This window comes from Cryobacterium sp. TMT1-2-2 (genome assembly GCF_004403505.1).
Taxonomy (GTDB): Bacteria; Actinomycetota; Actinomycetes; order Actinomycetales; family Microbacteriaceae; genus Cryobacterium; species Cryobacterium flavum.
This window is the reverse complement of record NZ_SOGS01000016.1, coordinates 342405-430204: the sequence shown is the minus strand read 5'-3', so window position 1 is coordinate 430204 and position 87800 is coordinate 342405. Positions and strand designations below refer to the sequence as shown.

The window sequence follows — 87800 nt, the reverse complement described above, 5'->3', positions numbered from 1 at the left end:
ACCTTGCGGCCGAGCCCCTCCAACGCCGCGAGAACCGCAACAGCTTCAGCATCGTCGAGGTGACCGAACCGCACATCGTCAAACGCTGCCGCCAGAATGGCACCGGCCTGAGCCACCGCTTCAACGCGAGAACCTTGCGGCATCGAGCCGGCTGCGGCGGGCGGGGCGGTGAGGGTCATGGCGTCAGTGCCTCCTTCACCCACAATTATAGACCAAATCATCCCCAAAGGCGAGCAAAGCTCAGTAATATATAGATGAGACTTCAGAAGTTTCTTCTGAAAACCAAGTGCGGGAAACGGTCACTTCGGCCCTCCTGTTATGGCCGTTCACCCGCTTTCGTGGGGCGTAACCCGGCCGCAGTAGAGGCATGATCATCAATTATGGGCGAAGTTTCCCCCTGAACTGGGGTCGACAAAAGCACGGGCACCATCGGCGGGAACTGGTTCAGCCTTTACCCGCCGCGATAACGTAAAGAGTCAGTCTCGTGCCGTGACTGCAGTGTGCTTTCACACGAGCGCATTGAGATGACTGAGAACCGGGGGAGCAGCGCAGACGTGACCAGCCTGACCGAAATTCTGATCGTGCACGGACTGCTGCCGGTGGAGGGACTTGACACCGTTCGGTTGAGTGATCGCGCCGATGAAGCCGCCGTGCGCAACTTGGTGGAGGCCGGCACCATCACCGAGCTGCAGTTCGCCAGGGCACGCGCCGAGCAGAAAAACCTGCCCTTCGTCGAGCTGCTGGACTATCCGGTTGACCGGCTCGCCGTGGCCAAAGTGCCGGCCGCCGTCTGCCGCCGGGCCAATGTTTTGCCGATCGCCTTTGAAGACGGTCGCCTCGTGGTGGCCATGGTCAACCCCGGCGATGTGTTCGCCGTCGACGACGTGCGCGAGGCAGCGCGCATGCGGGTCAGCCCGGTTGTCGTCGAGCTGTCCGACCTGCAGGCGGCCATCGCCCGCTACCACCGCGCCGACAACGAATTGATCGACCTCAGCACCACTCTCACCGCCGACAGCGAAGAACCCGAGGAGCTTGCCGGTCCCAACGAAACGGATGACGCCGCTCCGATCGTGCGCTTCGTCAACCTGTTGGTCAGCCAGGCCATTCAGGACAAAGCCTCTGACATCCACATCGAACCCGGTGAGAACGATGTGCGCGTGCGCTACCGCATAGACGGGGTGCTGCACGAGATGCAGCGAGCTCCGTCGACCATCGCCGGTGGCGTCATCTCGCGCATCAAGATCATGAGCGACCTCGACATCGCTGAGCGTCGCAAACCGCAGGACGGCCGCATGTCGGTGCACCACAACGGGCGCACGGTCGACCTGCGCGTAGCCGTTCTGCCTACGGTGTGGGGAGAGAAGGTCGTGCTGCGAATTCTCGACAACGCCACCTCGTCGATGAGCATGGACGGCCTCAATCTGCTCACCGACAACTTCAACGAGTACGAGATGGCGTACACCAAGCCATACGGCATGATCCTGGTCACCGGCCCGACTGGGTCGGGCAAGTCGACCACGCTCTACACAACCCTGCACGCTATCAACCGCCCGGAGATCAACGTGATCACGGTGGAAGACCCGGTGGAATACCGCATGCAAGGGGTCAACCAGGTGCAGGTGAATCGCAAGGCGGGCCTCACCTTCGCCGTTGCGCTGCGTTCCATTCTTCGCGCCGACCCCGACGTCGTGCTGCTCGGTGAGATTCGAGACCAGGAGACCGCGAAGATCGCCATCGAGGCCTCGCTCACCGGTCACCTCGTACTGTCAACCCTGCACACCAACGACGCGCCGAGCGCTATGACCCGACTGATCGAAATGGGCATCGAGCCCTTTCTCGTGGGGTCGGCCCTGGACTGCGTTGTGGCCCAGCGACTGGCCCGGCGTCTGTGCGACCGCTGCAAGGTCCCCGACGATCGCACCGACCTGGCCTATCTGGGTTTTGTGGTCAACCCAACGGTGGGCTACGTCTCAAACCGGTCCACGATCCTGCCGGAGATCGGCCCGGCCATCGACCCCACCACGACAGGCACGATCATCTACAAGCCGGCCGGGTGCTCGAGTTGCTCGCAGACCGGCTACCGTGGACGACTCGGCATTCACGAGGTCATGACGGTGTCCGAAGAGATCGAGCGGCTGACCGTGGCCCACGCCTCGAGCGCGCAGATCGGAGCCGCCGCCCGCAAGCAGGGAATGATCACCATGCGTGAAGACGGCTGGGCCAAGGTCGCACTCGGGCTGACCTCGATCGACGAGGTGCTCCGTGTCGTCTCCTAAATTCCAGGATGCCCCGCTTCGTCACCGACGGACCGCGCAGGTCCCGCAGTGAGATCGCCCGACTTCGGTTATGCCGTCCAGGAATCCGATGACCCGCCCGCCTCCACCGTTGATATCCGCTCGAGGAGGCTTATGCGTTCCGAATCATCAGCCCAATTCAGCGCACCCACGCCCGATGCCGACCTGCTCCGGGCGCTCCGTCTCGTGCTGGACGAGGGAGCGAGCGACCTGCACGTTTCTGGCGGAGCACCGCCGAGCATCCGGGTGGACGGTTCCCTGCGGCCGATTCCCGGGTGGGATCGTTGGTCGCCGGAGAAGGTCGCTTCCGCTCTCAACAGCATTCTGTCGCCGGAGCAGCGCGAAGAATTCGACCAGGAACTCGAGCTCGATTTCGCCCACACGGTGGAGGGCACGCGTTTTCGCGTCAATTTCTACCAGCAGCGCAATACGGTCGGCGGTGCCTTTCGGCTCATTCCCAATGAGATCAAATCGTTGGCAGAGCTGGGCATTCCCGAATCGGTCGCGCGGTTCGCTCACCTGCCGCGAGGCCTCGTTCTGGTCACCGGTCCCACCGGCTCCGGCAAGACCACCACCCTGGCCGCAATGGTGGACCTGGTGAATCGCACCAGGGACGACCACATCGTCACGGTGGAAGACCCGATCGAGTTCATTCATGAGGCCAAGAAGTCCATGATCAGCCAACGCGAGGTGGGGCAGGACACACACAGTTTCGCATCCGCTCTCAAACACGTGCTGCGCCAGGACCCCGACGTCATTCTGATCGGCGAGTTGCGCGACCTGGAGACGATCTCGGTGGCTTTGACCGCCGCCGAGACCGGTCACCTCGTGTTCTCCACGCTGCACACTCAGGATGCTGCCCAGACCATCGACCGCATCATCGACGTTTTTCCACCGCACCAGCAGGCGCAGGTGCGCGCGCAGCTCGCCGCGACGCTGCGCGGCGTGCTCTGCCAGACTCTCGTGCGCAAGATCGGTGGTGGGCGTGTGGCCGCGACCGAGATTCTGGTGACCACAGCGGCCATCGCGAACCTGGTGCGGGAAGGCAAGACCCACCAGATTGCTTCTGCGCTGCAGTCGGGGCGCACCCTCGGCATGCACACCATGGACCAGCACCTGGCCGAACTCGTCGACGCCGGCCAGATCACCCGGCAGGCCGCCGAGGAGAAGGCCATGGACGTCGACGTGCTCAAGCAACTCGTGCACCGGGTTGATCCCACGGACACCCCGGTGGGCGGCCTGAGCAACGGCGAAATTGACTTCAATGACTCGTTCTCGCCCGGAAGGCGCTAGATGTCCACCGAAACCTCATTCAGCTACACCAGCAGGGACTCCCGCGACCGCGTGGTCAAGGGCCGCATGGACGCAGCGTCGGAGCGGGCAGCGCTGCTGCAACTGCGCACCATGGGGCTCTCGCCCATTTCGATCGCGCCGGCCCGTAAACTCACGGGTCTTCACGCAGATCTCAGTATTCCCGGGTTCAAGAAACAGATTTCGCTCAGCGATCTCTCGGTCATGAGTCGCCAGATGGCGACCATGACGGCGGCCGGGCTGTCGCTGCTGCGCACCCTCAATATTCTGTCGGAGCAGACAGAGAACAAGCAGCTGGCCCAGGTACTCGCCGTCATTCGGAGCGACGTCGAGACCGGCGTCTCGCTCTCCGAAGCTTTTGACAAGCACGACGTGGTGTTTCCGCCGATCATGATCAACCTGGTGCGGGCGGGGGAGACGGGTGGTTTTCTCGAAGACGCCCTCAATTCCATCGCCGACAACTTCGAGAGCGAGGTGAAGCTGCGCGACACGATCAAGAGCGCCCTCGCCTATCCGGTGATCGTGCTGATCATGGCGCTGCTCGCCGTGGTGGGCATGCTCATCTTCATCGTTCCCGTCTTCGAGAAGATGTTCAAGGGTCTCGGCGGCGAACTGCCCACGGCCACCAAGGTGCTTGTCGTACTCTCCAACGGAATGGTCTGGGTGGGCCCGGTACTGCTCATCGCCGTGATCGTGTTCTCGGTCTGGTGGCGCAGGAACAAGCACACCCTGGCCGTGCGCCGCGTAGTGGACCCGTTCAAGCTCAAGCTGCCGGTGTTCGGCAACCTGCTCACCAAGCTCGCCATTGCACGGTTTAGCCGCAACTTCGCCACCATGATCGGTGCTGGCGTGCCCATTCTGCACTCGCTCAAGATCGTCGGCGAGACCTCGGGCAACTATGTGATCGAGTCGGCACTGGCCAAGGTGCAGGAATCAGTGAGCCAGGGCCGCTCCATTGCGGCGCCGCTGGCCCTGGAGCCGGTCTTTCCGGCCATGGTCACGCAGATGATCTCGGTAGGAGAGGATGCCGGCGCGCTAGAGACGATGCTCACCAAAATCGCCGACTTCTACGACCAGGAAGTGCAGTCCACCACTGAGCAGCTCACCGCGCTCATCGAGCCGCTCATGATCGCCGTCATCGGCGTGATCATCGGTGGCATGGTCGTGTCGCTGTACCTGCCCATGTTCAGCGTTTTCGACTACGTCAAGTAGCCGACGAGGCGAGTAGCCCTCGTTTAGGCTGCACTCCTACTGGGGGTAGTCGGCCCCCCGAAAAAACAGGGGTCGGCGGCAGGGGTCAACCTAGGCTGAAAAGTGGGCAAGCCCACCGCTTTGCCCCCTGCAGAACCACGCAAAGGACACAGTCATATGAACCGCCTCTTCACGACAGCCCTGGTCAACAAACGCAAGGCCCTCGGCGAGAAGGAGAAGGGCTTCACGCTCATCGAGCTTCTCGTGGTGGTTCTTATTCTCGGCGTTCTCGCCGCGATCGCCATCCCGATCTACCTCGGCCAGCAGGACGGTGCCAAGGACAAAGCTGTTGCTGCCGCGATCACGAACGCGAAAGTTGCCGTTGTCGCCGAGCTCGTCACTGGAAAAGCCCTGAGCACAATCGTTACCGATGGACTTGAAGGTCTCGACGCCTACGCTGCGAGCAAGGACATTCAGGCTTCGATAGCTACGGGTGGTGCAGATGGTGCAGAATTCACGATTTCTGGCTATTGGGGCACTGCTGCCGACGCAGCGGCGGCCGGCTCAGGGGCAACCACAGCTAACCATGGCACCACCATCACCGATTCGGGTGCCGCAATCAACATGAAGGAAGCGGCGGCGGCGAAGTAACTCCTAAGGAATAACTCTCGGCGGGGTGCTCACACATGCCCTGCCGAGCGTGCTCATCGTTCTGCATGGCTAAAGAGAGGAAGGCCACCGATCGTGAATGTTCAAAAGGACATCGAATCGCGGCCTTCCGACGATGACTCCGGCTTCGGCATGATCGAGATCGTCGTCTCAATGCTGCTGCTCTCCCTGCTCGCCATTGCCTTTCTGCCCATGCTGGTCACCGCGCTTCGCGTCTCGGTCTCCAATTCCACCCTTACCTCGGCCACCCAGCTGGTCGCGGCGCAGATGGAGACCATCCGCTCGCTTGGTTCGGTTTGTGGCCCTCTCAGTGACTACGCCGCGGGTACTCAGGCGGAATTCGATCCCTCTGACTCTGCGCTGCAGGCCCGCTTCGACACCATTACCTGCCCGGGTCCCGACCCCGTGACGGTGCAGGTGCGCGTGTACGTCACCGATGGACCCAGCGGTGACGTTCTGGCTGATGCTGTCACCAGCATCTTTGTAGCAGGCTAGGCCAGCATGACTTTTGGAACGATCTCCATGCCACGACGTCTCGCGTCGCACGGTGCACCTGCGCCCAAGAACGCGCGCAGCGACAGCGGCTACACCCTGGTCGAGCTCCTCATCTATTCGAGCCTGCTCGTGCTCGTGCTCACCGTCGTCGGCGGAATACTACTCAATACCCTCAACTCTGAGCAAAAGGTGCTCAAGAGCGCCGACGCCATTGGAGTCAGCCAACTCATCGCCTCTTCCGTGCACTCCGGGGTTCGCAACGCCACTGCGCTCAAGGTTTCAGGCAACGAGGAAACTGGCGATCAGCTACTCGTCGTCACGTCGGTGAGCGGCGAGCCGGAACTGACCGCTGCCGCCCGGGTTTGCCAGGCGTGGTACTACACGAAAGCAGACGACGGCACCATGTATTACAAGCGCAGCACGGAGTCGGGGGCCTTCGTTGGCGTCACCGCCGACACCCTTGCCAGTGACAAGGGCGGATGGACCTTATTGGGCTCAGGGCTCTCAGCTACGGAGGCTTCCCCCAGCGTCGCCCAGCTCGTCTTCGACGACGTGACGAGTGGAAATCCTTCGGTTGCGCTCAATTTCGCCATCAATGCTGACGGCGACGGCAGCCCGGCACTGATATCCACCACGGTCACGAGCCGCCAGAGCGCCACGGAGGCGATACCTTGTTCCTGATGCGAAAGACACGACTCCTTGTCGCGGCCGAGCACGGCAGCAGCATGCTCGCCGTCATCGGTCTCATGGGAGTTGCCGGTGTGGCTACCCTCGCTATCGCGGCTTCGACGATGAACTCGATCGGCGTGAGCAGCGCCGCCCGCGCGGCCGTTCAGTCCCAGGCCGCGGCCGAGGCCGGTGTCGATGCCGCACTGGGCAATCTGAGCCAGCCCACCTGTAAAGAGCAGTGGGGCACCACCACTCCCATTTCGACAGTTGACGTCTTTTATAGTTTGGATCCGACACCCGTCGCGGGTGAGCCGGATGAGAATTGGTTCCCTGGGTGCCCGGCGGCTAACGCCGAGCGCGTAAAGATCATCTCCACCGGCGAAGCCACTCAGAACGGTCAGGCCGGCAACAACACCGGAGATTCTCGAATCGTCGAAGCAATCTATGCCGTAAATGCGAAAGGATCCGGCAAGGCTGCCGGAATCGCCATCTACGCGGATTCTGACTTTTCCGTCATCGAGTCCGTGACGATCCATGCAGACGAGTCATCAATTATTGTGCGCAACGGAGACGCAAGTTGCATCAGTTCTGGCGCCAACGTTGTCGACGTGCTCCTCTACAAGGGTGATCTGACCTTGGGCGAGTCCTGCGGCGTTTTCGGCAACGTCTGGGTATCCGGCAAAATATCGATAAGCGGCTCGGCAGCAGTGCACGGCACTGCTGTGGCCGACGCGAAACCGGAATTCGTCGATCCCGGATGGTACGACCTGAAGTACAAGTACTCCAAGACAAACGGTGCCGGGCCGACGAAGGTAAAGAGTCAGAAGGATCAGGCCGCTTGGGCCTATTTTGAAAACGTGGTCTCAATTGAAGGTACGTGCACACTCACCGCCCTGCAATTGGCCGCCGACGATCTTGCTGGCGCCCCTGGAATCATCGAGTGCGCCGATGGTGTCGACGTCTCAACCGACGGAACCCTGATCATCAGCAGCGACATCGCTATCGTCGCGGATAGTTTTCAATTTCGTGAGACCGCCCAGATCGATGCCGCGGCGAAGCAAAAACTCTGGTTGGTGACGTCCGACAAGTCGCCAAACAACAAGGCGAAATGTAATGCTAAGGCCGGCGACTTCTCGGTAATTGAGTCCGTCAAAGTCAACGTAAACGTTGATGTGATGGTCTACACGCCCTGCAACGTAAATATCTCCACCTCATCTCAATGGCGGGGTCAAATTTGGGGCGGAACCGTGAAATTGGGCACCTCCGGTGTCTACACGTACGCTGAGGTCGGTTTTCCTGGTCCGACCTCGGGCGGCAGCGAAGCAACAGATTTGGGGACTTCTCCGTTGGGTGCACGGCAATCGATTCGAGACCTCAATGGCTAGCACCGTTGCTGGGATCTTCGGCATTCTTGGCGCCATCATCGGCTCTTTTCTCAACGTGGTGATCTACCGCATACCGGCCGGCCGCTCCATCGTTTCCCCGCCGAGTGCGTGCGGCAGTTGCGGTGCGCGCATTCGGCCGTACGACAACATCCCGGTTTTGAGCTGGTTCGTACTGCGCGGGGAATGCCGCGACTGCAAGGCTCCCATCTCGCCCCGCTACCCCATGATCGAACTCGGCACTGCGGTGTTCTTCGCTGTCGTCGCCCTCTGGGTGTTCTCGTCCGCCGATTTTGGCTGGGCGGCCGTGACGACCGCCACCAACACCCTGGCCACTGAGCTCATCGTGCTCGCGGCGTTTCTCTACCTGGCGGCGATCAGCGTGGCCCTGGCCATGATCGACCTCGACACGCACACCCTGCCGAATCGCATTCTGCTGCCCGCTTACCCCGTCGCCGCAGTTCTGCTCGGGGCGGCTGCGCTCGTAGCGGGGGAGCCCGGTCGCCTGCTCACCGCCCTCATCGGAGCGGGAGCACTGTTCGGCCTTTACCTGGCCCTGGCGCTGATCAGCCCCGGAGGTATGGGGCTCGGCGACGTGAAACTGGCCGGCCTGCTCGGTCTCTACCTCGGCTATCTGGGGTGGGCACCGCTCATCGTGGGGGCGTTCGGCGCTTTTCTGCTCGGCGGCGTGTTCGGGCTCCTTCTGCTCGCGACGCGTAGAGCCAAGCGACGCAGCAGCATTCCATTCGGCCCGTGGATGCTGCTCGGCGCCTGGCTCGGTGCATTCTTCGGCGACCAGATCGGGCTCGGTTACCTCATGCTGCACGGCCTCGCTTAACGGGCCTCAGTCGCCACGACCAGTTCGACCCGCTCCTCGACCACCGCTCACGAACCAACTTCTCACTGGGGGAAACAAATGACTACACGTGTGGTCGGAATCGATATCGGCACCACCGCCGTGCGGGCCGTAGAAGTGCGGGATGCGGAAACGGATCACCCCCTGCTGGTGCGCTGCCATGAAGAACCCCTCCCCTTCGGTGCGGTCAGCCGCGGCGAAGTGCTCGAACCGGCGGTCGTCGCCGCTGCGCTCAAGCGAATGTGGGCGAGCGGCGGATTCACGACCAAAGACGTCGTACTCGGCATGGGTTACCACCGCATGGTCGTACGCAACCTGACCGTGCCCAAGATGTCCCTGCGCCGCATTCGCGAGTCACTGCCCTTTCAGGTGCAGGACCTGCTGTCGTTTCCCACCGCGGAGGCGCTGCTCGACTTCTACCCCATTGCCGAAGTCGACAGCGATGGTGAGTCTGGCCCGCAAATCTCCGGGCTACTGATCGCCGCCATGAAAGACGTCGTGCAGTCGCACATCAAGGCCGCGAGGCTGGCCGGACTGCACACCGTCACCGTTGACATTATGTCGTTCGCTCGCAGTCGTGCCATTAGCCGTGCGGTGACCACCCCCGACGTGATCGTGCAGATTGATATCGGTGGCGGCTCGTCGAGCGTGCTCATCTCCTCGAATGGAGTGCCGCAGTTCGTGCGAGTGATTCCCTCCGGCGGTAATCAGCTCACCAAAGCGCTACGCGTGCGCCTCGGTGTTGACGAGGAGGCGGCCGAGGTGCTGAAGAAGCGGCTGGGTCTGTCCGATGAGGCGGCACCCGAAGATGAGATAGCCGCCACGATCATTCGGGAGATTACCTCGGAACTGCTGGAGAGCCTGCGCAACACCGTCGCGTACTTCACCAACAACCGGCCGGAGCTGCCGATCGACCGCATCGTGCTCATGGGCGGAGGCGCCCGGCTCGACGGATTCGGTGCCGCGCTCAGTGAGCTGACCCGTTTTCCAGTCGTTCCGGCCCAGCCCTACGGCGGGCTGGAACTCGGTCCAGACGTCAATCAAGCAGACTTAGAGAACTCCGAGTGCACCTTTGTTGCCGCTCTGGGTCTGGCATTGGGGAGTAAAGCATGAAACGGGCAACAGATGGCCATGAGCTGATCCTCGGCGGTGAACCGCGAGCAGAACTGCTTCCCCCCGAGCTCAAAGCCGCGCGCCAGGGGAGGCTGCTCCGCCGAGTCATGTCGATCGTGGCCGCCGGCGTCGTGCTGGTCGTCATTGCCGTCGTCGCAACAGTGACGGTCCAGGCCGCGGGCGCACAGTCCAAGCTGAGCGCAGCCGAGGCTCGCACGAACGAACTGATGCTGGAGTCGGCCAAATACTCAGAGGTTCGCAGCATCCAAAATCAAATCGATATGACGGCGGTGGCGCGCCAGCTGGCGGCCGCGACCGAGATCGATTGGCGCGCCTACCTGGTGGCCGTGCGGGCAAGTCTGCCCTCCGATGTCACCATTGAGGCCATCTCGATCGGCTCTGGTTCGCCCTGGGTGGAATACGAGCAGAGCATCGTGCCCCTGTACAACCCACGCGTTGCCAGCCTGAGACTGAGCTTGACCAGCCCGACGCTGCCGGCGGTGCCCATGTGGCTGACGAATCTGCGAACGCTTCCCGGCTACGCGGATGCCCACCCGGGCTCGGTGACGCGCACGGAGACCGGCCAATACGTAGTCGAGATGGTCATCAATATCAATGAGGATGCGCGATCCAACCGTATCGCTGGGGGGCAGTGAGATCATGACTCGCAACAGACTATTCGGTGCCGTGCTGATCTTGATCATGGGCGCTTCGGTCGTTCTTGGTGGACTTTTGGGGATCGCGCCAAAACTGGACGAGATTCAGGCCGCGAACTCCCAACGCACGGCGGTATTGGCGCAAAATGCTGAGCAGGCGACTGACCTGATCGTTCTCAAGCGGAATTTTGCCGGCATCGCGGAACTCCGCACCTACCTCTCCACCTTGCAGGACGCGGTCCCCGTTGATGCCGGGATTCCCGAATTTCTCGATGAGGTGGGAGTCATCGCCCGCCAGAATGGCGTAACACTGAATTCGCTGGCCATCAGCGATGCGGTTGCTTTTCTCCCCGCCCCAGTGCCGGCAGCTGACAGTGCAACAACGGCAGAGACCGCCACAGCACCTGCAGCAGACGCCACGGCGGCTAACGCGGCGGAGTCATCACTCACCCCGGAGAACTATCTGGCTGTGACCGTTTCGATGACGATTGCCGGCCCCCACAGTAATCTCTTCGACTTCGTGGCGGGCCTGCAACACGGCCAGCGAAGCATCGCTATTTCCACGGTGCAGACCGATACCGGTGACGGAGCGGACGAGAACACGATGACCATTACCGGCACGATCTACGTGCTGCTGGATCCATCCGGTATTGCGCGCGCCAAGTAACCCGACACCACGCCTCAGCCCCCGATGCCTTGAGTGCCGGGGGCTTTCGTGTGCCCGCTGGCGGCTATCGTGGCGGCAGATTCACAGGCCCGCAGACCCCCAGATCGCGGGACTATCGCCGCACCGCCAGCCTCAATAGCGTTGCGCCTTATGTAGACCTCTCGCGAACAAGACTTACCCTCTGGCTCCATTCTCGCGAGGCCTGCTTCGACCGTATGCCGCACCCTCGGCATCCGCTCGTGAACGACCCGCACGGCCGTACCTGTTCCGCGGCAATCAGTACCCGACACTTGCTCTGCGAAAAGGATTGACTATGGACGACCCGAAAATCTCTGCGCTGTTCGATCACACCGCGTCGCCAGACGGCGGCTTCGTGCTTGCCCCCCTGCCGGGCTTCACCCCGGTCTCGGCCTCCGCTGCCGTGAACGCCACCCACCGAGACGAAATCCGTGTGCTGCCCACGAACCGCAGGCACCGCGTGGCGCTGCGAAGCGTGCCCGGAGACCGCATTCTGCGCAGCGTCGACGCTGCGGTCCCCGACGTGCTCGGCGCACCAGACCCCGATCTAATCGAAGCGCTCACTGAGGTCGTGCTGCGCCAGGCTTCCGACCTGCACGTCTCCGTCGCCGCACCGCCGAGCATTCGCCGCGACGGCGATCTGGGCCCGGTGGGCATCGGCCCGGCCTGGTCGAGCCAGAAGGCAGACGTCGCGATTCGCAGCATTCTCACCTGCGCCCAGCAGGCCAGCTTTGATCGCGACCACGAACTCGACTTCGCCTACACGCTGGAGGACGCCGGTGTCACCGGCACGTTCAGCCGCTTCCGGGTCAACGTACACCAGCAGCGTGGCGCCGTCGGTGCGGTCTTTCGGCTCATTCCGAGCGAGATCAAAGACCTCAAAGCCCTCGGTATTCCGCAATCGGTGGCCGCGTTCGCCGGGCTGCCCCGCGGCCTGGTGCTCGTGGCCGGGCCCACCGGCTCTGGCAAGTCCACCACACTGGCCGCCCTCGTCGACCTCGTGAACAGCACCAGAGCCGACCACATCGTCACTGTGGAAGACCCGATCGAGTTTCTGCACGCGCACAAGAAATCAATCGTGACCCAACGCGAGGTGGGGCACGATACGGCGAGTTTCGCATCCGCTTTGAAGCACGTGCTTCGGCAGGACCCCGACGTAATTCTCATCGGTGAGCTGCGCGATCTCGAGACCATTCAGGTGGCGCTGACCGCCGCCGAAACTGGCCACCTCGTGTTCGCGACCCTGCACACCCAGAGTGCTGCCCAGACGATCGACCGCATCATCGACGTGTTTCCACCGCACCAGCAGAACCAGGTGCGGGCGCAGCTCGCCCAAACGCTGCAGGGTGTGGTCTGCCAGACCCTGGTGAAGTGGGCGAACGGTTCCGGCCGGGTTGCCGCCACCGAGGTGCTCGTCACCACGCCGGCCATCGCCAACCTCATTCGCGAGGGCAAAACGCACCAGATCGAATCCATGATGCAGACCGGCCGGGACAAGGGCATGCACACCATGGACCAGCACCTCGCCGAACTGGTCAACACCGGCCAGATCACCCGCACGGCCGCGCTCGCCAAGGCCCACGACGTCATCGGGGTTGAGCTGCTGATCCACCGCAGCGAATCGGCGGCGGGCAGCGGGGGCTTCGCCTTCGCGGACGCGAGCAGGTACAGCGGCGCCGGCACAGAATCGGCCGGCGGCTACGACACCGGCCGCGATGCCGACTACAACGCCGGGTTCGCCCGCGCGGTTCTCTGATGCCGCAGACACTGGTCTTCAGCTACACCGGCCGTGACACCCGGGGTAAGAACGTGAAAGGGCGCGTCGACGCGCTCAATTCGGGGCAGGTTGCCGCCAGACTCAACTCGCAGGGCATCGCGCCGGTGTCGATCGTGGAAGCCCCGCCGGCGACGGGAATGGCGCGGTCCATCTCGCTGCCGGGCTTTTCGCGCGCGGTCAGCCTGAAAGACCTCGCCATCATGAGTCGGCAGTTCGCGACCATGATCTCGGCCGGGCTCTCGCTGCTGCGGGCGCTGCGCATCCTCACCGAGCAGACCGAGAGTAAGCCTCTCGCTGCGGTGCTCACTCTGGTGCGGGACGACGTCGAGGCCGGCCAGTCGATCTCGGAGGCGCTCGCGCAGCATCCGCTGGCCTTCCCGCCGATCATGGTCAACATGGTGCGGGCCGGCGAAACCGGCGGCTTTCTCGACCGGGCCCTGGACTCGATCGCCGAGAACTTCGAGAAGGAGGTCAAGCTGCGCGGCACCATCAAGTCGGCCATGACCTACCCGGTCATCGTGCTCTCGATGTCGGTCGCCGCTGTGGCGATCATGCTGATCTTCATCGTGCCCATTTTTCAGGACATGTTCGCCGGGCTCGGCGGTGCGCTGCCGCTGCCCACCCAGCTGCTCGTGTCGATGTCGGAGTCGATGATCTACATCGTGCCAATCGGCCTCATCGCCGGCATCGCCTTCGCCCTGTGGTGGCGTCGCAACAAACACACCGACCCGGTACGCCGGGTGCTCGACCCGCTGCGGCTGAAGGTGCCGGTGTTCGGCCCCCTGCAGAAGAAGATCTCCGTGGCGCGGTTCAGCCGCAACTTCGCCAACATGCTCGGCGCCGGTGTGCCCATTCTGCAGGCCCTCAAGATCGTGGGGGAGACCAGCGGCAACTGGGCCATCGAGAATGCCCTGACCCAGGTGGCCGAGGGCGTGCGCCGCGGCCAGTCGATTTCGGAGCCGCTGCAGGAGCACGCGATCTTTCCCGCCATGGTCACCCAGATGATCGCCGTGGGAGAGGATGCCGGCACGCTCGAGTTGATGCTCGACAAGATCGCCGACTTCTACGATCAGGAGGTGCAGGCGGCCACCGAGCAGCTCACCGCCATGATCGAGCCGCTGCTGATCGCCTTTCTGGGCGTGGTCATCGGCGGCATGGTCGTCGCCCTCTACCTGCCCATCTTCAGCATCGCCAGCATGATTAAGTAGTCCTTTGGCTGCCAGCTGACCCCTGCCTCGGTGGGGGCATTTGGCGCGCCGTGTACGGACGGGTCGATCCCTTCTGGGTGCCCTTCCTTGTGGGGGTGGGTAAAACCCCAAATCACCCTCGAATGTGGGTCGTGCGCGAGAAAATCTCGCCCCTAATCTGAAGCTCCGATCGCACCCTCGGTCGCACAGCTTCACCGCAGCACGTTTCACAGCATCACGAGTCCTTACCCGGCTCGCTCTCGTACGGCCCACTCCAACCCGAATGGACACACCATGATTACTCGCCTGCTCGCTTCCCTCAACCTGCGCCGCGCACGCTTCACCGAGAACCAGAGAGGGTTCACGTTGATCGAGCTGCTCGTCGTCGTGATCATCATCGGAATTCTCGCGGCCATCGCCATCCCGGTCTACCTGGGTGTGCAGAACAACGCCAAGGACGCCAGCGTGAAGAGCGACCTCGCCAACGCCAAGACCGCCATCATCGCCGTTCAGACCGAGACCGGCGCCATGCCGGCTACCGCCCTCGACATCTCGTCGATCGCCGGCGCCGCCAGCTACGGCTACACCAAGGGCCCGAACACGACGTCGATCAGCTACAAGAACCTCACGACGACGACGTTCTGCATCGGCGCCACGAGCTCGACTACGGCCAAGTACTACGTGACCGAGTCGCTCGGAATCACCAACAACGCCACCACCGCTGCACCCGCGACCTGCACCTGGTAGTCAGGCAGCGGATGCGCCGGCCTCGCCGCAAGCATCCGCTCAAAGCATCGCTTCACCGATGCACCGGCGTGAGCCGGGGTGGGCCTTCGGGTCCCCCTGGCCGCGCGGCTCCGTTTCACCCTCGACCTGATTCTCGCGAAGGAGGCTCATGTGAACACCCTGCTGCGTCACCTGGACCGCCGCCTCGCCACCAACAGCAATGCAGAGGCCGGCATCAGCCTCATCGAAGTGCTCGTCGCCATGCTGATCTTCGCCATCATCGCCGTCGGCGTTGGCTACGGCATCGTCACCTCGCTCTACCTCAGCAACGACGCCCGGTCCCGCGAATCCGCCGTGAACCTGGCCGCGCAGGAGATCGACCTGGCACGCTCGGCTCCCAACGTCTTCGAGGTTCTCGCCCGCACCTCCACCGTGGTGCAGAACGGTACTACTTTCAGTGTGCACCGCTCCACCGACTGGGAAACCTCCACCGGCGCCGACGGCAACTGCGGTTCCGGCGGCGGCCAGCTGCGTTACCGCCGCGTCAACGTCACCGTCACCTGGGATAGCATGCGCGCCACAACCCCCGTCGTACGTGCCGACAGCGCGCTCGCCCCGGGCAGCCGCATCAACGATCCGGCGCTCGGCACCATCCTCGTCTCCGTGCTCACCGCCTCCGGCAGCGGCGCCGCCGGCGTGGCCATTTCCGCCGTGCCGAACGCGGTGCCGAACGGTGCCCAAACTCTTTCTGTCGCCCCACCGGCAACGGATGCTCAGGGCTGCAGCTACCTGCTCAAGGTCAAGCCCGGCACCTACGACGTCACCGTCTCCTACCCCAACTTCGTGAATAAGGACCAGGCGACCACGTCGACCCAGACGGTCGGCGTTGCGGCCGGCGGGGCGGCATCCGTCGCCTTCGCCTACGACCTGGCCGGCATCGTCACCGCCCGCTACGGCACCAACGTCACGTCGGGCTCGACCCTGCTGCCGAGCAACCTGAGCACCACCTTTCGGAGCACCTATAAGCCCTACGTGGCCGTCAACGCGACCAATGCAAACGTGCAGACCTTTCGATTGCATCCGTTCGCTGCCGGCTACGAAGCCTTCGCCGGCAGTTTCATAGCGGCTACCCCGAGTACCCCCGGCTGTGTGTCGGTCGACCCGGCCGCCTGGACCACCCCGGCCGCCGACGGAGCGATCGGCACCGCGGTCGCGCCCGTGGCTACGCTGCCCGGCGGCGGCGCGAACGTCGACGTGCCGCTCGGCGCATTCACGGTGGCCGGCCTGGCCGGGCAATACCTGCTGGCCGTCTCACAGCCGGCCGGAGTTGCGGCCGGTGACCCCGGCTGTGCTCTCGGGACCACTTTTAGCTTCGGGCCGCTGCCCGCCGGGGCCTCGGCCCAACTCGGCCTCCCGTTCGGTTCATTCGCACTGTTCTCTGGTGCTTCCAGCGCCACGACAATGGCACCGGTCCCGGCGTCGAACCTGGCCCTGCTCACTCGCGGCAGCATTGCCGGTTCCGTCGTCACGCTGGACCCGCGCCTGGTCGTGGCCCCGTGACGCGCTGGCAGCTGCTGCGGGCAGGCAACCGGGAGAGCGGGCTCTCCCTCGTTGAACTGCTCGTCTCGATCGTGCTGCTCGGCGTGCTCCTGACCATGACCTCCGGACTGTACATTTCTGCGACCCGGTCGCTCGATCAGGCCAAGTCGCTCGGCAGTAATACCCGACAGGTGTCCAACGGTATGAACGAGGTGGCCCGGGTCATTCGCGCGGCCACGGCGAACCCCGTGGCGGGGCATCCGCTCACCGATCCAGCGCTCGAGCAAGCGACCGCGGAAGCGCTCACGCTGTACGCCTACGTCAACCTCGGCATGTCGGCGCAGCGACCGGTAAAGATCCAGCTGGCGGTCGACGCCGACCGGCGCCTGATCGAGACCCGGTGGGCCTCGATCGCGCTCGCCGGCGGATTCTTCACCTTCGAAACGACTCCCCAGTCGACGCGCATCGTCGCCGAGACCGTCGCGCCGAGTCGCACCGCGTTGTTTCGCTACCTGGACAGCGCCGGAGTGCCTGTGGCCAGCGCCGGTGCTTTCACGGCCACCGAGCTGCGCAGCATTGCCGCCATTTCGGTGAATCTCACCGTGCAGGCCAGCGTGACAGATTCCCGCAGCGCCGTCACCCTACAGAATACGGTCGGTATGCCCAACGTGGCTCTGGCGGCCCGGCCATGAGCGCACGGTGGAACGCGCGCGACTCCGCCTTCGTGCGCGCAGCTCGCGCGCGCCTCGGGCGCGGGCCGAATGAACCGGACACCGCTTCCGAACGCGGCGCGGCGCTCGTCGTCGTGATCGGCCTCGGGCTGCTGCTGCTCACCCTCGTCGCCACCGCTATGACGTTCTCGGTCAGCGGCAGCCTCAAGGCCACGAGTGACCAAAACTGGAACGGCGCTATGGCCGCCGCCTATGCCGGGGTCGCCGACTACGAAAGCCGCCTGGCCAACGACAACACCTACTATCATTACGGCAACTCGGCCGCCGCCTTCAGCGCCGGAAGCACGCTGACCCCTCCCTCGGCGCCCAATCCCGCGTTCGCCGTGGGAGCGGCGGGCGGCTGGGGTAGCGTTGCCGGCAGCGGCGGCACGGCCAGCTACCGGTACGAGGTCGACAACTCCGCCTATTCCGCCTCGGGCGTTCTGCGCATCCGCTCCACCGGCCGGGTGGGCACCGTCACCCGTAGCATCGTTGCCAACCTGCGCCAGGACGGGTTCATTGACTACCTCTATTTCACGATCTATGAGATTCAGGATCCGGAGCAGAGCGGCCTGACCGCCTGCTCCGATACCTATGCCTGGGCGGGCCGCTCAGTACCCTGTAGCGATATCGCCTTCGGCGGCGGCGACGTCCTCAACGGTCCGGCGCACTCCAACGACACCATCCGCATCTGTGATGCCACGTTCAACGGGCTGGTCACCACCGGCAGCCCGGGTCCGACCGGGTCGAATTACCTCAAACAGAACTCGAACGGCGGCGCCTGCTCCGGTCAAGTATTCAACGGCGGCGAGCCGACGACCAGTCCGGTCGTCGCGATGCCGGCTACCAACATGCAGCTCAAGCAGGAAACCCGAACCGACGCCGGTGTCGACGCTCCGGGCTGCCTGTACACCGGCCCGACCAGCATCGTGCTGAACAGCGATGGCACCATGACCATCCGTTCGCCCTGGACCAAAAAGACCCGCATCGTCGGGGACCCGGCGACGTCGGGCAGCACACCGGCGGCCTGCGGCCTTCCGGGAATGGCCAATGGCCAGCTCGGCTCGACGGCCGGCGCCACCGTCCCGGTGTTGAACGCGAACCTGATCTTCGTGCAAAGCGTTCCGGGCATCATCACTGATCCGAACTATACGAGCAGCACCGTCTGGCCGAGCGGCCAGAGCGCGGCCACCTGCTCCGTCGGCAACGGTATCGGCTTTCCCGTGACGCATGAAACCGCGCCAAGCCCCCGGTCCTATGACTGCCGCAAGGGCGATGCCTTCGTCAAGGGAACCCTGGACGGCACGATGACCATCGCCACCGACAACTTTCTCTACGTCACCGGCGACATCATTTATTCGGATGCCTCCACCGACGTGCTCGGGCTGGTCGCGCAGAATGCCATCTGGGTCTGGAACCCCTACTGCGACAGTACGCATGGGGTGATTTGCCCGGGGGTTGGCCTCGGTGCAGGCGGTGCCATCCTGCCGGACAATCGGCGCATCGACGCGGCCATGCTCTCGCTCGACCACACCATTCAGGTGCAGAACTACGACCGCGGCGGCGCGCAGGGAACGCTCACCATCAACGGTTCCCTCGCACAGAAGTACCGCGGGATCGTGCGCTCCGGCAGCAACGGCTACATCAAGAATTACATTTACGATCCGCGCTTTCGCTACATTTCGCCGCCCAAATTCCTCTCGCCATTGTCGGCCCACTACAGCGTGAACCTGCTGGTTGAAGTGAGTTCGGCGTTCACCGCGCGGGGTGCGACGGTTCCGTAGTGACCGGCCGCGCCCAGCATCCACTCGTCAGTTCACCCGTCACTATATATAAGGAGCATTCCTCGTGGCCCAGAGCGTCGTAGGAATAGACATCGGCACCGCGCACCTTCGTGCCGTCGAGGTTCGAAACCCCGGCAAGAGCCGGCCCACCGTGCTGCGCTACCACGAGGTGCCGCTGCCGAGCGGCGCGGTGAGCGGCGGCGAGGTACTCGAACCGCACACCGTCGCTGCCGCGCTGAAAGCCCTGTGGTCGAGTGGCGGGTTTCGCTCCCGCCAGGTCGTGCTCGGCATGGGAAACCAGCGGGTGCTGGCCCGCGACCTGAGCGTGCCCAAAATGTCGCTCGCCCGCATACGCCAGTCGCTTTCGTTCGAGGTGCAGGACCTGCTGCCGGTCCCCGTCGCTGACGCCCTGCTCGACTTCTATCCCATTTCGGAATCCACCACCGAACACGGCCCCACCGTGAACGGACTGCTCATCGCGGCGGTCAAGGCCGCGGTGGTCGCCAACGTGTCGGCGGCCCGGCTGGCGGGCCTGACCACGATCGACGTCGACCTGATTCCGTTCGCGGTCAGTCGCCTGCTGGTCACCCGACCTGGCATCGACGGCGTCGTCGCGGTGATCGACCTCGGTGCCACGACCACGAGCGTGGTCATCACTCGGCAGGGCGTGCCGCAGTTCGTGCGCATCATCCCCACGGGCGGCGACGACGTCACGCAGGGCGTCGCTGCCGGCCTGAAAACGGATGCCGCCACCGCCGACCTCCTCAAACGTCGCGTCGGCCTGTTGGCCCGCGCTGCCGCCGATGCCCGTCACGGAACCCCCCGAAACGCGGTCCCGTTCGACGGGGTTGTAGAGGGCGGATCAGGCCCGATCGACACGCGCGGCGCCACCATCATCGCGGAGATCATGAACGATCAGCTCGGCAGCGTCGTCAACACCCTCAACTACTATGCCAACACGCGGCCCAGCGACCCGGTGACCGCGATCGTGCTCAGCGGTGGAGGAGCCCAGATGCCGGGGCTGCCGGAGGCCGTGTCGAAACTGACCCGCCTGGGGGTGTCCACCGGGGATCCGCTGTCGACGGTGGGGTTGGCATCCGCTATCGATGCCGAGGGGCTGCGTCACGACAGCTCCGCCTACACCGTGGCCCTCGGACTTGCGCTCGGGCGTGCAGCATGAGGCGCCATGCGAAAGACGACCTGCTGGTCATCGGCGGCGACCAGCGGGTGGACCTGCTCCCGCCCGAGGTGCGCGCCGAACGTCGTGGCCAGCAGCAACGTCGGCGGCTGACCGTCGGTGTGGTCGGGGTGGCGGTAGTCGTAGCCCTGCTGGTCGGTTCGGCGAGCGCTCTCGCGTACACGGCCCAGGCGAATCTGGCCGACGAGCAGGCCCGCACCGCGACCCTGCTGACCGAGCAGGGCCAATATTTTGCCGTGCGAACGCTGCAGAATCAGGTCACGCTCACCGAGGCGGCCCAGCGGGTGGGAGCTTCCACCGAGATCGACTGGAAGACCTACCTCGACGCCGTTCAGAACACCCTGCCGCCCAGCGTGACGATCACCAGCGTGCAGGTCGATTCGGCAACACCGCTCGCGGCCTACACCCAGGCGACGGCTCCATTGCAGGGATCACGGGTGGCCACGGTGTCGTTCACAGCCACGAGTACCGTGCTGCCTGACATTCCGGCGTGGCTGACCGCGCTCGGCGCCCTCGACGGGTTCGCCGATGCCCTTCCCGGCTCGGTCGCCCTCGATCAGACCACGGGCATTTACACGGTCACCATCTCCATGCACATCAACGACTCCGCGTTCGCACACCGTTTCGACCCGACCGAAAAGAAGTAGCCATGGACCATAACAAACTCTGGCTCATCGGCTCCGTGCTGGTGACGAGTGTCATCGTCGTGCTCGGCGCTGTGCTGGGCATTGCGCCCCAGCTGGAGAGCATGAATGCCGCCAACGCGAGCCGCACGGTCGTGCAGGCGACGAATGCCGAACACGTCGCGCTCCTGGCCCGGCTCAAGCACGACTTCAAGAACCTCGACGCTCTCACGAGCGAAGCGGATGCGCTCGCCGAGTCGGTTCCGAGCGGCTCGGCCATGCCGGCCCTGGTCGACCAGCTCGACGCCCAGGCTGTCGCCACCGGGCTCATGCTCACCGGGATGACCGTGACCGAGGCGGTGGCCTACGTTCCGGTTGTTCCGGTCGTCGCGGCGGCGCCCGCGGTAGATGCTGCGGCGGTTCCGGCTGCTGTTGCGGAGGTTCCAGTGGCTGTTCCGGCGGTGGCGCCCGCAGCCCCGGCCAGCAGCACGGCGATCACCGCAACGAACTTCGCCGCCTTTCCGATGCAGGTCACGGTCACGGGCAGCTACGCCGAGGTGCTCGATTTCGTCGCGGGTCTGCAATCCGGGAGCCGGTTGTTCCTCGTCGACGGCCTGGGCACGGTCGCGGCTCCCGGACTGCCGGGCCTGGTGAACGCGACCATCTCGGGGCTGGTGTATTCGCTCGTGGCGCCGGCGGCAGCATCCACTGGATAATAGGGCGGCGCGCCGAGTCTCCGTGGCATTTGCTGTGCCCTTGGTACAGTAGAAGTCAGTCACGGCGAAGGCCACGAGGAGTTCAGCATGAGCGACAACACGCCAACCGACGGCAAGAAGAACCCGGAAACGGATGCTGCCGCAGCGCCCGATTCGAGCGCGCCCGAGCAAGATTCCACCGACCAGAGCGGTGCCGCCGAGCACGCCGCGGTCGTGGTCGAGCCAACGGCTTCGGTCGCCGAGCCCGTTCAGGAACCCATCGTCATCGACTATGACGCCATCAACGCCAACCTAAGCGCTGCCGAGCGCGCCGACGCCGTATCCGCTTCGGCCGACGCCCGCAACCTGGCCCCCATGTCAGCGGCCGCTCCGGTCGCGCCCCGCGATGCCGACGCACCGAGCCTTGCCGACGACTACTCCGACTCCTACACTCCCGCCGAAACGGTTCCGGCCACGAGCGCCGCCATTGAGTCAGAGCCGGCGTCGTTCGTCGTGCCGGTCGCGCTCGTCGGGGGAACGGCCGCCACCGCGGAGATGCCGATCGACTACTCCGTCGTCGAGGCCCCCCGTGACGTGCCGGTCTCGACCCCGCCGTCGTACACGCCCCCGGCCCAGTCGCCGATCTACGTGCAGGCACCCACCAAGCCCAAGGACCGCAGCAACCGGGGCGGCGGCATTCTGATCGCCCTGCTCGCCACGGTGGTTTTCGCGGTGTTGTACGCCGTCGCGGCGTTCATCATCATCGGCGTGACGAGCGCGACCATGGCCGTCACCGTGGGCACCTTCACGTCCTTCGTCGGGCTGCCGAGATTCTACATTCCGGTCATCTTCTTCTTCCTGGCCTATGCCGCCCTGATTGTGCTGGTCAACCGCGGCGGCTGGTGGGCTTACGTGCTGTTCGGTTTCTTCGTCGGCGTCGTGGTGTACTTCTCCTACATCGGCGGGGCTATGCTCGGCCTCGTGATCGACGGCCAGTCTGACGGCCTGACCCCGACCGAACTCAGCCGCATCGTATCGACCCTGTGGCTGAACCCCGGCGCCATCGCTGCCGGGCTCATCGCCCGCGAGGTGCCGATCTGGGCCGGAGCCTGGATCGCCCGCCGCGGACGCCGCGTCACCGTGAAGAACCTCGAGGCCCGCACCGAGTACGAGCGCCTGCTCGCCGACGGCCCCCAGGTCTCCCGCCCCTAGTTCCTTGCGGACGGGGCCCAGGCCCCGTCCCGGGGCCCAGTTTATAAACCGGGCACATGGCTCGGGCCCAGGCCCCGTTCGGCACCGGTAGCCGGCGGGCGGGCCTACGCTGGAGCCATGCGGGAATATCGAAAGTACGCGATCACCATGGCGGCCTTCTCGGTCGCCCTCTACGTTGCCGTCATCGTCGCGGCGTTCGGCGTGCTCAGCCTGCTGCTCAATCGTGACGTCATCAACGAAACGGATGCCGGCGCCCTCCTCGGCCCCATCATGGTCACCACAGCGGTCCTCGCGTTGGTCTGGGTCATGCTCAGCGCGGTGCTGCGCTCGCCCGAACGGCTGACGCAGGTTCCGCCGTTGCCGATCTTCATTGCCGGAGTCGCTGCCTACCTCGGCTATTGCGTCTCCGGGGGAGTGGTCTATAGCCTCGGCGCCGGCGAACTCTTTCGCGCGGTCATCTTCATCGGCGGCGAAATGGTGGGCCCGTTCGCGATCGCCGTCGCCGTGAGCGGCTGGCTCATCGCCTTTTTGTTCTTCGTGGTGCTGCTCGCCAAACCCGCTGGCTCCGGCGCTCCCGAGTGGCCCTGGGAGAAGAACGACGACAACTAGCGCGCTGATGGGGCGTTTCGTGACGTCTCGCGCGAGCGGCACTCTCAGTAGCCCCATTCATGGGGCCGATGTTGGCATCTCGCGTACGACCCGCGTACGAGTACCCTTATGCACTATGGATAGGTCCATCGAGTCGCGCGTCAACCACGAGGTTGAGAACTGGCTGCGTTGGATCACCCGGTGGCGCCCCGCAACGCACCGCGGACGTGCCCGCCTGTGCCGCCAATGCTTCGGATCCCCGATCATCGACTCCGCCGGACTCGCCGTCGACGTTCCCCACGTCGTTCAGCACGCCCTTTCCATGCGCATGAAGATCGTCATCGACGCCTCGGTCGACGAATATACCGAGCGCAATCTGCCGCTGCTCGCGCACGAGCTCAACCTGAGCGAGCGCCGCGAATCCGCCCAGGCCTATCGGCCGGCTGAGGGCCTCGAACCGGAGTTTCGCGGGCTCGATCTCGACCCGCAACCCGCAGCGGATGCCCCCTACCTCTTCACCTTCAGCGAACTCGCCGACCAGCAGCCCGCCGAACTTCAGCCGGCACCCCCGTCCTCGCCCGATGCCGCAGAGCAGGAACTCCAGCTCGAGCTCCCCGCCCCGGCACCGTTCGAACCGCTTCCGCCGCTCAGCCCCGAAGAGAAGGCCGCCCTGAAGGCCGAGATGGCCCTCGCTGACGAGTTCGCCACCCAGGTCGGCCTGCGGGTTTGCGCCCAGCTCGCCCAACAAAAGCCCCGCTTGCTCGCCGCAATCGCGGAGTTCGTCGAGCCCCAGGTGCAGGCCCTGCTGGCTGACCTCGAGAGCACCCTCGACTCGCCGCTGTGGCCGCGCAATCCCTAGCCGAGCCGCAGCATCCGTTCTCGGTCCGGGCCCACCTTGTGAACGTGGGCCCAGTCTATAAACTGGGCCCACGGACGGGGCCCGGGCCCCGTCCGCAGAGGGCCTGTTCTGACAGTGCTAAACGGGGAAAAGGGCCGCGCGGCGGCGGGCCTGACGCGGGGCGCAACCCATTTGACCATGGAGGCCCAGCCGGGCTAGAATTATCCGGTGTGCGCTTTGTCGTGCACCTGAATTATGCCCTCTTGAGAGCACAGGTGCGAGATTCCACACATGTAGGGCTGGTCAAGGACCACGCCCCCACGGCATACCCACCAAAACACGCGCGAGCAATCGTGTGGGTTCAAGCGGGTCCAGATGAACTCGATCCCACCCGTCAGGACAAGATCGAATGCTAACCATCACAAAGCTGTCACCGTGCAGCAATATCAAGGAGTAATTAGTGCCCACCATTCAGCAGTTGGTCAGGAAGGGCCGTAGCCCCAAGGTCACCAAGACCAAGGCTCCCGCCCTGAAGTCCAACCCGCAGCAGCGCGGCGTTTGCACCCGCGTCTACACCACCACCCCGAAGAAGCCGAACTCGGCTCTTCGCAAGGTCGCCCGCGTCAAGCTTTCCAACGGCACCGAGGTCACCGCCTACATTCCCGGCGAGGGCCACAACCTGCAGGAGCACTCCATGGTGCTCGTGCGCGGAGGCCGTGTTAAGGACCTCCCCGGTGTGCGTTACAAAATCATTCGCGGCGCACTGGACACCCAGGCCGTCAAGAACCGTAAGCAGGCCCGCAGCCGCTACGGCGCAAAGATGGAGAAGAAGTAATGCCCCGTAAAGGACCCGCTCCCAAGCGCCCTGTCATTGCCGACCCGGTTTACGGTGCCCCCATCGTCAGCCAGCTCGTCAACAAGATCCTTCTCGATGGCAAAAAGGGCCTCGCCGAGCGCATCGTTTACGATGCCCTCGCCGGAGTCTCCGCCAAGAACGAGCTGGATGCCGTCGTCACGCTGAAGAAGGCACTCGACAACGTTCGTCCGACCCTCGAGGTGCGTTCGCGCCGCGTCGGTGGTTCCACCTACCAGGTGCCCGTCGAAGTGAAGCCGCACCGCGCCAACACGTTGGCCCTTCGCTGGTTGACCAGCTACGCCAAGGCGCGTCGCGAGAAGACCATGACCGAGCGCCTCACCAACGAGATCCTCGACGCGAGCAACGGCCTCGGTGCCGCTGTCAAGCGTCGTGAAGACACTCACAAGATGGCTGAAGCGAACAAGGCCTTCGCGCACTACCGCTGGTAGTTAGAACCATCGAGCATTCCTGATCAGCAGGCAGGCGCGTGTCAAACACGCGCCTCCCTGCTGCTAAGCGGATGCTCAAGGCCTTGTTCCGCATTCCCACCCCTACCCGCTGGAGGACCCCCGTGGCACTTGACGTGCTCACCGACCTGAGTAAGGTCCGCAATATCGGCATCATGGCTCACATTGATGCTGGCAAGACCACCACGACTGAGCGCATCCTGTTCTACACGGGTGTCAACCACAAGATCGGCGAGACCCACGACGGCGCCTCGACGATGGACTGGATGGCGCAGGAGCAGGAACGTGGCATCACGATCACCTCCGCTGCGACGACCTGTTTCTGGGACAACAACCAGATCAACATCATCGACACCCCCGGACACGTGGACTTCACCGTGGAGGTGGAGCGTTCGCTCCGCGTTCTCGACGGTGCTGTTGCCGTGTTCGACGGCAAGGAGGGCGTTGAGCCCCAGTCCGAAACCGTGTGGCGCCAGGCCGACAAGTACGACGTGCCCCGCATTTGCTTCGTCAACAAGATGGACAAGCTCGGCGCCGACTTCTACTTCACGGTCGACACCATCATCAAGCGCCTCGGCGCGAAGCCGCTGGTCATCCAGCTGCCGATCGGTGCAGAGTCTGAGTTCGAGGGTGTCGTTGACCTCGTTCAGATGCGCGCACTGACCTGGCGCGGCGACTCCAAGGGTGACGTGGAGATGGGCTCGAAGTACGCCATCGAAGAGATCCCCGCCGACCTCGTGGAGAAGGCTGCCGAGTACCGCAAGCTTCTGCTCGAGACCGTTGCCGAAACCGACGACGACCTCATGGAGCGTTACTTCGCCGGCGAAGAGCTGACGGTTGCCGAGATCAAGGGCGCCATCCGCAAGCTCACCATCAACAGTGAGATCTACCCGGTTCTGTGTGGTTCTGCGTTCAAGAACCGCGGCGTTCAGCCGATGCTCGACGCTGTCATCGATTACCTTCCGACGCCGCTCGACGTGCCTGCCATTGAGGCACACGACCCGCGCGACGAAGAAAAGGTCATCATGCGTCACCCCGACGCCGAGGAGCCCTTCACGGCGCTCGCGTTCAAGGTTGCGGTGCACCCGTTCTTCGGTCGCCTCACCTACGTGCGCGTGTACTCGGGCCGTCTCGACTCCGGAGCCCAGGTCATCAACTCGACCAAGGGTAAGAAGGAGCGCATCGGCAAGATCTTCCAGATGCACGCCAACAAGGAGAACCCGGTGGCCTTCGTGACCGCCGGTCACATCTACGCGGTCATCGGCCTCAAGGACACCACCACGGGCGACACCCTGTGCGACCCGAACGCCCAGGTCGTACTCGAGTCCATGACGTTCCCTGACCCGGTTATCGAGGTCGCTATCGAGCCGAAGACCAAGCAGGACCAGGAAAAACTGGGCCTTGCCATTCAGAAGCTCGCCGAAGAAGACCCCACTTTCCGTACCGAACAGAACCAGGAAACTGGCCAGACGGTAATCAAGGGAATGGGTGAACTTCACCTGGACATCCTGGTCGACCGCATGAAGCGTGAATTCAACGTTGAGGCGAACGTCGGCAAGCCCCAGGTGGCGTACCGCGAAACGATCCGCAAGGCCGTTGAGCGTCACGACTACACGCACAAGAAGCAGACCGGTGGATCCGGCCAGTTCGCGAAGATTCAGATCGCGATCGAACCGATGGAAATCACTGCTGAGAAGTCGTACGAGTTCCTCAACAAGGTCACCGGTGGTCGTATCCCGCGTGAGTACATCCCCTCGGTGGATGCTGGAATTCAGGATGCGCTCCGCGTAGGCATCCTGGCCGGCTACCCGATGGTGGGCGTTCGAGCCAGCCTGCTTGACGGCGCTGCGCACGACGTCGACTCCTCGGAGATGGCCTTCAAGATTGCCGGCTCGATGGGCTTCAAGGAAGCCGTTCGTAAGGCGAACCCCGTTCTGCTCGAGCCGCTGATGGCCGTCGAAGTTCGTACCCCTGAGGAATACATGGGTGACGTAATCGGCGACCTCAACTCGCGTCGTGGGCAGATCCAGACCATGGAGGATGCGCAGGGCGTGAAGGTAATTCGCGCACACGTTCCACTGTCGGAGATGTTCGGATACATCGGTGACCTGCGGTCGAAGACCAGCGGCCGTGCGGTGTACTCGATGACGTTCGAGAGCTATGCAGAGGTCCCGAAGGCAGTTGCCGACGAGATCATCAACAAGAACAAGGGCGAATAGCCCCTAAGGTGGCCTTCGGGCCAAAATCGCTTCGGCCACCTGGCCCTAGTAACATAAGTAGACACATCCAGCGCATACCGGCCGCTCATAACGGCGGCCGTGAATTTGCACGCGAGTCCTGAGGAGGACCCACAGTGGCCAAGGCCAAGTTCGAGCGGACAAAGCCGCACGTAAACATCGGAACGATCGGTCACGTTGACCACGGAAAGACCACGCTGACTGCAGCGATCTCCAAGGTTCTTGCCGATAAGTTCCCGTCCAAGATCAACGTTCAGCGCGACTTCGCGTCGATTGACTCGGCTCCGGAAGAACGCCAGCGCGGCATCACGATCAACATTTCGCACGTTGAGTACGAGACCGACAAGCGTCACTATGCGCACGTCGATGCTCCGGGCCACGCTGACTACATCAAGAACATGATCACCGGTGCTGCTCAGATGGACGGCGCAATCCTCGTGGTTGCCGCTACTGACGGCCCGATGGCTCAGACCCGTGAGCACGTTCTTCTCGCCAAGCAGGTCGGCGTTCCGACCCTGCTCGTCGCGCTGAACAAGGCCGACATGGTTGATGACGAAGAGATCATGGAGCTCGTCGAGCTCGAAGTTCGTGAACTTCTCTCCAGCCAGGGTTTCGATGGCGACAACGCCCCCGTAATCCAGGTCTCCGCACTCAAGGCGCTTGAAGGCGACGAGAAGTGGACCGGCAACATCCTTGAGCTGATGAAGGCTGTTGACGACTTCATTCCGGACCCGATCCGCGACAAGGACAAGCCGTTCTTGATGCCGATCGAGGACGTCTTCACGATCACCGGCCGTGGCACCGTTGTTACGGGCCGCGCCGAGCGTGGAACCCTCAAGATCAACTCCGAGATCGAGATCGTCGGCATCCGCCCGACGCAGAAGACCACGGTTACCGGTATTGAGATGTTCCACAAGCAGCTCGACGAGGCTTGGGCCGGCGAGAACTGTGGACTTCTTCTTCGTGGCACCAAGCGCGAAGACGTTGAGCGCGGCCAGGTCGTCGTCAAGCCGGGTTCGGTTACGCCGCACACCGACTTCGAGGGTACCGCGTACATCCTCAGCAAGAACGAGGGTGGCCGTCACAACCCGTTCTACGCGAACTACCGCCCGCAGTTCTACTTCCGCACCACGGACGTCACCGGCGTCATCACGCTGCCCGAAGGCACCGAGATGGTCATGCCTGGCGACACCACCGACCTGACTGTCGCGCTGATTCAGCCGATCGCCATGGAAGAGGGCCTCGGCTTCGCTATCCGTGAAGGTGGCCGCACCGTCGGCGCCGGCACGGTGACCAAGATCATCAAGTAATTTCCTTTACTTAGATCTGAAGAAAAGGGGTCGGACCTTCGGGTTCGGCCCCTTTTTTGCACCCCTGACGCAATCGAATATTTCAAGCGGATGACGATCGCTCACTACCCGACGCGGGATTGGGAATATCCGGTTATGGTCTGCGCATGCAGATATCGAAACTGGAAATGTGCATCCTCCTGGGGATCGCGATCGTTGTGGTGGCCATTCTCGCCGTGGTGATCGTGCCCCGCCTGGCCGGGTCCGCTCCCGCTGCCCAGTCATCGATCGCCCGGGTGACGCAGACGCCGACGCCGTCGGCGATCGCCACGTCCACGCCCGCACCAACGCCAACAGCCCAGACCGAACAGCAGATTCTCGACGGCATCGTGACCAGCACCGTCAGCGTCTACAGCGTGCTGGTCTGCGACAGCCTTAAACAATATGCCGCCCTGTCGATTCCCGAGATCATCACCAAGGTGCTCGCCGAATACCCGACCACCGGCCTGTCCGACCAATCCCGTCAGATCATGGCCCAGCGTGTGCTGACCGAATCCACCGCCAAGAGCTGCCCGGAACAAAGCCCGCGAGTGGCCGCCGGAATCGTTCAGGGCTAGGTCACCCGCCGCACTAAAACGGATGCTCGTGGCCGGTCGGCCGCGGGCATCCGCTGGTATATCGCGCGACACGCCGCGCGCGACACGCCCGGGTTGCATGTAATGGCAACTGTGTGGCAGACTCTTCTAGTTCAACACTTTCGGCGTGCGCTACGCGTCGCTGGAATCACTGCCAGGCAGTGCATAGTCGCGTCACACCCTTTCGAATAACACGTGTCGAAATGTGCAGATCGCAGGCTAGGCCGCAGGGAGCAGAGCGCAGCATAAATCAACGATCTGGTCGGCGTGGGTAAAACCGTGCCGTCCCCCAGGTTCTGCTTCTGGGAGTCGGCGTTGACGATGAGCGTCGATTATTTGGCGTGAATCGAAATTGACATATGAACAGTGGTGCTAATAGCAGCAGTGCTACTACGGCGTCCAATGCAACCTCGGCAAATCCTGCCGTGGTCTGTAAGACGCCTCGACAGAGAGAGAGTTCGACATGGCGGGACAGAAGATCCGCATTCGACTTAAGTCGTATGACCACGAGGTCATCGACATTTCGGCGCGCAAGATCGTCGACACAGTGACCCGTGCGGGCGCTACAGTCGTCGGCCCGGTGCCGCTTCCGACCGAGAAGAACGTGGTGTGTGTCATCCGTTCCCCTCACAAGTACAAGGACAGCCGGGAGCACTTTGAAATGCGCACCCACAAGCGTCTGATCGACATCATTGACCCGACCCCGAAGGCTGTTGACTCGCTCATGCGCCTCGACCTTCCGGCCGACGTCAACATCGAGATCAAGCTCTAGGGCCCGCGATGTCTTACTCCGATACCAAGACCACCAAGGGTCTCCTCGGCAAGAAGCTCGGCATGACCCAGGTGTGGGACGAGAACAACAAGCTTGTTCCCGTTACCGTCATCGAGATCGCGCCGAACGTTGTCACGCAGATCCGCACCAAGGCCGTCGACGGCTACAACGGCGTTCAGATCGCCGCTGGCCCCATCGACCCGCGCAAGGTCAACAAGCCCCTTGCCGGTCACTTCGACAAGGCCGGCGTCACGCCTCGTCGCCACATCACCGAGCTCCGCACCGCGGATGCCGCTGATTACAACCTGGGCCAGGAACTCACCGTTGACGGTGTCTTCGTTGCCGGCACCAAGGTTGATGTCATGGGCACCAGCAAGGGTAAGGGTTTCGCCGGTGTTATGAAGCGTCACAACTTCAAGGGTGTCTCCTCCTCTCACGGTTCGCACCGCAACCACCGTAAGCCCGGTTCCATCGGTGCTTCCTCGACCCCGAGTCGTGTCTTCAAGGGCATGCGCATGGCCGGTCGTATGGGTGGCGAGCGCGTAACCGTGCTGAACCTCAAGGTGCACGCTATTGACGCCGACAAGGGCCTCATGCTCGTCAAGGGTGCCGTTCCCGGTGCCCGTGGCCGCCTCGTATTCGTTCGCAACGCAGTGAAGGGAGCCTAGTCACTATGGCTACAGCACTCGACATCATTGACGCCAAGGGCAAGAAGGCAGGCTCTGCCGAGCTTCCCGACGAGCTCTTCGACGTTCCCGCCAACATTCCTCTCATCCACCAGGTCGTTGTTGCGCAGCTCGCTGCCGCACGCCAGGGAACGAGCAAGGTCAAGCGCCGTGGAGAAGTTTCCGGTGCCGGCCGCAAGCCGTTCAAGCAGAAAGGAACCGGTCGCGCTCGTCAGGGCTCCATCCGCGCTCCTCAGATGACCGGTGGTGGAATCGTCCACGGACCGACCCCGCGCAGCTACGACCAGCGCACCCCGAAAAAGATGATCGCCGCAGCCCTCAAGGGTGCACTGAGCGACCGCGCCCGCGGTGGCCGCCTGCACATCGTCGAGGCACTGTTCACGGCTGAGACCCCCAACACCAAGGTTGCCCTGGAGCTGCTCACGCAGATCGCCACGAGCAAGCACGTGCTGGTTGTTCTCGAGCGTACCGACGAGACCACGTTGCGCAGCATTCGCAACATCCCGACGGTGCACATCCTTTCGTGGGACCAGCTCAACGCCTATGACGTGCTCGTCAGCGACGACATTGTCTTCACCACCGGCGCGTTCAACGCGTTCGTGGAGAGCAAGACCAAGAAGGAAGAGGTGGCCGCATAATGACTATCGCGACCAACAAGGACCCCCGCGACATCATCATCTCTCCGGTTGTCTCTGAGAAGAGCTACGGCCTGATTGACGAGGGTAAGTACACCTTCATCGTTGACCCCCGCTCGAACAAGACGGAGATCAAGCTCGCGATCGAAAAGATCTTCAAGGTGCAGGTCGCTTCGATCAACACCCTGAACCGCGTGGGCAAGACTCGCCGCACCAAGTTCGGCATGGGCAAGCGCAAGGACACCAAGCGTGCCATTGTCACGCTCAAGTCTGGCTCCATCGACATCTTCACGGCCGTCGGCTAAGCGACAAGGCAGAGGGATAACTAATGGCTATTCGTAAGTACAAGCCCACGACCCCGGGTCGACGCGGTTCATCCGTTGCCGACTTCGCGGAAATCACGCGTTCCACCCCGGAGAAGTCGCTTCTGCGTCCGCTCTCCAAGACCGGTGGACGTAACAACCAGGGCCGCATCACGACCCGTCACATCGGTGGTGGCCACAAGCGCCAGTACCGTGTGATCGACTTCAAGCGCAACGACAAGGACGGCGTCAACGCCCGCGTCGCTGAAATTGAATACGACCCGAACCGCACGGCGCGCATCGCGCTCCTGCACTTCATCGACGGCACGAAGCGTTACATCATCGCGCCGAACAAGCTCAGCCAGGGCGACATCATCGAGTCTGGAGCCGGGGCTGACATCAAGCCCGGCAACAACCTGCCGCTGAAGAACATCCCCACCGGTACCATCATTCACGCGATCGAGCTGCGTCCGGGTGGTGGCGCCAAGATGGCCCGCTCCGCCGGTTCGTCGGTTCGCCTGGTCGCGAAGGAGGGCGTCTACGCCCAGCTTCGTCTGCCGTCTGGTGAAATCCGCAACGTGGATGCTCGCTGCCGCGCGACGATCGGCGAGGTCGGCAACGCCGAGCAGTCGAACATCAACTGGGGCAAGGCCGGACGTATGCGCTGGAAAGGCGTTCGCCCGACCGTTCGTGGTGTTGCCATGAACCCGGTCGATCACCCGCACGGTGGTGGTGAGGGTAAGACGTCCGGTGGACGTCACCCCGTCAGCCCCTGGGGCCAGAAGGAAGGGCGCACCCGCCACCCGAATAAGGAAAGCGACAAGCTCATTGTTCGTCGCCGCACCGTCGGCAAGAAGCGTAAGTAGGAGTAGACGATGCCAAGAAGTCTTAAGAAAGGCCCTTTCGTTGACGACCACCTGCTTCGCAAGGTGTTCGCGGCGAACGAAGCCAAGAGCAAGAACGTAATCAAGACCTGGTCGCGCCGCTCGATGATCATCCCCGACATGCTCGGACACACCATCGCAGTGCACGACGGACGCAAGCACATCCCGGTGTTCGTCACCGAGAGCATGGTCGGACACAAGCTCGGTGAGTTTGCGCCCACCCGCACCTTCCGTGGACACGTGAAGGACGACAAGAAGGGCCGTCGCCGCTAACGCGGGGACGTGAAGGAGGAGAAGAAATGGTGGAGTCGATCGCACGCGTGCGTCACATCCGCGTTACCCCCCAGAAGGCTCGTCGCGTCGTTGACATGATCCGCGGCAAGCAGGCGCACGAAGCGCTGGGAATTCTGAAGTTCGCGCCCCAGGGCGCTTCCGACCCGGTCTACAAGCTGGTGGCCTCGGCCATCGCCAACGCCCGAGTCAAAGCAGATGCAGCCAACACGTATCTGGACGAGCAGGACCTGTTCATCAGTCGGGCATTCGTTGACGAGGGTACGACCCTCAAGCGTTTCCAGGCTCGTGCCCAGGGTCGCGCATTCGAAATCAAGAAGCGCACCAGCCACATCACGGTTGTGCTCACCACTCCTGAGGAGGGTACGAAGTAATGGGTCAGAAAGTAAACCCCTATGGCTTCCGTCTGGGAATCACCACCGATCACGTATCGCGTTGGTTCTCTGACTCGACCAAGCCGGGTCAGCGTTACGCTGACTTTGTTGCAGAAGACGTCAAGATCCGTCGCCTGCTGAGCACCAGCCTTGACCGTGCCGGCGTCAGCCGTATCGAGATCGAGCGCACTCGTGACCGTGTTCGCGTTGACATTCACACCGCCCGTCCGGGCATTGTGATTGGTCGCCGCGGCGCGGAGGCCGAGCGCATCCGCTCTGACCTTGAGAAGCTCACCGCCAAGCAGATTCAGCTGAACATCCTCGAGGTCAAGAACCCCGAGCAGGATGCCCAGCTCGTCGCGCAGGGTATTGCCGAGCAGCTCTCCGCTCGTGTGGCTTTCCGCCGCGCGATGCGTAAGGGCCTGCAGGGTGCACAGCGCGCCGGCGCCAAGGGTGTTCGCATCCAGGTGTCGGGTCGTCTGGGTGGCGCCGAGATGAGCCGCAGCGAGTTCTACCGCGAAGGCCGTGTGCCCCTGCACACCCTGCGCGCGAACATCGACTACGGCTTCTACGAAGCCAAGACCACCTTCGGCCGTATCGGCGTGAAGGTCTGGATCTACAAGGGCGACATCACCAACAAGGAACTCGCTCGCGAGCAGGCCAACGCTAAGTCGTCCCGCCCCGAGCGTCGTGACGATCGACCGCGCCGTGCACCTCGTGCAGATGCTCCGGCAGCGGCACCGGTCGCAGCAGGAGTTGAGGCTAAATAATGTTGATTCCACGTAGAGTCAAGCACCGCAAGCAGCACCACCCGGGTCGCACCGGCCACGCTACCGGCGGCACCACGGTGTCCTTCGGTGAGTACGGCATTCAGGCGCTGACCCCCGCGTATGTGACCAACCGTCAGATCGAGTCCGCTCGTATCGCCATGACGCGTCACATCAAGCGTGGCGGAAAGGTGTGGATCAACATCTACCCCGACCGCCCGCTGACCAAGAAGCCGGCCGAAACCCGCATGGGTTCCGGTAAGGGTTCGGTCGAGTGGTGGGTTGCCAACGTCAAGCCGGGTCGCGTTCTGTTCGAGCTCAGCGGTGTCACCGACGCCGTTGCGAAAGAGGCGCTGACCCGCGCAATTCACAAGCTGCCCCTCAAGGCACGCATCATCAAGCGCGAGGAGGGCGACGCATAATGGCGATCGGAACCAAGGAGCTCGCCTCAGTCGAGCTCGATACTTTTGACAATGAGAAGCTGTTCGACGAGCTGAAGAAGGCCAAGGAAGAGCTGTTCAACCTGCGCTTCCAGTCGGCCACCGGTCAGCTCGAAAGCCACGGCCGCCTCCGCGCGGTCAAGCGCGACATCGCTCGCATCTACACGGTTCTCCGTGAGCGCGAGCTGGGCATCCGTGCCACCCCGGTCGTAGCCCCGGCTCCGGCCAAGGCTGAAAAGGCCGAGAAAAAGACCAAGAAGGCCAAGGCCGCAGTGGAGTCCACCGACGACGCTGCAGCTGAGGCCGTCGAGACGAAGGAGGCCTAGTCATGGCGAAGACTGACGAAACGGTCGTCGCGGGCGAAGCCACCGAGCTCGTACGCGGATACCGCAAGACGCTGCGGGGTTACGTGACCAGCGACAAGATGAACAAAACCATCATTGTCGTGGTCGAAGACCGCGTGAAGCACCCGTTGTACGGCAAGGTCATCCGCCGTACATCCAAGCTGAAGGCGCACGACGAGGCGAACTCCGCCGGCATCGGCGACCTGGTCCTGATCAGTGAGACCCGTCCGCTCAGCGCTTCCAAGCGCTGGCGCCTGGTCGAGATTCTTGAGAAGGCCAAGTAAGCCTCGCGCTTACTTGACGTAAAGGAGTTATAAAGTGCTTCAGCAAGAATCACGAGTCAAAGTTGCCGACAACACCGGTGCCAAGGAACTCTTGACCATCCGCGTTCTCGGTGGCTCAGGCCGTCGCTACGCCGGCCTCGGCGACGTCATCGTCGCCACGGTCAAGGATGCAATCCCGGGCGGCAACGTCAAGAAGGGTGACATCGTCAAAGCTGTCATCGTTCGCACCAAGAAGGAGACCCGTCGTCCAGACGGCTCCTACATCAAGTTCGATGAGAACGCTGCAGTGATCTTGAAGGCAGACGGTGACCCCCGCGGCACCCGAATCTTCGGACCGGTCGGTCGCGAGCTTCGCGACAAGAAGTTCATGAAGATCATCTCGCTGGCACCGGAGGTTATTTAATCATGGCCAGAATCAAAAAGGGTGACCTCGTTCAGGTCATCAGCGGCCGCAGCCAGGCTCGCGGCGGAGACCGTGGCAAGCAGGGCAAGATCATCTCCGTCGACGTCGAGAAGAACCGTGTCCTCGTTGAGGGCATCAACTTCGTGACCAAGCACGTTCGCGTCGGACAGACCCAGCGCGGCACCAAGACGGGCGGCATCGAGACCTTCGAAGCCCCCATCCACGTGTCCAACGTTGCCATCGTCGACCCGGAGACCAAGAAGCCGACCCGCGTCGGCTTCCGCCAGGAAGAGGTAACGAAGGACGGCGTCTCCAAGACGGTCCGCATTCGTTACGCCAAGAAGTCAGGGAAGGACCTCTAATGGCTGACACCGCAGTTGTTGAAGGCACTGTGGGCGCCGCGCCCGTCAAGGCCCTGCCGCGCCTGAAGCAGAAGTACCGCGATGAGATCAGTGCCAAGCTCTCCGCAGAACTCGGCTTCACCAACGTGCACCGCATCCCCACCCTGACGAAGATTGTCGTCAACATGGGTGTCGGAGAAGCAGCACGCGACGGCAAGGTGATGGACGGTGCGGTTTCTGACCTCACCAAGATCACCGGCCAGAAGCCGCAGGTCACCAAGGCCCGCAAGTCCATTGCGCAGTTCAAACTGCGTGAGGGACAGCCCATCGGCGCCCACGTCACACTTCGTGGCGACCGCATGTGGGAGTTCCTGGACCGGCTGCTCAGCCTGGCCCTTCCTCGCATCCGTGACTTCCGCGGTCTGTCCGACAAGCAGTTCGACGGTGCGGGCAACTACACCTTCGGTCTGACCGAGCAGGTCATGTTCCACGAGATCGACCAGGACCGCATTGACCGCGTTCGCGGCATGGACATCACGGTCGTCACGACCGCGAAGACCAACGACGAGGGTCGCGCGCTGCTCAAGGCGCTCGGTTTCCCGTTCAAGACGGACGACGTCAAGTAGGAGTTCCTCACTACAGAGGAACAAATTCAACTAGAGTTGGGAGCTTGCGCTTGCAAGCTCCCGACTATGGTTGGCCTCGCCCACAGTTTTTCACTGGGCGCACACAGATTTTCACCCCGGAATCCGATCAACCGATCGGGTTCCTCACCACCACAGGTCGTCATTCGTGTAACGGATGGGCGAAACCAGGCGAGAAAGGCACCACAAAATGACAATGACAGATCCGGTCGCAGACATGCTGACCAGACTGCGCAACGCGAACTCGGCGTACCACGACACCGTGTCGATGCCGCATAGCAAATTGAAAGCGCACATCGCTGACATCCTCAAGGCTCAGGGTTACATCTCCGCCTGGACCGTCAAGGATGCAACAGTAGGCAAGACCCTCACCCTGGACCTCAAGTTCGGTCCGAACCGCGAGCGCTCCATCGTAGGCATCAAGCGGGTTTCCAAGCCCGGCCTCCGCGTGTACGCAAAGTCGACTGAGATCCCCACGGTTCTCGGCGGCCTCGGCGTTGCCATCCTGTCCACCTCCAGCGGTCTGCTCACCGACCGCCAGGCTGAGAAGAAGGGCGTAGGCGGAGAAGTTCTCGCCTACGTGTGGTAACTGAGAATGTCACGTATTGGAAGACTCCCCATCCCGATCCCCGCTGGGGTCACGGTTGTGGCTGACGGCCAGGCCGTCTCCGTCAAGGGCCCGAAGGGCGAGCTCGCGCTCGTCGTTTCCAACCCCATCTCGGTGTCGATCGAGGACGGTCACGTTCTCGTCACCCGTCCGAACGACGAGCGCCAGTCGCGTTCGCTGCACGGTCTGACCCGCACCCTGATCAACAACCAGATCATCGGCGTAACCGTTGGTTACACCAAGGGTCTCGAAATCGTCGGTACCGGTTACCGCGCGGCGCAGAAGGGCACCTCCGTTGAGTTCGCCCTCGGCTTCTCGCACCCGGTCGTCGTCGAGCCGCCCGTCGGAATCGTTTTGACCGTTGAGAGCGTCAACAAGCTCACGGTCAGCGGAATCGACAAGCAGGCCGTCGGCGAGGTTGCCGCCAACATCCGTAAGATTCGCAAGCCAGAGCCCTACAAGGGCAAGGGTGTGCGTTACGCCGGCGAGATTGTTCGCCGCAAGGCCGGAAAGAGCGGTAAGTAACCATGGGACTCGGAACTAGAGGCAAGAGCAAGGCCGCAGCCCGCGGACGTCGTCACACACGTCTTCGCAAGAAGATCGAGGGAACGGCGCTTCGCCCGCGCCTCGTCGTCACGCGCTCGGCTCGCCACGTATTCGTGCAGGTCGTCGACGACAGCAAGGGTTTCACCCTTGCGTCGGCATCCACGCTCGAAACGGATTTGCGCACCTTCGATGGTGACAAGACCGCCAAGGCCCGCAAGGTCGGTGAGCTTGTTGCTGAGCGTGCGAAAGCCGCCGGCATCGAAGCCGTTGTATTTGACCGTGGTGGCAGCAAGTACGCAGGACGCGTCGCAGCCATCGCTGAGGGAGCTCGAGAGGGTGGATTGAACCTGTGAGCACTGAAAAGATCGAAACCACAGCACCTGTTGCTGCCGTTGCCGAGGCGCCGGTTGAAACCGCTGCCTCCACGACCCCGCCGCAGAACGAGCCTCGCGAGGCTCGTCGTGGTGGCCGTGAGCGCAACCCGAACAAGGACCGCGGAAGCCGCGATGCCGACAAGAGCCAGTTCCTGGAGCGCGTCGTCACCATCAACCGCGTGTCGAAGGTCGTCAAGGGTGGTCGTCGCTTCAGCTTCACCGCTCTCGTCGTCGTCGGCGACGGTAACGGCCTGGTCGGCGTTGGATACGGTAAGGCCCGCGAGGTCCCGACCGCTATCTCCAAGGGCGTCGAAGAAGCGAAGAAGAACTTCTTCCGCGTTCCTCGCGTTGGCCTGACCATCCCGCACCCCGTGCAGGGTGAAGCCGCAGCCGGCGTCGTTCTGCTTCGTCCGGCAGCAGCAGGTACCGGCGTTATCGCCGGTGGCCCGGTGCGCGCCGTACTCGAATGCGCTGGCATCCACGACGTGCTGAGCAAGTCGCTCGGTTCGTCGAACACCATCAACATCGTGCACGCCACGGTCGAGGCACTGCACCAGCTCGAAGAGCCGCGTGCGGTTGCGGCTCGCCGTGGCCTCGCCTATGAAGACGTGGCTCCGGCCCGTTTTCTTCGTGCCGACGCCGCTGCAGCTGCAGCGGCCGCAACCGCGAAGGCAGGTGCCTGATGGCCCAGCTGAAGATCACACAGATCAAGTCCAAAATTAGTGAGAAGCAGAACCAGCGCGACACTCTTCGCAGCCTGGGTCTGCGACGCATTGGCGCCGTCACCATCCGCGAGGACAACTCGCAGAACCGTGGCTACGTCAACACCGTCGCTCACCTCGTAAAGGTCGAGGAGATTGACTAATGGCTGACGAGAAGGAAGCTACCAAGGTAGCCGACAAGCCTGCCACGAAGAAGGCTGCTGCCCCCAAAAAGGCCGCAGCACCGAAGAAGGCTGCTGCCCCCAAAAAGGCAGCCGTTGCAGCAGAGCCCACTGAGCCCCGCGAGCACGTGCTGAAGGTACACCACCTTCGCCCGGCGCCCGGAGCGAAGAAGGCCCGCCAGCGCGTTGGCCGTGGTGAAGGATCCAAGGGTAAAACCGCGGGTCGAGGCACCAAGGGCACGAAGGCACGCTACAGCGTGCGCGTCGGCTTCGAGGGTGGGCAGATGCCTCTGCACATGCGCACCCCGAAACTGCGTGGATTTAAGAACCCGTTCCGCGTCGAGTACCAGGTTGTCAACCTGGAAAAGCTCGAACTGCTCTATCCGGACGGCGGCGATGTCACCATTGCCAGCCTGATCGCCAAGGGTGCCGTTCGTGACAACGAAAAAGTCAAGGTTCTTGGAACCGGTGAAATTACCGTTAAGCTGAACGTGACGGTCGACAAGGTCTCTGCTTCAGCTGAGCAGAAAATTGTCGCCGCGGGTGGATCTGTAAAGTAAGTCCGTAGACGCTCAATCGAGCTTGTCGAATCCGTCAATCGAGTAAATCGTTTGGTGTGATTCGACAAGCTCGATCGTTTTAAGTCGATCTGCCGCTTTACATCGACATGCACTGTCGATCTGCGTAAAAATCTGGAGGCCTTTTTGTTTAGCGCCATTGCGCGGATCTTCCGCACACCCGACCTTCGTAAGAAGATCGGCTTCACCCTGGGCATCATTGCTCTGTTCCGTCTGGGCTCGTTCGTACCGGCCCCGTTCGTGGACTTCGGCAATGTGCAGCTGTGTCTCGCAGCCAACCAGGGCACGAGCGGCCTCTACGAGCTCGTCAACCTGTTCAGTGGTGGTGCCCTGCTGCAGTTGAGCGTCTTTGCGCTCGGCATCATGCCGTACATCACGGCCTCGATCATCGTGCAGTTGCTGCGCGTGGTCATCCCCCACTTCGACACTCTCTATAAAGAGGGTGCATCGGGCCAGAGCACTCTGACCCAGTACACGCGTTACCTCACCATCGCCCTGGGTATTCTGCAGTCGACCACGCTGATCACGGTGGCTCGAAGCGGCGCCCTGTTCGGGACATCCGCCAGCACCGAGTGCACGCAGCTGATCACCAACGACGCCTGGTATGCCATCATGCTCATGGTCATCACGATGACCGCCGGCACCGGCGTCATCATGTGGATGGGTGAGCTCGTCACCGAACGCGGCGTCGGCAACGGCATGTCGCTTATGATCTTCATCTCGATTGCCGCCCTGTTCCCCGGCTCGCTTGCCTCGATCGGCCAGCAGCAGGGTCCCGACACCCTCATCATCGTTCTGATCGTCGGAATATTGGTGGTCGCCGGCGTGGTCTTCGTCGAGCAATCGCAGCGGCGAATACCGGTGCAGTACGCCAAGCGCATGGTCGGCCGACGCACCTACGGCGGAAACAACACCTACATTCCGATCAAGGTCAACATGGCCGGCGTGATCCCCGTGATCTTTGCCTCCTCGCTGCTGTACCTGCCAGCCCTGCTCGCGCAGTTCAACCAGCCGGCCGCCGGAACCGAAGCGCCGGCCTGGGTAGTCTGGATCTCGCAGAACCTCACCGGCGGCGACCAGCCGCTGTATATGGCCATGTACTTCCTGCTCATCATTGGCTTCACCTACTTCTACGTGGCCATCACGTTCAACCCCGAAGAAGTCGCCGACAACATGAAGAAGTACGGCGGGTTCATTCCCGGCATTCGCGCCGGCCGCCCGACCGCCGAGTACCTCGACTTCGTGCTGACCCGCATCACGCTCCCCGGCTCGATCTATCTGGGCCTGATCGCGCTCATCCCGTTGATCGCGTTCTCGGTTATCGGCGCCGACCAGAACTTTCCGTTCGGCGGCGCGAGCATTCTCATCGTCGTCGGCGTGGGGCTCGAGACGGTCAAGCAGATCGACTCGCAACTGCAACAGCGACACTATGAGGGGCTTCTTAAATGACGCGCTTATTACTGATCGGCCCGCCCGGCGCGGGCAAAGGCACCCAGGCGGAGCGTCTGGCGCTCGCCTTCGACGTTCCCGCTATTTCCACCGGTGACATCTTTCGCTACAACGTGACCAACAACACCCCGCTGGGGCTCGAGGTCAAGTCGTTCATGGATGCCGGCGCCTACGTGCCGGACACCCTCACCAACGCGATCGTCGCTGACCGTCTGAAAGAAGCGGATGCCACCAACGGTTTTCTGCTGGACGGCTACCCGCGCACAACCGATCAGGTCGTTGAACTCGACCGCCTGCTCGTTGCCGGCGGCACCCAGCTCGACGTGGTCGTTCTGATCACCGCCGACACCGACGAGGTTGTCGCCCGACTGCTGAAGCGCGCAGCCGAGCAGGGCCGCGCGGACGACACTGCCGAGGTCATCCGTCACCGTCTTGACGTCTACGCTGAGCAGACCGCTCCGCTCATCGATGTGTACAGCGCCCGCGGCCTCGTCGTCACCATCGACGGCCTCGGTGCCGTTGAAGTGGTCACCGACCGCATTCTCGCTGCGCTGGCCGAACGCGGCCTGCTCCAGGGCAGCAGCACTCTCTAGCAACAGTTTGGGGCTGGGCCGAAAGGCCCGGCCCATCATCATGTGCAGCACCAATTGAATAATCGCTCCCGTTCTCGGAGCTAGTTTGTAGGAAATCAGTGAGTCTTCGTCGTTCCATCTACAAGAACCCAGCCCAGCTGCGCCTCATGGTGGCACCGGGGCTGGCCACCGCGGCATCGCTCAAAGCTGCCCGCGCGGCCATGGTCATCGGCGCGACCACCCTCGAGCTTGATGCCGCTGCTGAGGCCGCCATCGCCCTGCTCGGCGGTAAGCCGAACTTCAAACTCGAACAGGGCTACCACCACACTGTGTGCGCCTCGGTGAACGACGACGTCGTGCACGGGATCCCGTCTGCACGTCGCCTCGGCGCCGGCGATATCGTCTCGATCGACAGCGGAGCGATCATCGAAGGCTGGAATGGGGACGCCGCGTTCAGCTTCGTGCTGCCCGACGCCTCGAGGCCCGAGATCGTGGCGGAGCGCCAAAAGCTGTCCGACGTGACCGAGCAGTCCCTCTGGCACGGTATCGCCCGCCTGCACACCGCGCGCCACCTGAACGAGGTCGGCGACGCCATCGAGGACTACATCGAGTCGCAGGGCACCTACGGCATCCTCACCGACTATGTCGGCCACGGCATCGGCCGCTCCATGCACGAAGCCCCGCCGGTGTTCAACTACCGCGTGCGCCAGAAGGGCCCGGATGTGAAGCCGGGCCTCGTGGTGGCCATCGAGCCGATGGTCGTGCTCGGCTCGATCGACACCTACACCCGCGACGACGACTGGACCGTCGCCACGAGCGACGGCAAGGCCGCAGCGCACTGGGAGCACAGCGTCGCCGTGCACAAGGACGGCATCTGGGTGCTCACCGCCGAGGACGGCGGAGCTTCCGGCCTCGCCCAGTTCGGAATCGTTCCCGTCCCAATTCCGTAGCTGGCTGATCGCGTAGCTACTGGTCCATCAGGTGCACGTCGGCTCGGTCGGCGAGGGTGCTCGCCAGTTCCGGCGGGAGCGCGGTATCCCTGCTGGAGGCGATTCGCGCGGCTTTCCGCTTCGACCTACCCGGCGATTCGCAGAGCGCCGAGTTTCAGCGCCTGCTGGCCGGGGAAGCCGCGCCGCGGATTGCGGAGGTGGTCTGCGGGCTGGCGCCGGGGCATCCGCTGTTTGACGCGGTCACCCGGGACATCGCCGCAGCCCAGCGGGTGAGCCGCTGAACCAGAACCCGAGCCGCGCCCACCGGCCCCCCTGACTCCTGCGGCCATACCTGCTTCCGCCGAGTCGGGGACGCTGGTGCGCGGGAGATTATAGGACTGAATTGCCAAAAGGCAATCTCATACCATAAGATTGATCCTTGGTGTCTGGTGTCGTCTTTTGTGGCGTGTCAGGCATCAATCCCGCATGACCAGCAATCAATACAGAGCGACAGTGAGGGTATGGCCAAAAAAGACGGTGTCATCGAAATCGAGGGCGCAGTAGTCGAAGCTCTGCCCAACGCGATGTTTCGCGTTGAGCTGTCAAACGGCCACCGAGTTCTTGCCCACATCTCGGGCAAGATGCGCCAGCACTACATCCGCATCCTCCCGGAGGACCGCGTGATCGTAGAACTCAGCCCGTACGACCTGACCCGCGGCCGGATCGTCTACCGCTACAAGTAACGACTGCTGTAAGTAACGGCCCTCGGCATCCCGCGGGTACGAAGACAGCGAAAAACAAGGAATCACCATGAAGGTCAAGCCCAGCGTCAAAAAGATCTGTGACAAGTGCAAGGTCATCCGCCGTAACGGCAACGTGATGGTCATCTGCGAGAACCCGCGTCACAAGCAGCGCCAGGGTTAAGTCTCCCTTCGAGATTTACCTGAATAACTGAATATTTACTAGCAGTTCCGGGAGCCCGTGAGGGTGACACCATCGGTTGGAGGCCGGTGTACAGGAGCTGTTACAGACCTCCATCACTAACAGGAGACACAATGGCACGTCTAGCCGGCGTCGACATCCCGCGCGATAAGCGCGTGGAAGTTGCATTGACTTACATTTACGGTGTTGGCCGCACGAGGGCCCTCAAGACCCTCGCCGACACTGGAATCGACGGAAACATCCGCGTCAAGGATTTGAGCGACGACCAGCTCGTCCTTCTCCGTGACTACGTCGAGGGTTCCTTCAAGGTTGAGGGTGACCTCCGCCGTGAGGTTGCCGCTGACATCCGCCGCAAGGTTGAAATTGGCAGCTACGAGGGCATTCGCCACCGCAAGGGCCTGCCCGTTCGCGGACAGCGCACCAAGACCAACGCTCGCACCCGCAAGGGCCCGAAGCGCACCGTAGCCGGCAAGAAGAAGGCGCGCTAGGCCCTCGGCCTAGCCCGCTAACGCCTTTAGGATTCAGGAGAAATTCATGGCACAACCCAAGTCGGCCGTACGGAAGCCGCGTAAGAAAGAAAAGAAGAACATTGCTGTGGGCCAGGCCCACATCAAGAGCACCTTCAACAACACGATCGTGTCGATCACCGACACGACCGGTGCCGTCATCAGCTGGGCCTCGTCGGGCCAGGTTGGTTTCAAGGGTTCGCGCAAGTCGACCCCCTTCGCCGCACAGCTGGCCGCCGAGTCGGCCGCCCGCCAGGCGCAGGAACACGGCATGAAGAAGGTTGACGTGTTCGTCAAGGGACCCGGCTCAGGCCGCGAGACCGCGATCCGTTCACTGCAGGCCGCTGGCCTCGAGGTCGGTTCGATCAACGACGTGACGCCCCAGGCTCACAACGGATGCCGTCCGCCGAAGCGCCGCCGCGTCTAAAGCACTCGCTGTATCTCGACGGGCTCGGCACTTCGTTGCTGCCGAGCCCGTCGGGACTCTTTTCTTTCAACTTTTCACTCTCTCGTCATTGCAAGTGTCATATAGCGGACACTTAGCCGAAAGGAATCAACAGTGCTTATTGCACAGCGTCCAACGCTCACCGAAGAGAACATCTCGGAGTTCCGTTCACGGTTCATCATTGAGCCGCTCGAACCTGGCTTCGGCTACACCCTCGGCAACTCGCTTCGCCGTACCCTGCTCTCCTCGATCCCGGGCGCTGCTGTAACCAGCATCCGTATCGATGGCGTGCTGCACGAGTTCAGCACCGTTCCCGGGGTGAAGGAAGATGTCACTGAGATCATCCTGAACATCAAGGGACTTGTCGTCTCGAGCGAGCACGACGAGCCGATCACCGCGTACCTGCGCAAGCAGGGTGCCGGCCAGGTCACCGCCGCTGACATTTCGGCTCCCGCCGGCGTCGAGGTGCACAACCCCGAACTGGTCATCGCAACCCTCAACGACAAGGCGAAGTTCGAACTCGAACTGACCATTGAGCGTGGACGTGGTTACGTCTCCAGCACCCAGAACCGCAACGAGTTCTCCGAGGCCGGCCAGATTCCGGTCGACTCGATCTACTCGCCCGTGCTCAAGGTGACCTACCGCGTCGAGGCAACTCGTGCCGGTGAGCGCACTGACTTCGACCGCCTCGTCGTTGACGTGGAGACCAAGTCGGCTATCTCGCCTCGCGACGCCATCGCATCCTCTGGCCGCACCCTGACCGAGCTGTTCGGTCTGGCCCGCGAGCTCAACACCGCCGCCGAGGGCATCGAGATCGGCCCCGCGCCGGTTGACGCCGTGCTCTCGACCGAGCTTTCGATTCCGATCGAAGACCTCGACCTGTCAGTGCGCTCGTACAACTGCCTCAAGCGCGAAGGCATCAACAACGTCAGCGAACTGGTCGCCCTGTCGGAGACCCAGCTGATGAACATCCGCAACTTCGGGCAGAAGTCGGTTGACGAAGTGAAGGACAAGCTCGTTGAGCTCGGCCTGTCCCTGAAGGATTCGGTTCCCGGATTCGACGGCGCGCACTTCTACAGCGGCTACGAAGAAGAGACCAACTAAGGCTCGCGCTTCAACGCTGCCTTTCGATTTTTTGATACTGGAGAATACCAATGCCTAAGCCCACAAAGGGCCCCCGTCTCGGTGGCGGCCCGGCGCACGAGCGCCTCATGCTTGCGAACCTGGCCGCGGCCCTGTTCACCCACAAGTCGATCAAGACGACCGAGACCCGTGCCAAGCGCCTGCGTCCGCTCGCCGAGCGCATGGTGCAGTTCGCCAAGCGCGGCGACCTGCACGCCCGTCGTCGCGTCCTCGCGACGATCACCGACAAGTCCGTCGTGCACGAGCTGTTCACGGTCATCGCCCCGCAGGTCAACGAGCGTCAGGGCGGTTACACCCGCATCACGAAGCTCGGTTTCCGCAAGGGTGACAACGCGTCCATGGTGCAGATGGAGCTCGTTCTCGAGCCCCTGACCCCCAAGGTCAAGCGCTCCAAGACTGCGACCGTTGCCGCGACCCCCATTGGGTCCGAGGACGTCGTAGCCGAGGACGTAGTAGTCGAGGACGTAGTAGTCGAGGACGTAGTAGTCGAGGACGTAGTAGCTGACGATGTCGTCGTCGAAGACGCTGCAGCAGAGGCCGACAAGAAGTAGCATCACCCCCGCTCGCGAGAGCGCAAAAAGTGCCCGATTGGATCGCTCAATCGGGCACTTTTTGCGCTCTCGACGAAAGATAGGGTTGGGGGATGGATCTACACGAGACTTCGTTGGCGGAACGCGTGGGGGTCGCCCCGGCTCCGGTTCTTCCGGAGCACCCGGATGTCGCGGCGTGGCGGCCCGCCACCACCGCCGACATCGACGGCATCTGGCAGCTGCGCCGGGCCATGGGCGAAGTCGACCACCCCAACTACCTCACGGCTCGCGGTGCGATCGCCGCCGACTTCGGCTACTCCCACTTTCATGCGGAGCTCGATTCGCTCGTGGGCATCGACGCCGCCGGCAGCATCCTCGCGGTCGGCATGGTCATGTTCCCGCCCCGCCAGGTCAGCCTCGTGCGCTCGATGCCGATTGGCGGCGTACACCCCCGACTGCGCGGCCGGGGCATCGGCCGCCAGCTGCTGGAGTGGCAGCTCGGCCGGGCGAAACAGCAGCTAGCGAGCTCGACCACGACGCTGCCCGGCTGGATCCTCAGCTACGCCGACGAACGTTCCCCGCAGAACGCCGCCCTGTTCGAGCACGCCGGCCTCAGCCTCGCGCGCTATTTTCTCACCCTCGAACGCCCATTGGATGCGCCGGTGCGCGTGATCGACCCGGCCGCCGGCATCCGTGTCGCCGCGTATACCGCGGCGGTCTCGGCCGAGGTGCACCGCACCCGAGATGACTCCTTCATGGACCACTGGGGCAGCCAGCCGATGAGTGACGAAAACTGGAATGCCTTCGTGGGCGGAAAATGGTTTCGCCCCGACCTGTCATTCGTGGCTTACGGCACCGACGCGGCCGGCACCGAGCAGGTCGTCGGCTTCGTGCTCTCGACAGCGAATGAGAATATCTGGGCCATGCAGGGGTTCACCGGCAGCTATATCGACCTGGTCGGCGTCTTGAGCGGATGGCGCGGCCGCCACATCGCGCAATCCCTCCTGGCCGCCCAGCTGGCTGCCGGGCAGGCCCTCGGCCACGAGCGGGTGACCCTCGCGGTGGACTCTGCCAGCCCCACCGGCGCCCTCGGCCTGTATACCGGCATGGGTTTCGTGCCCACTCACAAGAAGATGGCGTACACGCTCGAGTTCTAGACCTGGCCCCGTTCGGGACGGCGCGGATAGGGTGAAGCATGACCGATCACACGACTCCACTCTCTGCGCGCGTGACCGCTCCCGCGCAGCTGCCCGTTCCTGAGCATGCCGAGGTCGCACTGTGGCGCCCGGCGACGTCCGACGATATCGACGCCATCTGGGAGCTGGAGAAGGCAATCGGCCGGGCCGACCACCCCAACTATGTGCTGGAGCGGGATCAGATCGCCGAGATCTTCGACTTCTCGTTCGTCGAACCGGCGACCGACACCCTCGTCGCTCTCGACGCCGACGGTCACGTCGTCGCCGACGGCCTGGTCGTGCTCCAGCCCGGGCAGGACACCCTGGTGAAAGCCAACCTGAGCGGCGGGGTACTGCCCGCGCTGCGCGGCCGGGGCATCGGCCGTGAGCTGCTGGGCTGGCAGGTCGCCCGCGCCCACCAGCAACTGGCCACCTCTGGCAAGATGCTCCCAGGCTGGATCTCCACGTTCTCTGACGAGCGTGCACCCCAGAACGGGCGCCTGTACGCACGGTTCGGTCTGGCCTGCACGCGCTACTTTCTCACCCTCGACCGCGTGCTCGCCGACCCGATCCGCGAGGTCACGGTGGGCGCGGGCATCCGCGTGGCCGGGTATACGCCCGAGCTGTCGGCGGCCGTGCACGCCGCGCGTGATACCGCCTTCATGGATCACTGGTCCAGCCAGCCCATTCCCGACGAGAGCTGGAACGCGTACGTCACCGGGCCGTCGTTCACCAACGACCTTTCGTTCGTCGCGTTCGCGACCGAGCCCGACGGCAGTGAACACATCGTCGGCTTTGTCATGTCGAGCGTGAACGAAGACGACTGGGCAGCGGCCGGCTACCGCAGCAGCTACATCGGACTGGTCGGCGTGCTGAGCGGATGGCGCGGCCGCCACATCGCGCAGGCCCTGTTGGCCGTGCAGCTGGCCGCCAGCCGGGCCGCCGGGCACGAGCGGGCCACCCTCGACGTGGACTCGGCGAGCCCGACCGGCGCGCTCGACCTGTATACGGGCATGGGTTTCTTCGCCACCAACCGGGAGCTCGCCTACGTGCTCGAGTTCTGAAGTGTCAGCGGTAGGGCGGCGAACTTGGCGCGTCGGAATCACGCATCAACCAGCTGGTGTCCGGCAGCGGCGGCACCGCCGCCAGACGCTGAACCGCGGCGTGCACCTCGTCGGCGTAGAGCTGGCCGCCGGTCGGCCCCGGGTGCACGTGATCGCCGGCCAGCAGGTCGAGTCGCCCCGCGATCACGTCGTGCCAGTTCGCGAGTTCGACCCGGCGATTGCCCGAAGCGAACTCGGCGAGCCTGGCGTTGACACCGTCGGTCCAATCCCGTTCGGCGTAGGCGTTCACGAGCACGAGCTGCCGGTCGGGCCCGAGAATGCGCAGAATCTCGGTGAGTTCGCTGGTCGTGATCGGCCCGTTGGTGCCGAGCCCGATCACCACGACCGGCTGCAACTGGCCCGCCGCCTCGAGCGCCAGCAATATGTCATCTGCGGAATACATCCCGCGGGAGACCGACGCGTCAACGGTCATGCCCGCGAAGGTTGCCTGCAATTCCGGAGCCGACGCCAGCATGACGGAGTCGCCGATCGCGGTGATTAGTCCGTCGACGAGGGCCGGGGCTGCAGTGGCCTGGCGGGCAGCCTCGGAGGCCGCAGCCTGCGCGGCGGCCCGGGCCGCGGCATCCATTGCCCGTTGGCCCCGTTCGATGCGGAGTTGCGCCGTGGTCTGCGCCGGCGCGGCCACGACGGCGGCGGTGGTGCCGCCGACCAGCAGCAGCGACAGGGCGGCCGTCGCAGCGATCAGGCGGCGGCAACGGGTGGGTCCGGTCCACAGCGCACCGATCTGACGGATGCTGCCGCGCACGCCGACCTGCCGGATCGGCACTTCCAGCCAGCGGTACGACGCTGCGGCGAAGACCAGGGTGATGACCGTGGCAACGAGGCCGATCGGCAGCAGGCTGCTCGCGCGGGACGATGCCGGCCAGAGCAGCTGCACCAGTACGAGGATCGGCCAGTGCCACAGGTAGATGCCGTAGGAGCGCTCTCCGAGGTAGCGGAGCGGGGCCGCGTCGAGCAGACGCCCGAACCGGCCGCCGCGCACTCCCGCCCAGATGGCGACGGCTGTGGCGACGGAGACCGCGACGAGGCCGCCGCGGTAGGTGGCGGTGCCGTCTTCCGGCAGCCAGAGTGCGAAGGCGATGATCGTCAGGATGGCAGCCCCGCCGAGCCACGGACGCAGTCGGGGCACTTCGTTGCGTTGTCCGCTGGGTCGACGGAGCAGTAGGGCCAGGGCGGCGCCCGCGAACAGGCCGAAACTGTGGGTGTCGGAGCCGTAGTACACCCGGGTCGGGTCCGCTCCGGGCTGGTACAGCACGCCCATCCACAGGGCCGAGGCGATGAACAGTGTGGTGACGATGGCCAGCCGAACGCGCGGCCGGCTAATCAGCAGCACGCCCAGTAGGAGCAGCGGCCAGACCAGGTAGAACTGTTCTTCCACCGCGAGCGACCACAGGTTGCGCAGCAGTTCGGGTTCGTTGACGCTGAAATAGCTCGCATCATTGGCGATCGACACCCAGTTGTAGCCGAAGGTGCTGGCCCCGACGAGTTGCGCGCCGAGCCCGACCAACACGTCGCCGCCGATCACGAAGGCGATGGTGCAGCTGATCAGCACGACCGGAATGAGCGGGGGCACCAGCCGGCGGGCGCGGCGTTGCCAGAACCGGTGGAGCGAGATGCGCCCGGTGCGGGTGTGCTCGGAGACCAACAGTCCGGTGATCAGAAAACCACTGATCACGAAGAAAACGTCAACGCCGATGAAACCGCCGGGCAGCATCGCCGGAAAGAAATGGTAGAGCGCGACGGCAATGACGGCGAGCGCGCGCAGGCCGTCGAGGCCGGCCAGGCGAGAGCTGCGCGGGGCGTTCGTCGGCCCCAGCAGGGGAGTGTTGACCGGCCCGAGTGCGGCGGTCGCTGGCCGAGTTCTCCCGGTGAATGGGAACAAACGCGGGGAACGAGTCATGGGCAACACAGGGTTTCTTTGGCACTCATTATGGGGGTGGGCCATGGGCCGGTTTCAACGATAACCCGAGCGCGCCGCCTAGGCTTACCCTCGTGAATCTTTTTGTGCCCCGCGCCGTGAACGCTGCGCTCGGCTCCACGCGCATCCGTCTTGACCTCTCCTACGATGGCACTGATTTTACCGGTTGGGCCCGCCAACCGGGCTTTCGAACCGTTCAGGCCGACATCGAAAATGGCCTTGCCGGCATTCTGCAGAGCTTTCCCCCGCACCCCACCCTGATCGTCGCGGGCCGAACGGATGCCGGGGTGCACGCCCGCGGGCAGGTCGCCCACTTCGACCTCACCGCCGAGCAGGCGCACTCCCTGGTGCGCATCCAGCGCGGCACCGGAAACCGCCCGCCGGTCGACCTCGGCACTGCCGTGCTGCGCCGCCTCGGCGGCATCCTGGTGACCAAGCCCGACATCGTGCTGCGCCGCGCCACGGTCGTGCCCGGCGGCTTCGATGCCCGGTTCTCGGCCATGTGGCGCCGTTACGAATACCGCATCAGCGACCCCCTCGCCCTACGCGACCCGCAGCAGCGGCTGCGCACCACGTGGCATCCGTTTAAACTCGACCTCGCGGCCATGGACGCCGCAGCCGCGACGCTGGTGGGACTGCACGACTTCGCCGCCTACTGCAAGCCGCGCCCCGGAGCGACGACCATCCGAACCGTGCAGGACTTTCGCTGGTCGCGCGACGACGACGGCCTGATCATCGCCACGATCAAAGCGGATGCCTTCTGCCACAGCATGGTGCGCGCCATGGTCGGCGCCTGCGTGGCCGTGGGGGAGGGGCGCCTCGACGGCAGCACTCTCGCGCACCTGCACTTCGACAAGCACCGCATCAGCGAGTTCAAGGTGATGCAGGCGCACGGCCTCACCCTGATCGACGTCGCCTACCCCGACGACGCGTCCCTGGCGCAGCGCGCCATTGACACGCGCAACCGGCGCTCGCTTCCGGGGCAAGTTGCGTCCGCGGTCGCCTCCGACTAGTGTTGACCCTTGGTGTCTGTGCGTTGCAGCGCGGCACCCGAACGTGAGCCCTCCATCGACAGTGTTCTCATTTAGAACACGCCCGGAGCGGGATTCACGAACACCTCCGTTCGAAAAAGAAGAAAGCAGCACAACAGTGACGCGCACTTACACCCCCAAGGCAAGCGAACTCCAGCACGACTGGGTTGTCATCGATGCCACCGATATCGTCCTCGGACGTCTGGCCAGCCACGCGGCAATCCTGCTGCGCGGCAAGCACAAGGCCACCTTCTCCCCGCACATGGACGGTGGCGACTTCGTTATCATCGTCAACGCCGAGAAGGTTGCCCTGACCGGTAAGAAGCTCGACCTGAAGATCGCCTACCGCCACTCCGGTTACCCGGGCGGCCTCACGGCGACCAACTACTCCGAGATGCTCGAGAAGCACCCGACCCGTGCGGTTGAAAAAGCGATCCGCGGCATGCTGCCGAAGAACTCGCTCGGCCGCGCCCAGCTCACCAAGCTGAAGGTTTACGCCGGCCCTGAGCACCCGCACTCCGCTCAGCAGCCCAAGCCGTACACCCTCAGCCAGGTCGCGCAGTAGCGCCGGCAACCAGACTTCTCGACTCTCAGATACTTAGATACACGGATAAAAAGGATTCCCATCATCGTGGCGAAGATCGCAGACCAGATTGACCAGGCTCCGGAGAGCTACTCCACCGAGACTCCGGCCGAAACCGTAACCAAGGCGCCCCGCGCCGTCCTCAACGTTCCCGGCGCAGCCGTCGGCCGTCGCAAGCAGGCCATCGCCCGCGTGCGCATCGTCCCCGGCTCCGGCACGATCGTTGTCAACGGTCGCGAGTTCGCTGACTACTTCCCGAACAAGCTGCACCAGCAGCTCATCAACGACCCGTTCAAGGTTCTCGACCTGCTCGGCTCGTACGATGTCATCGCTCGCATCACCGGTGGTGGCCCGTCCGGCCAGGCCGGCGCGCTTCGCCTCGGCATCGCACGCTGCTTGAACCTGATCGACGAAGAGAACAACCGTGCCATCCTCAAGAAGAACGGCTTCCTCAGCCGCGACGCTCGAGTCAAGGAGCGTAAGAAGGCCGGACTCAAGAAGGCCCGTAAGGCACCTCAGTTCAGCAAGCGCTAACCCGATAGCCGACGACGAAATGACTCGTCTGTTCGGCACGGACGGCGTTCGGGGCCTGGCCAACCGTGATCTCACGGCTGGCCTGGCCCTGAGCCTTGCCCAGGCCAGCGCCGCAGTGCTGACCAAGGGACGTCGTGCCCAAGCACGTCTTGAAGCGGGCCGCCGGCCCGTCGCCGTGGTCGCCCGCGACCCGCGAATCTCCGGTGAATTCCTGACCGCTGCAGTCTCGGCCGGCTTGGCCTCCAGCGGTGTCGATGTTCTCGACGCCGGGGTCATCCCCACGCCAGCCGCGGCCTTCCTGATCAACGACATCGGGGCCGACTTCGGTGTGATGATTTCTGCCTCACACAACGCGGCCCCCGATAACGGCATCAAGATCTTCGCCTATGGCGGAACCAAACTTCCCGACGACGTCGAGGACCGCATCGAGAGCCACATCGGTCGCGACACGCTGATGCCGATCGCCGGCGACGTTGGACGCATTCGTCGCTTTGCTGACGCCGAAGACCGCTACGTGGTGCACCTGCTTACCACCCTGCCGCACCGCCTCGACGGCATCCACGTCGTACTGGACTGCGCGCACGGCGCCGCCGCCGGCGTGTCGCCTCAGGTGTTCACGGATGCTGGTGCTCGCCTCACGGTGATCGGCGCCGACCCCGACGGCCTCAACATCAACGACGGTGTGGGCTCCACCCACCTCGACAACCTCGCCAAGGCCGTGCTTGAGCACGGCGCCGACGTCGGCATCGCCCACGACGGCGACGCCGACCGTTGCCTGGCCGTGGACAAGGATGGCAACATCGTCGACGGCGACCAGATCATGGCTATTCTCGCCGTGTCGATGGCCGAACGCGGTGTGCTGAAAGACCGCACGCTGGTCGCGACCGTGATGAGCAACCTCGGCCTGAGCAAGGCGATGGCGGCCAACGACATCGCCATGGTGCAGACCAAGGTCGGCGACCGGTACGTGCTCGAAGAACTCAACGCTCACGGGTATTCCCTCGGCGGCGAGCAGAGCGGTCACGTCATCATGACCAAGTTCGCCACCACCGGCGACGGCATTCTCACCGGGCTGCACCTCGTGGCCGAAATGGCGCGCACCGGTAAAACCTTGGCCGAACTGGCATCCGTTATGACCGTGTACCCGCAGATTCTGGTCAACGTGCGCGGAGTCAACCACAAGGGTCTCGGCGCCGACGACGTCATCGCCGAGGCTGTGCTCGCCGCTGAAGCCGAACTCGGCGACACCGGTCGCGTGCTGCTGCGCCCCTCGGGCACCGAGCCGATGGTGCGGGTCATGGTGGAAGCCGCCGACCAGCACACCGCCGACCGCCTGGCGCACTCCCTCGCCGACGTGGTCCGCGAGCGCCTGGCCCTCTAGCCCGTCCCGGGGACGGGGCCCAGGCCCCGTCCGTGTCAGGACGGGTCAGACCTTGCGCAGGAGCACCGTGGAGACCGCGTGCGTGGGGTCCTTGCGCAGCACCAGGGTCGCCCGCGACCGGGTGGGGCGAATATTCTGCAGCAGGTTGGGCTGGTTGATGCTGGTCCAGATGCTGCGCGCCTTGCCGCGAGCCTCATCTTCGGTGAGGTCGGCGTAACGGTGAAAGAACGAGTTGGGGTTGGCGAACGCGCCGCGTTGCAGCTTGAGAAAACGCTCCTCGTACCAGCGGGCAATGTCCTGGGTGCGGGCATCCACGTAGATGGTGAAGTCGAACAGGTCACTGACCGAGAGGCCGTGCCCAGGGCCGGGCGGCTGCAGCACGTTGAGACCCTCGACAATGAGAATGTCGGGCTGGCGTACCACAATCTGCGCGTCGGGCACGATGTCGTAGCTGAGGTGCGAGTAGAACGGTGAGCGCACCTCGGGGGCGCCGCTCTTGACCGCGCTCACAAAGCGCAGCAGGGCCCGTCGGTCGTAGGACTCCGGAAAACCCTTGCGTTCCATCAGCCCGCGGCGGTTCAGCTCGGCGTTCGGAAACAAAAACCCGTCGGTCGTGACCAATTCCACCCGGGGGGTGTCGTCCCAGCGGGCGAGCATCTTCCGCAGCAGTCGGGCGGTCGTGGATTTACCGACCGCGACGGAGCCGGCCACACCGATCACGAACGGGGTCGGGCGGGCGCGTTCGCCCAGGAATCCACTGGTCGCGCGGTGCAGTGTGCGGGCATTGGCCGCGTAGAGGTTGAGCAGGCGGCTCAGCGGCAGGTAGACATCCGTCACCTCGTTGATGTCGAGCGGCTCGCCGATGCCGCGCAATTGCACGATCTCGGTTTCTTTCAGCGGCAGCAGAGTGGTCGGCGCGAGGGCCGCCCAGTCGGCCCGGTCGAGCTCCACAAAAGGGGTACCGTGACCGTTCAATACAGGGGCCAGCACCGGATCGGACATTCCCCCAAGCTTAGTCCGACTAAAATCGACTTCCATGTGTGGAATCGTAGGTTATGTCGGAAGCAATAAAACCGTTGACGTTCTCATGGGCGGGCTTGGACGGCTCGAATACCGTGGATACGACTCCGCGGGAATAGCCGTCATCGATGAGTTCGGTGTACTCAACACCGCCAAGAAGGCCGGCAAGCTGTCGGCCCTCACCAATGAGCTGAAGGCTCACCCCATCAACGACGGCACGACCGGAATCGGTCACACCCGCTGGGCCACCCACGGCGGACCCAACGACGAAAACGCGCACCCGCACCTCGGCGACAACAACAAGCTCGCCCTCATCCACAACGGCATCATCGAGAACTTCGCCCCCCTGCGCGAGGAACTACTCAATGAGGGATACACCTTTCTGAGTGAGACCGACACCGAGGTCGCCGCGGTGCTGCTCGGCCGCGAATACCAGCGCGTCGGCGACCTCGCCGAAGCCTTCCGCATCATCGTCGCCCGTCTCGACGGCGCCTTCACGCTGCTCGCCGTGCACCAGGACCAGCCCGGCGTCGTCGTCGGTGCCCGCCGTAACTCCCCGCTCGTCATCGGCCTCGGCGAGGGCGAGAACTTTCTCGGCTCCGACGTGGCCGCGTTCGTCGAATACACCCGCCGCGCCGTCGCCATCGGCCAGGACCAGATCGTCACGATCACAGCGGATGCCGTCACCGTCACCGACTTCGACGGTCACCCCGTCGAGACGGAAGAGTTCGACATCGCCTGGGATGCCTCCGCCAGCGAAAAGGGCGGCTGGTCCAGCTTCATGGCCAAGGAAGTTTCCGAGCAGCCGGACGCCGTCGCCAACACCCTGCGAGGCCGCATCGATGACGACCAGGTCGTCGTTCCCGAACTGACCGCGTTCGGCGATGACGTGCTCGCGGGCATCCGTCGCATCGTCATCGTCGCCTGCGGCACGGCCGCGTATGCCGGCCAGACCGCCAAGTACGCCATTGAAAAATGGGCGCAGGTGCCGGTGGACGTTGAACTGAGCCACGAGTTCCGCTACCGCGACCCGGTGCTCTGCGCCGATACCCTGGTGATCTCGATCAGCCAGTCCGGCGAGACCATGGACACGCTCATGGCCGTCAAGTACGCAATGGAGCGGGGTGCCAAGGCCATCTCCATCTGCAACACGCAGGGTGCGACCATCCCGCGCGAGAGCGACGCCGTCATCTACACGCACGCCGGCCCCGAGGTCGCAGTGGCATCGACCAAGGCCTTCGTCGCCCAGATCACCGCACTCTACCTGTTCGCCCTGCACCTGGCCCGCGTGCGCGGCAGCCTCACCGAGGCCGAACAGGCCGTGCAGGTCGCCGAACTGCAGGCCATTCCGGAGAAGATCCAGGCCGTTCTCGGCGTCGAAGACGAGGTGCGTCAGCTGGCCCGCTGGATGAGCGACACCCGCGCTGTGCTGTTCCTCGGCCGTCACGTCGGGTTCCCGATCGCGCTCGAGGGTGCGCTCAAGCTCAAGGAACTCGCCTACATCCACGCCGAAGGCTTCGCCGCCGGAGAACTCAAGCACGGCCCGATCGCGCTGATCGAACCCGGCCAGCCGGTGTTCGTGGTGGTACCGAGCCCGCGCGGCTCCGCCCACCTGCACCCGAAGGTCGTCTCCAACATCCAGGAGATCCGTGCCCGCGGTGCCCGCATCATCGCCATCGCCGAGGTCGGCGACGCCGCCGTGCTGCCGTTTGCCGACACCGTCATTCACATTCCGCTCGCGGCCCCCCTGTTCGAACCGCTGCTGGCCGTGGTGCCACTGCAGATGTTCGCGATGGAGCTCGCGATCGCCAAGGGCCTCGACGTGGACCAGCCGCGCAACCTCGCCAAGTCCGTCACGGTCGAATAAGCCACGTTGAATCGAGCAGCGTGATCAAGGGCATCGGGGTTGACGTGGTCGACCTGGCGCGGTTCACCCGCCAGGTCGAACGCACACCGCGCCTCGTGCCGCGGTTGTTCACCGAAAACGAACGAAATCTGCCGGTGCATTCCCTCGCGGCGCGCTTCGCCGCCAAGGAGGCCCTAATCAAGGCCCTCGGCGACAGCGCGGGGGCCACCTGGCAAGAGATGGAAATCGTGAACGACCCGCACGGCAACCCCGAATTCAAGCTGAGCGGGGCTGCCCTGCACGCGCTGACCGACCGCGGCATCAGCCGGGTGCACGTCACCATGACCCACGACGCCGGCGTGGCCTGCGCCTTCGTCGTCGCGGAGGGTGAAGCGTGACCGGCTTTCGCGAGGCCGTGATCGACCTCGCCGCCATTCGCCACAACATGGCCCACCTGCGCGCCGTGGCCGGCACCCCGCACGCAATGGCGGTGGTCAAAGCCAACGCCTACGGGCACGGTGCCGTTGCGGTGGCGCGCGCCGCTCTGGCCGGCGGGGCGGACTGGCTCGGCGTCGCCGACATCGACGAGGCCCTGGCCCTGCGAGACGCGGGCATCGACGCACCGATTCTGGCCTGGCTGCACGACCCCGACGCTGATTTCAGCGCCGCCATCGACGACGACGTCACCCTGGGCTTGTCGTCTGTGCGTCAGGTGCAGCAGGTAGCGGATGCAGCGGCGGAACTCGGCAGGGCCGCATCCGTTCACCTGAAACTCGAGACCGGCTTGAGCCGCAACGGCGTGCACGAAAACGACTGGGCCGCCGTCTTCGCGCTCGCCTCCGCCCTCGAGCGGGTCGGCCTGCTGCGCGTCGACGGTGTGATGAGCCACCTCGCCAACGCCTCGGCCGAGGACGACCAGAAAGCCCTGGACTGTTTTGAACGCGGCGTTGCGGCTGCCCGCGCCGCCGGCCTGACCCCCACGCTCGTGCACCTCGCGTCGTCGGCTGCGGCCCTGCGGTTGCCGGCCGCCCGTTTCACCATGGTGCGGTTCGGCATCACCCTGTACGGGCTGTCGCCGTTTGAGGATGCGAGCAGCGACGACCTCGGGCTGATTCCGGCGATGACGCTGCGCGGCCGGGTGGCCCTGGTACGCCGGGTGAGCGCCGGCGCCGGTGTCTCCTACGATTACCTCTGGCGGGCGCCGCAGGATTCCACCCTCGTGCTCGTGCCGCTCGGCTACGCCGACGGCATTCCCCGGCAGGCGTCGGGAACGGCGCTCGTGCACATCAACGGCGAGAACTATCCCCTGGTCGGTCGGGTCGCGATGGACCAGTTCGTGGTCAACCTCGGCGCCGACAACCCCGGCGTCGCCGTCGGCGATGAGGTCGTGCTGTTCGGCGACCCGGCCACCGGTGCGCCGAGCGCCACCGACTGGGCCGATGCAGCGGGCACGATCAACTACGAGATCGTCACCCGCATCGGGCACCGGGTGATCCGGCGGCACCTCAATGGCTGAGCTTGTTCGTACGATTGCGGATGCAGCGGCGATGCATCGCTTCGGCGTGATCCTCGCCGGCATCCTGCGGGCCGGGGACCTCGTCGTGCTCACCGGACCACTCGGGGCGGGTAAAACCACCCTCACCCGCGGCCTGGGCGAGGGGCTGCAGGTGCGCGGAGCCGTCACCAGCCCCACCTTCGTGCTGGCCCGCACGCATCCAAGCCTGGTCGGCGGGCCGCCGTTCGTGCACGTCGACGCCTACCGCCTCGGCAGTGCCATGGAACTCGACGACCTCGACATTGATTTCGCCCGCTCCGTCGTGGTGGTCGAGTGGGGCCGCGGCCTGCTCGACGGCATCACCGAATCCTGGCTGGACATCGAGATCGAGCGACCGCAGGGGCGCGCGGAGGCAGCGCGTGAAACGGATGCGGCGGCATCCGTTCTCGACCTTGATCACGACCTCGACGAACCGCGCACCCTGACCCTCACGGGTCACGGCCAGCGCTGGACGCGTCTGGCCGACTCGATGCCGTGACCTTGGGCCGTGGCGCCCACTATTCGATTACTCTCGCTCTGATCGGGCTGCGGCGGGACGCCCGTTCTCCCCTACTTGAGCAGGGCTACGTCGGAGACGAGCTCGATGTGCGAGAGCATCGCCGCGGTCGCCGCTGTGGCGTCCTGCGCCCGGATCGCCTCGGTGATGGTGCGGTGTGAGGCGAGGGACTGCTCCGGCCGGCCCGGCTGAGCGAGGGATTCGAGCCGGGTCTCGAGTATCATCTCTGCGATGAACGTCATGAGTTGGGCGAGCACCGGGGAGTGAGCAGCCGCAGTGACGGCTTGGTGGAAGAGCTCGTCGCCGTGCGCCCCGCGGTCGCCGACGGCGATTTCGTCTGCCATCGTCCGGAGCGCATCCTCGATCGCGAGCAGGTCGGCATCCGTTCGGCGTTCCGCGGCGAGCTCGGCGAGTTTGACCTCGAGGGTGGTGCGTGCTTCGACAATCTCGGGCAGCCGGTTGCGGTGCTCCCGCAGCCCACTGATCACCGCTGCGATGCTCGGCCGGTAGACGAGAACGGCGCCGGTGCCGTGTTGAACATCGATGACGCCGAGCACTTCGAGAGCCACGAGGGCCTGGGCGAGCGTGGCGCGGGAAACGCCGAGGCGTTCGGCGAGGTCGCGCTCGGCGGGTAACAGGTCGCCGGGGCCGAGGTGGGCGGACTCGATGTAGGCGAGAAGCTGGGCCACGAGCTGTTCGTACAGGCGTGGTTTCGTGACGCGCATGAGCGGCTGGGTTATTGCGTCCCTCGTCATGTCTGCCTCCCCATCAGTATTCGACCCAAGGCTACACGGCTCTTGACAAAGTCGCCTACTGTCTAGGAGGCTAGTCCAGTGAGCCAATAGCCCACATTCACCTGAACTTATGGAGGAACAACGATGTCCGCTCCCGTCATCTCAATCATCATCCTGGCGGTGATGTTTCTGATCGCCACGCTTTTGCCCGTCAACATGGGTGCGCTGGCCTTCGTGGGTGCCTTTCTACTCGGTGCCGTCTTTCTCGGCATGGAGACCACCGATATTCTCGCCAACTTCCCGGGCGGGCTGTTCCTCACGCTCGTCGGGGTTACGTACCTGTTCGCGATTGCGCAGGGCAACGGCACGATCGACCTGCTGGTGCGCGGCGCAGTGCGGCTCGTCGGCGGTCGGGTGGCCCTCATCCCCTGGGTGATGTTCGTGATCACCGCCGTGATCACGGCCGTCGGTGCGCTTTCCCCGGCCGCGGTGGCCATCGTGGCGCCGATTGCGCTCGGCTTTGCCCGCAAGTACAAGATCAGCCCGCTGCTGATGGGCATGATGGTGATCCACGGCGCGCAGGGCGGCGGATTCTCGCCGATCGCCGTCTACGGCGTGATCGTGAACAGCCTCATCTCGACCACCGGGCTCGACGCGAGCCCCACAGCGGTGTTTCTGTCGAGCCTCATCTTTAACTTTCTGATCGCCGTCGTGCTGTTCATCGTTCTCGGTGGCCGAAACCTTATCTCGAGCCGGGTCGGACATTTCGTGGAGCAAGCCGCCGAAGCGCGCATGGCCGTAAGTGTCGGTGCGCGCGCCGGCGGTGATGTGGCGTTCAAGGGCTTCGGCTCCGGCATCTACGGCCCCCGCGACCCCGCGGGCGACGGAGTGGCGGCCACGGCCACCCGAGGAGAGCGCATCCCTCAGCTTGTGACGGTGGCCGGCCTCATCGCCCTCGCCGTGATCGCGCTCGGCTTCAAGGTTGACGTGGGCTTCGTTGCCATCACAATCGCCGTCATCCTCGCCCTCGTCTCGCCCGCGGCGCAGAAGGGCGCGGTCAATAAGATCAGCTGGTCGACCGTGCTGCTCATCTGCGGCATGCTCACGTTCGTCGGTGTTCTCGAAGAGGCCGGCACCATCGAATACGTATCGGGAGCGGTGGCCAACCTCGGCATGCCCCTGCTTGCGGCACTCTTGATCTGCTACATCGGTGCCGTCGTCTCGGCCTTCGCCTCGTCAACGGCCATTCTGGCTGCGCTGATTCCGCTCGCCGTGCCGTTCCTCGCTACCGGGGATATCAGCGCCATCGGCGTGATCTGCGCGCTCGCCGTCGCGTCGACCATCGTGGACGTGTCGCCGTTCTCGACCAATGGCGCTCTCGTGCTTGCCAACGCCCCCGACGACGTGGACAAGGACCGCTTCTACAAGCAGATTCTCGCCTACAGCGGAATCGTCGTCGTGGCCGGGCCGGCCATCGCCTGGGCCGTGCTCGTGCTGCCCGGTTGGCTGTAACCCGCCACCTGCCGAAATACTGAGAAAGGACCGAACATGAGTACCAGCATCCGCTCCGAAACCGGTATGCAGGGCCCGCTGTCGGGCTATCTCGTCGTAGACTTGAGCCGCGCACTTGCCGGCCCGCACGCCACCATGATGCTCGCCGATCTCGGCGCGCGCGTGATCAAGGTGGAGAACCCCATCACGGGAGACGATACCCGCGGCTGGGGCCCGCCTTTCGTGGGCCCCGCGAACGATCCGCAATCCACGTATTTTCTCTCCTGCAATCGCAATAAAGAATCCATCGCCCTCGATCTGAAGAGTGACGACGGCCGGGAGGTGCTCAGCGAGCTGCTGCTGCGCGCGGACGTTGTGGTGGAGAATTTTCGCCCAGGGGTGCTCGACCGGCTCGGATTCTCGCCCGAGGCGATGCACGCTCTCAACCCGGCGCTGGTGATTCTCTCGATCACCGGTTTCGGCCACGACGGCCCCGAATCGAGCCGCAGCGGCTACGACCAGATTCTCCAGGGCGAGGCCGGACTGATGTCCCTCACCGGCTCTGGCCCCGACGACCCGCAGCGTGTGGGCGTGCCGATCGCCGATCTGCTCTCGGGCATGTATGGCGCGTTCGGACTGCTCGCCGCGCTGCTTCAGCGCGAGCGCACTGGTCAGGGACAGATTGTGCGCACCTCACTGCTCGCCGCGCTGGTGGGAGTGCACGCCTTCCAGGGCACCCGCGCCACGGTGGCCGGAGAGGTGCCGGAGGCCCAGGGCAACCACCATCCGTCGATCGCTCCCTACGGGCTCTTTCCCTGCCGCGGCGGCAGTGTGCAGATCAGCATCGGCAGTGAGAAACTCTGGGCCACCTTCGCAGCCGAGTTCGGGCTCGATGCTGCGCGATCCGAGTGGGCCACCAACGCGCAGCGCGTGCGCAATCGGGAGGGTCTCAAGGAGACCATAGCGGATGCCTTCGCCCACTTCGATGCCGCGACCTTGCTGAAGAAACTGACCGACGCCGGAATCCCGGCCGGCAAGGTGCGTTCCCTGGATGAGGTCTATCAATGGGATCAGGTGCTCTCGCAGGGGCTGCTGATCGACGTTGAACACGAGGTGCTCGGCCGGATCAGCCTCCCCGGTCCACCGCTTCGGTTCTTCGGACCCGCCGATACGGTTGAGACAACGAACACGATGCACTCCGCTCCGCCGGTGCTCGACCAGCACGGCACCGACATTCGCACCTGGCTCAACCGCTCACTGGAAGGTATCTCACTGTGATTTCTCAATCCGCGCTCACAACTCGCCACCTGAACGCCACGGAGCTCATCGACGTGGTGCTCGATAACGGCTCCTTCACGAGCTGGGATCAGCCCGTGGTCGACCCCGCCCCGAACGAGGAGTACCGGGCCGACCTCGTGAAGGCCCGAGCGAAGAGCGGCACCGACGAGTCGGTGCTCACCGGCGAGGGGCTGATCCGCGGCCGCCGGGTGGCGATCGTGGTGAGCGAGTTCGCGTTTCTCGCCGGATCGATCGGGCTTTCTGCTGCCGACAGGATTGTGAACGCGATCGAACGGGCCACACGCGAGGGGTTGCCGGTCTTGGCCGGACCGGCATCCGGCGGTACCCGCATGCAGGAGGGCACGTTGGCCTTTTTGTCGATGGTGAAGATCACCGCGGCCGTGCGCGCGCACCGCGAGGCGAGGCATCCGTATCTGGTGTACCTGCGGCACCCCACCACGGGCGGGGTGATGGCCTCATGGGGCTCACTCGGGCACGTGACGGTGGCCGAGCCGGGCGCGCTGCTCGGGTTTCTCGGCCCTCGGGTCTATGAGGCGCTGTACGGCAAGAAATTTCCGGAAAACGTGCAGGTCTCCGAAAACCTGTTCAACCAAGGGCTGATCGACGCCGTTGTGCCGCCGGAGCAGTTGCCGGAGATCGTGCACCGCGCCCTCACAATCCTTACCGACCGGGTCTCTACGCCGGTGGCGGCACCGGAGACCCTGAACGTGCGGCCGGCAGCGAGCGGCGCGTGGTCATCCATTTTGATTTCGCGCAACCCGCGGCGACCGGACCTGCGCCAGCTGCTCGCCTACGGCGCGCACGACGTGCTGCCGTTGAACGGCACGGGCCAGGGTGAGAAGGACCCGGGGCTCATGCTCGCCATGGCACGGTTCGGGCAGCAGAGCTGCATCGTGCTCGGGCACATCCGGCCGCGGCCCTCGCAAGACACCAGGATGGGCCCCGGATCGCTGCGGGAGGCCCGGCGCGGCATGCGCCTTGCGGAAGAACTCGGGCTTCCGCTGCTCACCGTGATCGACATCGCCGGCGCCGCGCTGTCGAAGGAGGCCGAGGAGGGCGGCATGGCCGGGGAAATCGCCCGATCTCTGCACGAGCTGATCGGCCTGCGGTCGGCAACCGTGTCCGTGCTGCTTGGACAGGGTGCCGGCGGCGGGGCGCTCGCGCTGCTGCCCGCCGATCGTACGATCGCCGCCCAGCACTCCTGGCTGTCGCCGCTTCCTCCTGAAGGGGCCAGTGCCATCGTGCACCACAACACCGATTTCGCGCCGGCCATGTCGGAGGCGCAGGGCGTGAACGTGGCCTCGCTGTACGCCAATCGGATCGTCGACCACATCGTGGACGAGCGCCCCGACGCCGCAGACGAGGGACGGGCGTTCTGCCAGCGCTTGGCGTCGGCCATCGAATACGAGCTGTCCGCGCTCTCCACAGTGCCCGTTGATGAGCTACTTCCGCGCCGCCTGGCCCGCTACCACTCCCTCGGTCGCTGACCCCTCGTCATTTCGGTGTGGCGCATGGTGTCGGTTGCGCCCCGTTCGGCAATTACCCCGCGGGCCAGGTTTGCCATGCCGGCCAGAACGCTTTTGGCCCCGTTGGCTCGGTACATGTCGGTGGGCCGAATTCTTGTCACGGCTTGCCTAGGCGATAATCGAACGAGACGAGCAGGGGCCCTCAGACTGCCCGATGTTGGCCACGAAAGGACACGTCCATGATGCAAGCGATTCTGGTCGAACCGGGGACTGCCGGATCGCAACTGGTGCTGCGTGAACGCGCGGTACCGGTTCCAGGACCGCGCGACGTGCGCATTCTCGTGCACGCGGCATCGGTGAATCGGGCGGATCTGGCCCAACGCTCCGGAACCCATGAGCCGGCGGTTCCGGGAAGCCCTCCGCCTGTGGTCGGGCTCGACGCGGCCGGCGAGGTGGTCGAGATCGGTTCCGACGTCACCTCACTGCGGGTTGGCGATCGCGTCATGACCATCGTCGGCGGGGGACTCAGTGAGCACATCGTGGTCGATGCGGGCCTGCCGATTCCGATTCCCGACGGGTGGAGTTACGCCGAGGGGGCGGCGGCCGTTCTCGGGCTCCTGACCGAACACAACGCGCTCCGCACCCACGGTCGGTTGCAGCCCGGTGAGACCGTGCTGGTCCATGCCGCGGCATCCTCTGTCGGGTTGCAGTGTGTTCAGCTCGCGAAACACCTCGGTGCCGGGCTCGTGATCGGTACGACCCGCTCGGCGGGCATGACCACGCTGATCCGATCGGTCGGTGCCGACCAGGTGATCGTCGTTGGCGATGACGGCTTCGCCGATCAGGTGCTGGCGTTGACCGATGGCCACGGTGCCGACGTCATCGTGGACCACGTCGGCGGACCCTACCTGGCCGACAACATCCGCTCGGCCGCCATCGCCGGCCGCATCATCGGCGTGGGGCGACTCGGCGGCAGCGAGGGCACGCTCGATTTGGAAATGCTCGCCTACAAGCGACTCGCCCTGCACGGGGTCACCTTTCGCACCCGCTCCACCCAGGACAAGATCGACCTCGTCGCCGCGCTGCGTGCCGACGTCGACCTTGGCTCGCCGGTTCTTCGACCGCTCATCGACCGGATCATGCCGTGGACCGAGGCCGACGCGGCCCAGACTCTGATGCGCACCAACTCCTCCCTCGGCAAGATTGTGCTCGCCGTTGGCGACGCGGCCGCCGAGAATTCGAACACGGGAAACTCTCACTAAATGACACTTCTTGAAGGCGCGATCATCCTGGTCGCCGGAATTGCCGCGGGCATCATCAATGTGGTGGCCGGCGCTGGAACCCTGATCACCTTTCCCACCCTGCTCGTCCTCGGTATCCCTCCGATCACGGCGAACGTATCCAACACGGTTGGTCTGGTTCCCGGGTCGATTGCCGGAGCTTACGGTTATCGCCGGGAACTGCGCTCGCAGTGGCGGCCCGTGGCCTGGATGGCGGTGTTCTCGGCCGTGGGCGGTGTGATCGGCGGGTTGCTGCTGCTGGTCCTGCCCGAGGAGGCCTTCTCGGCGGTCGTTCCGTTCCTGCTGCTGCTCGCCGCGCTGCTCTCCGCGATCCAGCCCCGCGTGGCCCGTTACGTGCGGCGCAAGTCTCCCGAAGGCACCACGACCGACACTCGGCCGATCACGTTTGGCCTCGTGCTCGGCATTCTCGGCACGGGGGTCTATGGGGGATACTTCGGCGCAGCGCAAGGAGTGGTGCTGTTGGCACTGCTGGGTATTCTGTGGTCCACCGACATGCACCGGGCCAACGGTGCCAAGAATGTGCTGGCCGGCATGGCCAACCTCGTCTCTGCAATTATTTTCATCTCCAGCGGCACGGTCGACTGGGTGATCGCTGTGCTGATCGGCGTTGGTTCCGCCTTCGGTGGCTGGCTCGGTGCCCGCATCGGGCGAAGGCTCTCGGCTCCGGTGTTGCGTGCGATCCTGGTGATCGTTGCCCTGACAGCCGCCGTCGTGCTCTTTCTGACCTGATCGCGGCCCCAGGAAAGCCAGCCGCGCGAAGCGCTGGCCTATGAAAGCCAGCCGCGCGAAGCGCTGGCCCATGAAAGCTAGGCTGAACGGGTGCTACTTGCCATCGACACGTCCGCCGGCACGAGCGTCGCCGTCGTCGACCTTGCCCGCGGAGTCATCGCCGAACGCGGTGAAGCCGACACGATGCGTCACGCCGAAATCGTCGGCCCGTTCATTCTGGAATGCCTGCAGGAAGCGCATGTCGCCCCGGCTGACCTCTCCGGCGTCGTCGGCGGCATGGGTCCAGGCCCGTTCACCGGCCTGCGAGTCGGTATCGCCTCGGCCCGCGTCTTCGCCCTCGGGGCTGGCACTCCGCTCGTACCGGTGATCAGCCACGACGCCATCGCCTACGGCCACTACCGCCGCGGCCACTCCGGCCCGCTCGTCGTCGTCACCGACGCTCGCCGCCGCGAAATCTACTGGAGCGCCTATTCCCAAGCGGATGCCGTTGGTCTGCCCGTGCGCGTCGGCCAGCCCGGCCTTGCCAAACCGGCCGACCTCGACGACGAGGGCTGGCTGCACGCCGGGTGGCCGCGCCTGGACGCCGCCACTGTGTCGGCCGGTGAACTCGGTCTGGTCGCTGAGTTGAGCTACGCCCACGGACGCCCGTTCGCGGCCAATGAGCCGCTCTACCTGCGCTCGCCCGACGTCACCCTCTCGAACGGTCCGAAGCGAGTCAGCCGATGACCTGGCAGCTGCGCCGCGCGCACGAGGCCGATCTTGAAGCCATCATGCACCTCGAGACGACCACTTTCGTCCATGACGCCTGGTCGCCGACCATGATGGCGCGCGACCTCGGCGACCCCGCCTGCTTCTACCTCGTGGCGTTTCCGCCCGACGACCCCAGCACGGTCGAGGGCTACGCCGGCCTGCTCGCCCCGCGGGGAGCCGTCGAGGGCGACATTCAGACCATCGCGGTCGCCGAATCCGCACGCGGACGCGGCCTTGGCCGCACACTCATGCAGGCGCTCATCAATGAGGCCCGGAAGCGCGGCGCCCGGCTGATCTTTCTCGAGGTGCGGGCCGATAATCCCGGTGCCCAGCGCCTGTACGAACGCCTCGGATTCATCGAGGTTGGCGTGCGCCGCGGCTACTACCAGCCGGACAACGTAGATGCCATCGTCATGCGTCTCAATATTCCAGAATTGGAATCTATGCTTGTGGAGACCTCGTGATGACCATAAACCGCGCTGATCCGCTCGTGCTCGGCATTGAAACGTCCTGCGACGAAACCGGCATCGGCATCGTGCGCGGAACCACCCTGCTCTCCAACACCATTGCGAGCTCAATGGACGAGCATGCCCGTTACGGCGGTGTCGTGCCCGAGATCGCGGCCAGGGCGCACCTTGACGAGCTCGTGCCGGCCATCAACGCGGCCGTTGCCGAGGCGGGCATCCGTTTGAGTGATCTGGACGCCATCGCGGTCACCTGTGGGCCCGGACTCTCCGGCGCGCTTATGGTCGGCGTCGGCGCAGCCAAGGCACTTGCCGTGGCGCTCGACAAACCGATCTACGCGGTCAACCACCTGGTCGGCCACGTCGGTGCCGACCTGCTGCAGGGAGAGCTTCGGCACGGCGACACCAAAACCGGCGACACCAACACCGGCGACACCGCTCCGCTCGAGTACCCGACGATCGCCCTGCTGGTCTCCGGGGGCCACACCTCGCTGCTGCTCGTGCGCGACCTGGTCAGCGACGTCGAGCTGCTCGGCGAGACCATCGACGATGCCGCCGGCGAGGCCTTCGATAAGGTCGCCCGGCTGCTCTCCTTGCCCTACCCCGGCGGGCCGCAGATCGACCGGGTCGCGCTCGGCGGCAACCCGAAGGCCATTCGGTTTCCACGCGGACTCAGCCAGCCCAAGGACATGGCCGTGCACCGTTACGACTTCTCCTTCTCCGGCCTGAAAACCTCGGTCGCTCGCTTCGTCGAACAGCGCCAGGACGCTGGCGAACCCGTGCCGATCGGCGATGTCGCGGCCAGTTTTCGGGAGGCGGTCGTCGATATTCTGCTCACCAAGGCCCTCGCCGCCTGCGCCGACTACGGCGTACCGCGGCTGCTGCTCGGCGGCGGCGTCATCGCCAACAAGCGTCTGCGCGAGGTCGCCACCCAGAGAACGGATGCTGCCGGCATCGTTCTGCGCATCCCGCCCCTCTCCCTGTGCACCGACAACGGTGCCATGATCGCAGCCCTCGGTGCGCAGCTCATCATGGCCGGGCATGAGCCCTCAACGCTGCAATTCGGCGCTGATTCCACCCTGCCGGTCGGCCAGATTCAGGTCTGATCTGCCACAGAATTCGCCCACGCGCGGGCACACGGGATATTCTGGCTCTGCGACCCCGAACATTCCGCACGAAGGAGACCGCAGATGTCTGATCCCACCCAGCCCCCCGTCGATCCGACCAGCAGCGAACCGACCAGCAGCGGCCCGGCGAGCAGCGACCCGACGGGTTCGACTCCGGCCGACTCCAGCCTGCCGCCGGCCTACCCGGCCGCTCCGAGCTACCCGGCACCCGGCGCTCCGGCCGCTTCCGGATCTGGCCAGGCTCCCGCCTACGGGCAGCCCGCCGCGTATGGCCAGCAGCCGGCCTACGGCCAGAACCCCTACGGCCAGCAGAACCCGCAGGACAAGTACAATGTTCTTTCGATCATCTCGCTCGTCACCTCGATCCTCCTCATCTCAGTGGTCGGCATCATCACCGGCCACATCGCCCTGAGCCAGATCAAGAAGACCGGCGAAAAGGGACACGGGCTCGCCCTCTGGGGAACCATCCTCGGCTACGTCGGCCTTCTCGGCGGCGCTATCTTCGCCGCTTTCACGATCATTCTGCTACTCGCGGCGGCCTCCACCGGCACGAGCTACAACAACTAGCCACGCAGACGGCCCCGTCGGGGCCACGCGGCACGTTTCGATCGACAGGGGCCACCCCCCACAAGCTGACCGTATGCGCGGCCAGAGGACAGCCATGACTACACCCCATCCGCACGACGAGACTTCGGCGCAGCTGCAATATACGCGCCCTCCCGCGCCACCCGGCAGCCAGTTGGACTGGGCCTCGACGGTCACCGCTCCCACCGAGTTCGTGCCGTACAGCTACACCGAGGCCGAGGTGCAGCGCATCACCGGCCGCCGTCGGCTCGCGGTCTCCTCCGTCGTCTGTGGCCTTCTCGGTCTCGCACTCGGCGTGGTCGGGGTGTTTGGTCTACCGATCGCTCTCATTGCGATCACCCTCGCGCTGATCGCGCGCACCACCGAGAATCGGGCGCGCACGCTCTGGCGGAGTGGCCTCGTGAGCGGTCTCGTCGGGGTTCTGCTGGCGGCCGGCTGGATCGTCTACATCAGCCAGATCGTGCTGCCGCTGCTGTAATCCGCTACCGCACGCGCTCCACGAGCAGCGCCACGCGATGCCCGGCCGCCCTGGTCAGAATCAACGTTGCGGCTTCCGGTCCCTTCAGCTTCAGCCGGGTGCGCAGTGTCGCCGGATCAACGTCGACGCCGCGCTTCTTGATCGCGAGGGTGCCGATACGCCGTTCCAGCAGCGCCAGCCGCAGCTTCTTCTCATCGAAGGGGAGCGTTTCGAGCACCCGAAAAGCGCTCGCGAACGGCGTCGGCGTGAGCGTGTCGTTGGTCAGGTAGGCGATGCCCTCACTCAGCATGCGGGCATCCAGTGAACGGGCCAGATCGCCGATCAGGCGTGCCCGAATCACCGCGCCGTCCGGTTCGTAGACGTAGTTTCCGAGGCTGCCAGGTTCGACGTCTGCACTGTCGTCTGGAGCCGTTAGTTCGTGCCTGCCGTCTGCCGTCAGGAGCAGGGCCGACCGACGGATTCCGGGGCGCGCGAGGGCGCCGAACCACAGCCCCATCTCCACCAGCTGGCCGTCCACCGACACCCACTGTGCTTCGGCGTCGACCGGAATCTGGTCGCGGTCGTGGCCGGGCCCGAGCTTCATGCCGAGCGGCAGCTTCGTCGCGAGCAGATAGGCGAAGTCAAGCGAGGGGGAGTAATCCTCGGAGCGGGTCAGTCGCGTCGTGTTGCTGTGCCCGCTCGTGCGGCGGGCCGGGTCCAGCCAGACCGCGTCGAAATCTTCGAGGTCGACCGTCTCGGCATCGGCCTGCAGCGCCGAGGCGTTCGGAAACGGCGCGAGGTTGAAGCTTGCTACGGTCGCCGTGACCTCGTCGGCATCAACGGCCACGACCGACAGATCCAGCGCGGCGAGGGCCATGGCGTCGCCGCCGATACCGCAGCCGAGGTCGGCGACCCGCGGCGTGCGGCCGAGCGCAGCGCCGAGACCATTGAATCGGCCCGCGTGCAGGGCGGCGACACGCAGCCGGGTGGCCTGTTCCAGGCCGGCCTCTGTGAAGAGCATCCGCTCGGCGAATTCACCGAACTTGAGGGCGGCTTTTGCCCGCAGCCGCGATTGGCTGAGCACGGCCGACACGAGTCCGGGCGCGTGCCCGGCCTTGCGCAGATCGCTCACGAGCTTCAGCACGTCGCCGTGGGTGTCGTAGGGCGGCAGCGAGTCCAGCAGCCGCAAACTCGCGGGGGAAAGCAGCTCAACGAGTTCGGTTCGATCCATGCTGCAACGCTACCAAAATGACCCCCATCTGGCACTCACGTTGCGTGAGTGCCAGAACCCCCCTAAACTTCACTTGGCACTCTCGCTGTGAGTCTGCTAACCCAAATCTTAGAAAGAGGTCAACCGTGTCGGTCTCCATCAAGCCGCTCGAGGATCGCATCGTCATCAAGCAGGTCGATGCCGAGCAGACCACCGCATCAGGTCTGGTCATTCCTGACACCGCGAAGGAAAAGCCCCAGGAGGGCGAAGTTGTTGCAGTCGGCCCCGGCCGCATTGACGACAACGGCAACCGCATCCCCCTCGACATCGCCGTCGGCGACAAGGTGATTTACTCCAAGTACGGCGGAACCGAGGTCAAGTTCGGTGGCGATGACCTTCTGGTTCTCTCCGCTCGCGACGTGCTCGCCGTGGTCGTACGCTAACACCAAGCAGTCGGTCGTTCTAGACTGAAAACTCCCGGATAGCCCCGCTATCCGGGAGTTTTCTGCTTTCTTCACCTCTGCCGAGTCAAGGACCCTCATGTCGGATGCCGTAAGCCCAGTCGCGACGACCGGTACCGCCGCCGGCACGCATCGCTCCGGACTCATCTTCGGCGGCCTCTCCTACGCCCTCTGGGGTGTGCTGCCGCTCTACTTTCTGCTGCTCGCACCGTCGGGTGCCTTTGAGATCGTGGCCTGGCGGGTGCTGTTCTCCCTGGTCTTCTGCGTACTGATCATCACGGTGACCCGCACCTGGACGGTTCTCGGGCGGGCCCTCAGGCAGCGGCGCCTGGTATTGACCATGGGCCTGGCCGGGGTCTTCATCTTCATCAACTGGCAGACCTACGTGATTGCCGCGACCACCGGTCACGTGGTCGAAGCGGCCCTCGGCTACTTCATCAACCCGATCGTCACCGTGCTGCTCGGCGTCTTCGTGCTGCGGGAACACCTGCGCCGCCTACAGTGGGTGGCCATCACCATCAGCTTTCTCGCCGTGGTCGTGCTCGCCGTCGGGTACGGCTCACTGCCGTGGATCTCGCTCATCCTCGCTTTCTCCTTCGGACTCTACGGTCTGATCAAGAAGCGAGTGGGCCCGAGCGTCGATGCCGTCACCGGCCTCACCTTGGAGACCGCCTGGCTCGCACCGGTCGCCGTCATCCAACTGGTCGTGGTCTCCGGCATTTCCGGGCTCACCTTCGGCACGGTGTCGCCCTGGCATACAGCTGGCCTGCTCGCGGCCGGCATCATCACCGCGGTACCACTGCTGCTGTTCGCTGCCGCCGCGCGGCGCCTGCCGTTGACCGTGCTCGGGCTCATTCAGTTCGTGGCCCCGGTGCTGCAGTTTCTGGTGGGCGTGTTCATCCTGAACGAGGCGATGCCCCCCGAACGCTGGCTCGGTTTCGGGCTGGTCTGGGTTGCCCTGATCATTTTGACGGTCGACATGGTGGCCTCCGGCCGCACTCCCCGCCGCAGTACCCTCGAACCCGCCTAGCTTGCCCGGCCTGGTCCGGCCCCGGCCAGCCGATACGCTGAACCAACAGCACGCGCCAGCCCAGCCTACGCAGCACCGATTCAGCCCAGCACCAGAGGATCCACATGCCCCGTCGCCCCATGATCGCCGCCGTTCTGCTGCTTGCCCTGGCACTGACCGGCTGCACCGGTGCGCCGGCCGCCAGGCCGAGCCCGACCCCAACACTCGTCGCCAGCACGGCGCCCACCGGCGACGGCACGCTTCTCATCGGCACGCTGTTTCCCATGACCGGCGCCAATGCCGCGAGCGGTGCCGCTCAGGTAGCCGGCACCGAACTCGCCGTGCGTGACATTCTCGCCGACCAGACAACGCCCACCCAGCCCGTGCAGCTCATCCACCGCAACGTGGCCGGCGACCTTGCCGCCGCCTACGCCGACCTCGCGACGCGCGGCGTCGATCTGGTGCTGTGGGACGCGACGACGGCATTGCCAGCGGATGCTGAAGGACTGATTGGCAGCGCGGCCATCGTTGCCCTGATCGACTTTGCCAATGGTGGAACCCCGCTCGCCGCCACGGACGAGTTCACCGCGCGACTCAAGACCGCCGATCCGACGCTGACGGCCACCGCTGGCGGTGCAGAGGCCTACGACGGAGTGATCACGGCCGCCCTGGCCGCCGTCATCACCGGCGACGATGGCGGTTCCTCGCTCGAGGCTGGCTGGCCCCAGGTGATTTCCGGAAGCGCCGTGTGCGCTTCCTGGGGGGAATGTGTGTTCGCCATGACGGAGAAACAAATCATTGATTATCAGGGGATTACCGGCCGTCGTTCGTAACGATTTGGTCGCATTACAAAGTTCTCCCATCAGGGGGTATGTTTCTGGGCCCTTGATTGCCTACTCTGACACCACGGCAGTCAACCGGCTGACCAGTCTTACCCCTCTTTATAAATCAAGGAGCAACATGAGCGTTTTCGCGAAGGCCTCGGCTTCCCGCTCAGTTCGTACCCTCGTTACCGGTGTCGCCCTCATCGGCGTGAGCGCCCTTTTGCTCACCGGCTGCAGCAACGGTGCTGCGACCACACCCACCGACGCGGCCACAACCACAGCGGCATCCGACTTCAAGCCGGTGGCTTCCGGAGCGCGCGACCTGTCCCTGAAGATCGGCACTATTCTTCCGCAGAGTGGTGGACTGGCCTTCCTCGGCCCGCCCGAAGAAGCCGGAGTGAAGCTCGCCGTGCAGGACGTCAACGCGGCCGGTCTCGGTATCAAGGTTGAAGCGATTTATCGCGACTCTGGCGACACGACGACCGACACCGCGACGACTTCGGTCACCGACCTGCTCTCGCAGAACGTGACAGCCATCGTCGGAGCGGCCTCATCTGGCGTCTCCAAGACCGTGATCGACCAGATCACCGGTGCTGGCGTTGTGCAGTTTTCCCCGGCCAACACCTCTGACGCGTTCACGACCTATGCCGACCAGGGTCTGTATTGGCGTACCGCACCCTCCGACGTGCTCCAGGGTGAAGTGCTCGGCACCCAGATCGCTGACGACGGCAACGCCACCCTTGGCCTGATCGTGCTCAACGACGCCTACGGGACCGGACTCGCCAAGTACGTTGGCGACGCGTTCACCAAGTCTGGCGGCAAGGTCGTCGCAACCGCACTGTTCAACGAGGGCGACCCGTCGTTCTCCGCGCAGATCGCCGAAGTCACCGCTGCGGCCCCCGACGCGATCGCTCTGATCACGTTCGACCAGGCCAAGGTCATCATTCCGGACCTCGTGGCCACCGGCTTCCCGGGAAAGCAGTTGTACTTCGTTGACGGCAATCTTTCCGACTACAGCGCAACCTTCGCTCCCGGTCTCGTCGAGGGCGCCAAGGGCACGCTGCCAGGCCTCGACACGGCATCGCTCGGCGACTTCACCGACCGCCTGCTGACGGTCGACCCGACGCTGACCGACTACAGCTACGCAGCCGAGTCTTATGACGCCGTCGTCCTGATCGCCTTGGCCGCCTATGCGGGCAACGACGTTTCGGGTACCTCGATCGCGAGCTACCTGCGTCAGGTCTCCGGCGGCACCGGCGACGGCACCAAGGCCACCGATTTCAAGTCCGCTGCTGCGGATCTGAAGGCCGGCAAGCAGGTCAACTATGACGGCTTCTCTGGTCCGATCACGTTCGATGAGAACGGCGACCCGACCGGCGCGACCATCGGCATCTACCAGTTCGGTGCCGACAACAAGTACAAGCGCATCAACTAGCTCCACCGCTCCCGCTCTACTGAGCGATCTGAAGGGCCCCGGCTTCGGCCGGGGCCCTTCTGCGTATACGTGAGCCGATCCTGAAGCGCGAGCCGTGGCATCCGTTCGCCGGCACACACACAGAAGCGGCGCCCGAGGTGATCTCGGACGCCGCTGGAGGCTCGTACAGGGGGTGAGAGCGCTAATCCTGCCCGAGGGTGCCGAGGTACAGGCCGATCACCTTGGGGTCGTTCAAAAGCTCACGTCCGGTGCCGGTGTAGGCATCGCGACCCTGATCGAGCACGTAGCCGCGGTCGCAGATTTGCAGGCAGCGGCGTGCGTTCTGCTCGACCATGATCGTGGTCACACCAGCCTTGTTGATCTCTTTGACGCGCAGGAACGCTTCGTCCTGGCGCACGGGGGAGAGGCCGGCGCTCGGCTCGTCCAGCAGCAGCACGTGTGGACCCATCATGAGCGCGCGGCTCATGGCGACCATCTGTCGTTCGCCGCCCGACAGCGAACCGGCGCGCTGCGACATCCGTTTACTGAGCTCCGGGAAGATCTCGGTGACGAACTCGAGCCGCTCGATCAGACCCTTGGGCTTCTGAAAGATGCCCATCTCGAGGTTCTCGCGAATGGTCAAGGTCGGAAAGACGTTGTTGTTCTGCGGCACGAAGCCGACGCCCTGGGCGACGAGCTTGTTGGCCTTGAGATTGGTGATGTTGTTGCCGCGCAGGAGGATCTCGCCGTCGCGCACTTTCACCAAGCCGAATATGGCTTTGAGTAGCGTCGACTTGCCTGCGCCGTTCGGGCCGATAATGCCGATCAGCTCGCCGTCGTAGGCGGTGAGGGAGCAGGCATTGAGAATATTCACTCCGGTGACGTAGCCGGCGGTGACGCTCTTGACCTCGACGACGGCGTCCCGGGTTTCGGTCGGTGCCGGCACGATTTGCGGATTAGCGTTCGTCATCGAGCAACTCCTTAATGGCTGAAACGTGCACGATCTCGGCATCGGGGTCTTCCCCAATGTCTTCGTCATGGTGCTGACCGAGATATGCGTCGATCACGGCCGGGTTCTTCATGACCTCGTGCGGGTCGCCCTCGGCGACCACCTTGCCCTCGGCCATTACGATCACCCAGTCGGCGATGTGGCGCACCATGTGCATGTCGTGTTCCACGAACAGAACGGACATGCCTTGCGCCTTGAGGTTGAGAATGTGGTCGAGCAGCGACTGGGTCAGTGCCGGGTTGACCCCGGCCATGGGTTCGTCGAGCATTACCAGGGTCGGATCGCTCATGAGCGCTCTGGCCATTTCGAGCAGCTTGCGCTGCCCGCCGGAGAGGCTCGCCGCGTAGTCGTCTTTCTTGGTATCAAGCTTGAACCGGGTGAGCAGATCGAGTGCTTTGGCGCGGTTCTCCTCTTCTTCATTGCGCCAGAGAAACGGCATCAATGCGCGGAACATGTTCTCGCCGGTCTGGCCCTTGGCACCGAGCAGCATATTGTCCATGACGGTGAGCAGACCGAGCGCCTTGGTCAACTGGAAGGTGCGAATCTGGCCCATGCGGGCCACTCGGTACGCCGGAACACCAGCGAGGGAGCGACCGTTGAAGGTCCACTTTCCGTCGTCGGGCTTGTCGAAACCGGTCAACAGGTTGAACAGGGTCGTCTTACCGGCGCCGTTCGGGCCGATCAGTGCTGTGATCGCGCCGCGCGGAACCTCGACGTGATCGACGTCGACCGCGGTGAGCCCCCCGAAGGTGCGCCGCACGTTGTCGACGACCAGAATCGGGTCGACCTTCGCACAGCCGGGTGCTGGTTCTCCGATGTGCAGGCCGGTCGCTTTGACCGGCTTTGTGATGGGAACGGGCGGCTCGAGGGGAGCGGCCGGAACAGCGTTATCGGACAAAAGCCAACTCCTTCTTATTGCCGAAGATACCTTGCGGTCTGAAGATGACTATTAACATGATCGCCACTCCCACCAGTACGAAGCGCAGCTGGCCGGCCTGAATGGACGTCATGAACGGCAACCAGCCTGCTTCGACGGCCCGAGCCATGAAACCCGAGAAGAACGACAGCAGCACCCAGAAGATCATTGAACCGATGATCGGGCCGAGCACCGTGGCGGCCCCGCCGAGCAGCAGAATCGCGTAGATGAAGAACGTCAGAGTCGTCTGATAATTCGACGGCACGACCGCTCGCGGCAGCGCGAAGATCATTCCAGCGATGGTACCGAACACACCACCGAGAATGAGCGACTGCATTTTGTAGGCATAGACGTTCTTGCCGAGGGCACGCACGGCGTCTTCGTCTTCGCGAATGCCCTTGATGACGCGGCCCCAGGGGCTGCGCATGATCTGCCAGACCAGCAGGGCCGCGATAATCACGATCGACCAGGCCACGATGCGCAGCCAGGTGTCGTAGGCGTTGTTCTCGAACGGCCCGAACCCATAGCTGCCATCAGCTAGCGGGTTGAGCGCCGCGAACTCGTTCTTGTACCCACTCAGGCCGTTGGCCGATCCGGTGACGGAGGCGAAAGTGTTCGTCGTGAACAACAGCCGCACAATCTCGGCGGCAGCGATCGTGACGATGGCGAGGTAGTCGGCGCGCAGTCGAAGCGTGGGAATACCCAAAATCAAGGCAAAGAGCACGGAAGCCCCCACGCCGACCAGAAAGGCTCCCCAGACGGGAAACCCGAAGGTCAAAATGGAGATGGCGTAGCCGTAGGCTCCGAGGGCCATGAACCCGGCCTGTCCGAAGTTCAGCAGGCCGGTGTAGCCGAAGTGCACGGCGAGCCCGAGGGCGGCGAGTGCGTAGGCGGCCGTGGTCGGGCTGATCAGCTCGACGGCGGCGTTATTGAAGATTGCTCCCCAGTCCATCGTGAACCCCTAACCAATTCTCTCTTTGCGACCCAAAATGCCTTGCGGTCGAAACAGCAGCACCAAGATCAAAACAACAAGGGCGCCGACCACTTTCAGGTCGGACGGGAGCCACAGCGTTGACAGTTCAACGAAGAGGCCGACAATGAGGGAGCCGACGAGGGCTCCGAACGCCGTGCCGAGACCGCCGAGGGTCACAGCGGCAAAGACCAGCAACAGCATCTGGAAGCCCATGTCCCAGCTGACGCCGGGGCGGAAGTAGGCCCAGAGAACGCCACTGAGTCCGGCGAGTGCGGCCCCGACCACCCAGACGATGCGGATGACATGGTCGACGTCGATGCCGCTCGCCGACGCCAAGCTGGGGTTGTCGGAGACGGCGCGGGTGGCCTTGCCGATGCGGGTTCGCAGCAGAAAGTAGGCCACGGCCAGCAGCACGACGATGCTGATACTCATGCTGGCGAGGTCGATCGGGGAGAGTGAGATCGCGCCGAACTTGAGGTCGGCCATGCCGGCACCCGGCAGCTGGCTGGTGCTGCCGCCGAAGAAGTACTGGTAGAGATAGCGCAGTGCGAGGGAGAGCCCGATGCTCACGATCATGAGCGGAATTACCGCCACGCCCTTGCGGCGCAACGGTTTCCAGATCACCGCATCGAGGCCGAACCCGAGAGCGCCGCTGAGCAGAATGGCAATCAGAATGGCGAGCCAGATCGGCAGGCCCAACTGCACCGAGAAGACCAAGGTCATCAACGCGCCAAACGTGATCATCTCCGCGTGGGCGAAGTTGCTCAGCCCGGTGGTTCCGAAGATCAGCGACACTCCGATCGCCGCGAGGGCCAGCAGTAGGCCAAAGTTGAGGCCGTTGACAAACCGGTTGACGAACTGGTCGAAGAAGCTGACAGTGTTGCGGGTGCCCTCACCGAGGAAAAAGTTCACCGAGCGGCGGTCGGTGAGTCCGAACTCCGCGTCGATGACATTGCCACCCTTGGCGACGATAACGCCCTTGGGCAGGGTTCCCTCATCGAGAGTTACCTTGTAGGTTCCCTTTTCGGGAACTCCGATGGCCCACTTACCCTCGGCGTCCGTCACGGTATCGGCCTGGTAGCCGTTGCCGTCAACGGCGATGGCCACCTTGTCGAGGGCCTTGCCGTTGAACTGCACGTTGCCGGAGATAGTGAAGTTGTATTCCGTACCGACCGCATCGGCCTGCGCGCTGCCTGCCGAGAATGTGGCCATGGTGAAGGCTGCTAGCAGCGTCACAAACAGGATGGCGAGCATCCTGGGTATGTATCTTTGAGCCGTATGTGTGGGGTGCACGGGACCTCCATGTTGGTGCCGACCGACGGGTAACCGGGCGGGCGCCGGGTGACTACTGCCAACTTCTCTGTTGAGAGTATTTGCCGATTATGTCCTATAAGTTTCGAAACACCGCACCGTGTTGACAATGGTGTGCGGAATGTGATGAACCCAAACACGCTTAACATTGGAGGACCGGTTGATTTTCGTGACTTTCCGGTTAATTTTCTGTTTTTCAGCTACAGGTAAGGGGTTTCATGGATCAGCCAGATCCGTTCGGATTCACCGGGCTCACCTACGACGACGTGCTGCTCCTGCCGGGGCACACCGACGTCATTCCGAGCGAGGCGGTCACCAAATCCCGCCTGACCCGGCGAATCGACGTGTCGCTGCCGCTGCTCTCCAGCGCCATGGACACCGTCACAGAGACGCGCATGGCGATCGCCATGGCCCGAGAGGGGGGCCTTGGCATTCTGCACCGCAACCTCTCGATCGGGGACCAGGCCGAGCAGGTCGACCTGGTCAAGCGCAGCGAATCCGGGATGATCACCAATCCGGTCACCACCTCGCCCGACGCCACCGTGGCCGAAGTCGACGCCCTGTGCGGCCAGTTCCGCGTCAGCGGGCTGCCCGTCATCGACGGTGACGGCATTCTGGTGGGCATCATCACCAACCGTGACATGCGCTTCGTGCCGTACGCCAAGAAGGCCCTCACCCGGGTGCGCGAGGTCATGACGACCTCGCCGCTGATCACCGGCAAGGTCGGCATGGCGCCCGAAGACGCCCTCGCCATCTTCGCCAAGCACAAGATTGAGAAGCTCCCGCTGATCGACGCCAACGGCAAGCTCACCGGCCTGATCACCGTGAAGGACTTCGACAAGAGCGAGGAATATCCCCTCGCCACCAAGGACGACGCCGGACGCCTGCGCGTCGGCGCGGCCATCGGCTTCTTCGGCGACGCCTGGCAGCGCGCGACCGCCCTGCTCGAATCGGGCGTTGACGTGCTCGTGGTCGACACCGCCAATGGCGACAGCGCCGGGGTGCTCGACATCATTCGTCGGCTGAAGGCCGACAAGGCCTTCGCCGACGTCGACGTGATCGGTGGAAACGTGGCCACCCGCTCCGGCGCCCAGGCTCTCATCGACGCGGGCGCCGACGCCATCAAGGTGGGCGTCGGCCCCGGCTCCATCTGCACCACCCGCATCGTGGCCGGTGTGGGCGTTCCGCAGATCACCGCCGTCTACCAGGCCTCCCTCGCCGCTCGCGAAACCGGTATTCCGGTCATCGCCGACGGTGGGCTGCAGTATTCCGGTGACATCGCCAAGGCCCTCGTGGCCGGCGCCGACACCGTCATGCTCGGCTCGCTGCTCGCCGGTTGCACGGAAAGCCCCGGCGAACTGGTGTTCGTCAACGGCAAGCAGTTCAAGACCTATCGCGGCATGGGTTCGCTCGGTGCCCTGCAGACCCGCGGTACGAAGACGTCGTATTCGAAGGACCGCTACTTTCAGAGCGACGTTCCGAGCGATGAGAAGCTCATTCCCGAGGGCATCGAGGGCCAGGTGCCGTTCCGCGGCCCCCTCGCAGCTGTGGCCTATCAGCTTGTCGGGGGCCTGCGTCAGTCCATGTTCTATGTGGGCGCCCGCACCATCGCTGAGCTCAAGCAGAAGGGCAAGTTCGTGCGCATCACGCCCGCCGGTTTGAAGGAGTCGCACCCGCACGACGTGCAGATCGTGGTCGAGGCCCCGAACTACCGCCGGTAGGGAGGGTCCGGCATCCGCTTGAAAAGAGGATGTCGGGGGTTCCCTCTAAACTGGAACCATGGAAATCGAGATTGGCCGTTCCAAGCGCGCTCGCCGCGTATATGCCTTCGACGACATCGCGGTGGTGCCGAGCCGGCGCACTCGCGACCCGGAGGACGTGTCGGTCGGCTGGACCATCGACGCCTACCAGTTCGCCATTCCCGTGCTCGCCGCCCCGATGGACTCCGTCGTCTCGCCGACCACAGCCATCATGATGGGCCAGCTCGGCGGCGTCGGCGTGCTCGACCTCGAAGGCCTGTGGACCCGGCACGAAAACCCGGAGCCGCTACTCGCCGAAATTCGCAGCCTGCCCGCCGATAAGGCGACCGCGCGCATGCAGGAGATGTACTCCGCTCCGATCCAGCCCGAGCTCGTCACCGCACGCCTCGCTGAGATTCGGGCGGGCGGCGTCACCGTGGCCGGCGCCCTTTCGCCCCAGCGCACCCAGGAACTCTACGAAACCGTCGTCGCCGCCGGTGTTGACCTGTTCGTGATTCGTGGCACGACAGTGTCGGCCGAGCACGTGTCGCAGAACCAGGAACCGCTCAACCTCAAGAAGTTCATCTACGAACTCGACGTTCCCGTCATCGTCGGCGGCGCGGCCACCTACACGGCTGCCCTGCACCTCATGCGCACCGGAGCCGCGGGTGTTCTGGTCGGTTTCGGTGGGGGAGCCGCGTCGACCACCCGCACGACCCTCGGTATCCACGCCCCGATGGCGACCGCGGTAGCGGATGTCGCCGGCGCGCGTCGCGACTACATGGACGAGTCCGGCGGGCGCTACGTGCACGTCATCGCCGACGGCGGCCTCGGGACCTCGGGCGACATCGTCAAGGCCGTCGCCTGTGGCGCCGACGCTGTCATGCTCGGCACCGCACTGGCCCGGGCAACGGATGCTCCCGGCGGCGGATTCCACTGGGGCGCCGAGGCTCACCACCCGCAACTGCCGCGCGGCAAGCGCGTGCAGGTGGGCACAGTGGCCCCGCTCGAGGAGATTCTCTACGGCCCGGCACCGGTGGCCGACGGCACCGCCAACCTCATCGGCGCGCTGCGTCGGTCGATGGCGACCACCGGCTACTCCGATCTCAAAGAATTTCAACGGGTTGAAGTGGTTGTCGCGCCGTACCGAGTGAACTAGCGTCGAAGATAGCGGAACTTTTCGTAAATAACCCTCAACACTGTTGTCGCAGCACGCCCTGACCTCTCGTCTTGAACATTGAGTCTGAACAGGAGTAGCAATGACGTCCCACAATTCGGTCACCCGATCCACAAAAATGGGGCCTGAGGAGCGGATCGCCGCTCTCGCCAAGCTCAAAGACAAGGAACTCGACATTCTCGTCGTCGGCGGCGGCATCGTCGGCGCCGGCGCAGCCCTTGATGCCGTCACGCGTGGTTTGAGCGTGGGCATTCTGGAAGCCCGGGACTGGGCGTCGGGCACGTCGAGCCGGTCATCCAAGCTCGTGCACGGCGGCATTCGCTATCTGGAGCAGCTCGACTTTCGTCTCGTTCGCGAAGCGCTCACCGAACGAGGACTGCTGCTGCAGCGCATCGCACCACACCTCGTGAAGCCGGTGCGGTTTCTGTACCCGCTCAAGAAACGCTTCACCGAACGTTTCTACATCGGGGCCGGCATGCTGCTCTACGACATCTTCTCCTACACCGGCGGTCGTCCGCCCGGAGTGCCGCACCACCGCCACCTGTCCAAGAGCCAGGTGCAGAAGCTCATCCCGAGCCTCGCCAATGACGCCCTGGTCGGCGGCATCACGTACTACGACGCCCAGGTCGATGACGCCCGCTACGTGTCGTCGCTCGTGCGCACCGCCTCGTTCTACGGAGCCCACGCGGCCAGCCGGGTGCGGGTCGAGGGCTTTATCAAGGTGGGGGAGCGCGTCGTCGGCGTGCGCGCCCACGACCTGCAGACCGACGAACACTTCGACGTGCGGGCCAAGCAGGTCGTGAACGCGACCGGCGTCTGGACCGACGACACTCAGCGCATGGTCGGCGAACGCGGCACCTTCAAGGTGCGGGCCTCGAAGGGCGTGCACCTCGTCGTGCCGCGCGACCGGTTCCAGAGCGCCATGGGACTGCTGCTGCGCACCGAGAAGAGCGTACTGTTCGTCATCCCGTGGGGCCGGCACTGGCTCATCGGAACGACCGACACCGATTGGCACCTCGACAAGGCGCACCCCGCTGCTACGGCGGCGGATATCGACTACATCCTCGAGCACATCAACGAGGTGCTGAGCGTTCCGCTCACCCGCGAAGACGTTGAGGGCGTCTACGCCGGGCTGCGTCCGCTGCTGGCCGGCGAGAGCGACCAGACCTCCAAGCTGTCCCGTGAGCACCTCGTCGGGCACTCCGTTCCCGGCCTCGTCGTCATCGCCGGCGGCAAGTGGACCACCTACCGCATTATGGCCAAGGACGCAGTGGATGCCGCGGCGTCGGCTCTCGACGGTCGCATTCCCGCGTCGGCGACCCAGGACATCCCCTTGCTGGGCGCCGAGGGTTATCAGGCCGCCTGGAACAAGCGCGGCAAGATCGCCAGGGCGTTCGGACTGCACACCGTGCGGGTCGAACACCTGCTCAACCGGTACGGCACCCTCACCGACGAGTTGCTCGACCTGATCAAGGCGAACCCGGCGCTCGCCGAGCCGCTGCCCGGCGCCGATGACTACATCGGTGCCGAGGTCGTCTACGCGGCGTCGCACGAGGGTGCCCTGCACCTCGAGGACGTGCTGGCGCGTCGCACCCGCATCTCGATCGAGGCCTGGGACCGCGGGGTGTCGGCCGCGCCGGTCGCCGCAGCTCTCATGGCTGACGTGCTCGGCTGGGACCAGGGGCGCATCGACCGGGAGGTCGGCTTCTATCTCACCCGGGTCGCCGCCGAGCGGGCCTCGCAGGAGGAGCCGAACGACGAATCCGCCGACCGGGTGCGCCTCGAGGCTCCCGACATCGTGGTCACGAACTAGCATCGCGCGCTCCCACATCGCTCATCGCGCCAGCTGCCGGTGGTAGCACCACCTGTAGCTGGCGCGCTCACCGCTACCGGGCGCGGCGCCGGCGCTAGCGGGATCGAGGGACGCCGATGCGCGTGAGGTAGGCGCCGAAGGCCGTGAGGTCGCGTGCGATCTGCCAGTCCCACCGCGAAACGGATGGCCCGCACGCGCGAATTCGATCTTCACGGCGCTTCTCGTCCATTACGACTTCGGCGGTCGTGCGGCCCCGGGTGTACGTGTCCTTGACGTATTTGCCGAGTCCGTCGAATTCGCCGACAGTATTGATGCTTCGCCAGAAGAAGTCGACAAAAGCGATGAACCCTGCGGCATCGCGCGAAGCGCACCTGCAACTCGGGAGCGGCGAACCCGAGCAGGAACATGTGCGCGCGGCTGATCGATTCCCCACCTGAATCGGACTGCGTTGACGCAAAGTCCCCGGCGCGGAGTGCGGCGGTTTTACCATAGCGCCGGCCGGACCTTTCGAGGGTGTCGAGGGCTGCCTGCAACGCGTCCCGTGTGGCCAGTGTCGTTCCCGAACTGCCCCCGGGAAACAACATGCGGGGCACGTGGATGGCCCGGTCCATCATCGCGACGGACTCCGGAAATGGCAGAATGCGGGCCATCGCGACAGCGGTCTCGGCCGCCGACGTGACCAGCAGGCCACCGCGCCTGACGGCCCCGGTAGACATTGCGCCCTGGTCGGTGGCACAGTGCCGCACGATACCGGGTTTGGAACGACCGCCGGATGCCTGTGGGACGGTGACATGGACATCCGTTGGCCAGTGTGACGGCCGGGGAAACCCCCAGATCACCGCCGCAGAGTGGTGGGAGAAAACTGGCGGATCTGCGCTGACCGCAGCGTAGGCGCGGATGCGAAAGAGGTAGCGCGCGTCGAGATCGAGTTGTTCCCAGTGCGCGGTGGGCAGGTAGACGCCCCGCCGCAGTCGCGTCACTCGGTGGTGGGTGAACTCTGTGCGGAGCGCCTCATGCAATCCGACCGTGGCAGCATCGGATGCGAGGATGAGCCCATCGGGTCGCAGGAGAGCCGCGATCAGGTAGTTCGATGCAGGTTCGGAGGGCGCCGTGGTTGCCATGACCCGAGAATGGCAGCAACTTTAGCGCTTAAGACGCGCGCCGGAGGATCTGTGCATAACTCACCCTCACTCATCACTCACCGCGCCATTTGCCGGTGGTCGCGCCACCTCTTACTGGCGCGGTCACCGGTAACGGGCGCGGTGACAAAAAGCTGAGCGCGCGCGGCGGAAAAAAGCGGCTCCGGTAGAATGAGGGCACTGCCCCTAAACCTCAGGAGTCATGACAATGGTTGATGTTCGGCGGGTCAAACTTCCCGGCGTGGGTGTGCTGCACACCTTCATCACGGATGACGGTGGCAAGGTCGGCGTCATCGCCCACCGTTCCGGCCACAGCGACCTCATTACCTTCGCTGACGACGAGGGCGGCCCCGACGCGAGCAAGGTCTCGCTTCGGCTCAACGAAGACGAGGCGCACACCCTCGCCGAGCTCCTCGGCGGCACCCAGATCACCGAGTCGCTCAGCGCCCTCGACCAGATTCCCGGCCTCAGCATCGACTGGTTCACCGTCGACTACGAAGACCACATCGCCGGCCAGGCGCTTGGCAACCCGGCCGATCGCGGTATCGCCGGACTCACCGTGGTGGCCGTCGTGCGCGGAGAATCCGCCAACCCGGCACCGGCCGCCGACTTCAAGGTCTTTCCCGGCGACACCCTCGTCGTCGCTGGCTCGCCGGAAAAGGTCGTCAAGGCCTTCGCGTTCTTCCGCACCGGTGAAGTGAAGGCGAAAACCGTCGACGCTCCACCCGGGGGGTAAGCGATGCACCTGGGCGAAGACCTTCTGGTTCTCGGCATCCTGCTCGTCGTCGCCTACATCCTTGGCCGCCTGGGCAAAATGATCGGGCTCCCCACCATCCCGATCTATATGATCGTGGGCGTTCTCGCGAGCCCGAACACCGACTTCTTCCCCCTCGACTTTCAATCCGCCGATATTGAGCTCATCGCCGTGTTCGGCCTGATCCTGCTGCTCTTCAGCCTCGGCCTCGAATTCGACCAGGAAGAATTCTTCGGCAACGCCAAGACTCTGATCATCTCCGGTGGATCCTGGGTGCTCATCAACATGGGCGCCGGCTTCATCTTCGGCCTGCTCGTGGGCTGGGGCCCCCGCGAAGCCCTCGTCATTGCTGGCATGACCGGAACCTCCTCGAGCGCCATCATTACCAAACTGCTCATCGAACTGCGCCGCCTGGCTAACAAAGAGACCCCGATGATCCTCGGCGTGACGGTCGTCGGCGACATCTTCATCGCCATCTACCTCTCCATCGTCTCGGTCGTGCTGAGCGGTGAAACCGAGATCTGGCCGATCGTGCTGCAGCTCTCCATCGCGTTCCTGTTTCTGGTGGCCATGTTCTCGCTCGCCCGCTGGGGCGGCCGCGTCGTCTCGCGCCTGATGCGCACCAAAGACGACGAACTGTTCACCATTTTGTTCTTCGGGCTCGTGGTGCTGTTCGCCGGCATCGGCGAGATCATCGGCGTGACGGATGCGATCGGCGCGTTCCTGATCGGCGTCGTGCTCGGCGCGAGCAGCTATCGCGCCAGAATCGAACGCGTCGCCGTGCCCCTCCGCGACATCTTCGCGGCATTCTTCTTTCTCAACTTCGGACTCGCCCTCGACGTAGCCCAGTTCGGGTCGGTGATCGGAGTCGTGCTGATCGCCATCGTGATGACCTTCGTACTCAGTCTGCTGTCTGGGGCGCTGCTGGCCTGGCTGCACAAGATGGGGCCACGCGAAGCACTGAACACCGCCGCGATCTTTGTCAACCGCGGCGAGTTCACGCTCATTTTGGCAACGCTGTCGGTGTCGGCCGGGCTGGATCCGCGGCTGCAACCGTTCGCCGGGCTCTACGTGTTATCGATGGCCATACTCGGCCCGCTGTTCGCGGCGAATTCCGAGAAGATCGGATCGGCGCTGCGTCGTCGGGTGCCGGCATCTGTTGCGCCGCGCGCACCGCGCAACCCCATGCTCGACGAAGAGATCGCGCTGGTCGAGGCGGCGACCGCCGCCCAGGCGGCCGATGCCGACGAGTTCACCCGCCATACGGCCAAACGCGACTCGGCTAATTCCCAACCGGCGGAAGATACGGTTGCCAGAGCGAAACGCTCGCATTCAGATGTAGATTCCATGGCTGATTTCGCGCTCGGTCAGCATTCCCCAGAACCCGACGACGCGGCCGACCGGCCGGCACGCAAACCCGGGCGAGAAACTCACACAGGTGACTATTCGTGATCAGAATGATGGTGCGCCCCCGCTGGGTCGCTGCACTGCTGCTTGCCCTCGGCGTTGCCGCGGCGTTCACCCTGCTCGGGCACTGGCAGCTCGAGCGCGCCATCGAATCCGGCGTGGTCGTGGAGCGCAGCACCGAACAGGTCAAGCCTCTCGCCGAGGTGGCGCAGCCCGACGGGGGAGTGACGCAGATCGCGACCGGCCAAATGGTCAGCACCGAAGGCACCTGGGTGCCCGGTGACGACACGCTCATCTCGACACGCTTCAACGGCGGCGTCGAAGGGTTCTGGGTGGTCAGCCATTTTCAAACGGATGCTGCCGCCAGTATCGCCGTCGCGCGCGGCTGGGCCCCCGATAAGGTCAGCGCCCAGGCTGTCATCGATGCGCTGCAAACCGAACCGGAAAACACCCCGGTTACCCTGACCGGGCGCTTCCTCACCGGCGAGGCACCCGAGCTGCCCGACCCGCAGGGTGACTCAATGGAACTGACCAAGGTGGCGCCATCCGCTTTGATCAATTTGTGGGCTGATTTCACCGACGAGTCCGTGTATTCCGCGTATATCGTCGCCGCCGAAGCCCCGGGAGGACTCGACAAAATCGACTCCCCGGTGCCCGAAGTCGATCAGTCGCTCAACTGGCTGAACATCTTCTATGCCATCGAGTGGGTCGTCTTCGCCGGATTCGCCGTGTTCCTCTGGTATCGCCTGGTGCGCGACGCGCTGGAGCGCGAGCAGGAAGAGGCCGAGCTCGAATTGGTCTCTGCAAGCACTCCCAGCGCTGGCGCATAGAATTACCCCATGCCACTTGATCCCAAGCCCGCCGATATTTCCCGAATCCCCGGTGCGCTTCGGCTCTACCAGGTGTCGTCCATCATCACCGGTGTCTTTCTGCTGCTGCTCTGCGCCGAGGTCTATGCCAAGTTCATTCTCGGTTACGAACTCGAAATGAACGGCGCCGATGGCTTTCTCGCCTTCGTGCCGCGCGACACGGTCGCCGCAATCAACCTGAGCACGATCATCCTGATCGTGCACGGCTGGTTCTACGTGCTCTACCTGTTCGCCGACTTCCGGCTGTGGAGTCTCATGCGCTGGCCGTTCCCGCTCTTCGTGCTGATTGCGCTCGGCGGCATCATCCCCACGCTCTCGTTCTTCCTGGAAGGCCCCATGACCCGCCGCGTCAAACG

At 64.3% G+C, this 87800-nt stretch carries 98 protein-coding genes (1 of these 98 only partly in view); 89 read left to right on the top strand and 9 right to left on the bottom strand.

Annotated features, from left to right (window positions below; genetic code table 11):
- Positions 1 to 554: 554 nt before the first annotated feature.
- The 60 genes from E3T35_RS11955 to E3T35_RS11660 all read left to right on the top strand — a co-directional run bounded on the left by E3T35_RS11955 (position 555) and on the right by E3T35_RS11660 (position 48592).
- Positions 555 to 2276: a GspE/PulE family protein gene (locus tag E3T35_RS11955; protein WP_134345396.1), complete on the top strand. Its 1722-nt coding sequence runs from the start codon at positions 555 to 557 to the stop codon at positions 2274 to 2276.
- Between the two features lie 132 nt (positions 2277 to 2408).
- Complete coding sequence (locus E3T35_RS11950) at positions 2409 to 3587, top strand: type IV pilus twitching motility protein PilT (protein WP_134345363.1); 1179 nt, start codon at positions 2409 to 2411, stop codon at positions 3585 to 3587.
- Positions 3588 to 4817: a type II secretion system F family protein gene (locus tag E3T35_RS11945; protein WP_134345362.1), complete on the top strand. Its 1230-nt coding sequence runs from the start codon at positions 3588 to 3590 to the stop codon at positions 4815 to 4817.
- A gap of 102 nt (positions 4818 to 4919) precedes the next feature.
- Positions 4920 to 5447 carry a prepilin-type N-terminal cleavage/methylation domain-containing protein gene (locus tag E3T35_RS20090; RefSeq protein ID WP_304998662.1) on the top strand — a complete coding sequence of 176 codons (528 nt, stop codon included), beginning with the start codon at positions 4920 to 4922 and terminating at the stop codon, positions 5445 to 5447.
- Positions 5448 to 5540: 93 nt separating this feature from the next.
- Complete coding sequence (locus tag E3T35_RS11935) at positions 5541 to 5960, top strand: hypothetical protein (protein WP_134345361.1); 420 nt, start codon at positions 5541 to 5543, stop codon at positions 5958 to 5960.
- Positions 5961 to 5966: 6 nt separating this feature from the next.
- Positions 5967 to 6641, top strand: coding sequence for a hypothetical protein (locus E3T35_RS11930; RefSeq protein ID WP_134345360.1), 675 nt, complete (start codon positions 5967 to 5969; stop codon positions 6639 to 6641).
- Between the two features lie 44 nt (positions 6642 to 6685).
- On the top strand, positions 6686 to 8014 hold the full coding sequence (locus E3T35_RS11925; protein ID WP_134379235.1) for a hypothetical protein: 1329 nt from the start codon (positions 6686 to 6688) through the stop codon (positions 8012 to 8014).
- Complete coding sequence (locus E3T35_RS11920) at positions 8007 to 8849, top strand: A24 family peptidase (protein WP_134379233.1); 843 nt, start codon at positions 8007 to 8009, stop codon at positions 8847 to 8849. Before E3T35_RS11925 ends, E3T35_RS11920 begins: the two co-directional genes overlap by 8 nt.
- Before the next feature lie 78 nt (positions 8850 to 8927).
- Positions 8928 to 9980 (top strand): type IV pilus assembly protein PilM, encoded by a 1053-nt coding sequence (gene pilM, locus E3T35_RS11915; protein ID WP_134345357.1) that lies wholly within the window; start codon positions 8928 to 8930, stop codon positions 9978 to 9980.
- Positions 9977 to 10636, top strand: a complete 660-nt coding sequence (locus E3T35_RS11910) for a hypothetical protein (protein WP_134345356.1) — start codon at positions 9977 to 9979, stop codon at positions 10634 to 10636. The genes pilM (E3T35_RS11915) and E3T35_RS11910 overlap by 4 nt, the downstream gene beginning before the upstream one ends.
- 31 nt (positions 10637 to 10667) lie before the next feature.
- Positions 10668 to 11303 (top strand): hypothetical protein, encoded by a 636-nt coding sequence (locus tag E3T35_RS11905; RefSeq protein ID WP_134379231.1) that lies wholly within the window; start codon positions 10668 to 10670, stop codon positions 11301 to 11303.
- A gap of 313 nt (positions 11304 to 11616) precedes the next feature.
- Positions 11617 to 13077: a type IV pilus twitching motility protein PilT gene (locus E3T35_RS11900; RefSeq protein ID WP_134379229.1), complete on the top strand. Its 1461-nt coding sequence runs from the start codon at positions 11617 to 11619 to the stop codon at positions 13075 to 13077.
- Positions 13077 to 14306, top strand: a complete 1230-nt coding sequence (locus E3T35_RS11895) for a type II secretion system F family protein (protein WP_134379227.1) — start codon at positions 13077 to 13079, stop codon at positions 14304 to 14306. Before E3T35_RS11900 ends, E3T35_RS11895 begins: the two co-directional genes overlap by 1 nt.
- A 273-nt stretch (positions 14307 to 14579) precedes the next feature.
- Entirely contained in the window at positions 14580 to 15032 is a 453-nt protein-coding gene (locus E3T35_RS20205) for a prepilin-type N-terminal cleavage/methylation domain-containing protein (protein WP_198417746.1), read from the top strand.
- A 150-nt stretch (positions 15033 to 15182) separates the two neighbouring features.
- Positions 15183 to 16571, top strand: a complete 1389-nt coding sequence (locus tag E3T35_RS11885) for a type II secretion system protein (protein ID WP_166789932.1) — start codon at positions 15183 to 15185, stop codon at positions 16569 to 16571.
- Entirely contained in the window at positions 16568 to 17242 is a 675-nt protein-coding gene (locus tag E3T35_RS11880) for a type II secretion system protein J (protein ID WP_166789931.1), read from the top strand. The genes E3T35_RS11885 and E3T35_RS11880 overlap by 4 nt, the downstream gene beginning before the upstream one ends.
- On the top strand, positions 17239 to 19044 hold the full coding sequence (locus tag E3T35_RS11875; RefSeq protein WP_241988824.1) for a hypothetical protein: 1806 nt from the start codon (positions 17239 to 17241) through the stop codon (positions 19042 to 19044). The genes E3T35_RS11880 and E3T35_RS11875 overlap by 4 nt, the downstream gene beginning before the upstream one ends.
- A 64-nt stretch (positions 19045 to 19108) precedes the next feature.
- Positions 19109 to 20224: a type IV pilus assembly protein PilM gene (gene pilM / locus E3T35_RS11870; RefSeq protein WP_134379223.1), complete on the top strand. Its 1116-nt coding sequence runs from the start codon at positions 19109 to 19111 to the stop codon at positions 20222 to 20224.
- Positions 20221 to 20889 carry a hypothetical protein gene (locus E3T35_RS11865; protein ID WP_134345349.1) on the top strand — a complete coding sequence of 223 codons (669 nt, stop codon included), beginning with the start codon at positions 20221 to 20223 and terminating at the stop codon, positions 20887 to 20889. Before pilM (E3T35_RS11870) ends, E3T35_RS11865 begins: the two co-directional genes overlap by 4 nt.
- 2 nt (positions 20890 to 20891) lie before the next feature.
- Positions 20892 to 21581: a hypothetical protein gene (locus E3T35_RS19300; protein ID WP_166789930.1), complete on the top strand. Its 690-nt coding sequence runs from the start codon at positions 20892 to 20894 to the stop codon at positions 21579 to 21581.
- 87 nt (positions 21582 to 21668) lie between these two features.
- Positions 21669 to 22772: a hypothetical protein gene (locus E3T35_RS11855; protein WP_134379221.1), complete on the top strand. Its 1104-nt coding sequence runs from the start codon at positions 21669 to 21671 to the stop codon at positions 22770 to 22772.
- Positions 22773 to 22889: 117 nt separating this feature from the next.
- Positions 22890 to 23381: a DUF6121 family protein gene (locus E3T35_RS11850; protein WP_134345346.1), complete on the top strand. Its 492-nt coding sequence runs from the start codon at positions 22890 to 22892 to the stop codon at positions 23379 to 23381.
- A gap of 115 nt (positions 23382 to 23496) precedes the next feature.
- Complete coding sequence (locus tag E3T35_RS11845) at positions 23497 to 24219, top strand: spermidine/putrescine ABC transporter substrate-binding protein (protein ID WP_134345345.1); 723 nt, start codon at positions 23497 to 23499, stop codon at positions 24217 to 24219.
- A gap of 439 nt (positions 24220 to 24658) precedes the next feature.
- Positions 24659 to 25033, top strand: a complete 375-nt coding sequence (gene rpsL / locus E3T35_RS11840; protein ID WP_035834602.1) for a 30S ribosomal protein S12 — start codon at positions 24659 to 24661, stop codon at positions 25031 to 25033.
- A complete protein-coding gene (rpsG, locus tag E3T35_RS11835) occupies positions 25033 to 25503 on the top strand; it encodes a 30S ribosomal protein S7 (RefSeq protein ID WP_092107221.1) in 471 nt (156 codons plus the stop codon). Before rpsL ends, rpsG begins: the two co-directional genes overlap by 1 nt.
- A gap of 122 nt (positions 25504 to 25625) precedes the next feature.
- Positions 25626 to 27740 carry an elongation factor G gene (fusA, locus tag E3T35_RS11830; protein ID WP_092339447.1) on the top strand — a complete coding sequence of 705 codons (2115 nt, stop codon included), beginning with the start codon at positions 25626 to 25628 and terminating at the stop codon, positions 27738 to 27740.
- A 134-nt stretch (positions 27741 to 27874) separates the two neighbouring features.
- Positions 27875 to 29068: an elongation factor Tu gene (tuf, locus tag E3T35_RS11825; protein ID WP_092107225.1), complete on the top strand. Its 1194-nt coding sequence runs from the start codon at positions 27875 to 27877 to the stop codon at positions 29066 to 29068.
- 146 nt (positions 29069 to 29214) lie between these two features.
- Positions 29215 to 29664, top strand: a complete 450-nt coding sequence (locus E3T35_RS11820) for a hypothetical protein (RefSeq protein ID WP_134379219.1) — start codon at positions 29215 to 29217, stop codon at positions 29662 to 29664.
- 481 nt (positions 29665 to 30145) lie between these two features.
- Positions 30146 to 30454, top strand: coding sequence for a 30S ribosomal protein S10 (gene rpsJ / locus E3T35_RS11815; protein ID WP_035834607.1), 309 nt, complete (start codon positions 30146 to 30148; stop codon positions 30452 to 30454).
- 8 nt (positions 30455 to 30462) lie between these two features.
- Positions 30463 to 31122 carry a 50S ribosomal protein L3 gene (gene rplC / locus E3T35_RS11810; protein WP_092339443.1) on the top strand — a complete coding sequence of 220 codons (660 nt, stop codon included), beginning with the start codon at positions 30463 to 30465 and terminating at the stop codon, positions 31120 to 31122.
- Between the two features lie 5 nt (positions 31123 to 31127).
- Entirely contained in the window at positions 31128 to 31778 is a 651-nt protein-coding gene (gene rplD, locus E3T35_RS11805; protein ID WP_092107231.1) for a 50S ribosomal protein L4, read from the top strand.
- Positions 31778 to 32080 carry a 50S ribosomal protein L23 gene (rplW, locus tag E3T35_RS11800; protein WP_092107233.1) on the top strand — a complete coding sequence of 101 codons (303 nt, stop codon included), beginning with the start codon at positions 31778 to 31780 and terminating at the stop codon, positions 32078 to 32080. Before rplD ends, rplW begins: the two co-directional genes overlap by 1 nt.
- Positions 32081 to 32103: 23 nt before the next feature.
- On the top strand, positions 32104 to 32943 hold the full coding sequence (rplB, locus tag E3T35_RS11795; protein WP_092339441.1) for a 50S ribosomal protein L2: 840 nt from the start codon (positions 32104 to 32106) through the stop codon (positions 32941 to 32943).
- A gap of 9 nt (positions 32944 to 32952) precedes the next feature.
- Complete coding sequence (gene rpsS / locus E3T35_RS11790) at positions 32953 to 33234, top strand: 30S ribosomal protein S19 (protein WP_092107237.1); 282 nt, start codon at positions 32953 to 32955, stop codon at positions 33232 to 33234.
- A gap of 26 nt (positions 33235 to 33260) precedes the next feature.
- Positions 33261 to 33626, top strand: coding sequence for a 50S ribosomal protein L22 (gene rplV, locus E3T35_RS11785; RefSeq protein WP_092339439.1), 366 nt, complete (start codon positions 33261 to 33263; stop codon positions 33624 to 33626).
- A complete protein-coding gene (gene rpsC, locus E3T35_RS11780) occupies positions 33626 to 34396 on the top strand; it encodes a 30S ribosomal protein S3 (RefSeq protein ID WP_092107240.1) in 771 nt (256 codons plus the stop codon). The genes rplV and rpsC overlap by 1 nt, the downstream gene beginning before the upstream one ends.
- Positions 34396 to 34815, top strand: coding sequence for a 50S ribosomal protein L16 (gene rplP, locus E3T35_RS11775; RefSeq protein WP_035880247.1), 420 nt, complete (start codon positions 34396 to 34398; stop codon positions 34813 to 34815). Before rpsC ends, rplP begins: the two co-directional genes overlap by 1 nt.
- Complete coding sequence (rpmC, locus tag E3T35_RS11770; RefSeq protein WP_134345342.1) at positions 34815 to 35159, top strand: 50S ribosomal protein L29; 345 nt, start codon at positions 34815 to 34817, stop codon at positions 35157 to 35159. Before rplP ends, rpmC begins: the two co-directional genes overlap by 1 nt.
- 2 nt (positions 35160 to 35161) lie before the next feature.
- On the top strand, positions 35162 to 35461 hold the full coding sequence (gene rpsQ, locus E3T35_RS11765; RefSeq protein WP_035834619.1) for a 30S ribosomal protein S17: 300 nt from the start codon (positions 35162 to 35164) through the stop codon (positions 35459 to 35461).
- Between the two features lie 34 nt (positions 35462 to 35495).
- Positions 35496 to 35864, top strand: coding sequence for a 50S ribosomal protein L14 (rplN, locus tag E3T35_RS11760; RefSeq protein ID WP_035834620.1), 369 nt, complete (start codon positions 35496 to 35498; stop codon positions 35862 to 35864).
- Between the two features lie 2 nt (positions 35865 to 35866).
- Positions 35867 to 36226, top strand: coding sequence for a 50S ribosomal protein L24 (rplX, locus tag E3T35_RS11755; protein ID WP_134345341.1), 360 nt, complete (start codon positions 35867 to 35869; stop codon positions 36224 to 36226).
- Positions 36226 to 36831 (top strand): 50S ribosomal protein L5, encoded by a 606-nt coding sequence (rplE, locus tag E3T35_RS11750; RefSeq protein WP_134345340.1) that lies wholly within the window; start codon positions 36226 to 36228, stop codon positions 36829 to 36831. The genes rplX and rplE overlap by 1 nt, the downstream gene beginning before the upstream one ends.
- 208 nt (positions 36832 to 37039) lie before the next feature.
- A complete protein-coding gene (rpsH, locus tag E3T35_RS11745; RefSeq protein ID WP_092107248.1) occupies positions 37040 to 37438 on the top strand; it encodes a 30S ribosomal protein S8 in 399 nt (132 codons plus the stop codon).
- 6 nt (positions 37439 to 37444) lie between these two features.
- Complete coding sequence (rplF, locus tag E3T35_RS11740) at positions 37445 to 37981, top strand: 50S ribosomal protein L6 (RefSeq protein WP_092339429.1); 537 nt, start codon at positions 37445 to 37447, stop codon at positions 37979 to 37981.
- A 2-nt stretch (positions 37982 to 37983) separates the two neighbouring features.
- Positions 37984 to 38355 (top strand): 50S ribosomal protein L18, encoded by a 372-nt coding sequence (rplR, locus tag E3T35_RS11735; RefSeq protein ID WP_092107252.1) that lies wholly within the window; start codon positions 37984 to 37986, stop codon positions 38353 to 38355.
- A complete protein-coding gene (gene rpsE / locus E3T35_RS11730; protein WP_369827303.1) occupies positions 38352 to 39059 on the top strand; it encodes a ribosomal protein S5 in 708 nt (235 codons plus the stop codon). The genes rplR and rpsE overlap by 4 nt, the downstream gene beginning before the upstream one ends.
- Positions 39059 to 39241 carry a 50S ribosomal protein L30 gene (rpmD, locus tag E3T35_RS11725; RefSeq protein WP_066597599.1) on the top strand — a complete coding sequence of 61 codons (183 nt, stop codon included), beginning with the start codon at positions 39059 to 39061 and terminating at the stop codon, positions 39239 to 39241. The genes rpsE and rpmD overlap by 1 nt, the downstream gene beginning before the upstream one ends.
- Positions 39241 to 39819, top strand: a complete 579-nt coding sequence (gene rplO, locus E3T35_RS11720; protein ID WP_134379217.1) for a 50S ribosomal protein L15 — start codon at positions 39241 to 39243, stop codon at positions 39817 to 39819. The genes rpmD and rplO overlap by 1 nt, the downstream gene beginning before the upstream one ends.
- Positions 39820 to 39963: 144 nt before the next feature.
- Entirely contained in the window at positions 39964 to 41286 is a 1323-nt protein-coding gene (gene secY / locus E3T35_RS11715; protein ID WP_092339425.1) for a preprotein translocase subunit SecY, read from the top strand.
- Positions 41283 to 41879 carry an adenylate kinase gene (locus E3T35_RS11710; RefSeq protein ID WP_134345337.1) on the top strand — a complete coding sequence of 199 codons (597 nt, stop codon included), beginning with the start codon at positions 41283 to 41285 and terminating at the stop codon, positions 41877 to 41879. The genes secY and E3T35_RS11710 overlap by 4 nt, the downstream gene beginning before the upstream one ends.
- A 146-nt stretch (positions 41880 to 42025) precedes the next feature.
- The gene (map, locus tag E3T35_RS11705; protein ID WP_134345393.1) at positions 42026 to 42808 is read left to right on the top strand and encodes a type I methionyl aminopeptidase; all 783 of its coding nucleotides are present in this window, start codon (positions 42026 to 42028) and stop codon (positions 42806 to 42808) included.
- A gap of 56 nt (positions 42809 to 42864) precedes the next feature.
- Complete coding sequence (locus E3T35_RS11700) at positions 42865 to 43089, top strand: hypothetical protein (RefSeq protein ID WP_134379215.1); 225 nt, start codon at positions 42865 to 42867, stop codon at positions 43087 to 43089.
- Positions 43090 to 43308: 219 nt separating this feature from the next.
- Positions 43309 to 43530 carry a translation initiation factor IF-1 gene (gene infA, locus E3T35_RS11695; RefSeq protein WP_035834638.1) on the top strand — a complete coding sequence of 74 codons (222 nt, stop codon included), beginning with the start codon at positions 43309 to 43311 and terminating at the stop codon, positions 43528 to 43530.
- 67 nt (positions 43531 to 43597) lie between these two features.
- Positions 43598 to 43711, top strand: a complete 114-nt coding sequence (rpmJ, locus tag E3T35_RS11690) for a 50S ribosomal protein L36 (protein WP_035834639.1) — start codon at positions 43598 to 43600, stop codon at positions 43709 to 43711.
- A gap of 131 nt (positions 43712 to 43842) precedes the next feature.
- Positions 43843 to 44217: a 30S ribosomal protein S13 gene (gene rpsM / locus E3T35_RS11685; protein WP_092107268.1), complete on the top strand. Its 375-nt coding sequence runs from the start codon at positions 43843 to 43845 to the stop codon at positions 44215 to 44217.
- Between the two features lie 46 nt (positions 44218 to 44263).
- Positions 44264 to 44662, top strand: a complete 399-nt coding sequence (rpsK, locus tag E3T35_RS11680) for a 30S ribosomal protein S11 (RefSeq protein WP_035834641.1) — start codon at positions 44264 to 44266, stop codon at positions 44660 to 44662.
- 132 nt (positions 44663 to 44794) lie between these two features.
- A complete protein-coding gene (locus E3T35_RS11675; RefSeq protein ID WP_092339419.1) occupies positions 44795 to 45784 on the top strand; it encodes a DNA-directed RNA polymerase subunit alpha in 990 nt (329 codons plus the stop codon).
- 50 nt (positions 45785 to 45834) lie between these two features.
- A complete protein-coding gene (gene rplQ / locus E3T35_RS11670; protein ID WP_134379213.1) occupies positions 45835 to 46374 on the top strand; it encodes a 50S ribosomal protein L17 in 540 nt (179 codons plus the stop codon).
- Between the two features lie 92 nt (positions 46375 to 46466).
- Positions 46467 to 47510, top strand: a complete 1044-nt coding sequence (locus tag E3T35_RS11665; protein WP_134379211.1) for a GNAT family N-acetyltransferase — start codon at positions 46467 to 46469, stop codon at positions 47508 to 47510.
- 38 nt (positions 47511 to 47548) lie between these two features.
- A complete protein-coding gene (locus E3T35_RS11660) occupies positions 47549 to 48592 on the top strand; it encodes a GNAT family N-acetyltransferase (protein ID WP_134379209.1) in 1044 nt (347 codons plus the stop codon).
- A 4-nt stretch (positions 48593 to 48596) separates the two neighbouring features.
- Here the strand turns inward: E3T35_RS11660 and E3T35_RS11655 are convergent, their stop codons facing one another.
- Entirely contained in the window at positions 48597 to 50552 is a 1956-nt protein-coding gene (locus E3T35_RS11655) for an acyltransferase family protein (protein ID WP_166789929.1), read from the bottom strand.
- 92 nt (positions 50553 to 50644) lie between these two features.
- On the opposite strand from E3T35_RS11655, the gene truA reads away from it, so the two are divergent.
- The 4 genes from truA to glmM all read left to right on the top strand — a co-directional run bounded on the left by truA (position 50645) and on the right by glmM (position 54099).
- Positions 50645 to 51583, top strand: coding sequence for a tRNA pseudouridine(38-40) synthase TruA (gene truA / locus E3T35_RS11650; protein WP_241988823.1), 939 nt, complete (start codon positions 50645 to 50647; stop codon positions 51581 to 51583).
- Between the two features lie 136 nt (positions 51584 to 51719).
- Positions 51720 to 52166, top strand: coding sequence for a 50S ribosomal protein L13 (rplM, locus tag E3T35_RS11645; protein WP_092107284.1), 447 nt, complete (start codon positions 51720 to 51722; stop codon positions 52164 to 52166).
- Positions 52167 to 52232: 66 nt separating this feature from the next.
- Positions 52233 to 52718, top strand: coding sequence for a 30S ribosomal protein S9 (gene rpsI / locus E3T35_RS11640; protein ID WP_092107287.1), 486 nt, complete (start codon positions 52233 to 52235; stop codon positions 52716 to 52718).
- 19 nt (positions 52719 to 52737) lie between these two features.
- Positions 52738 to 54099, top strand: coding sequence for a phosphoglucosamine mutase (glmM, locus tag E3T35_RS11635; protein ID WP_134379203.1), 1362 nt, complete (start codon positions 52738 to 52740; stop codon positions 54097 to 54099).
- Between the two features lie 45 nt (positions 54100 to 54144).
- Here the strand turns inward: glmM and coaA are convergent, their stop codons facing one another.
- Positions 54145 to 55101 (bottom strand): type I pantothenate kinase, encoded by a 957-nt coding sequence (gene coaA / locus E3T35_RS11630; protein ID WP_092339409.1) that lies wholly within the window; start codon positions 55099 to 55101, stop codon positions 54145 to 54147.
- Between the two features lie 34 nt (positions 55102 to 55135).
- Between coaA and glmS the strand changes: the two genes are divergently transcribed.
- Genes glmS through tsaE form a run of 4 tightly spaced genes read left to right on the top strand, consistent with a single transcriptional unit; the run spans position 55136 to position 58998 of the window.
- Complete coding sequence (glmS, locus tag E3T35_RS11625) at positions 55136 to 56986, top strand: glutamine--fructose-6-phosphate transaminase (isomerizing) (RefSeq protein WP_134379201.1); 1851 nt, start codon at positions 55136 to 55138, stop codon at positions 56984 to 56986.
- Between the two features lie 20 nt (positions 56987 to 57006).
- Entirely contained in the window at positions 57007 to 57363 is a 357-nt protein-coding gene (locus E3T35_RS11620; protein ID WP_134345328.1) for a holo-ACP synthase, read from the top strand.
- Positions 57364 to 57410: 47 nt separating this feature from the next.
- On the top strand, positions 57411 to 58481 hold the full coding sequence (gene alr, locus E3T35_RS11615) for an alanine racemase (protein ID WP_134379287.1): 1071 nt from the start codon (positions 57411 to 57413) through the stop codon (positions 58479 to 58481).
- Complete coding sequence (tsaE, locus tag E3T35_RS11610) at positions 58474 to 58998, top strand: tRNA (adenosine(37)-N6)-threonylcarbamoyltransferase complex ATPase subunit type 1 TsaE (RefSeq protein WP_198421023.1); 525 nt, start codon at positions 58474 to 58476, stop codon at positions 58996 to 58998. Before alr ends, tsaE begins: the two co-directional genes overlap by 8 nt.
- A gap of 71 nt (positions 58999 to 59069) precedes the next feature.
- On the opposite strand, the gene E3T35_RS11605 is transcribed toward tsaE, so the two are convergent.
- Positions 59070 to 59771: a FadR/GntR family transcriptional regulator gene (locus tag E3T35_RS11605; RefSeq protein WP_134379199.1), complete on the bottom strand. Its 702-nt coding sequence runs from the start codon at positions 59769 to 59771 to the stop codon at positions 59070 to 59072.
- A gap of 123 nt (positions 59772 to 59894) precedes the next feature.
- Between E3T35_RS11605 and E3T35_RS11600 the strand changes: the two genes are divergently transcribed.
- The 10 genes from E3T35_RS11600 (at position 59895) to E3T35_RS11555 (ending at position 69440) form a co-directional block, all read left to right on the top strand.
- The gene (locus tag E3T35_RS11600; protein ID WP_134345326.1) at positions 59895 to 61262 is read left to right on the top strand and encodes an SLC13 family permease; all 1368 of its coding nucleotides are present in this window, start codon (positions 59895 to 59897) and stop codon (positions 61260 to 61262) included.
- A 36-nt stretch (positions 61263 to 61298) separates the two neighbouring features.
- Complete coding sequence (locus E3T35_RS11595; RefSeq protein WP_134379197.1) at positions 61299 to 62519, top strand: CaiB/BaiF CoA-transferase family protein; 1221 nt, start codon at positions 61299 to 61301, stop codon at positions 62517 to 62519.
- Positions 62516 to 64027 (top strand): carboxyl transferase domain-containing protein, encoded by a 1512-nt coding sequence (locus tag E3T35_RS11590; RefSeq protein WP_134379195.1) that lies wholly within the window; start codon positions 62516 to 62518, stop codon positions 64025 to 64027. Before E3T35_RS11595 ends, E3T35_RS11590 begins: the two co-directional genes overlap by 4 nt.
- A 218-nt stretch (positions 64028 to 64245) precedes the next feature.
- Positions 64246 to 65268 (top strand): zinc-binding dehydrogenase, encoded by a 1023-nt coding sequence (locus tag E3T35_RS11585; RefSeq protein ID WP_198421022.1) that lies wholly within the window; start codon positions 64246 to 64248, stop codon positions 65266 to 65268.
- A complete protein-coding gene (locus E3T35_RS11580) occupies positions 65269 to 66036 on the top strand; it encodes a sulfite exporter TauE/SafE family protein (RefSeq protein WP_134379193.1) in 768 nt (255 codons plus the stop codon).
- A gap of 90 nt (positions 66037 to 66126) precedes the next feature.
- Positions 66127 to 66762, top strand: a complete 636-nt coding sequence (gene tsaB / locus E3T35_RS11575) for a tRNA (adenosine(37)-N6)-threonylcarbamoyltransferase complex dimerization subunit type 1 TsaB (protein WP_092339394.1) — start codon at positions 66127 to 66129, stop codon at positions 66760 to 66762.
- Positions 66759 to 67250: a ribosomal protein S18-alanine N-acetyltransferase gene (rimI, locus tag E3T35_RS11570; RefSeq protein ID WP_134345321.1), complete on the top strand. Its 492-nt coding sequence runs from the start codon at positions 66759 to 66761 to the stop codon at positions 67248 to 67250. Before tsaB ends, rimI begins: the two co-directional genes overlap by 4 nt.
- Entirely contained in the window at positions 67250 to 68356 is a 1107-nt protein-coding gene (tsaD, locus tag E3T35_RS11565) for a tRNA (adenosine(37)-N6)-threonylcarbamoyltransferase complex transferase subunit TsaD (protein ID WP_134379281.1), read from the top strand. Before rimI ends, tsaD begins: the two co-directional genes overlap by 1 nt.
- 84 nt (positions 68357 to 68440) lie before the next feature.
- On the top strand, positions 68441 to 68944 hold the full coding sequence (locus tag E3T35_RS11560; RefSeq protein WP_134345320.1) for a DUF4190 domain-containing protein: 504 nt from the start codon (positions 68441 to 68443) through the stop codon (positions 68942 to 68944).
- 94 nt (positions 68945 to 69038) lie between these two features.
- Positions 69039 to 69440 carry a hypothetical protein gene (locus E3T35_RS11555; RefSeq protein ID WP_134379191.1) on the top strand — a complete coding sequence of 134 codons (402 nt, stop codon included), beginning with the start codon at positions 69039 to 69041 and terminating at the stop codon, positions 69438 to 69440.
- Positions 69441 to 69444: 4 nt separating this feature from the next.
- Here the strand turns inward: E3T35_RS11555 and E3T35_RS11550 are convergent, their stop codons facing one another.
- Positions 69445 to 70650, bottom strand: a complete 1206-nt coding sequence (locus tag E3T35_RS11550; RefSeq protein ID WP_134379189.1) for a class I SAM-dependent methyltransferase — start codon at positions 70648 to 70650, stop codon at positions 69445 to 69447.
- A gap of 125 nt (positions 70651 to 70775) precedes the next feature.
- Between E3T35_RS11550 and groES the strand changes: the two genes are divergently transcribed.
- The 4 genes from groES (at position 70776) to E3T35_RS11530 (ending at position 74358) form a co-directional block, all read left to right on the top strand.
- Positions 70776 to 71072, top strand: coding sequence for a co-chaperone GroES (gene groES / locus E3T35_RS11545; RefSeq protein ID WP_092339382.1), 297 nt, complete (start codon positions 70776 to 70778; stop codon positions 71070 to 71072).
- Between the two features lie 97 nt (positions 71073 to 71169).
- Positions 71170 to 72120, top strand: a complete 951-nt coding sequence (rarD, locus tag E3T35_RS11540) for an EamA family transporter RarD (protein WP_134345317.1) — start codon at positions 71170 to 71172, stop codon at positions 72118 to 72120.
- 104 nt (positions 72121 to 72224) lie between these two features.
- Positions 72225 to 72932: an ABC transporter substrate-binding protein gene (locus tag E3T35_RS11535; RefSeq protein WP_134379187.1), complete on the top strand. Its 708-nt coding sequence runs from the start codon at positions 72225 to 72227 to the stop codon at positions 72930 to 72932.
- 127 nt (positions 72933 to 73059) lie between these two features.
- Entirely contained in the window at positions 73060 to 74358 is a 1299-nt protein-coding gene (locus tag E3T35_RS11530; RefSeq protein ID WP_134345315.1) for an ABC transporter substrate-binding protein, read from the top strand.
- 181 nt (positions 74359 to 74539) lie between these two features.
- Here E3T35_RS11530 and E3T35_RS11525 read toward each other — a convergent pair whose 3' ends face one another.
- Genes E3T35_RS11525 through E3T35_RS11510 form a run of 4 tightly spaced genes read right to left on the bottom strand, consistent with a single transcriptional unit; the run spans position 74540 to position 78489 of the window.
- The gene (locus E3T35_RS11525; RefSeq protein WP_174774958.1) at positions 74540 to 75307 is read right to left on the bottom strand and encodes an ABC transporter ATP-binding protein; all 768 of its coding nucleotides are present in this window, start codon (positions 75305 to 75307) and stop codon (positions 74540 to 74542) included.
- Entirely contained in the window at positions 75294 to 76196 is a 903-nt protein-coding gene (locus tag E3T35_RS11520) for an ABC transporter ATP-binding protein (RefSeq protein ID WP_241987758.1), read from the bottom strand. The genes E3T35_RS11525 and E3T35_RS11520 overlap by 14 nt, the downstream gene beginning before the upstream one ends.
- Positions 76197 to 76233: 37 nt before the next feature.
- The gene (locus E3T35_RS11515; protein WP_104089515.1) at positions 76234 to 77214 is read right to left on the bottom strand and encodes a branched-chain amino acid ABC transporter permease; all 981 of its coding nucleotides are present in this window, start codon (positions 77212 to 77214) and stop codon (positions 76234 to 76236) included.
- Positions 77215 to 77223: 9 nt separating this feature from the next.
- Entirely contained in the window at positions 77224 to 78489 is a 1266-nt protein-coding gene (locus E3T35_RS11510; protein WP_134379185.1) for a branched-chain amino acid ABC transporter permease, read from the bottom strand.
- A 275-nt stretch (positions 78490 to 78764) separates the two neighbouring features.
- Here E3T35_RS11510 and guaB point away from each other — a divergent pair, with 275 nt between their 5' ends.
- The 3 genes from guaB to E3T35_RS11495 all read left to right on the top strand — a co-directional run bounded on the left by guaB (position 78765) and on the right by E3T35_RS11495 (position 83275).
- Complete coding sequence (gene guaB, locus E3T35_RS11505; RefSeq protein WP_134345312.1) at positions 78765 to 80267, top strand: IMP dehydrogenase; 1503 nt, start codon at positions 78765 to 78767, stop codon at positions 80265 to 80267.
- A 58-nt stretch (positions 80268 to 80325) separates the two neighbouring features.
- Complete coding sequence (locus tag E3T35_RS11500) at positions 80326 to 81444, top strand: GuaB3 family IMP dehydrogenase-related protein (protein ID WP_134345311.1); 1119 nt, start codon at positions 80326 to 80328, stop codon at positions 81442 to 81444.
- Positions 81445 to 81544: 100 nt separating this feature from the next.
- Complete coding sequence (locus E3T35_RS11495) at positions 81545 to 83275, top strand: glycerol-3-phosphate dehydrogenase/oxidase (protein WP_104089516.1); 1731 nt, start codon at positions 81545 to 81547, stop codon at positions 83273 to 83275.
- Between the two features lie 209 nt (positions 83276 to 83484).
- Here the strand turns inward: E3T35_RS11495 and E3T35_RS11490 are convergent, their stop codons facing one another.
- The gene (locus E3T35_RS11490) at positions 83485 to 84396 is read right to left on the bottom strand and encodes a hypothetical protein (protein WP_134379183.1); all 912 of its coding nucleotides are present in this window, start codon (positions 84394 to 84396) and stop codon (positions 83485 to 83487) included.
- A gap of 220 nt (positions 84397 to 84616) precedes the next feature.
- Between E3T35_RS11490 and E3T35_RS11485 the strand changes: the two genes are divergently transcribed.
- The 4 genes in view from E3T35_RS11485 to E3T35_RS11470 are tightly spaced (at most 9 nt apart) and all read left to right on the top strand, a layout consistent with a single transcriptional unit that may run on beyond the window.
- Positions 84617 to 85150 carry a cation:proton antiporter regulatory subunit gene (locus E3T35_RS11485; protein ID WP_233193339.1) on the top strand — a complete coding sequence of 178 codons (534 nt, stop codon included), beginning with the start codon at positions 84617 to 84619 and terminating at the stop codon, positions 85148 to 85150.
- 3 nt (positions 85151 to 85153) lie between these two features.
- Positions 85154 to 86620: a cation:proton antiporter gene (locus E3T35_RS11480; RefSeq protein WP_134379181.1), complete on the top strand. Its 1467-nt coding sequence runs from the start codon at positions 85154 to 85156 to the stop codon at positions 86618 to 86620.
- A gap of 5 nt (positions 86621 to 86625) precedes the next feature.
- A complete protein-coding gene (locus tag E3T35_RS11475) occupies positions 86626 to 87405 on the top strand; it encodes an SURF1 family protein (protein ID WP_241988831.1) in 780 nt (259 codons plus the stop codon).
- A gap of 9 nt (positions 87406 to 87414) precedes the next feature.
- A protein-coding gene (locus E3T35_RS11470; RefSeq protein ID WP_092339358.1) for a DUF3817 domain-containing protein crosses the window boundary here: on the top strand, positions 87415 to 87800 show its 5' portion. Its footprint extends 49 nt past the window's final position; the window shows 386 of its 435 coding nt (coding positions 1-386); the start codon lies at positions 87415 to 87417; its stop codon lies beyond the right edge, outside the window.

Excerpts from the sequence above, each read along its gene's own strand:
- E3T35_RS11950 (WP_134345363.1), top strand. The coding sequence starts at position 2,409 with ATGCGTTCCGAATCATCAGCCCAATTCAGCGCACCCACGCCCGATGCC.
- E3T35_RS11945 (WP_134345362.1), top strand. The coding sequence starts at position 3,588 with ATGTCCACCGAAACCTCATTCAGCTACACCAGCAGGGACTCCCGCGAC.
- E3T35_RS11930 (WP_134345360.1), top strand. The coding sequence starts at position 5,967 with ATGACTTTTGGAACGATCTCCATGCCACGACGTCTCGCGTCGCACGGT.
- E3T35_RS11925 (WP_134379235.1), top strand. The coding sequence starts at position 6,686 with ATGCTCGCCGTCATCGGTCTCATGGGAGTTGCCGGTGTGGCTACCCTC.
- E3T35_RS11920 (WP_134379233.1), top strand. The coding sequence starts at position 8,007 with ATGGCTAGCACCGTTGCTGGGATCTTCGGCATTCTTGGCGCCATCATC.
- pilM (WP_134345357.1), top strand. The coding sequence starts at position 8,928 with ATGACTACACGTGTGGTCGGAATCGATATCGGCACCACCGCCGTGCGG.
- E3T35_RS11910 (WP_134345356.1), top strand. The coding sequence starts at position 9,977 with ATGAAACGGGCAACAGATGGCCATGAGCTGATCCTCGGCGGTGAACCG.
- E3T35_RS11900 (WP_134379229.1), top strand. The coding sequence starts at position 11,617 with ATGGACGACCCGAAAATCTCTGCGCTGTTCGATCACACCGCGTCGCCA.
- E3T35_RS11895 (WP_134379227.1), top strand. The coding sequence starts at position 13,077 with ATGCCGCAGACACTGGTCTTCAGCTACACCGGCCGTGACACCCGGGGT.
- E3T35_RS20205 (WP_198417746.1), top strand. The coding sequence starts at position 14,580 with ATGATTACTCGCCTGCTCGCTTCCCTCAACCTGCGCCGCGCACGCTTC.
- E3T35_RS11875 (WP_241988824.1), top strand. The coding sequence starts at position 17,239 with ATGAGCGCACGGTGGAACGCGCGCGACTCCGCCTTCGTGCGCGCAGCT.
- E3T35_RS11865 (WP_134345349.1), top strand. The coding sequence starts at position 20,221 with ATGAGGCGCCATGCGAAAGACGACCTGCTGGTCATCGGCGGCGACCAG.
- E3T35_RS19300 (WP_166789930.1), top strand. The coding sequence starts at position 20,892 with ATGGACCATAACAAACTCTGGCTCATCGGCTCCGTGCTGGTGACGAGT.
- E3T35_RS11855 (WP_134379221.1), top strand. The coding sequence starts at position 21,669 with ATGAGCGACAACACGCCAACCGACGGCAAGAAGAACCCGGAAACGGAT.
- E3T35_RS11850 (WP_134345346.1), top strand. The coding sequence starts at position 22,890 with ATGCGGGAATATCGAAAGTACGCGATCACCATGGCGGCCTTCTCGGTC.
- E3T35_RS11845 (WP_134345345.1), top strand. The coding sequence starts at position 23,497 with ATGGATAGGTCCATCGAGTCGCGCGTCAACCACGAGGTTGAGAACTGG.
- rpsG (WP_092107221.1), top strand. The coding sequence starts at position 25,033 with ATGCCCCGTAAAGGACCCGCTCCCAAGCGCCCTGTCATTGCCGACCCG.
- E3T35_RS11820 (WP_134379219.1), top strand. The coding sequence starts at position 29,215 with ATGCAGATATCGAAACTGGAAATGTGCATCCTCCTGGGGATCGCGATC.
- rpsJ (WP_035834607.1), top strand. The coding sequence starts at position 30,146 with ATGGCGGGACAGAAGATCCGCATTCGACTTAAGTCGTATGACCACGAG.
- rplC (WP_092339443.1), top strand. The coding sequence starts at position 30,463 with ATGTCTTACTCCGATACCAAGACCACCAAGGGTCTCCTCGGCAAGAAG.
- rplD (WP_092107231.1), top strand. The coding sequence starts at position 31,128 with ATGGCTACAGCACTCGACATCATTGACGCCAAGGGCAAGAAGGCAGGC.
- rplW (WP_092107233.1), top strand. The coding sequence starts at position 31,778 with ATGACTATCGCGACCAACAAGGACCCCCGCGACATCATCATCTCTCCG.
- rplB (WP_092339441.1), top strand. The coding sequence starts at position 32,104 with ATGGCTATTCGTAAGTACAAGCCCACGACCCCGGGTCGACGCGGTTCA.
- rpsS (WP_092107237.1), top strand. The coding sequence starts at position 32,953 with ATGCCAAGAAGTCTTAAGAAAGGCCCTTTCGTTGACGACCACCTGCTT.
- rplV (WP_092339439.1), top strand. The coding sequence starts at position 33,261 with ATGGTGGAGTCGATCGCACGCGTGCGTCACATCCGCGTTACCCCCCAG.
- rpsC (WP_092107240.1), top strand. The coding sequence starts at position 33,626 with ATGGGTCAGAAAGTAAACCCCTATGGCTTCCGTCTGGGAATCACCACC.
- rplP (WP_035880247.1), top strand. The coding sequence starts at position 34,396 with ATGTTGATTCCACGTAGAGTCAAGCACCGCAAGCAGCACCACCCGGGT.
- rpmC (WP_134345342.1), top strand. The coding sequence starts at position 34,815 with ATGGCGATCGGAACCAAGGAGCTCGCCTCAGTCGAGCTCGATACTTTT.
- rpsQ (WP_035834619.1), top strand. The coding sequence starts at position 35,162 with ATGGCGAAGACTGACGAAACGGTCGTCGCGGGCGAAGCCACCGAGCTC.
- rplX (WP_134345341.1), top strand. The coding sequence starts at position 35,867 with ATGGCCAGAATCAAAAAGGGTGACCTCGTTCAGGTCATCAGCGGCCGC.
- rplE (WP_134345340.1), top strand. The coding sequence starts at position 36,226 with ATGGCTGACACCGCAGTTGTTGAAGGCACTGTGGGCGCCGCGCCCGTC.
- rpsH (WP_092107248.1), top strand. The coding sequence starts at position 37,040 with ATGACAATGACAGATCCGGTCGCAGACATGCTGACCAGACTGCGCAAC.
- rplF (WP_092339429.1), top strand. The coding sequence starts at position 37,445 with ATGTCACGTATTGGAAGACTCCCCATCCCGATCCCCGCTGGGGTCACG.
- rplR (WP_092107252.1), top strand. The coding sequence starts at position 37,984 with ATGGGACTCGGAACTAGAGGCAAGAGCAAGGCCGCAGCCCGCGGACGT.
- rpmD (WP_066597599.1), top strand. The coding sequence starts at position 39,059 with ATGGCCCAGCTGAAGATCACACAGATCAAGTCCAAAATTAGTGAGAAG.
- rplO (WP_134379217.1), top strand. The coding sequence starts at position 39,241 with ATGGCTGACGAGAAGGAAGCTACCAAGGTAGCCGACAAGCCTGCCACG.
- E3T35_RS11710 (WP_134345337.1), top strand. The coding sequence starts at position 41,283 with ATGACGCGCTTATTACTGATCGGCCCGCCCGGCGCGGGCAAAGGCACC.
- map (WP_134345393.1), top strand. The coding sequence starts at position 42,026 with ATGGTGGCACCGGGGCTGGCCACCGCGGCATCGCTCAAAGCTGCCCGC.
- infA (WP_035834638.1), top strand. The coding sequence starts at position 43,309 with ATGGCCAAAAAAGACGGTGTCATCGAAATCGAGGGCGCAGTAGTCGAA.
- rpmJ (WP_035834639.1), top strand. The coding sequence starts at position 43,598 with ATGAAGGTCAAGCCCAGCGTCAAAAAGATCTGTGACAAGTGCAAGGTC.
- rpsM (WP_092107268.1), top strand. The coding sequence starts at position 43,843 with ATGGCACGTCTAGCCGGCGTCGACATCCCGCGCGATAAGCGCGTGGAA.
- rpsK (WP_035834641.1), top strand. The coding sequence starts at position 44,264 with ATGGCACAACCCAAGTCGGCCGTACGGAAGCCGCGTAAGAAAGAAAAG.
- rplQ (WP_134379213.1), top strand. The coding sequence starts at position 45,835 with ATGCCTAAGCCCACAAAGGGCCCCCGTCTCGGTGGCGGCCCGGCGCAC.
- E3T35_RS11665 (WP_134379211.1), top strand. The coding sequence starts at position 46,467 with ATGGATCTACACGAGACTTCGTTGGCGGAACGCGTGGGGGTCGCCCCG.
- E3T35_RS11660 (WP_134379209.1), top strand. The coding sequence starts at position 47,549 with ATGACCGATCACACGACTCCACTCTCTGCGCGCGTGACCGCTCCCGCG.
- E3T35_RS11655 (WP_166789929.1), bottom strand. The coding sequence starts at position 50,552 with ATGACTCGTTCCCCGCGTTTGTTCCCATTCACCGGGAGAACTCGGCCA.
- glmM (WP_134379203.1), top strand. The coding sequence starts at position 52,738 with ATGACTCGTCTGTTCGGCACGGACGGCGTTCGGGGCCTGGCCAACCGT.
- coaA (WP_092339409.1), bottom strand. The coding sequence starts at position 55,101 with ATGTCCGATCCGGTGCTGGCCCCTGTATTGAACGGTCACGGTACCCCT.
- glmS (WP_134379201.1), top strand. The coding sequence starts at position 55,136 with ATGTGTGGAATCGTAGGTTATGTCGGAAGCAATAAAACCGTTGACGTT.
- alr (WP_134379287.1), top strand. The coding sequence starts at position 57,411 with ATGGCCCACCTGCGCGCCGTGGCCGGCACCCCGCACGCAATGGCGGTG.
- tsaE (WP_198421023.1), top strand. The coding sequence starts at position 58,474 with ATGGCTGAGCTTGTTCGTACGATTGCGGATGCAGCGGCGATGCATCGC.
- E3T35_RS11605 (WP_134379199.1), bottom strand. The coding sequence starts at position 59,771 with ATGACGAGGGACGCAATAACCCAGCCGCTCATGCGCGTCACGAAACCA.
- E3T35_RS11600 (WP_134345326.1), top strand. The coding sequence starts at position 59,895 with ATGTCCGCTCCCGTCATCTCAATCATCATCCTGGCGGTGATGTTTCTG.
- E3T35_RS11595 (WP_134379197.1), top strand. The coding sequence starts at position 61,299 with ATGAGTACCAGCATCCGCTCCGAAACCGGTATGCAGGGCCCGCTGTCG.
- E3T35_RS11585 (WP_198421022.1), top strand. The coding sequence starts at position 64,246 with ATGATGCAAGCGATTCTGGTCGAACCGGGGACTGCCGGATCGCAACTG.
- E3T35_RS11580 (WP_134379193.1), top strand. The coding sequence starts at position 65,269 with ATGACACTTCTTGAAGGCGCGATCATCCTGGTCGCCGGAATTGCCGCG.
- rimI (WP_134345321.1), top strand. The coding sequence starts at position 66,759 with ATGACCTGGCAGCTGCGCCGCGCGCACGAGGCCGATCTTGAAGCCATC.
- tsaD (WP_134379281.1), top strand. The coding sequence starts at position 67,250 with ATGACCATAAACCGCGCTGATCCGCTCGTGCTCGGCATTGAAACGTCC.
- E3T35_RS11560 (WP_134345320.1), top strand. The coding sequence starts at position 68,441 with ATGTCTGATCCCACCCAGCCCCCCGTCGATCCGACCAGCAGCGAACCG.
- E3T35_RS11555 (WP_134379191.1), top strand. The coding sequence starts at position 69,039 with ATGACTACACCCCATCCGCACGACGAGACTTCGGCGCAGCTGCAATAT.
- E3T35_RS11550 (WP_134379189.1), bottom strand. The coding sequence starts at position 70,650 with ATGGATCGAACCGAACTCGTTGAGCTGCTTTCCCCCGCGAGTTTGCGG.
- rarD (WP_134345317.1), top strand. The coding sequence starts at position 71,170 with ATGTCGGATGCCGTAAGCCCAGTCGCGACGACCGGTACCGCCGCCGGC.
- E3T35_RS11535 (WP_134379187.1), top strand. The coding sequence starts at position 72,225 with ATGCCCCGTCGCCCCATGATCGCCGCCGTTCTGCTGCTTGCCCTGGCA.
- E3T35_RS11530 (WP_134345315.1), top strand. The coding sequence starts at position 73,060 with ATGAGCGTTTTCGCGAAGGCCTCGGCTTCCCGCTCAGTTCGTACCCTC.
- E3T35_RS11525 (WP_174774958.1), bottom strand. The coding sequence starts at position 75,307 with ATGACGAACGCTAATCCGCAAATCGTGCCGGCACCGACCGAAACCCGG.
- E3T35_RS11515 (WP_104089515.1), bottom strand. The coding sequence starts at position 77,214 with ATGGACTGGGGAGCAATCTTCAATAACGCCGCCGTCGAGCTGATCAGC.
- E3T35_RS11510 (WP_134379185.1), bottom strand. The coding sequence starts at position 78,489 with ATGCTCGCCATCCTGTTTGTGACGCTGCTAGCAGCCTTCACCATGGCC.
- guaB (WP_134345312.1), top strand. The coding sequence starts at position 78,765 with ATGGATCAGCCAGATCCGTTCGGATTCACCGGGCTCACCTACGACGAC.
- E3T35_RS11500 (WP_134345311.1), top strand. The coding sequence starts at position 80,326 with ATGGAAATCGAGATTGGCCGTTCCAAGCGCGCTCGCCGCGTATATGCC.
- E3T35_RS11495 (WP_104089516.1), top strand. The coding sequence starts at position 81,545 with ATGACGTCCCACAATTCGGTCACCCGATCCACAAAAATGGGGCCTGAG.
- E3T35_RS11490 (WP_134379183.1), bottom strand. The coding sequence starts at position 84,396 with ATGGCAACCACGGCGCCCTCCGAACCTGCATCGAACTACCTGATCGCG.
- E3T35_RS11485 (WP_233193339.1), top strand. The coding sequence starts at position 84,617 with ATGACAATGGTTGATGTTCGGCGGGTCAAACTTCCCGGCGTGGGTGTG.
- E3T35_RS11480 (WP_134379181.1), top strand. The coding sequence starts at position 85,154 with ATGCACCTGGGCGAAGACCTTCTGGTTCTCGGCATCCTGCTCGTCGTC.
- E3T35_RS11475 (WP_241988831.1), top strand. The coding sequence starts at position 86,626 with ATGATGGTGCGCCCCCGCTGGGTCGCTGCACTGCTGCTTGCCCTCGGC.